Annotated in this window: 89 protein-coding genes and 1 riboswitch; of the genes, 25 read left to right on the top strand and 64 right to left on the bottom strand. The window is 63.0% G+C overall.

Annotated features, from left to right (window positions below):
* Positions 1-681 precede the first annotated feature (681 nt).
* From thiH to ACB039_RS15770, 8 genes are all read right to left on the bottom strand, one after another.
* Positions 682-1,908: a 2-iminoacetate synthase ThiH gene (thiH, locus tag ACB039_RS15805; RefSeq protein WP_371166013.1), complete on the bottom strand. Its 1,227-nt coding sequence runs from the start codon at positions 1,906-1,908 to the stop codon at positions 682-684.
* A gap of 35 nt (positions 1,909-1,943) precedes the next feature.
* Positions 1,944-2,711, bottom strand: coding sequence for a thiazole synthase (locus ACB039_RS15800; RefSeq protein ID WP_371166012.1), 768 nt, complete (start codon positions 2,709-2,711; stop codon positions 1,944-1,946).
* A 1-nt stretch (position 2,712) separates the two neighbouring features.
* Positions 2,713-2,913, bottom strand: a complete 201-nt coding sequence (gene thiS, locus ACB039_RS15795) for a sulfur carrier protein ThiS (protein ID WP_005331003.1) — start codon at positions 2,911-2,913, stop codon at positions 2,713-2,715.
* Positions 2,914-2,915: 2 nt separating this feature from the next.
* Positions 2,916-3,695, bottom strand: coding sequence for a ThiF family adenylyltransferase (locus ACB039_RS15790; RefSeq protein ID WP_371166011.1), 780 nt, complete (start codon positions 3,693-3,695; stop codon positions 2,916-2,918).
* On the bottom strand, positions 3,685-5,244 hold the full coding sequence (gene thiE / locus ACB039_RS15785) for a thiamine phosphate synthase (protein WP_371166010.1): 1,560 nt from the start codon (positions 5,242-5,244) through the stop codon (positions 3,685-3,687). The genes ACB039_RS15790 and thiE overlap by 11 nt, the downstream gene beginning before the upstream one ends.
* Entirely contained in the window at positions 5,241-7,235 is a 1,995-nt protein-coding gene (thiC, locus tag ACB039_RS15780) for a phosphomethylpyrimidine synthase ThiC (protein ID WP_371166009.1), read from the bottom strand. The genes thiE and thiC overlap by 4 nt, the downstream gene beginning before the upstream one ends.
* 268 nt (positions 7,236-7,503) lie before the next feature.
* Positions 7,504-7,617, bottom strand: a riboswitch (TPP riboswitch).
* A gap of 72 nt (positions 7,618-7,689) precedes the next feature.
* Positions 7,690-8,175 (bottom strand): hypothetical protein, encoded by a 486-nt coding sequence (locus ACB039_RS15775; protein ID WP_371166008.1) that lies wholly within the window; start codon positions 8,173-8,175, stop codon positions 7,690-7,692.
* 85 nt (positions 8,176-8,260) lie between these two features.
* Positions 8,261-8,677 carry a hypothetical protein gene (locus tag ACB039_RS15770; RefSeq protein ID WP_371166007.1) on the bottom strand — a complete coding sequence of 139 codons (417 nt, stop codon included), beginning with the start codon at positions 8,675-8,677 and terminating at the stop codon, positions 8,261-8,263.
* A gap of 90 nt (positions 8,678-8,767) precedes the next feature.
* Between ACB039_RS15770 and ACB039_RS15765 the strand changes: the two genes are divergently transcribed.
* Positions 8,768-9,436, top strand: coding sequence for a response regulator transcription factor (locus tag ACB039_RS15765; protein WP_371166006.1), 669 nt, complete (start codon positions 8,768-8,770; stop codon positions 9,434-9,436).
* Positions 9,437-9,465: 29 nt separating this feature from the next.
* Entirely contained in the window at positions 9,466-10,683 is a 1,218-nt protein-coding gene (locus ACB039_RS15760; protein ID WP_081934504.1) for a HAMP domain-containing sensor histidine kinase, read from the top strand.
* 112 nt (positions 10,684-10,795) lie between these two features.
* Here ACB039_RS15760 and rimK read toward each other — a convergent pair whose 3' ends face one another.
* Together rimK and metH are read right to left on the bottom strand one after the other, a co-directional pair.
* A complete protein-coding gene (gene rimK / locus ACB039_RS15755) occupies positions 10,796-11,692 on the bottom strand; it encodes a 30S ribosomal protein S6--L-glutamate ligase (protein WP_005326726.1) in 897 nt (298 codons plus the stop codon).
* 237 nt (positions 11,693-11,929) lie between these two features.
* Entirely contained in the window at positions 11,930-15,625 is a 3,696-nt protein-coding gene (gene metH / locus ACB039_RS15750) for a methionine synthase (RefSeq protein ID WP_371166005.1), read from the bottom strand.
* Between the two features lie 202 nt (positions 15,626-15,827).
* On the opposite strand from metH, the gene ACB039_RS15745 reads away from it, so the two are divergent.
* Positions 15,828-17,105: a cation:proton antiporter gene (locus tag ACB039_RS15745; protein WP_371166004.1), complete on the top strand. Its 1,278-nt coding sequence runs from the start codon at positions 15,828-15,830 to the stop codon at positions 17,103-17,105.
* 449 nt (positions 17,106-17,554) lie between these two features.
* Positions 17,555-17,731 (top strand): hypothetical protein, encoded by a 177-nt coding sequence (locus ACB039_RS15740; RefSeq protein WP_005326732.1) that lies wholly within the window; start codon positions 17,555-17,557, stop codon positions 17,729-17,731.
* A gap of 113 nt (positions 17,732-17,844) precedes the next feature.
* Here the strand turns inward: ACB039_RS15740 and ACB039_RS15735 are convergent, their stop codons facing one another.
* Positions 17,845-18,366 (bottom strand): GNAT family N-acetyltransferase, encoded by a 522-nt coding sequence (locus ACB039_RS15735; RefSeq protein WP_041206779.1) that lies wholly within the window; start codon positions 18,364-18,366, stop codon positions 17,845-17,847.
* A gap of 220 nt (positions 18,367-18,586) precedes the next feature.
* Here ACB039_RS15735 and ACB039_RS15730 point away from each other — a divergent pair, with 220 nt between their 5' ends.
* Positions 18,587-18,850, top strand: a complete 264-nt coding sequence (locus tag ACB039_RS15730) for a hypothetical protein (RefSeq protein ID WP_005331711.1) — start codon at positions 18,587-18,589, stop codon at positions 18,848-18,850.
* 74 nt (positions 18,851-18,924) lie between these two features.
* Complete coding sequence (locus tag ACB039_RS15725; RefSeq protein WP_371166003.1) at positions 18,925-19,779, top strand: neutral zinc metallopeptidase; 855 nt, start codon at positions 18,925-18,927, stop codon at positions 19,777-19,779.
* Positions 19,780-19,858: 79 nt separating this feature from the next.
* Here the strand turns inward: ACB039_RS15725 and ACB039_RS15720 are convergent, their stop codons facing one another.
* Entirely contained in the window at positions 19,859-20,536 is a 678-nt protein-coding gene (locus ACB039_RS15720) for an ATP-binding protein (protein ID WP_371166002.1), read from the bottom strand.
* 154 nt (positions 20,537-20,690) lie between these two features.
* Between ACB039_RS15720 and ACB039_RS15715 the strand changes: the two genes are divergently transcribed.
* The 3 genes from ACB039_RS15715 to ACB039_RS15705 all read left to right on the top strand — a co-directional run bounded on the left by ACB039_RS15715 (position 20,691) and on the right by ACB039_RS15705 (position 23,219).
* Positions 20,691-22,007 (top strand): MFS transporter, encoded by a 1,317-nt coding sequence (locus ACB039_RS15715; RefSeq protein WP_371166001.1) that lies wholly within the window; start codon positions 20,691-20,693, stop codon positions 22,005-22,007.
* 131 nt (positions 22,008-22,138) lie between these two features.
* Positions 22,139-22,855, top strand: coding sequence for a MarC family NAAT transporter (locus ACB039_RS15710; protein ID WP_161507621.1), 717 nt, complete (start codon positions 22,139-22,141; stop codon positions 22,853-22,855).
* Positions 22,856-23,015: 160 nt separating this feature from the next.
* Complete coding sequence (locus ACB039_RS15705; RefSeq protein ID WP_041206780.1) at positions 23,016-23,219, top strand: hypothetical protein; 204 nt, start codon at positions 23,016-23,018, stop codon at positions 23,217-23,219.
* Between the two features lie 134 nt (positions 23,220-23,353).
* On the opposite strand, the gene tldD is transcribed toward ACB039_RS15705, so the two are convergent.
* The 25 genes from tldD to ACB039_RS15580 all read right to left on the bottom strand — a co-directional run bounded on the left by tldD (position 23,354) and on the right by ACB039_RS15580 (position 52,144).
* Complete coding sequence (tldD, locus tag ACB039_RS15700; protein ID WP_162519299.1) at positions 23,354-24,802, bottom strand: metalloprotease TldD; 1,449 nt, start codon at positions 24,800-24,802, stop codon at positions 23,354-23,356.
* Between the two features lie 113 nt (positions 24,803-24,915).
* Positions 24,916-25,722, bottom strand: a complete 807-nt coding sequence (locus tag ACB039_RS15695; protein ID WP_371166000.1) for a carbon-nitrogen hydrolase family protein — start codon at positions 25,720-25,722, stop codon at positions 24,916-24,918.
* A 121-nt stretch (positions 25,723-25,843) separates the two neighbouring features.
* Complete coding sequence (locus tag ACB039_RS15690; RefSeq protein ID WP_371165999.1) at positions 25,844-29,746, bottom strand: YhdP family protein; 3,903 nt, start codon at positions 29,744-29,746, stop codon at positions 25,844-25,846.
* Positions 29,747-31,216 (bottom strand): ribonuclease G, encoded by a 1,470-nt coding sequence (gene rng, locus ACB039_RS15685; protein WP_371165998.1) that lies wholly within the window; start codon positions 31,214-31,216, stop codon positions 29,747-29,749.
* Positions 31,217-31,295: 79 nt separating this feature from the next.
* The gene (locus ACB039_RS15680) at positions 31,296-31,883 is read right to left on the bottom strand and encodes a nucleoside triphosphate pyrophosphatase (protein WP_371165997.1); all 588 of its coding nucleotides are present in this window, start codon (positions 31,881-31,883) and stop codon (positions 31,296-31,298) included.
* A gap of 51 nt (positions 31,884-31,934) precedes the next feature.
* Positions 31,935-32,420: a rod shape-determining protein MreD gene (gene mreD / locus ACB039_RS15675; RefSeq protein WP_005328018.1), complete on the bottom strand. Its 486-nt coding sequence runs from the start codon at positions 32,418-32,420 to the stop codon at positions 31,935-31,937.
* Positions 32,420-33,328: a rod shape-determining protein MreC gene (gene mreC / locus ACB039_RS15670; protein WP_042648847.1), complete on the bottom strand. Its 909-nt coding sequence runs from the start codon at positions 33,326-33,328 to the stop codon at positions 32,420-32,422. The genes mreD and mreC overlap by 1 nt, the downstream gene beginning before the upstream one ends.
* A 41-nt stretch (positions 33,329-33,369) precedes the next feature.
* Positions 33,370-34,410 (bottom strand): rod shape-determining protein, encoded by a 1,041-nt coding sequence (locus ACB039_RS15665; protein ID WP_005308111.1) that lies wholly within the window; start codon positions 34,408-34,410, stop codon positions 33,370-33,372.
* A gap of 216 nt (positions 34,411-34,626) precedes the next feature.
* Positions 34,627-38,661 (bottom strand): DUF6701 domain-containing protein, encoded by a 4,035-nt coding sequence (locus ACB039_RS15660; RefSeq protein ID WP_371165996.1) that lies wholly within the window; start codon positions 38,659-38,661, stop codon positions 34,627-34,629.
* Positions 38,658-39,134, bottom strand: coding sequence for an MSHA biogenesis protein MshP (locus tag ACB039_RS15655; protein WP_371165995.1), 477 nt, complete (start codon positions 39,132-39,134; stop codon positions 38,658-38,660). Before ACB039_RS15655 ends, ACB039_RS15660 begins: the two co-directional genes overlap by 4 nt.
* Positions 39,124-39,903, bottom strand: coding sequence for a PilW family protein (locus ACB039_RS15650; protein ID WP_042648844.1), 780 nt, complete (start codon positions 39,901-39,903; stop codon positions 39,124-39,126). The genes ACB039_RS15655 and ACB039_RS15650 overlap by 11 nt, the downstream gene beginning before the upstream one ends.
* On the bottom strand, positions 39,903-40,475 hold the full coding sequence (locus tag ACB039_RS15645) for a prepilin-type N-terminal cleavage/methylation domain-containing protein (RefSeq protein WP_371165994.1): 573 nt from the start codon (positions 40,473-40,475) through the stop codon (positions 39,903-39,905). Before ACB039_RS15645 ends, ACB039_RS15650 begins: the two co-directional genes overlap by 1 nt.
* Complete coding sequence (locus ACB039_RS15640) at positions 40,462-40,941, bottom strand: Tfp pilus assembly protein FimT/FimU (RefSeq protein WP_371165993.1); 480 nt, start codon at positions 40,939-40,941, stop codon at positions 40,462-40,464. Before ACB039_RS15640 ends, ACB039_RS15645 begins: the two co-directional genes overlap by 14 nt.
* A gap of 54 nt (positions 40,942-40,995) precedes the next feature.
* Positions 40,996-41,430, bottom strand: a complete 435-nt coding sequence (locus ACB039_RS15635) for a prepilin-type N-terminal cleavage/methylation domain-containing protein (protein ID WP_202047763.1) — start codon at positions 41,428-41,430, stop codon at positions 40,996-40,998.
* A gap of 18 nt (positions 41,431-41,448) precedes the next feature.
* Entirely contained in the window at positions 41,449-42,108 is a 660-nt protein-coding gene (locus ACB039_RS15630) for a prepilin-type N-terminal cleavage/methylation domain-containing protein (protein WP_171273072.1), read from the bottom strand.
* A gap of 77 nt (positions 42,109-42,185) precedes the next feature.
* Positions 42,186-42,647: a hypothetical protein gene (locus ACB039_RS15625; protein ID WP_371165992.1), complete on the bottom strand. Its 462-nt coding sequence runs from the start codon at positions 42,645-42,647 to the stop codon at positions 42,186-42,188.
* Positions 42,648-42,741: 94 nt separating this feature from the next.
* Positions 42,742-43,962: a type II secretion system F family protein gene (locus ACB039_RS15620; protein WP_371165991.1), complete on the bottom strand. Its 1,221-nt coding sequence runs from the start codon at positions 43,960-43,962 to the stop codon at positions 42,742-42,744.
* Positions 43,963-43,965: 3 nt separating this feature from the next.
* Positions 43,966-45,678: an MSHA fimbrial ATPase MshE gene (mshE, locus tag ACB039_RS15615; RefSeq protein ID WP_042648837.1), complete on the bottom strand. Its 1,713-nt coding sequence runs from the start codon at positions 45,676-45,678 to the stop codon at positions 43,966-43,968.
* A gap of 32 nt (positions 45,679-45,710) precedes the next feature.
* A complete protein-coding gene (locus ACB039_RS15610; RefSeq protein ID WP_371165990.1) occupies positions 45,711-46,826 on the bottom strand; it encodes a tetratricopeptide repeat protein in 1,116 nt (371 codons plus the stop codon).
* Entirely contained in the window at positions 46,823-47,713 is an 891-nt protein-coding gene (locus tag ACB039_RS15605) for an ExeA family protein (RefSeq protein WP_371165989.1), read from the bottom strand. The genes ACB039_RS15610 and ACB039_RS15605 overlap by 4 nt, the downstream gene beginning before the upstream one ends.
* A gap of 163 nt (positions 47,714-47,876) precedes the next feature.
* Entirely contained in the window at positions 47,877-49,553 is a 1,677-nt protein-coding gene (mshL, locus tag ACB039_RS15600) for a pilus (MSHA type) biogenesis protein MshL (RefSeq protein WP_371165988.1), read from the bottom strand.
* Between the two features lie 70 nt (positions 49,554-49,623).
* On the bottom strand, positions 49,624-49,938 hold the full coding sequence (locus ACB039_RS15595) for an MSHA biogenesis protein MshK (RefSeq protein ID WP_043129479.1): 315 nt from the start codon (positions 49,936-49,938) through the stop codon (positions 49,624-49,626).
* Entirely contained in the window at positions 49,931-50,578 is a 648-nt protein-coding gene (locus tag ACB039_RS15590) for an MSHA biogenesis protein MshJ (RefSeq protein ID WP_161507878.1), read from the bottom strand. Before ACB039_RS15590 ends, ACB039_RS15595 begins: the two co-directional genes overlap by 8 nt.
* Positions 50,578-51,171 (bottom strand): PilN domain-containing protein, encoded by a 594-nt coding sequence (locus ACB039_RS15585; RefSeq protein WP_139439242.1) that lies wholly within the window; start codon positions 51,169-51,171, stop codon positions 50,578-50,580. Before ACB039_RS15585 ends, ACB039_RS15590 begins: the two co-directional genes overlap by 1 nt.
* Positions 51,172-51,280: 109 nt before the next feature.
* A complete protein-coding gene (locus tag ACB039_RS15580; RefSeq protein WP_218410595.1) occupies positions 51,281-52,144 on the bottom strand; it encodes an MSHA biogenesis protein MshI in 864 nt (287 codons plus the stop codon).
* A gap of 96 nt (positions 52,145-52,240) precedes the next feature.
* Here ACB039_RS15580 and ACB039_RS15575 point away from each other — a divergent pair, with 96 nt between their 5' ends.
* Positions 52,241-53,161, top strand: coding sequence for a 1-aminocyclopropane-1-carboxylate deaminase/D-cysteine desulfhydrase (locus ACB039_RS15575; RefSeq protein ID WP_371165987.1), 921 nt, complete (start codon positions 52,241-52,243; stop codon positions 53,159-53,161).
* Positions 53,162-53,220: 59 nt separating this feature from the next.
* On the opposite strand, the gene ACB039_RS15570 is transcribed toward ACB039_RS15575, so the two are convergent.
* Positions 53,221-55,140 carry an EAL domain-containing protein gene (locus ACB039_RS15570; RefSeq protein WP_171273063.1) on the bottom strand — a complete coding sequence of 640 codons (1,920 nt, stop codon included), beginning with the start codon at positions 55,138-55,140 and terminating at the stop codon, positions 53,221-53,223.
* Positions 55,141-55,648: 508 nt separating this feature from the next.
* Between ACB039_RS15570 and ACB039_RS15565 the strand changes: the two genes are divergently transcribed.
* On the top strand, positions 55,649-57,178 hold the full coding sequence (locus tag ACB039_RS15565; RefSeq protein ID WP_371165986.1) for an EAL domain-containing protein: 1,530 nt from the start codon (positions 55,649-55,651) through the stop codon (positions 57,176-57,178).
* A gap of 169 nt (positions 57,179-57,347) precedes the next feature.
* Positions 57,348-58,445 carry a calcium:proton antiporter gene (locus tag ACB039_RS15560; protein WP_303806724.1) on the top strand — a complete coding sequence of 366 codons (1,098 nt, stop codon included), beginning with the start codon at positions 57,348-57,350 and terminating at the stop codon, positions 58,443-58,445.
* 144 nt (positions 58,446-58,589) lie between these two features.
* Here ACB039_RS15560 and hutH read toward each other — a convergent pair whose 3' ends face one another.
* From hutH to ftsY, 10 genes are all read right to left on the bottom strand, one after another.
* Complete coding sequence (gene hutH / locus ACB039_RS15555; protein ID WP_139744568.1) at positions 58,590-60,122, bottom strand: histidine ammonia-lyase; 1,533 nt, start codon at positions 60,120-60,122, stop codon at positions 58,590-58,592.
* Between the two features lies 1 nt (position 60,123).
* Positions 60,124-61,827, bottom strand: coding sequence for a urocanate hydratase (hutU, locus tag ACB039_RS15550; RefSeq protein ID WP_371165985.1), 1,704 nt, complete (start codon positions 61,825-61,827; stop codon positions 60,124-60,126).
* A gap of 65 nt (positions 61,828-61,892) precedes the next feature.
* Positions 61,893-62,831 carry a formimidoylglutamase gene (gene hutG, locus ACB039_RS15545; RefSeq protein WP_371165984.1) on the bottom strand — a complete coding sequence of 313 codons (939 nt, stop codon included), beginning with the start codon at positions 62,829-62,831 and terminating at the stop codon, positions 61,893-61,895.
* Positions 62,824-64,059 (bottom strand): imidazolonepropionase, encoded by a 1,236-nt coding sequence (hutI, locus tag ACB039_RS15540; protein WP_270824478.1) that lies wholly within the window; start codon positions 64,057-64,059, stop codon positions 62,824-62,826. The genes hutG and hutI overlap by 8 nt, the downstream gene beginning before the upstream one ends.
* 155 nt (positions 64,060-64,214) lie before the next feature.
* Complete coding sequence (gene hutC, locus ACB039_RS15535; RefSeq protein WP_042650572.1) at positions 64,215-64,919, bottom strand: histidine utilization repressor; 705 nt, start codon at positions 64,917-64,919, stop codon at positions 64,215-64,217.
* Positions 64,920-64,930: 11 nt separating this feature from the next.
* Positions 64,931-65,590: a carbonate dehydratase gene (can, locus tag ACB039_RS15530; protein ID WP_041206790.1), complete on the bottom strand. Its 660-nt coding sequence runs from the start codon at positions 65,588-65,590 to the stop codon at positions 64,931-64,933.
* Between the two features lie 128 nt (positions 65,591-65,718).
* Positions 65,719-66,573 carry an RNA polymerase sigma factor RpoH gene (rpoH, locus tag ACB039_RS15525; RefSeq protein ID WP_043131310.1) on the bottom strand — a complete coding sequence of 285 codons (855 nt, stop codon included), beginning with the start codon at positions 66,571-66,573 and terminating at the stop codon, positions 65,719-65,721.
* Between the two features lie 464 nt (positions 66,574-67,037).
* The gene (gene ftsX, locus ACB039_RS15520) at positions 67,038-67,991 is read right to left on the bottom strand and encodes a permease-like cell division protein FtsX (protein ID WP_005323432.1); all 954 of its coding nucleotides are present in this window, start codon (positions 67,989-67,991) and stop codon (positions 67,038-67,040) included.
* Positions 67,991-68,662: a cell division ATP-binding protein FtsE gene (ftsE, locus tag ACB039_RS15515; RefSeq protein ID WP_005323433.1), complete on the bottom strand. Its 672-nt coding sequence runs from the start codon at positions 68,660-68,662 to the stop codon at positions 67,991-67,993. The genes ftsX and ftsE overlap by 1 nt, the downstream gene beginning before the upstream one ends.
* A 70-nt stretch (positions 68,663-68,732) precedes the next feature.
* On the bottom strand, positions 68,733-70,547 hold the full coding sequence (ftsY, locus tag ACB039_RS15510; RefSeq protein WP_268423425.1) for a signal recognition particle-docking protein FtsY: 1,815 nt from the start codon (positions 70,545-70,547) through the stop codon (positions 68,733-68,735).
* Positions 70,548-70,658: 111 nt separating this feature from the next.
* Here ftsY and rsmD point away from each other — a divergent pair, with 111 nt between their 5' ends.
* Together rsmD and ACB039_RS15500 are read left to right on the top strand one after the other, a co-directional pair.
* Positions 70,659-71,288 carry a 16S rRNA (guanine(966)-N(2))-methyltransferase RsmD gene (gene rsmD / locus ACB039_RS15505; RefSeq protein WP_270824477.1) on the top strand — a complete coding sequence of 210 codons (630 nt, stop codon included), beginning with the start codon at positions 70,659-70,661 and terminating at the stop codon, positions 71,286-71,288.
* A 116-nt stretch (positions 71,289-71,404) separates the two neighbouring features.
* The gene (locus ACB039_RS15500; protein WP_043131306.1) at positions 71,405-71,719 is read left to right on the top strand and encodes a DUF1145 domain-containing protein; all 315 of its coding nucleotides are present in this window, start codon (positions 71,405-71,407) and stop codon (positions 71,717-71,719) included.
* A 33-nt stretch (positions 71,720-71,752) separates the two neighbouring features.
* Here the strand turns inward: ACB039_RS15500 and ACB039_RS15495 are convergent, their stop codons facing one another.
* Together ACB039_RS15495 and fabR are read right to left on the bottom strand one after the other, a co-directional pair.
* Complete coding sequence (locus tag ACB039_RS15495) at positions 71,753-72,118, bottom strand: YijD family membrane protein (protein ID WP_042650560.1); 366 nt, start codon at positions 72,116-72,118, stop codon at positions 71,753-71,755.
* 19 nt (positions 72,119-72,137) lie between these two features.
* A complete protein-coding gene (gene fabR / locus ACB039_RS15490; protein WP_005323438.1) occupies positions 72,138-72,758 on the bottom strand; it encodes an HTH-type transcriptional repressor FabR in 621 nt (206 codons plus the stop codon).
* Between the two features lie 149 nt (positions 72,759-72,907).
* Here fabR and ACB039_RS15485 point away from each other — a divergent pair, with 149 nt between their 5' ends.
* Entirely contained in the window at positions 72,908-74,026 is a 1,119-nt protein-coding gene (locus ACB039_RS15485) for a fatty acid desaturase (protein WP_371165983.1), read from the top strand.
* A 471-nt stretch (positions 74,027-74,497) separates the two neighbouring features.
* Here the strand turns inward: ACB039_RS15485 and ACB039_RS15480 are convergent, their stop codons facing one another.
* Entirely contained in the window at positions 74,498-75,751 is a 1,254-nt protein-coding gene (locus tag ACB039_RS15480) for a phospholipase D family protein (protein WP_371165982.1), read from the bottom strand.
* Between the two features lie 75 nt (positions 75,752-75,826).
* Here ACB039_RS15480 and ACB039_RS15475 point away from each other — a divergent pair, with 75 nt between their 5' ends.
* Positions 75,827-75,988, top strand: a complete 162-nt coding sequence (locus ACB039_RS15475; RefSeq protein ID WP_270824474.1) for a hypothetical protein — start codon at positions 75,827-75,829, stop codon at positions 75,986-75,988.
* 3 nt (positions 75,989-75,991) lie between these two features.
* Here the strand turns inward: ACB039_RS15475 and ACB039_RS15470 are convergent, their stop codons facing one another.
* From ACB039_RS15470 to tatA, 3 genes are all read right to left on the bottom strand, one after another.
* Positions 75,992-77,452, bottom strand: a complete 1,461-nt coding sequence (locus ACB039_RS15470; RefSeq protein ID WP_270824473.1) for a lytic transglycosylase F — start codon at positions 77,450-77,452, stop codon at positions 75,992-75,994.
* Positions 77,453-77,683: 231 nt separating this feature from the next.
* Entirely contained in the window at positions 77,684-77,986 is a 303-nt protein-coding gene (locus ACB039_RS15465; RefSeq protein ID WP_042650556.1) for a YfcZ/YiiS family protein, read from the bottom strand.
* 14 nt (positions 77,987-78,000) lie between these two features.
* Complete coding sequence (gene tatA / locus ACB039_RS15460; protein WP_005323446.1) at positions 78,001-78,162, bottom strand: twin-arginine translocase TatA/TatE family subunit; 162 nt, start codon at positions 78,160-78,162, stop codon at positions 78,001-78,003.
* A gap of 281 nt (positions 78,163-78,443) precedes the next feature.
* Here tatA and ACB039_RS15455 point away from each other — a divergent pair, with 281 nt between their 5' ends.
* Positions 78,444-79,448 (top strand): LysR substrate-binding domain-containing protein, encoded by a 1,005-nt coding sequence (locus ACB039_RS15455; protein WP_371165981.1) that lies wholly within the window; start codon positions 78,444-78,446, stop codon positions 79,446-79,448.
* A 30-nt stretch (positions 79,449-79,478) separates the two neighbouring features.
* On the opposite strand, the gene ACB039_RS15450 is transcribed toward ACB039_RS15455, so the two are convergent.
* Together ACB039_RS15450 and ACB039_RS15445 are read right to left on the bottom strand one after the other, a co-directional pair.
* Positions 79,479-80,078: a YhgN family NAAT transporter gene (locus ACB039_RS15450; RefSeq protein ID WP_042650554.1), complete on the bottom strand. Its 600-nt coding sequence runs from the start codon at positions 80,076-80,078 to the stop codon at positions 79,479-79,481.
* 109 nt (positions 80,079-80,187) lie between these two features.
* Positions 80,188-80,433, bottom strand: a complete 246-nt coding sequence (locus ACB039_RS15445) for a YecH family metal-binding protein (RefSeq protein WP_139750945.1) — start codon at positions 80,431-80,433, stop codon at positions 80,188-80,190.
* A gap of 206 nt (positions 80,434-80,639) precedes the next feature.
* Between ACB039_RS15445 and ACB039_RS15440 the strand changes: the two genes are divergently transcribed.
* Positions 80,640-81,923, top strand: coding sequence for a dicarboxylate/amino acid:cation symporter (locus ACB039_RS15440; protein WP_043131292.1), 1,284 nt, complete (start codon positions 80,640-80,642; stop codon positions 81,921-81,923).
* A 22-nt stretch (positions 81,924-81,945) separates the two neighbouring features.
* On the opposite strand, the gene ACB039_RS15435 is transcribed toward ACB039_RS15440, so the two are convergent.
* Together ACB039_RS15435 and ACB039_RS15430 are read right to left on the bottom strand one after the other, a co-directional pair.
* On the bottom strand, positions 81,946-82,260 hold the full coding sequence (locus ACB039_RS15435) for a DUF2007 domain-containing protein (RefSeq protein ID WP_025325406.1): 315 nt from the start codon (positions 82,258-82,260) through the stop codon (positions 81,946-81,948).
* 147 nt (positions 82,261-82,407) lie between these two features.
* Positions 82,408-83,310 (bottom strand): LysR family transcriptional regulator, encoded by a 903-nt coding sequence (locus tag ACB039_RS15430; protein WP_005332192.1) that lies wholly within the window; start codon positions 83,308-83,310, stop codon positions 82,408-82,410.
* Between the two features lie 98 nt (positions 83,311-83,408).
* On the opposite strand from ACB039_RS15430, the gene ACB039_RS15425 reads away from it, so the two are divergent.
* Together ACB039_RS15425 and ACB039_RS15420 are read left to right on the top strand one after the other, a co-directional pair.
* A complete protein-coding gene (locus ACB039_RS15425; RefSeq protein WP_139750944.1) occupies positions 83,409-84,461 on the top strand; it encodes an HlyD family secretion protein in 1,053 nt (350 codons plus the stop codon).
* Entirely contained in the window at positions 84,461-86,014 is a 1,554-nt protein-coding gene (locus ACB039_RS15420) for a DHA2 family efflux MFS transporter permease subunit (RefSeq protein ID WP_043131284.1), read from the top strand. The genes ACB039_RS15425 and ACB039_RS15420 overlap by 1 nt, the downstream gene beginning before the upstream one ends.
* Positions 86,015-86,070: 56 nt before the next feature.
* On the opposite strand, the gene ACB039_RS15415 is transcribed toward ACB039_RS15420, so the two are convergent.
* Positions 86,071-86,697, bottom strand: a complete 627-nt coding sequence (locus ACB039_RS15415) for a lysoplasmalogenase (protein ID WP_042650024.1) — start codon at positions 86,695-86,697, stop codon at positions 86,071-86,073.
* Positions 86,698-86,869: 172 nt separating this feature from the next.
* Between ACB039_RS15415 and ACB039_RS15410 the strand changes: the two genes are divergently transcribed.
* Positions 86,870-87,022 (top strand): hypothetical protein, encoded by a 153-nt coding sequence (locus tag ACB039_RS15410; protein WP_081934535.1) that lies wholly within the window; start codon positions 86,870-86,872, stop codon positions 87,020-87,022.
* Between the two features lie 332 nt (positions 87,023-87,354).
* Here ACB039_RS15410 and ACB039_RS15405 read toward each other — a convergent pair whose 3' ends face one another.
* The 5 genes from ACB039_RS15405 to ACB039_RS15385 all read right to left on the bottom strand — a co-directional run bounded on the left by ACB039_RS15405 (position 87,355) and on the right by ACB039_RS15385 (position 94,800).
* On the bottom strand, positions 87,355-89,904 hold the full coding sequence (locus ACB039_RS15405) for a TRAP transporter permease (RefSeq protein ID WP_371165980.1): 2,550 nt from the start codon (positions 89,902-89,904) through the stop codon (positions 87,355-87,357).
* A gap of 98 nt (positions 89,905-90,002) precedes the next feature.
* A complete protein-coding gene (locus tag ACB039_RS15400) occupies positions 90,003-90,974 on the bottom strand; it encodes a TAXI family TRAP transporter solute-binding subunit (RefSeq protein ID WP_042650028.1) in 972 nt (323 codons plus the stop codon).
* A gap of 557 nt (positions 90,975-91,531) precedes the next feature.
* The gene (locus tag ACB039_RS15395) at positions 91,532-93,676 is read right to left on the bottom strand and encodes a S9 family peptidase (protein ID WP_371165979.1); all 2,145 of its coding nucleotides are present in this window, start codon (positions 93,674-93,676) and stop codon (positions 91,532-91,534) included.
* A 318-nt stretch (positions 93,677-93,994) separates the two neighbouring features.
* On the bottom strand, positions 93,995-94,426 hold the full coding sequence (locus tag ACB039_RS15390) for a DUF411 domain-containing protein (protein ID WP_005332167.1): 432 nt from the start codon (positions 94,424-94,426) through the stop codon (positions 93,995-93,997).
* Positions 94,427-94,476: 50 nt separating this feature from the next.
* The gene (locus ACB039_RS15385; protein WP_171273046.1) at positions 94,477-94,800 is read right to left on the bottom strand and encodes a hypothetical protein; all 324 of its coding nucleotides are present in this window, start codon (positions 94,798-94,800) and stop codon (positions 94,477-94,479) included.
* Between the two features lie 259 nt (positions 94,801-95,059).
* Here ACB039_RS15385 and ACB039_RS15380 point away from each other — a divergent pair, with 259 nt between their 5' ends.
* The 4 genes from ACB039_RS15380 to ACB039_RS15365 all read left to right on the top strand — a co-directional run bounded on the left by ACB039_RS15380 (position 95,060) and on the right by ACB039_RS15365 (position 99,174).
* Positions 95,060-95,656, top strand: a complete 597-nt coding sequence (locus ACB039_RS15380) for an NAD(P)H-dependent oxidoreductase (protein ID WP_042650020.1) — start codon at positions 95,060-95,062, stop codon at positions 95,654-95,656.
* Positions 95,656-97,512 carry a glutathione-regulated potassium-efflux system protein KefC gene (kefC, locus tag ACB039_RS15375; protein ID WP_371165978.1) on the top strand — a complete coding sequence of 619 codons (1,857 nt, stop codon included), beginning with the start codon at positions 95,656-95,658 and terminating at the stop codon, positions 97,510-97,512. The genes ACB039_RS15380 and kefC overlap by 1 nt, the downstream gene beginning before the upstream one ends.
* Positions 97,509-97,895, top strand: coding sequence for a SirB2 family protein (locus tag ACB039_RS15370; RefSeq protein ID WP_005332163.1), 387 nt, complete (start codon positions 97,509-97,511; stop codon positions 97,893-97,895). The genes kefC and ACB039_RS15370 overlap by 4 nt, the downstream gene beginning before the upstream one ends.
* A gap of 292 nt (positions 97,896-98,187) precedes the next feature.
* The gene (locus ACB039_RS15365; protein ID WP_043131274.1) at positions 98,188-99,174 is read left to right on the top strand and encodes a YafY family protein; all 987 of its coding nucleotides are present in this window, start codon (positions 98,188-98,190) and stop codon (positions 99,172-99,174) included.
* Positions 99,175-100,262 lie beyond the last annotated feature (1,088 nt).

The following is a 100,262-nucleotide window of genomic DNA, read 5'->3' as shown; positions in this document are numbered from 1 at the left end:
GATGGATTACTACAACTGGCGGCGTCCACATCAACACAATGACGGGATCGCGCCAGCAAAAGCCGAGGATCGGCCTAACCAAGTGTCCGGATTTAGTTGACCACTACAAACACAATGACGGGATCGCGCCAGCAAAAGCCGAGGATCGGCCTAACCAAGTGTCCGGATTTAGTTGACCACTACAGTGTGACATGAACGGACATTACAGCTAGCCCACGCTAACTGACCAAAAGCGGGAGCGGTTTTGAATCCCCCTCTTATTCGCTGAGGCAAGCCCGCTTGTCCAGGCCGCGAGACAGGATGTCGAGCGAGCGGCGCCGGGCCATGGACGGCCCGTCGGCGCGTGCCGTCGGACAAGCGGGTGAGCCGAAGGAACCCGACGTAAGTCGGGCGAATAAGCGGGGGAGAAGACCTTTGGTGACTTTGGGTCTTTCCAAAGTCACTCGCCCAAGCCCGAAGGGCGGGCGAAACCCCTTCGAGGCCAGCGGCCTCGCGTCCTGCACGGCAAGGCCGTGCCACCACACAACGGCTCCTGCCGCCAACACCATTCCTCGGAACGGACGATTATGCCTGACGGCTAATCGACCCTACGATTGCACGGCGCAGCCGTGCCTGCTCGCCACAGGCACGGAGTCTGGCTGAACGCCCCGGATGCCACCGATAAAGGGGGCCTGGCCGCCCCTATCGGCCCAAAAACGCCTCCCAATCCTTGAACACCGGCTGCAACCCCGCCTGCCGCACGGCAGCGGCCACGTCGCCCAGGGTGCGATCGTCGTGGATGGCAAACTGCTCCAGCTCCTCCGCATCCCCTTCGGCATAGCCACCCGGCTGGGTGCGCGACTCGGCCGACATCTGGGTGATGCCAAGGCGCACCGCGCCGTTGCGAAACGTGGCCGATTCGCGGGTGGAGAGGGACAAGTCCAGGGTCGGCGAGAAGAGGCGCCAGGCACAGATAAGCTGGGCCAGCTGGCGATCCGACATGACCACTTCGGGCTCCAGCCCACCGGTGCAGGGGCGCAGGCGTGGAAACGACAATGAGTAGCGGCTCTGCCAGTGGTGGCGCTCAAGCCAGGCGAGGTGCTCGGCGACAAAGTAGCTGTCGGCACGCCAGTCCGCAGAGAGACCGATCAGCGCCCCCAGCCCTATCTTGTCGATGCCGGCGCGGCCCAGCCGATCCGGCGTGGCAAGGCGCCACGCGATGTCCTGCTTGTTGCCGCGCAGATGGTGGCGGGCGTAAGTGGGGGCGTGGTAGGTCTCCTGATAGACCATGACCGAATCGAGACCGAGGGTCTTGAGCTCGGCATATTCAGCTTGCGAGAGGGGCTGCACCTCCATCGCCAGGGTGCTGAAGTGGCGGCGGATGCGCGGCAGATGCTCGCGAAAGTAGTTCATGCCCACCTTGGTCTCGTGCTCGCCGGTCACCAGCAGCACGCTGTCGAAGCCCCGCGCCTTGAGGGCCAGGCACTCGCGCTCTATCTCTTCGCTGTTCAGGGTCTTGCGCTTCAGGCGGTTGCTCATGGAGAAGCCGCAGTAGGAGCAGTCGTTGGCGCACAGGTTCGACAGATAGAGAGGCACGTAGAAGCCCACTGTGTTGCCGAAACGCTGGCGGGTGAGGCGCTCGGCCTCGGCCGCCATCTGCGGCAGATACGCCTCGGCGGCCGGCGAGATCAGCGCCATAAAGTCCGCCAGGGTGCGGCGGGGGGCGCTCAGCGCCCGTGCCACGTCCGCGGCAGTCTTGGCGCGGATCTGCATGCCGATATCGTCCCACTCCAGCTCCTGCCAGCGGTCGAGAAAGGAAGGTTCGGCTTCATGCGCTCTCACCCCCGACGCCCTCACCCCCAGCCCCTCTCCCGGAGGGAGAGGGGGGCACAGTGCGGCAGAATCGGGGGACCCGTCGAAAGAGGGCATTGCCATTGGCTCTCGCCCTAAGCCAGCATCATGATTCATAGCGCCCCCAGAAAATCGGTCAGGGGGCTGGAGGCGCTGGCCTGGCTGCCGCGCGCCCCGAGGCCCGCCTTATAGGCGCTGCGACCGGCCTCGCAGGCCAGCGCGAAGGCGCGGCCCATGGCCATCGGATCCCCGCTCACGGCAATCGCCGTGTTCACCAGCACGGCGTCGGCCCCCAGTTCGAAGGCGGCGGCGGCGTGGCTCGGCGCACCTATCCCCGCATCCACCACCACGGGCACCTTGGCCTGCTCGACGATGATGGAGAGAAACTCCCGGGTCACCAGCCCCTGATTGGAGCCGATGGGCGCGCCCAGCGGCATCACGGCGGCACAACCCACCTCTTCGAGCCGTTTGCAGAGCACGGGATCGGCGCCGCAATAGGGCAGCACCACGAAGCCCTCTTTCACCAGCTGTTCGGCGGCCTTGAGGGTCTCTATGGGGTCTGGCAGCAGGTATTTGGGATCGGGGTGGATCTCGAGCTTGAGCCAGTTCGTCCCCAGCGCCTCCCGGGCCAGGTGGGCGGCAAACACCGCCTCGGCGGCTGTCTTGGCGCCCGAGGTGTTGGGCAACAGCTTGACCCCGAGGGCCAGCAGCGGCGTGAGGATATCATCGTGGCGCTTGCCGGGCTCGAGGCGCTTGATGGCCATGGTCACCAGTTGGGAGCCGCTCGCCGCTATGGCGGCCGCCATCAGGTCGGGGCGGGCAAACTTGCCGGTGCCGGTGAAGAGGCGCGATGAGAAGGTATGGTTCGCTATGGTCAGCATCTCAGCCTCCGGCGATGGCAGTGAAAAGGTGGATCTCGTCCCCGTCATTGAGGCGGGTGTCTGGCCAGCGGCTGCGGGGCAACACGGCGCCGTTGAGGGCCACCGCCACCCCCTGAGGAGCAATCTCCTGCACCGCCAGCAACTCAGTCAGGCGCTGGCCGGTGGGCAGCGTCAGCTCGATATCGTTCAATCGGATCTTCATGGTTAATCCTTCAGGGCCGGATTGGTGCTGCCGCAGACCGGGCAGTCGGGGTCGGCGGGCAGGCGCAAGGTCTGCCACTCATGGGTCAGGGCATCGAAGCGGCGCAGGGTGCCCGCCACCGTGCTGGGGCGCCCGAGCAGCAGCTTGAGTGCTTCCAGCGCCTGCAATGAGCCCATCACACCCACCAGGGGGCCGGTGACGCCGCTGCGCTGACAGCTCTCCCTTACTTCGGTATCCGCCGGGTAGAGGCAGGCGTAGCAGGCGTGTTCGCTGCTTGTGCGCGCCATCAGCTGACCCTGCCAGCCGACGGCGGCCGCCGAGATCCAGGGCTTGCCCTGCTCGACGCAGGCGGCGTTGATGGCGTGGCGGCTGGCGAGGTTGTCGCAGCAGTCGACAACCAGATCCACCTCGGCCACGAAGCCGGGTAGGCTAGTCCCATCGAGACGCTGGTTGATGGCGATCAGCTCCACGTGGGGGTTGTGGGCCGCCAATCGCTCCCTGGCCAGCTCCGCCTTGGAGCGGCGCAGCCCCTCCCCATCGAACAGGATCTGGCGCGGCAGATTGCTGGAATCCAGGGTGTCGCCATCGGCGAGCCAGAGCGTGCCCACCCCGGCCCCGGCGAGATAGAGGGACAGCGGCGAGCCAAGCCCCCCCAGACCGACGATCAGCACCGACTTGGCTTTCAGCCGCGCCTGCCCCTCTTCCCCTATCTCGGCCAGCATCAGCTGCCTGCCGTATCTCAGGTACTCTTCGTCGCTCAGCGACGCCTCGTCAGAGAGCATGTGCCACCTCCTTTGCCGGGATGGCGGAGCACGCCGGATCCCCCGCCCCCACGGCGGCCAGCAGGCGAGCCGTGGCCCCCCGCCAGTCGTCGCTCCCTGTGATGGCGGAGACCAGGGCTATGCTGCCGACCCCGCTCTCCTTGACTGCCGCCACGCGATCCTCGCCGATGCCGCCGATGGCGACCGTGGGCCACTGCGCCATCAGGGCGCGGTAGTGGTGCAGCCGCACCAGCCCCTGGGGGCGGGACGGCATCTGCTTGGTATTGGTGGGGAAGATATGGCCGAGCGCGATATAGGACGGAGCCAGCTCGCGGGCCCGCATCAGCTCGAAGTAGCCGTGGGTGGAGATGCCAAGGCGCAGGCCGGCGGCCTGAATGGCGGCGAGATCAGACGTTTCCATGTCCTCCTGACCCAGATGTACGCCGTAAGCACCAGCCTCGATGGCCTGCTGCCAGTAGTCGTTGATAAAGAGCCGGGCCCCGAAGCGGCGCCCCAGGGCCACCGCCGCTGCAATGGCGGGCATCACGGCATCGGCGGGCAGATCCTTGATGCGCAGTTGCAGCGTCCTGACCCCGGCTTCCAGCAGCCGCTCCAACCACTGCACCGAATCCACCACGGGATAGAGGCCGAGACAGTGTTCGGTCGAGGCAAAGGGCCCCTGTGGCAGGCGAGCGCTGCTTGTCTCATGCAGGCCGAAGCGGCGATCCAGCGTTGATCCTGTCAGGACGGCGCGGGGGAAGTGGGCAAGATCCCCGGGCCAGCCGAGATGGGCGATAGGGCCGGGACCGGTCCCCACCCCCTGCGCCCCTGCCAGCCCTTGCTGCAGGTAGGCGCGCGCCAGGGTGATGGCGTCCTCCACCGGGTAATCCAGAGCCACCACGGCCGCGATGGCGCTGGCGTAACAGCAGCCGGTGCCGTGGCCATGGCGGGTATTCAGGCGCGGCGCCGCGAGCCAGAACTCGCGGTGCTCATCCTGGTAGTAGTCCAGACAGAGATCCCCGCCCCACTCAAGGTGACCGCCCTTCACCAGGACGGCGCGGGCACCGAGCTCCCGCAGCCTGGCCGCGCCCGCGCTTACCAGCGCGGGGTTGGTCGCCGGAATGCCGGTCAGGGCTTCCAGCTCGGGGCCGTTGGGGGTGATGAGCGACAGCCTTGGCAACAGGTGCTCGCGCACCGCCGCCAGCATGTTGGGCTCCGCCATAGGGGTGCCAGTGCTGGCAATGGCCACCGGGTCATAGACCACGAAGGGGGCACCTATCGTATCGAGCCGCCGGGCCAGCACCTCCACATGGAGCCGGGTCGGCAGCAGACCGATCTTGATGGCGGCCGGGGGCAGATCGACGCCGAGGGCGTCGATCTGGGCGCAGAAGGTCTGCATCAGCACAGGATCCACCATCTTCACCGCCACCGAATTCTGGGCCGTGATGGCGGAGATGACGGAGCAGCCGTGCACCCCGAGGGCGTGCATCGTATGCAGATCGGCCTGAATGCCGGCCCCCCCCCCGGAATCTGAACCGGCTATGGTCCAGACGATGGGCTTGGTGCTCATGCTTCTTCCCGCTCCTCTTTGAGGGCCGCCGCCTGATGGTAGAGCTCGCCCCCCTTCTCCTTGAAGGTCTCCGCCATACGGTTCATCCCGCTTTCCACCTCGGCCACCACCCGCTCCTGCTGGCCATCCATGCCCACCAGCTTGATTTCGACTGCCTCCAATTTCGCGGCGTAGTCACGCACGTCCTGGGTGATCTTCATGGAGCAGAACTTGGGGCCGCACATGGAGCAGAAGTGCGCCACCTTGCCGGACTCCTGGGGCAGGGTCTCGTCGTGGTAGGCACGGGCGGTCTCGGGATCCAGCGCCAGGTTGAACTGATCCTCCCAGCGGAACTCGAAGCGCGCCTTGGACATGGCGTTGTCGCGGATCTGGGCGCCCGGGTGCCCCTTGGCAAGGTCGGCGGCATGGGCGGCGATCTTGTAGGTGATGAGGCCCTGCTTGACGTCCTCCTTGTTTGGCAGCCCCAGGTGCTCCTTGGGGGTGACGTAGCAGAGCATGGCGCAGCCGTACCAGCCGATCATGGCGGCGCCTATGCCGGAGGTGAAGTGATCGTAGCCGGGGGCGATGTCGGTGGTGAGCGGGCCCAGGGTGTAGAAAGGCGCCTCGTGGCAGTGCTCGAGCTGCTCCGTCATGTTGCGCTCTATCATGTGCATGGGCACGTGACCCGGCCCCTCTATCATCACCTGGACGTCGTACTCCCAGGCGATTTTGGTGAGCTCGCCCAGGGTGTGCAGCTCGGCGAACTGGGCCTCGTCGTTGGCGTCATAGACGGAGCCCGGACGCAGGCCGTCGCCGAGAGACAAGGCCACATCGTAGGCGGCGCAGATCTCGCAGATTTCGCGGAAATGCTGATAGAGGAAGTTCTCCTTGTGGTGGGAGAGGCACCACTTGGCCATGATGCTGCCGCCACGGGAGACGATGCCGGTGAGGCGCTTGGCGGTCATGGGCACATAGCGCAGCAGCACGCCGGCGTGGATGGTGAAGTAATCCACCCCCTGCTCGGCCTGTTCCAGCAGGGTGTCGCGGAACAACTCCCAGGTGAGATCCTCGGCAATGCCGTTGGTCTTCTCCAGCGCCTGGTAGATGGGCACGGTGCCGATGGGGACCGGGCTGTTGCGCAGGATCCATTCCCGGGTCTCGTGGATGTAGCGGCCGGTGGAGAGATCCATGACGGTGTCGGCGCCCCAGCGGGTGGACCAGACCAGCTTCTCCACTTCCTCCTCGATGCTGGAAGTGACTGCCGAGTTGCCTATGTTGGCGTTGATCTTCACCAGGAAGTTGCGGCCGATGATCATGGGCTCGGCTTCCGGGTGGTTGATGTTGCTGGGGATGATGGCGCGGCCGGCGGCCACCTCATCGCGCACGAATTCGGGGGTGATGTTCTCGGGCAGGCGGGCACCGAAGCCCTGGCCCGGATGCTGGCGCAGCAGCAGCTCGGATCGCACCCGCTCGCGACCCATGTTCTCGCGAATGGCGATGAACTCCATCTCCGGGGTGACCATCCCCTGACGGGCATAGTGCAGCTGGGTCACCCGGCGGCCCGGCTTGGCGCGCAGCGGCTTGGGCAAATTATCGAAACGCAGGTGATCCAGCCCCTCGTCGGCGAGGCGCTCCTGGGTGAAGGCGGAACTGAGATCATCCAGGGCTTCGGTGTCGCCACGCTCCAGCACCCAGGCTTCACGCAGGCGCGGCAGGCCGCGGCGCACGTCTATATCGGCGCTCTCGTCCCCATAGGCCCCCGAAGTGTCGTAGACGGGCACGGGATCATTGGGCTCGAACTGGGGCTCTTCCTTGCTGCCGCCGACGAAGGTGTCAGCCAGGACGATCTCCCGCAGACCCACCCGGATGTCGGGACGGGAACCCTGAATGAAGATGCGTCTGGAGTTGGGATGGGCCATGCCCTTGAGGTTGTCGATAAAGGCCTGGGCACTGGAGCGCTGCTCCCGGCGGCTGACGGGCACGGACTTGCTGTTTTCAGAAGAGGTAGACATAGCAAAACTCACATTAACTGGTTGAAGTTATGGGTGTTTGCTTGTCTGGAGTTCGAGGAGAAGTGATGAACTTGCGATCTGGGTGCGCTCTAAGGAGGGAGCGAGCACGGGATGGATCATCCCTGCTCTGCCGTCCCGTCCCCCTTGTCGGGGACATTCGCCGCCCTGACGGGCAAGCGGCGGGACGACCTCCCTCCTGTGCGCCAGCCCTTGCCCGGGGGCTCCCCTCAAGGCAAGGGGGAAGTGGCTACTCCCCCGGCGCGGCAACTCGCAAGTTACCCTTGTTTCCCTTCGCAGGTCTTAACCTGATCAGGTTCCACGGATCCCGAATTAACGGTCTCAGCTTTGCGTCGTTCGACGGTCAGCACTCCGACAAGATGGCGCCAGTATAAGTGGGGAATTTTAAAGTACAAGTCATTAACAAGGGGAAAGAACAACCAGCCAAGGACACGGCTCACTCATCGGAATCGAGTGTGTCCTCCGGGTTGGGGATCAGGATCTCGGTCAGACGGCCAGCATCATCCCGGCTCAGCACCAGCCGGCGGCCCGGTTGCAGATCGGCGAGGCTGCCGTTCACCCAGCGGGTGCCAGCATCAAACACCAGCACCCCCAGTTGCTGCAGCAACAATGTCTGACCCGTACCGGCGACCAGCCTGTCCTCCGCCCGCCGCCACTGGCCGCTCTGCACCGGATCCGGCTCAGCCGTGCGCAGCCGGATCTGCTCGGCAACGCCGTATCGGCTCTGGATGGCGAGGTGCATGCCGGGCCTGAGATCGTCATACTGCGCTATGCCGTGCAGCGCGGCGCTGCCGAGCTCGAGTTCGGCCCCCTGGAACTGCAGGCGGAGGCCGTCGTTGTGCTCCAGCTCCACCAGCCAGAGTTCGGGCTCGTCGGCAAGGGCGTGAAAGGAGAGCAGCAGGAACAAGGCGGTTCTGGTCATAGCAAACAGGCCCATGGTCAACCCGGCGAGGAGGTTTAACTATGGGCCTGGACGGGCAATTTTTCCGGTTCACTGGTGCGGCGGCTCAGTCGTCCTCCCGGCAGCGGCTCAGACGCATGCCATCGAAGCGGCACTCCAGCTCCAGCCAGCGCCCCTCGAAGGGGGCCAGGCTCTCATCCGAGGTGACATAGCCCCAGATCCGCCCCTGAGCCACCGGCCCCTCCAGCTCCATCTCATGCTCTTCTTCCAGCGGTTCCACCTCGCGGATCAGCCGCCTGTCTCCCTCCATCACCCCTTCCAGATCGACCCAGGTGCCGCCGAGATCGTCCTCGTCCAGACCGTCCTTGAAGCGGGTCTGATCATCGATCACGAAGGGAATACCGTTGACCATCAACTGGCCCAGTTGCCAGCTGGTGCGGCCGGTCAGCTTGAACTCGGCCGCCTGCACCAGACCAAAGGGCAATAAAATCAATAGCCAGAGGGCGCAGAGAGACTTCTTCATCGGGGATCCTCGGGGTTACACTGGCACACAGGATGTCTCATCCGGTGTGAAATGGCCGTGAAATGCTGGCCCAAACCAGGAGATCAGAGCATGAAAATACTGGTGGTGGAAGACAGTCCTCAGGTGGCTGAGACCGTCATGGATTATCTGGAGCTGGCCGGGCACAGGGTAGACTGCGCCTATCACGGCCAGGCAGCCCTGCAACTGCTGGCCGAGCAGCGTTTCGACGTCATCATCATGGACGTCATGATGCCGCGCCTGGACGGCCTGCACACCGTCGAGCGGTTGCGTTCGGACGGCATCGCCACCCCTGTGCTCTTTCTCACCGCCCGCGACAGCCTGGACGACAAGCTGGCAGGTTTCAAGGCGGGGGGCGACGACTACCTGGTCAAGCCGTTCGCCATGGAGGAGCTGGAGGTGAGGTTGCAGGCCCTGGCCCTGCGCGGCCCCCGCAGCGACATGGGGGCGTTGGCGTTCGGCGAGCTGGAGGTGGATCCCGCCGCGGGCCGCGCCACCCGCGCCGGGGTGGAGCTCAAGCTCGGCAAGATCCCGTTCCAGATCCTCAGCCTACTGGTGAAACGGGCCCCCCATCTGGTGACGCGCCAGGAGGTGCTCGACACCGTCTGGGGCGATGAGGAGCCCGACTCAGACGCCCTGCGCAGCCACATCTACGCCCTGCGCAACGCCCTGGACAAGCCCTTCCCCAGTCCCATGCTGGAGACATTGCACGGCCAGGGCTACCGGCTGGTCAAACCATGAGCCCCCCTGCCCCCCCAAGCCAGCAAGCCTTGAATCTGCCGAGCCTGCGCAAGCGCCTGATCCTGGCGCTGGGCGGGGCCGGCTTGTTGCTGCTGCTGATCCTGAGCCTGCTGATGGTGGTGGCCGAGGACAAGATGGAGGAGCTTAGCCTGCGCCACTGGCTGGAGGCCGAGGTCACCCGCTACAACGATGACTGGCTGCGGCTCGGCCATGCGGCTCCCGCCCCCAGCCCGCGCCAGTTCTCCAGCTACTGGACGGAGGCGGGACGCCTGCCAGCCTGGCTGAAACCCTACCAGACCCCCGGCTTCTTCGAGCACCAACTCGGCGAGGAGGACAAACACTTCCTGGTGCACGCCCACCCCTCGGGCAAGGGCCTGCTCTATCTGGTGTTCAACGACGACGCCGACGACTACCTGGATCCTTACGAAGACAGGCTGCACCTGGTCACCCGGCTGATCGGGCTGGCCCTGCTGCTCGGCTGCATAGCGTTCGGCATCTGGCTGGTACGCCACATCACCCGGCCCCTGGACAGGCTGCGTCAGCGCGTCGCCCACCTCACCCCGGATCAGGTCGACTTCGTGCCGGACGCCCCCTGGCAGGAGCTGCGGGAGATCGAGCTGGCGCTGCTGGCGGGCAAGCACGAGGTGGCCGCCGTGTTCGCCAGGGAGCAGGAGTTCAGCCGTTTCGCCAGCCATGAGCTGCGCACCCCCAACATGGTGATCCAGGGCTCGGCCGCCCTGCTCGGCAAGGTGACCGACCTGCCCGCCCCCGCAGCCCGGGCCGCCAGCCGCATTCGCGCCGCCAGCGACGAGATGGCCCTGCTCACCGAGACCTTCCTGCTGCTGGGGCGCAAGGAGGCGGTCGAGCGCCCCCCGCAATGGGTGGCACCGCTGATCGAGCGGGAGCTGGCGCGCCTCGCCCCCTTGCTGCAGCGGGAGAACCTAGACATCCGCCTCAATCTGGACGAGCAGAGCGAGGTGCAGGCCCCCCTCTCCCTGCTCGCCATCGCGCTCGGCAACCTGCTGAAGAATGCCCTGAGCTACGCCGAGGGTCACATCGAGATCGCGCTTCAGGGGCAGGTGCTCACCATCAGCAACCCCACGGCGGCGGCGCCGGATCAGATCCTGGGCTACGGCTGCGGCCTCACCATCATCCAGCGCATCTGCGAGAAGCTGGGCTGGCAGATAGAGACCCGGCTGGAGGATGGTGTCTTCAGTGCCAGGCTGGCGATGATCACCGTCGGATAGTTCCCTCTCCCTCCGGGAGAGGGTTAGGGTGAGGGCGCTATATCACCCGACTAGATAGCAACAAGGCGCCCGAGGGCGCCCTGTTTTTACCTGTCTGACACTCGTCCGGGACTCATTCCGCCGGCTTGTGCTTGCGACTCGCCTTGAGTTCCAGAAAATCGATGATCTTGCCCGCCACATCCTTGCCGGAGGCGGCTTCGACCCCTTGCAGGCCGGGGGAGGAGTTCACCTCCAGCACCAGGGGGCCACGGGCACTGCGCAGGATGTCCACCCCGGCCACGTCCAGGCCCATGATCTTGGCGGCCTGCACCGCGGTCGCCCGCTCTTCCGGGGTGATCTTGATGGCCGACGCCTCGCCGCCACGGTGCAGGTTGGAGCGAAACTCCCCCGGCTGGGCCTGACGACGCATGGCCGCCACCACCTTGCCACCCACCACCACGCAGCGAATGTCGGCGCCGTTGGCCTCGCGGATGTACTCCTGCACCAGGATGTTGTTGTTGGTCTGGATGAAGGCCTCGATCACGCTCTCGGCTGCCTTCTGGGTCTCGCACAGCACCACGCCTATCCCCTGGGTCCCCTCCAGCAGCTTCACCACCAGGGGCGCGCCGCCCACCATGGTGATGAGGTCGGGCACGTCGTGGGTGCTGTGGGCATAGCCGGTGATGGGCAGGCCGATGCCGTGGCGGGAGAGCAGTTGCATGGCACGCAGCTTGTCTCGGGAACGGGAGATGGCCACCGAGCTGTTGAGGGCCATGGTATTCATCATCTCGAACTGGCGCAGCACGGCGGTGCCATAGAAGGTGATGCTGGCACCGATGCGCGGGATCACGGCGTCATAGCTCGCCAGTTCCCGTCCTTCGTAGTGGATGGAGGGGCTGTGGGAGGCGATGTTCATGTAGCAACGCAGGGTGTCGAGCACCTCGACCTGATGCCCGCGCGCCTGCGCCACCTCGACCAGGCGGCGGGTGGAGTAGTTGTTGGGCTCGCGGGATAAAATGGCAATATTCATGACAATTCCGCTAGAAGGCAGTGCCTGGGCAGGATGGGGCGGGAGAGTATAAAGTGCCACAGCGCCAAGACAACGCCAATTGTTTCTCCTGACAACAAGACAAACCACGCAGAACTCTGCTATGCCATCCCGCTGTCATCCAGATGTAAAACGGCGGCACCAGACTGGTCTGTCCCCCAGTACAGGATGCCGCCGTTGTTCGTCAAAGATCAATCTGGACTGACAGGTCGCAACGCCTTAATTCAGGTTCGGCCCCAGCCAGCGCTCGGCCTCCACCAGCGTCATGCCTTTGCGCTGGGCATAGTCTTCCACCTGATCGGGCTGGATCTGCGCCACTGCGAAGTACTTGCTCTCGGGGTGGGAGAAGTACCAGCCGGACACCGCCGCCCCCGGCCACATGGCGTAGGACTCGGTGAGCTGCATACCGATGGCCTGCTCTACATCAAGCAGCTCCCAGATGCTGCCCTTCTCGGTGTGCTCCGGGCAGGCCGGGTAGCCCGGCGCCGGGCGTATGCCCTGATAGTTCTCGCGAATGAGCTCCTCGTTGCTGAGGGCCTCGTCGGGGGCATAGCCCCAGTGCCGCTTGCGCACCTGCTCGTGCAGGTACTCGGCGAAGGCTTCGGCGAGACGGTCGCACACCGCCTGGATCAGGATGGCGTTGTAGTCATCGTGATCCGCCTTGTAGGCTTGCGCTATGGCTTCCTCGCCGATGCCGCCGGTCACCGCGAAGGCGCCGATCCAGTCGGGCTTGCCGCTCTCCTTGGGGGCCACATAGTCCGCCAGACAGTAGTTCGGGAAGCCCTGCTTCTCGCTCTGCTGGCGCAGGTGGTGCAGCACCTTGATGACCTCGGTACGGGACTCGTCGCTGTAGACCTCTATGCTGTCCCCCACCCCGTTGGCAGGGAACAGGCCTATGATGCCGGCGCAGCGCACGCTCTGATCTTTCTCCAGCTGATCCAGCATGGCGTTGGCATCGGCAAACAGCTTGGTCGCCTCTTCGCCGATGATCTCGTCTTCCAGAATGCGCGGATACTTGCCCGCCAGCTCCCAGCTCAGGAAAAACGGCGTCCAGTCGATGTAGGGGCGCAGCACCGAGACGGGCACGTTTTCGAAGGTCTGCACGCCGGGCTCGCGGGGCGCAGGGGGCTCATAGCCGACCCAGTCAAGCTTATGGCGGTTGGCGCGGGCGTGGGCCAGGGAAACCGGCTTGGAGCGAGGCTGCTTGCGGGCATGCTGATCCCGCGCTATCTCGTACTCCTTGTCGATGCGGGCGACGAAGGCGGGCTTGAGCTCGGGGTTCAGCAGGCTCTGGGCCACCCCGACGGCGCGGGAGGCGTTGGACACATAGACCACGGGTTCGGAGTAGTTCTGCTCTATCTTCACCGCTGTGTGGGCCTTGGAGGTGGTGGCGCCGCCGATCAGCAGGGGCAGCTTGAAGCCCTGGCGCTCCATCTCTTTCGCCACGTGTACCATCTCGTCCAGGGACGGGGTGATCAGGCCGGACAGGCCTATGATGTCCGCCCCCACTTCCCGCGCCGTCTTGAGGATGGTCTCGCAAGAGACCATGACCCCGAGATCGACGATCTCGTAGTTGTTGCACTGCAGCACCACGCCGACGATGTTCTTGCCGATGTCGTGAACGTCCCCCTTGACGGTGGCCATCACTATTTTGCCGTTGCTGGAGCCGCCGGACTTCTCCGCCTCTATGTAGGGTTGCAGGTAGGCGACCGCCCGCTTCATCACTCGCGCCGACTTCACCACCTGGGGCAGGAACATTTTTCCGGCGCCGAACAGGTCACCCACCACGTTCATACCGTCCATCAGTGGCCCTTCGATCACGTGCAGCGGCTTGTCGGCCCCGGCCCGTGCCTCTTCGGTGTCCTCCTCGATGAAGTCGGTGATGCCCTTGACCAGGGCATGCTCCAGCCGCTTGCCCACCGGCCAGCTGCGCCACTCCTGATCCCGGGGATCCTCGGCCTGGGCGCCGGCGCCGCGATACTTCTCGGCGATGGCGAGCAGATCCTCGGTGGCGCTGTCACTCAAGTTGAGCACCACGGCCTCGACCTTCGCCTTCAGCTCCGCCGGAATGTCTTCGTAGATGGCGAGCTGACCGGCGTTGACTATCCCCATGTCCATACCGTTCTGGATAGCATGGTAGAGGAAGACGGCGTGAATGGCTTCCCGTACCGGCTCGTTGCCGCGGAAGGAGAAGGAGACGTTGGAGACGCCGCCGGAAATCATGGCGTGGGGCAGATGGGTCTTGATGTCCTTCACCGCCTCGATGAAGTCCACCGCGTAGTTGTTGTGCTCGTCGATGCCGGTCGCCACCGCGAAGATGTTGGGATCGAAGATGATGTCTTCCGGCGGGAAACCGACCCTGTCCACCAGGATCCGGTAGGCGCGCTGGCAGATCTCGAACTTGCGGGCACGGGTATCGGCCTGGCCCACCTCGTCGAACGCCATCACGATGACGGCGGCGCCGTAGCGGCGCAGCAACTTGGCCTGCTCGATGAATTTATCCTCCCCCTCCTTCATGGAGATGGAGTTGACCACAGGCTTACCCTGCACGCACTTGAGGCCCGCCTCCAGCACCTCCCACTTGGAAGAGTCGATCATCACGGGCACCCGGGCGATGTCGGGCTCGCCAGCGATGAGGTTCAGGAAGCGCACCATGGCCGCCTCGGCGTCCAGCATCCCCTCGTCCATGTTGATGTCGATGATCTGGGCGCCGCTCTCCACCTGCTGCTTGGCCACATCCAGGGCCTCGTCGTAGAGCCCCTCCTTGATGAGGCGCTTGAACTTGGCCGAGCCGGTGACGTTGGTGCGCTCCCCCACGTTCACGAACATGGATTCCGCCGTGATGATGAGGGGCTCGAGGCCGGACAGCCGGCAGGCCACCGGCAGCTCGGGCAGCGCGCGGGGCTTGATGCCCGCGACGGCGTCGCTCATGGCGCGAATATGGGTCGGGGTGGTGCCGCAGCAGCCCCCCACCAGGTTGAGGAAGCCGCTCTGGGCCCATTCGCGGATATGCTCCGCCATCTCGCCCGCGTCCAGGTCGTACTCGCCGAAGGCATTTGGCAGACCGGCGTTGGGGTGGGCGCTGACATGGGTCTCGCTGATGCGGGACAACTCCTCCACGTACTGGCGCAGCTCGTCCGGGCCGAGCGCACAGTTGAGGCCGAAGGAGACGGGTTTGACGTGGCGAAGCGAATGGTAGAAGGCTTCCGTGGTCTGACCCGAGAGGGTGCGGCCGGAGGCATCCGTGATGGTGCCGGAGATCATCACCGGCAGGCTGTAGCCCAGCTCTTCGAACACCAGATCCACCGCGAAGGCGGCGGCCTTGGCGTTGAGGGTGTCGAAGATGGTCTCGATCAGTATGAGGTCGGCGCCCCCCTCGATGAGGGCGTGGGTCGATTCTGTGTAGGCGGCCACCAGCTGGTCATAGGTGACATTGCGCTTGCCGGGGTCGTTCACGTCCGGCGAGATGGAGGCGGTGCGGTTGGTGGGGCCCAGCACTCCTGCCACGAAGCGCGGCTTGTGGGGCTCTTTGGCCGTCCACTCGTCCGCCACGGCACGGGCCAGACGGGCCGCCTCGCGGTTGATCTCGGCCGAGAACGCTTCCATCTCGTAATCGGCCATGGCGATGCGAGTGGCGTTGAAGGTGTTGGTCTCGAGGATGTCGGCCCCGGCGGCACAGTATTGATCGTGGATCTCGCGGATCACCGCCGGCCGGGTCAGCACCAGCAGATCGTTGTTGCCCTTGATGTCGGTATGCCAGTCGGCGAAGCGCTCGCCGCGATAATCCGCTTCGCCGAGCCTGTACCCCTGGATCATGGTGCCCATGGCACCGTCGATGATCAGGATCCGCTCCTTGAGACAGGCTTCCAGTTTCTTTGTTACGTCCGACTTCTTGCTCGACTCTATGCTCGACACCGCTTCTACCCCTTACATCCATGCAACTGCGTGAGGTCCATCCTAGCAGCAAAAAAATCAAATGGAAATCTAGCCGTCTATCTGTCCGAAATATCGAGCATATACTCACAAATGGGTAATGAGTAAGATGTGGCCCGAGAGTACCCTATGCCCGTCCTCAACGGGGATACGTGCTTGCTGTTTACTAAAGAGAAAAATAACTATGAGCGTCTACTACACACTCTGTTTCTTGGCAGCGTTGGCGATCTTCATCGCCTTTGCCAACCAGTATGTCGTGAAGATCCAGACCACCATCGCCATCACCGCAGGATCCATGCTGATCTCCGCCCTGATGGTGCTGTTTGGTAAGTTGGGTTGGTTCAATCTGGAACCTCTGGCCGTCGAGACCATGGAAAGCATCGACTTCCAGAACTTCCTGCTGAAGGGGATCCTGGGCTTCCTGCTGTTTGCCGGCGGTCTCGGCATCAATCTGAAGGCATTGCGCAGCCAGAAATGGGAGATCACCATTCTCTCCATAGTGGCGACCCTGCTCTCCACCTTCATCATCGGCTACGGCTTCTGGTTCATCGCCAAGCTGCTGGGCTGGGAACTGCCGCTGGTCTATTGCATGCTGTTCGGTGCCCTGATCTCCCCCACCGACCCCATTGCCGTGCTCGCCATCGTCAAGAAGATGAAGGCACCTCCCCAGATCGCCATCCAGATCGAAGGGGAGTCCCTGTTCAACGACGGGGTCGGCCTGGTGATCTTCGCCACCGTCTTCGCCGTGGCCTTTGGCGGCGTCGAGCCCACCTTCGGCAGCGTGGCTGGCCTGTTCCTGCATGAAGCCCTGGGCGGCATCCTGTTCGGCGCCGTGCTGGGCCTCATTGCCCACGTGATGATCAGCGCCACCGACGACGGCTCCCTGGAGCTGCTGCTGACGCTGTGTATTCCGACCGCAGGCTTCGCCTTTGCCAACATGATCGGCGTCTCCGGCGCCCTGGCCATGGTGGTCACCGGCATCATGATAGGCAACTGGACCCGCCAGTCCGGCTTCTCCGAGCAGAGCCGCCATCACCTGGATCACTTCTGGGAGTTGATGGATCAGTTCCTCAACGCCCTGCTGTTCCTGCTGATCGGCCTGGCCCTGGTGCTGCTGGATCTGGCCTGGCAAGACTGGATCCTGCTGGTCATCGCGGTGCCGCTCTGCCTCGCCGCCCGCTTCATCAGCGTCTCCCTGCCCTATGTGGCCTTCCGCAAGTTCCGCAGCTACAACCGCTTCTCGGTGCGCATCCTCACCTGGGGCGGCCTGCGCGGCGGTCTGGCCATGGCCATGGCGCTGGCACTGCCCTCCGGGGTCATGGTGCTGCCAGAGCAGGGCGTCGATCTGCGGGAGGTGATCCTGGTGATGACCTACTCGGTGGTGATGTTCTCCATCGTGGTGCAAGGCATGACCATCACCCCGATGATCACCGCCGCCAAGAAGGCCAGCGGCGACTACTGAGTCAGCCGCAGGCCGTGACTGGCAAAGGCAGAAGGGCTCCCTCGGGAGCCCTTCTCGTTGGCGGTCTGGCAATGGAAGATGCGGCATCGTCGCGACATCGCACAATTAGTGTTTGCTTTTTATTCATTTCGAAGAGAGAATGCGCGCCGGCTAGTTAATCAGCCCAGTTTATGTTCGCAATGCTTCAACGTTAGATGAATCCTGCCAGTACCCACATAACCTTCCTCTGATTTACTCGCCTTGAGAACCGTCAGGCTGTCTGCCTGCGTTGCCCGGCTCTCACGGTGCAGACCCGATCTGCCCACCCAATTTGAACTATGCATCCGCATATTCCTTGATAGTGCAGACGCCCTTATGGGGCTGGGTATTCCTGCGCGGATCTGACCGCGCCCATTGACCTACATTTGCAAATACAAGGAGCAATTATTTAATTTATATAGAGAAATACCATGATGAAAGCCGTACAAACACACAAACCCCTGCGTCGCAGCAAACCCATCAACCTACCCGTGCAAGAGCATGACTATGATGCGTTTCTGATCCAGTTCAGCACCCGCTCCAGCGGTGGCTTCGCCATCTCCTGTGATGGCATCCCTGGCGAGTTCTCCATCGAAGAACTCAACTGATCCTGCCCACCGGCAGCACCCGATGCAGACAGGCCGCAACTCACGGCGGCCCCCTTGTCTCCCTCGCCTTCAACCTTATGATCCCCTCTTCTGATTGACGGCCCTGCCATCCCTCAGACAGTACAGGCCTGGGTATCGGCCGCTTCCAGCAACAGACACTCGTCGGCATCCTCGCTCAGCCTGACCAGACGGCTGCGCACCAGACCCAGCTTGCCCAGCAGCGCCACAGATCGCTCGTTGCCCGGGGTGACGATGGCGATGACCCGCTCGATGCCAAGCCGCTCCCGCCCATCCTTGATCGCCGCCTGCGCCGCCTCTATGCCATAGCCCTGACCACGCCAGGCGGGCAGGAAGGCGTAGCCGATGTCTTCGCACGGCAGGGTGTCGCGCTTGATGAGCCCGCAGATGCCCAACTTGGCCTCGTCTTCCCGTCGCATCACCAGATAGAGACCGTGCCCGTGCTGGGCATAGCTGACCGCCGGCCCCTGCTGAATGTAGTTTTCGGCGTCGTCCAGGGTGCGGATCCCGCGATCGCCGATGTAGCGATGGAAATCGGGGTCGTTGAGCAGTTCGAGAATGAAGGGGGCATCGTCGGTATTGAGCTCGCGCAGGATGAGGCGCTCGGAGAAGATCATGGCTAAGGGCTCGTGTGATGAGAACAACAGCCATCAAGACTGCCCCCACGGCCGGCGCTTGGCAAGATCCCCGGCCAAAAGGAGGCCGTCATGGACCGCAAACCGGCGACCACAGCCCCCGGCAGCCGACATTTAGTCCCTGCCACATGAGTCGCACGGCGGTTCCGGCTATACTGCCCGCCCTATCCCAATCCACAGTACAACAAACAGGAGATCCCCCATGACGGACACCACCGAATTCTTTGACGAACAGACGCTGCTGGAGATGGTGGACAACCAGCTCGCCGACGGCCATCCCCTGCAGGTGAAAGCCACCCTGATGCGACTGGTGATGAAGGGCACCCCGCGGGACGAGGCGCTGCAATACATCGCCTGCGCCCTCGGTGCCGAGCTGATGGCCATGGAGGCCGAACAGGGCCCCTTCAACCTGACCCGCTACGCCGAGTTCCTCGACTGCCTGCCCGAGATGCCCTGGGCCGAATAACGCCCCCTCATCAGGCGGGCCGCGCCAGCAGACATTATCATTACTGCCACCACCAATGACGGGAGTATGGGGCTATGCGCTGGCAAGATCGCCGTGAGAGCAGCAACGTGGAAGACAGGCGCCAACAGGGCAGTGGCAGCGGGGGCGGCGGCCTGCCCCTCGGCGGCAAGGGCCGCCTCATCCTGATTGTCGTGGTCATGGTGGCGGGTTACTACGGCGTGGACTTGAGCCCATTGCTCGACGAGCCGGCCCAGCAGAGCCAGACGCCGCGCCAGAATGTGTCTCAGCTGGCCAGCGATCCCCTGGCCAGATTCACCTCTGTGATGCTCGCCTCCACCGAAGACACCTGGGGCGAGATCTTCTCCCGAAGCGGCAACCAGTATCAGCCCCCCAGGCTGGTGCTCTATCGCGGAGCCACCCAGACCGGCTGCGGTCAGGGCCAGTCGGTCATGGGTCCCTTCTATTGCCCCGCAGACAGCACAGTCTACATCGATCTCTCCTTCTATCAGGACATGCGCGACAAGCTCGGGGCCGATGGCGACTTCGCCCAGGGCTATGTGGTCGCCCACGAGGTGGGCCACCACGTGCAGTACCTGCTCGGCATCTCGACCAAGGTGCGCCAGCAACAACAGGGGCTGAGCCAGGCCGCGCAGAACAAGCTGTCGGTCAAACTCGAATTGCAGGCCGACTGTTTCGCCGGGGTCTGGGGTCACCATATGGAGAAGGAGCAGGTGCTGGAGCACGGCGATCTGGAAGAGGCCCTCAACGCCGCCCAGGCCATAGGTGACGACCGCCTGCAGCAGAGGGGTCAGGGCCGGGTGGTGCCCGACAGCTTCACCCACGGCAGCTCGGCCCAGCGCCTCGCCTGGTTCAAGCGGGGCTTTGACAGCGGCAAGCCCGCCAGCTGCGACACCTTCGCCGCCCGCTGAGCCGGACCAGACGACAAGGCCGGATCCCCAGGGATCCGGCCTTGTCGCATCCAGCAAACGGGAGATGAGCCTGCCGCCGTCAGGGGGCCTCATCCGGCAGCAGATCGGTAAAGACGAAGCCATCCCGCACCACTGTCTCCCCCACCCGGATCGCCAGGGGCCGTAGGAACATGGGGCCATCAAAGGCCAGGGTGTGGAACTCGCCGTTCTCACCGCACGGATCCACCCCGTCCGGCAGCGCCGCCAGCAACACCTCGTCGAACTCGTGCCCCCCCAGGCTCATATCCAGCTTCTTGGGGTCGAGCGTGCTGATCCTGGCCCTCAAGCCGGCGGCCATCATCTCCTGCGCCAGCTCGCTCGTGTCGCTACCCCAGAGCGGGAACAGGGGTGCTATGCCGGTGCCCGCCAGCTGTTTCTCTCTATAGGCGCGCACATCTTCGAGGAAGAGATCCCCGAATGCCATGTGGCGGATCCCTATGGCCAGCACCTCGGCGATGAAGCTGGTCATGATCCGGCCATACTCTTCGTTGCTGCAGGGCCAGGGCAGATCGATGCAGTGCAGTGGCAGCCCCACGCACGCAGCCTGCTCCGTCAGCAACTGCTTGCGCACCCCGTGCATGGCCACCCGCTCGAACGCCTGATTCAGGGTGGTGAAGAGCCCCACCACCTCGATCGCCGGATCCTGGCGCAAGCGATGCAGGGCCCAGGCGCTGTCTTTTCCGCTGCTCCAGGAGAGCAGTACCTTTTTCTTCGTCATGATCTCTCCAATCCCTTGTCGCAAGGTGCTGCAAGACAGTGTTGCGAATTGTGCGATTTACATCGAGGGACACAAAAGCATACCCTCGTGGGTGAGCGTATCCCCGCAGAACGTGGGGGAGAATAACTAAAAAAACGATGGGAAACATAAGGATATGACCACAGTCAGCACACATTATGACCACAATCGCCCCCTCAACCGACAGGATTACAAGACCCTGAGCCTGGCGGCTCTGGGCGGCGCCCTCGAATTCTACGACTTCATCATCTTCGTCTTCTTCGCCGTGGTGATAGGCGAGCTGTTCTTCCCGGCGGACATTCCCGAGTGGCTGCGCCAGTTCCAGACCTTCGGCATCTTCGCCGCCGGTTACCTGGCCCGCCCGCTGGGCGGCATCATCATGGCCCACTTCGGCGATCTCATCGGCCGTAAGCGGATGTTCACCCTCAGCATCATCCTGATGGCGCTGCCGACCCTGCTGATCGGCCTGCTGCCCACCTATGCCACCCTCGGCATCGCCGCCCCGCTGTTGCTGTTGCTGCTGCGGATCCTGCAAGGGGCAGCCATCGGGGGCGAAGTCCCGGGGGCCTGGGTCTTCGTGGCCGAACACGTACCCGCCCGCCGGGTCGGCGTCGCCTGCGGCACCCTCACGGCAGGGCTGACGGCCGGCATACTGCTCGGCTCCCTGGTGGCCACCGCCATCAACCGCGGCATGAGCCCGATCGAGGTGAGCGAGTGGGGCTGGCGTCTGGCCTTCGTGCTCGGCGGTGTGTTCGGCATCGTCGCCATGTACCTGCGCCGCTGGCTGCACGAGACCCCGGTCTTCGCCGAGATGCAGGCGAACAAGGCCCTGGCCGAGGAGCTGCCCCTCAAGACGGTGCTCCGTGAACACAAGGGCAGCGTCATCGTCTCCATGCTGCTGACCTGGCTGCTCTCCGCCGGCATCGTCGTGGTGATCCTGATGACCCCGACCTATCTGCAGAAGGTGCATGGCATCAGCCCCGCCGATGCCCTGACCGCCAACTCCCTGGCCATCGTCGCGCTCACCCTGGGCTGCATCTTCTACGGTCGACTGATAGACAGCCTCGGCAGCGGCCCCACCTTCGTCCTGGGTTCCCTGCTGCTGGCCGGTGCCACCTATGCCTTCTACCACAGCCTGGCGGCGGGCATGGATCAGCTGATACCGCTCTACATGCTGGCGGGCTTTGCGGTGGGGATCGTCGGCGCCGTGCCCTATGTCATGGTCAACGCCTTCCCGCCCGTGGTGCGCTTCTCCGGGCTGTCGTTCTCCTACAACGTGGCCTACGCCATCTTCGGCGGGCTCACTCCCATGCTGGTCACCCTCTGGATGAAGAACGACGTGCTGGCACCCTCCCACTATGTGGTCAGTCTGGCCGGTCTCGGCTTCGTACTGGGCCTCTGGCTCTGGCTGCGCCAGCGCACTCGGCGTCAGGTCACGCCACAAACCGCCTGATCAATACGGACCCCGGACTGTCGGGGCCCGCTTGTTCCGGCTATATTCAGCCGGGCTCCCGTAGAGTTGCCCCCCCTTAAGGCCAGACCCGCGTCTGGCCCTGTTGTTTGCCAACCACCCCGAGGTGCAAGATGTTTTTCCAGGTCGTATTCATCGCCTTGCTCGCGCTGCTTCCCATGGTCAATCCCCCCACCACGGCCACCCTGCTGCTGGGATTGAGCAAGGGCATGTCCCGTGAGCACATACGCCGTCAGATCAATCTGGCCGCCATCTATCTGTTCGCCACCCTCTGCGTCAGCTTCTTCATCGGATCCTCCATCCTGGATCTGTTCGGGATCTCCATTCCCGGTCTGCGGCTGGCCGGTGGCCTCATCATCGCCTTCATCGGTTTTCGCATGCTGTTCCCGGCCCCCAGCCAGGCCGCCGGGGTCGACATCAACCAGAGCATCGCCTTCGTGCCGCTCACCATGCCCAGCATGTGCGGGCCGGGCACCATGGCCCTGGTGATCAGCGGCGCAGCCCAGATTGCCGAGCTGCCCGACGAGTACAACCGTTTCGTCATCTATGCCGCCATGGTGACCGCCTTCGCCCTGATGAGCCTGCTCAGCTGGGGCGTGCTCAAGCTGGCGGATCCGGTCTGCAAGATCCTCGGTGCCACCGGCATCGACGCCATGACCCGCATCATGGGCTTCCTGCTGGTGTGCATGGGCATGCAGTTCTGCATCAACGGCATCAAGGAGGTGGCGCAGGATCCCGTGTTCCACGGCGCAACTACGGTGCAGACGGCCCCTGCGCAGTCACACCCCTCCGCCGCCCTCGATCACCTGCCGGCCCCGCACCAGCCCTGACTGAAAACGGTGTCATCTCGGCTCGGGAATCGTCACCGAAGTTGCGCCTGATCATGTTGTCCATGCACGGATGGGTTAGTCTGTTTTTTGTACAGGCAGGGTTCAGAGGGCCACGGCTAACGTGACCGATGCAGACCCAATCACTTGAGGAGACATGCAAATGGAAGAGATGCTGACCGAGATTGGAAGCTACAGCCTGTTTCATGAATATCTGAACGTAGTCGGGGCCGCCAGCCCAGCCCTGACCCGGATCAAGAGCAGATGGGAATACAAGCGAAGCGATCGGCTGGTCGCCCAGATCAGGATAGATCCGCAAGGCCACGCGCGATTCTATATCGATGCCCGTGCCATATCGGTCAACTGATCCCCATCAACCCCCTCACCCGCCCCGGTCCACTGACCGGGGTTTTTTATTGGTGCGCCCCAAAGAAAACAAAACCCCGGCGGTGGGCCGGGGTTTGATTGCGTAGGGTCATGCCGCTGCGCGGCCAAGCCAACCTAGGAAGTACCGCCCACGGTGAGCTGATCCAGCTTGAGAGTGGGCTGACCGACGCCGACCGGCACGCTCTGCCCCTCCTTGCCGCAGACACCCACCCCGCGATCCAGCGCGAGATCGCTACCCACCATGGAGACCTGACTCATGGCCTCGGGGCCGTTGCCGATGAGCGTGGCACCCTTGATGGGGGCAGTGATCCTGCCATCCTCGATGAGGTAGGCCTCGGAGGCGGAGAAGACGAACTTGCCGGAGGTGATGTCCACCTGACCGCCGCCGAAGTTGGGGGCGTAGATGCCCTTCTTCACCGAGGCGATGATCTCCGCCGGATCGTGCTGACCCGCCAGCATGTAGGTGTTGGTCATGCGCGGCATCGGCAGGGCGGCGTAGGATTCGCGGCGGCCGTTGCCGGTGAGCGGCACGCCCATCAGGCGGGCGTTCTGCTTGTCCTGCAGGTAGCCCTTGAGGATGCCGTTCTCGATCAGCACGTTGTAGCCCCCAGGCGTCCCCTCGTCGTCGATGGAGACGGAGCCGCGCCGACCCACCAGGGTGCCGTCATCGACTATGGTGCAATGTTTGGAGGCGACCTGCTCGCCGATGCGACCGGCGAAGGCGGACGATCCCTTGCGGTTGAAGTCCCCCTCCAGGCCGTGACCCACCGCCTCGTGCAGCAGCACGCCGGGCCAGCCTGCACCCAGCACCACCGGCATGGTGCCGGCCGGCGCGTCTATGGCCTCCAGGTTCACCAGGGCCTGGCGCACCGCTTCGCGCACATAGCCAAACGCCCGGCTCTCGAGCCCGTCCAGCTCGAGGAAATAGTCGTAGCCGAAGCGGCCACCGCCGCCGGCGCTGCCGCGCTCCCGGCGATCCCCCTTCTCGGCGATGACGGTCACCGAGAGGCGCACCAGAGGGCGCACATCGGCGGCCAGGGTGCCATCGGTGGCGGCCACCAGGATCTCTTCATAAACGCCACTGATGGAGGCCATCACCTGATTGATGGCGGGATCCAGGCTGCGAGCGAACTTGTCCATCTGCTCGAGCAGGGCGATCTTCTGCTGCTTGTCGAGGGTCTGCAGCGGATCCATGGCCGGATAGAGCAGGTTCGCTTCGGTTCTGGCCCAGGCCTTCACCTTGCCCTGGGCGCCGGCGGCGGCGATACCGCGGGCGGCGGTCACCGACTGTTGCAGGGCCAGCAGGCTCAGCTCGTCCGAGTAGGCGAAGCCGGTCTTCTCGCCGCTGACGGCGCGCACACCCACACCCTGATCGATGTTGTAGCTACCGTCCTTGACGATGCCGTCCTCCAGCATCCAGGACTCGTGCCAGCTGCGCTGGAAATAGAGGTCGCCGAACTCCACCTGATGGCTCATCAGGCTGCCGAGCAGCTGCTGCAGCCGCCCTTCGTCGAGATCGTTCGGGGCCAACAATGAGGCACTAACCTGGCTCAATAGACTCAATCTTTCTCTCCACTCTCGCTGTGAGAAGTCGTAACGGTTAATTCATCCGGTGTGGGTTCGTCGGGTGCAATCAGCGGAGCTCATGGCCCCCGGCGCCAATCAATACCACGGCATCACAACAGCCGGGCATGTTGCAGCACCGGCATGGTGCGTTTCAATTCGTCGACCAGCCCGGGCTCCATCTTCGCCAGCACGGTGGCGCGCCCCGTGCGTTGACAGGCCAGCACCCGACCCCAGGGATCGATCACCATGCTGTGGCCCCAGGTCTGGCGCCCCGTCTCGTGGGTCCCGCCCTGATTGGCGGCCACCACATAGCACTGGTTCTCGATGGCGCGGGCCCGCAGCAGCGGCTCCCAGTGCGCCTCGCCGGTCACTGCGGTGAAGGCGGCAGGCACCAGCAGCACGCGGGCACCGGCCCGGGCCAGCCGGCGATAGAGCTCGGGGAAGCGCAGATCATAACAGATAGAGAGGCCGAGGGGACCAAAGGGGGAATCCAGCACCACGCACTCCTGGCCGGGGCTGAAGGTCTCGGACTCCCGGTAGCGGCCGTGGTTGTCCGCCACGTCCACGTCGAACAGGTGGATCTTGTGGTAATGGCCCCTGAGCGCCCCCTCGGGATCGAACACCAGCGAGCTGGTGTGGATATGGTCGGAACCGGCGATGGTGGTGGGCATGGCACCGGCCACCAGCCAGATCCCGTGCTCCCGCGCCCAGGCGGTCAGCTGGGTCTGGATAGGGCCCTCACCCAGGGCCTCTGCGCCATCCAGATAGCCCTGGCGCTCGCCGAACAGGGCGAAGTTTTCAGGCAGCAGCACCAGCAAGGGGCGCTCCTTGGGCAGGGCCGCCAGCTCGGCGGCGATCTGTGCCCGGTTATCCTGCCAGTGACGGCCTGATATCAGCTGTATTGCGGCTAACCACATGACACGCTCCTTGTGATTGAGCAAGCCGCCTGACTCTGCATCCTCGGCTTGCGGGGGAATCCCAGCACTATGAGGGGTTCGGGCCCGGGACGAAAGGGTTTTGGCACCGCGATGCCGCTCCTCAGCGCTGGGCAGGCCCGCCGTGTTTGGGGGTCAGCAGGAAGGGGGTGACCTCCTCGGTGGGCAGATTCGGCGCCACCGCATCCACCGCCTGTTTCTGCTGCTGGTTGAGCTTGATACGGGCGCGATCCCGGCCCGCCTCGATCAGCTTGGGGTCGTCCAGCGGGCCCGAGACCCGGAAATCGATGCGAGTCACCACATCCACCACAGGCTCCAGCAGCTTGGAGAGCGCCAGCACATAGAGCCCGGTGATCGGGGTCAGGGAGAAAGCCGCCACCACCGGCAGGGTGCCCCCCAGGTTCGGCGAGAAGCTCAGATCGTAATCGAGGCGCCAGCGCACCAGATCGGCGACACCCTCGCCACGCAGGTTGCCGGCGGCCCCCTTCATGTAGAAGTCGTTGTTCTCCACCACCCCCTGCTTGATCTTGGCGGAGGCCGACATGGATTCGAAATAGAATCCCTTGTCGAACACATCGCGAAAATCGAGGCGCAGCTTGCGCATCAGGGAGTCGAGGCTCAGCAGGGAGAGCAGGCGTGCCCCCTTGTCGTTGACCTCCCGCAGGGTGCCCCCCTCAAGCTGGTGATCGGCACTGCCTGCCAGGGTCGGCAAGTCCAGCCGGTAGGGCACGTCACGCCAGCTCAGATCCAGCGCCAGCTTGCCCGGCGCGTCGCCGATGGGCGAGGTGAAGCCGAGTCGCTTGAGCAGCAGTTCGCTGTTCTGGGTGCTGAGGTGGGCACGGACCCGGGTCTGCATCTGGCCGGGCTGCGCCAGCCACTCGGCGCTCCCGCTCAGGGTGCTGCCGGCCAGCCGCATCTCCAGCCCCTTGAGATCGAGCCGGTTGGCGCCGGGTACCAGTTCGCCTTTCAGCTCCCCGAGGGGCAACTCCCCGAAGCGACAATCCACGCAGCTGAAGGTGAGCCAGGGGATGGCATCCATGATGGCCTTGTCCTGACGGGCATCGGGCTCGGGGCTGAGATCGGATCCCTTGCCTGACCAGTGAATACGAGCGAACTTGGCGTCGATGGGCTGACTGTCCGTCACGGGAATGCGCACTACCCCCATCACCTCGGGGCTGTCGATCATCACCTCGGTGGCCAGGTTCACCGGCCCCACGGTGAAGTGCACCGCCTTGAGGTTGGCGCTGCCGATATCGGCCCGGGCGAGCAGACCATCGACCCCCCACTCCTGGGGCAGGAAGGCAGGGCCGACCACCGCGTTGCCGCTGCTCTGCGTCCCCTTGCCCGGCAACCAGCGCGTGAGCCGCGCCAGCCAGCCGGCCACGTCGGCCTGGGGCTGATTGATGGCGAGCAGCATGGGCTTGTCTTGCAGCACCCGGGCCCCGGGCTGGCCGACGTTGACCCGCACCCGGCTGAGGTAGGGAGCCCCCTCGCCGTACACCAGACGGCTCTGCATATCCACATCGGCCCCCAGCACGGCGCGAATGTCGGCACTGCCGTCGCGGCCCCGTGCCGTGACCTTGAGGGGGAGCCGGCTCTCGGGCGCCTTGGTCAGCGGCACCGGCAGATCCAGCCCCATCCCCTGCAGGTTGGAGTCCAGCGCCAGCTGGAAGCTGAAGGCATTGTTCTCGGGCAGGGTCAGCCCCAGGGTCCCCGTCCAGTTGCTGCGACCCTTGAGCATTTCGAGGGCGGGAATGTCCTGGCGCTGGCGGCGGCTGTCCCAGAGTCCCTTGAACTTGAGATCCGCCTGATAGCCGTGGGGCAACTGTTTGCCCCGGTAATCCAGGGTCAGCGGCTGGTTCCACAGGCTGGCCTTGAGGTTGCTGAAGTGCGTGTGCTCGTTGTCGTATTCGAGCCGTCCCTGCACCTTCTCCAGGGGCAGATCCAGGGTGGCGATCCTGACACTGTTGTCATGGAAGCTCGCCTCCCCGCTGGCCTTGACCTCGCCCTTGCCATCCAGCGGTATGTCGAGCTTGACCGTGCCCTCCATGGGACCACGGATCTCGATCTCCCGCAGCGCCTGACCCACCGAGCCCGCGAGGGGAGAATCCTGCAGGTAACCGCTGATGGCCTGCCCCTCCCCCTGGACCCTGGCATCCACATAGAGGTGCGCCCCGGGGGAGAGATCCGGGATCCAGGCATGCACAGCGTCGGATCTGGCCTTACCGAGGCGAGTGGCGCTGCTGCGCATCTCCAGACCCGCGTTCTGGAACAAGAGATCGATCTGCAGGTCGGTGAGTGGCTGCCAACCGGGGAAGAACTCGTAGGTGGCCTGCTCCAGCGGTACGGCGACCTGGAAGACCCCCTTGCCGTTGTCGTAAGGGAAGTCCCGGAACTCGCCATACCAGAGCAGGTCAGCCCCCTTGGCCTTGCCCCCCTTGATGGCACCGCTCAGGTAGTCCACCAGACCGTCGCTCATCACAGCCAGCGGATAATAGCGATCCGCATGGGCCGCATTCTTCACATCGATGCGGCCGGTCAGGGCGAGGAAGGGATGTTCGAACAGCTCGAGGCGGAAACGACTGGCGAGGCGCAAATCCTCGTTATCCAGCGCAATGTCCTGGCCGTAGAGCACCCAGCCTTGCGTCTCGCGCCACCAGTCGAGGCGCGCCAAGAGGCTGTCCACCGGGATCGGCACCTTGAAGTGACGGGCAGGATCCACCTTGCCCTTGCCCAGAGTCAGGCGGGCGCTGCCCCCGGCCGGGGTTAGCCAGAAGTCGCCGTCCAGTTTCTGCAGGCCGGGCACATCGTGCCAGGCCTTGGTCTCGAAGCCCCTGAGCTGCCCGCTCAGGGAGAGCCCCTGCCAGTCGCCATCGGCCTGCAGCACCAGCTCCTGCAACTTGCCCTTGGGCTGGGTATGTTTGAGGGTCTTGGTCAGTTCGGGATAGAGGCCGGACACCAGCTGGCTCAGGTTGGCCATCTGGTCGAGATCGATGGTGGGCACATAGCCCTGGATGCGGGAGCCGACCCGCTCTAGCTGCAACCGGCTCTGCAGCCAGGTCGCCCCGTCGAGCTTGAAGGTCACGTCGTGGCTGGCGAGCTGCCACTCCTCACCGTCGCGCCGCAGCTGGATCTTGCCGCCTCGCAGGTCGAGCCGGTGCGGCTCACCCTTGACCTCGTCCTTCCAGATCAGGTGGTTGTTGCCAAAGGCCAGCAGGGAGTTGCCGAGCCTTCCCCCCTCGAACTCGCTCCACAGCTGGAAGTCGAGCTGGCCGGTCACCCTGGGTTCGCCGGCGTGGATCCGCGCCAGCATGGGACTGATGTCCAGCTCGCTGGCACCCAGGTAGAGCTGGCCCTTGAGCTTGTCGAGGCGCACTTGGGGGGCATCCACGTCGATGATGAGATCCAGGGTGCTCTCGCCCACCCCGTTGATCAGGTAGGCCTTGCCCACCCCCTGATGGCGCTTGCCGCGATTCTGCCAACGCAACTGGGCGATGTTGAGGGCACGCACCTCCCCCAGCGCCGTGGTGATGCTCAGGCGGCTGTCGTGAATGTCGAAGGTGGAAAGCTGGGTCAGCAGGAAGCGCAGCAGGGCCGCCTGCTGGCTGGGATTCTTGTCATTTTCCGGTGCCGCCGGCTGTGCCAGATCCAGCGCGATGTCGCCGTCGCTCAGCAACAACTGGCCGAACACCGGCTTCCAGTCGTTGAGGGAGCGCCAGAAGTCGAGGTGGGCCCACACCTTGCCGAGGCGCAGGGAAAAACGCCCCGAATCGGGGGCGATGGCGAGCTCTTGCAGCTCGAGAGCCGGGCCGCGCCGGGTCCAGCTCAACCCGACGTGCTCGACGCTCACCTCCAGCTGGTTGTCCCCCAGCAGGGTCGCTATCACGGCCTGCCGGTGCTGGTTGAGCAGGGGACCGCCAAGCCGTACCACGCTGACCAGGATGGCCAGCAGCACGAAGAGGACTCCGAGGGCCAACCAGCCCCGACTCAGCCAGCGATAGATCAATTACATCATCACCACATCGAATTGTTCCTGCCCACAGAGCGGCTCCGTCACCACCCTGACCTGCTTGCCGATGAAGACTTCCAGCTCCGCCAGACTGTGAGACTCCTCCCCTCGCAGGTAATCGGCCACCGAAGGCGCCGCATAGACGGTGAACTGATCCGCGTCGTAGGCACGGTTGACCCGGATGATCTCCCGCAGGATCTCGAAACAGACCGACTCCACCGTCTTGACCCGGCCGCGCCCCTTGCATTCGGGGCACTCGGAGCAGAGCACGTGTTCCAGGCTCTCCCGGGTGCGCTTGCGGGTCATCTCCACCAGGCCGAGCTGGGAGAAGCCGTTGACGTTGGTCTTGGCCCTGTCTTTCGCCAGCGCCAGCTCCAGGCTGTGCAGCACCCGACGGCGGTGATCCTCGGACTGCATGTCGATGAAGTCGATGATGATGATGCCGCCCAGGTTGCGCAGCCGCAGGTGGCGAGCGATGGCGGCGGTGGCCTCGACGTTGGTGTTGAAGATGGTCTCTTCCAGGTTGCGATGGCCCACGAAGGCACCTGTGTTGATGTCCACCGTGGTCATGGCTTCGGTCTGGTCGATGATGAGGTAGCCGCCGGACTTCAGCTCCACCTTGCGCTCAAGGGCACGCTGGATCTCGTTCTCCACATCGTAGAGATCGAAGATGGGCGACTCGCCGGAGTAGTACTCCAGCTTGCTGGCCAGCTCGGGCACATACTCGCCGGTGAAGTGCGAAAGCAGCTCGAAGCTCTGGCGGGAATCGACGCGGATCTTGTCGAGCTCGGCACCGACGAAGTCGCGCACTACCCGGAAGGCCAGGCTGGGATCCTCGTAGAGGATCTTGCAGGGCGGGTACTTCTGCTTGCGCTCCAGGATCTTGCGCCACAGGCGCTTCAAGAAGGCGGCGTCCTGCTCCAGCTCCTGCTCTCCCACCCCTTCGGCAGCGGTACGGATGATGTAGCCACCCAGCTCGTCCACATAGCCCGCCACGGTGCGCTTGAGGCGCTCGCGCTCCGCTTCGGACTCGATGCGCTGGGAGACGCCGACGTGGGCACTGCCCGGCATGAAGACCAGATAGCGGGACGGCAAGGTGATGTCGGTGGTGAGGCGGGCGCCCTTGGTGCCGATCGGGTCTTTCACCACCTGCACCATGATGTCCTGACCCTGGCGCACCAGCTCGGCGATGTTGCCCGCCTGGAACTGCTCCTTCTCCTTGATCGCCACGCACTCGGTGTGGGGCACTATGTCGGAGGCGTGCAGGAAAGCGGCCTTGTCCATGCCGATGTCGACGAAGGCGGCCTGCATGCCGGGCAACACCCGGCTGATCTTGCCCTTGTAGATGTTGCCCACGATGCCGCGCTTGGCCTGACGTTCTACATGCACTTCCTGCAGCAGCCCGTTCTCGACCAGGGCGACCCGGGTCTCTGAGGGGGTGACGTTCACCAGCAGTTCTACTGACATAAGTTACCTTGCCTTTCTAGTTTTGAATTCTGGCACGACGAACAACGGGTAACTCAGCAGCGAACTGCTGACGAGGGGATTACCGAGTCTGCTCGAGGTGCTGCTTGATCAACAGATCCGTCTCCAGCAGGGGCAGGCCGACCACGGCGCTGTAGCTCCCCTCGATGCGGCTGACGAACTTGCCGGCTATTCCCTGGATGGCATAGGCACCGGCCTTGTCACAGGGTTCACCTGTGCGCCAGTAGGCCTCGATCTCGGCCTCGTCCAGCTTGCGGAATGCCACGTTGGTGGTCACCAACCGCACGTCGCAGCGATCCGGGGTAGCCAGTGCCACCGCGGTCATTACCTGATGGACCTTGCCGGAGAGCGCTTCCAGCATGTCCTTGGCATCGAGCAGGTCGGAGGGTTTCTCCAGCACCCTGTCGCCCAGCACCACTATGGTGTCGGCGCCCAGCACCGGCAATGCGGTCGGGGCCGCGGCCACACCGGCCATCGCCTTGTCACGGGCCAGCCGGCAGACGTAATCCTGGGGCTTTTCGCCCTCGCCGCGCTGCTCGGGCACATCCAGCCTGAGCACCTCGAAGCGGTAGCCCAGCTGGGTCAGCAGTTCATGCCGGCGGGGTGAGCCCGAGGCGAGATAGAGTTGCAGTTCGTTGTGCTTGTTCATATTCACTCAATGAGGCGAGACGCAGTTACAATCCGTTGTTTTTGCTCATGTTCACTTGATATTGAAGCGACGGCGTACCTTGCGCAAGACCATAAAAATCCAGGGCCATATTAACATCGTCGTCAACGTCGACCAAAAATAGGCCAGATTGAGACTGGCACGGCTGAACAGGTGCTCGGCCCAGAACACGGTGATCTTGCCCACCAGGGAGAGCAGACCGATGATCAACGCCTGCTGCCAGAGGGAGAAGTTGCGGATCTTCTGGAACTGGAAGGCCGCCAGATAGGTGGTGATGGCCATGGCCATGGCCCTCACGCCGAGCGTGCTGCCGAGCAGCACGTCCAGCAGCAGGCCAGCCACCCAGGCGGTACCGACGTTGGCCCGATGCGGCAGCGCCAGCGCCCAATAGATGAGGACCATGGCGAGCCAGTCCGGCCGGAAGGGTTCGAATTGAAAGGGAAGCGGCAGGATCGAGAGACACAGGGCCAGCAGGATCGAGATCCAGATCCAGATCCTGCCGCTGGCGGGTTGCAGCATCAGCGCGTCGCCTCCGCCGCCGAGGTAGCCGTCGCCGCAGAGGGCGTCGCGGCAGGCGCCAGGGCATCATCGTCATGCACTTCCGGCTTCTTGTCGGTCCACAGCAGCAGCAGGTAACGCAACCTGTCCAGCGCCACCAGCGGCTTGGCCTCGATCTGGGCGAAGGGCTTGCCCTCCACATAGTCGGATCGAGTCACGGTCGCCACCGGATAGCCTTCCGGGAAGCGGCCGCCGAGGCCTGAGGTGACCAGCAGATCGCCAACCTGGACGTCGGTGTTGCGCGGCAGGTTGCGCAGCTCCAGCTTGTCCAGCTCGCCGCTGCCGGAGGCGATGGCGCGCAGATCGTTGCGCAGCACCCGCACCGGGATGCCGTGGCTGGAGTCGGTGATGAGCAGGACGCGGCTGGTGGTGGAGCCCACGTGCAGCACCTGGCCGACCACCCCCTGATCGTTGATCACCGGCTGGCCGTTATAGACGCCATCCAGCGCCCCCTTGTTGATCAGCACCTGATGGCTGAAGGGGTCGGAATCCACCGACAGCAGCTCGGCCACCATCTTGCGGGACTCCTTGTGCACAGGCGAACCGAGCAGCTCGCGCAGACGCTGATTCTCATGCTCCAGCTGATCCAGCTTGAGCAGGCGGGAGCGCAGGGTGAGCAGTTGCTGCTCCTGCTGCTTGGTCTGCTCGATCAGGCTGGATCGGGTCTGCACCTGAGTCGACATGGTGTCGAGCAGGGTGCCGGGCGCATTGGCGATGTATTGCAGCGGGCTGACCAGCGAACTCAGATAGACGCGGACGTGCGTGAACACACCGAAGCGGGAATCCGCGACGATGGCAGCGACAGAGATGATGACGGCGAGAAACAACCGTAACTGAAGCGAAGGGCCTCTACCAAAGATGGGTTTCATGAGTCGTCAAAAAAGAGCCGGCGCTCGGCCGGCTTTGGGTCTTATTCGTAGTGGAACAGATCGCCACCGTGCATATCGATCAGTTCCAGCGCCTTGCCACCGCCACGGGCGACACAGGTGAGGGGATCTTCAGCCACGACGACCGGGATGCCGGTCTCTTCCATCAGCAGACGGTCGATGTCTTTGAGCAGGGCACCACCACCGGTCAGCACCATGCCGCGCTCGGAGATGTCGGACGCCAGCTCGGGCGGGGACTGCTCCAGGGCGACCATGACGGCAGAGACGATGCCGGACAGCGGCTCTTGCAGCGCTTCCAGGATCTCGTTGGAGTTCAGGGTGAAGCTGCGCGGAACCCCTTCGGCCAGGTTACGACCACGGACTTCGATCTCGCGCACCTCTTCGCCCGGGTAGGCGGAGCCGATCTCGTGCTTGATGCGCTCGGCGGTGGCTTCCCCGATCAGGCTGCCGTAGTTGCGGCGCACGTAGCTGATGATGGCTTCATCAAACTTGTCGCCACCGATACGCACGGACTGGGAGTAGACCACCCCGTTCAGGGAGATGATGGCCACTTCTGTGGTACCACCACCGATGTCCACCACCATGGAACCGGTCGCTTCGGAGACCGGCAGGCCGGCACCGATGGCGGCGGCCATGGGTTCATCGATCAGGTAGACCTCGCGGGCACCGGCGCCCAGCGCGGATTCCTTGATGGCACGGCGCTCGACCTGGGTGGAGCCGCACGGCACGCACACCAGCACACGGGGGCTGGGGCGGAAATAGTTGTTGTCGTGAACCTGCTTGATGAAGTGCTGCAGCATCTTCTCGGTCACGTAGAAATCGGCGATCACGCCGTCTTTCATCGGACGAATGGCGGAGATGTTGCCTGGGGTACGACCCAGCATCTGCTTGGCGGCATGACCGACGGCAGCGACCGATTTGGCGTTCCCGCGCTCTTGGCGAATGGCGACAACTGAGGGTTCGTTAAGGACGATCCCTTGATCTTTTACGTAGATCAGGGTGTTGGCAGTTCCCAAATCGATCGACAGATCGTTGGAAAAGACGCCTCTGAGCTTTTTGAACATGGCTACGGGAAATCCTAAGAATTTGGAGGTGCAGAAAACCGGCTAACTTTACCAATGCCCACCCCAATGGGCAAGCGCTCAAACTGTCGCCAGTCAATCAAGCGCGACAAAAATGCGAGTCATCACTCACCCGCTCAGGCCGACAAACACTACGAAACAAGGAGATAAGACGCAGGCTCACCCCAAAGCGCCCCTCTCCCCGTCCCCATATCATTTTCAGGGCATCACTTCGCGGCGATAAATAATGCGATCGTTGCCCCTGTCACGGCCAAAGATGGCCTCTCCCGACAGATGATCCGCCGTGGCGGGGTCCGCCAGCCAGAGCGGTTGATCAGGTTGTTTCTCCAGCACGATACGGTAGGGGATGCGTACGGCCTGATTCGGTGGTGCAAAATGGAACCAGGTTTCACCGCTATTGAACCGAGTCTGGCTACCTCCTGGGGCCTGATTGCCGAACCCGAGGCGAATGCGGGCACCATCCTGCAGGACGAGATCCCCGCTCGCAGCATCATAGTGTTGATTGGCGTCGGTGAAATCCATGCCGTCCCCCGTCAGGGCGATCTGAGTGCAGACATCCTGCGAATTGGCGCGCCACAGCCCACCTTCGAAATATTGAACCTGAAGTGGCAGCGCCAGCGGTGCGCTGACCGCTCCCTGGCGGGTACTGGCCAGCAGACGGCCGTAATAGGCAATCATGGTATCGTTCGCACCCTGCGGGATGAGGAGCTGCTTCGCGGTGCAATTAACCCCGTTATCGCAGGTACCGGTCACGGCGGGGTTCATGTTTCGATCGGCAAGGAAGCTGGTCTCGAGAGTCTCGCCGTCCGCTACCCTGAGCCCTAGTCGCAGGAGCGGCAAGGGCTCTTCCGGTGCAGTCAGGCTAGGGGTCAGCTCACGCAGCCGCATAAACCGGCTCTGGCCGGTAGCCTTGCCGGTACCTTCGGACCAGCTGGCGGCCAGCGGCACCAACCGATTGGAGCGATCCACCCCGTCCTGGTTATTGGCAGCCGCCAGAATGAGCGCGCCCTTGGCAAAGGCATCCCGGTAATTTTTCGTAACCCCCCCCTCCTTGTTGCGCGCAACCACAATCGCATCCACGTCAAACGGCTGACTCATATAGTTGAAGCCACCGCAAGCCGGGGTGACAGTGCCGCTCGTCATGCTGAAGTCCCAGGGCACGAAACGCCCTACCGGCACGCTGCTGGCGGGAGGGATGGTGTAGCCAAAGTAGCCCGTTGCCGGGGGTATCGCGGCAGGCGGTGTCGCCTTGATCCTGAAGACCCCGACCTCGTTGAGACTGAGGGTGGACGTGTTGAGACTGTTGCTGGCCGCAACGTGGCTGTACTTGTTCGGGATGACCTGAGCGACGCCCCCCCCTTGGGGAGCCACCAGCTCAGTGGTCAGGGCGATATCTGGCAACACGAAGTTCGGCGTGGTGCCGTTGCCGACGCAGATATTGCCATCGTTGTCGCTCTGCCAGGCCATGGCCTGGATATTCAGTGGGAAGGTGTCTCCCGTCCTCTTGAACACCGGACAACTGGCATCCCCTGCCGCACAGGCCCCCTGGGCAGGCGTGATGCAGAGCCCCACCGGGCGGCTGACGAACAGATCCGAGCCCGTCATCACCAGACCCGCGGTATCCCCGCTGCCATCGTGACGGGCGTTGAGCCGCATCTGGCCCGCATCCGGATAGTTGACATTTTTCAGCGTCGCCTTGCCCTGACTATCGAAGTTCACGTTGATGACAGTGCCCGTCGGCGAAGCCACATTGGCGGCATAAGTCGAGACCGAATTGCCCTCTATCGTGACCTGACTGCCAAATGCATTGGCATTCGGGGTGACATAAGAACCCCAGAAGCTGACCGGCTTGCTCACGCTGGCGAAGCCGGGAACGCACTGCTGGGTCGCATCGTCTTTCTTGACGGCGCTGATCACCACATCCTGTGGCTTGTTGGCCAGGGTATCCAGCACATTGAACAGGAAGCCGCTGTCGGCAAAGCTCAGGGTACAGGCGGCGGCGCTCAACGCCCCGCTACCCGCCCGGCACAGGGTCGGGTACTGGAATGCCGGCGTCGAGCCGGCCACGCCCATGATCACGGTGCCCGCCGTGTTGTTGTGCAGCCGGGCCGTGGTCGAGCCCCCGCTGAAGGTCAGCTGATTGCCCCCCACCCAGCCATTGCTGGCGGTGTCGGGGGTGAGGCTAAGGGCCGCGCTGACCTGCTCGGTGACGAGCCGGGAACAGCTCGCATCGGCACAGGCCTTGATGACCACCGTCTCGGGGTTGCAGGTGAGCGCCTGGCCGGAGTGGCTGAGCTCGAAGTGATCGATCTGGGACCCGTCCGTGCTCCCTCCGCAAGTGTTACCACCGAGGTCCACCTTGTCGACGGCACCCTGATCGAAGTAGTAGTCACCGTTTCCGCTGATATCGACATTGCCTCCCGTCGCCAGCGCCCCCTCGAGCGTGGCGTTGCCGGCCATGCGGACATTGCCCGCCACATAGACGACGGCATTGATCTGGTTCTGGCCAGCGATGGAGAGATCCCCCTTCACGTAGATGAAGAGATGCTCGGGCAGATTGCGGAGGTTGAGCCTGGCGTTGTTCAGATCGAGGTTGTTGAAATAGAGCCTCGCCGTCACGCCGGTGGCGATGATCTCGGCCTGGTTGCTGATGCTGCCGTCGTCGAAGTCGTGATCCCCGGGCTCAAAGCTGTTGCCACTGTGGCCGGTACAGCTGGTGCCACTCCCCTGCTTGCTGCACACCAGGTCCCCAAGGGGTGGCACCAGCACACCGGGGGGCGGTGTCATGCTGACCCCCTCCGTCGGGGGATCGGTAAAGATGTCCTTGCAAGTGGAGAAGGGGCATAGGCCGGGCCAGTCCCCCCCGAAAGGCTCATGGGTGACCTTGCTGTTGCCCGTCATGGTGACGTTGATCGCCGACACGGCACCGGTCAGCTGGGCCTGCTCGCCCATGGTCAGGTTACCCGCCTTCACATAGAGGATGGCGTTGAGCCTGGTATTGCCGCTCATGGTGACCTTGCCGAAGTGGTAGATCATCAGGTCATTGGCCTTGCCGAGGGCATTGACCTCCATCTGATCGCTCAGGGCCAGATCGCTCTTGATGTAGAGCTGGGCGGCGGTGCCTGCATCGAAGATCAGATCATCGTTGTGGCCAAGCTCCAGCCTGTCGATCCAGTGGCTGCCACCACGGAAATAGAAGCTGATCTCGGAGGTGCTCTGGTGTCTGAACGTCTTGAGGTAGCGGGCCTGCAGATAGCCGTTGATGGTGGCATTGCCGATCAGCTCCAGCGTCTGATGGAGCTGAACGGTCAGATCGCTGCGACTGCTCGCCGCGGTGATCCTGCCCTGATCCTCCATCCTGAGCCCATAGACGCTGAGCGTGCTCTGGCCCTGGAAGGCCATGATGCTGTTGCCCTTTATCTCGAGATTCCTGATGGACCAGTCCCCCGCGGCCATGGTGACCGGCACGCTGCCACCCGACACGTTCATGGCGACGTTGTCGATATAGCGGGGCTGGAAGTGAGCCGTCCCGGTGCTGCCATTGCCCGAGACCTCCAGACGGTTGTAGACGGTGACCCTGGCGTCGGAGAGCCTGCCGTTGCCCGTGACCGTCAGCTCATTGGCATGCAGGGATCCCGCCCCATGGAGGCCGTTGTTGTAGTCATTCCTGATCGTCAGCTTCCTGGCATACAGGGTCGCGCCGTTGAGGTCGAGCACGGCCCCCTCGGAGAGGGATAGGATGTCAAAGCGATAGGTTTGCCCCGATGTGAGGGTCACCACGCAACTGTTGCCGCCCCACGACGCATTTCTGTAATCCCCGGCTGCGGGGGAGATGGCGCCATTGCAGGCCAGATCGTTCTGGCCGCTATAGGCGGGAAAGCCTCCCGGATTGGCCGGAAATGCATTGGGATCTTCGATGAAGGCCACGCCGCCGAGGGGGCTGGCCAGGGCACCGCTGACGTTGCAGTTGGAGACCCAGGTGCCCCCGTCCCAGTAACCGCCGCTGTTGCAGTTGGCGTTTGGCTGGATGCTCTTGCCGAGGAAGGGATAACGGGTTCCCACGGTCGAGCTGATGATCTTGCTCTCGTTGGTCATGCTCAGTACACCGGGGGTGGCGTGGCTCTGCACCGGGAAGAGGAAGGCGGCGGTGCACTGATCGGCCCCCTGTGCCGGGACCGAGCCCAACAGCATGGCGAACAGCATGGGGGCCCAGAGAGGCGGGCGGGACGTCATGGGTGCTGGCTCCTTGCAAGGGCGCCATCAAAGGCTTCCGCCACCAGGGTGCGGCTGACGGCAAAGTCCGGACTGGGATTGTTCAGATCGCGACGACCGCAGGCGCCCGTGCTCTGAAAGCGGTAACCGGTCTGGGTGACCCCAGCCACACTGACCACCACCGGCTTGCAGGTCAGTACCACGTTGCAATCCACCAGCCCCGGGACTGCAAAGGGGATGGATGTCAGGGCGACGCACTGTTGCGCGTCCCAGTGATCATTGGGGTAGAGGCGGTAGAGACCCACCTCCAGCCCGCTCTGGGCCGCCATCAGGGCACGCACCCCGCGCACCTCAACCGTATTCTTCTCGCCGCTGTCCACCAGGAAGCGGCCCATGGCCGCCGCCAGCAGGCCCATGATGACGATGACGAAGAACGCGATCATGATGGCGCTGCCGCGCTGGGGCGCCGACCTGCGGGGGGGCCTAGGGAACATTGAGCGTCTCCAGCTTGTGGTTGAAGAGGACGCGCTCGCCGCGCTGCTCGAACTCCATCCGCAGTCCCACCTCGCTCTGATTGAAAGCGGCGGGCTCACGATAGAAGTAATAGGGCGAAAAACGGATATGCTCGGCCATCAGGACCGGTGTGCTCCCGCGAATGTCAGTGCCTATAGCGGCGCTGGCTCGGGTCAGGGCGGCATTCATCACGCAGTAACGCACCTGTTGGCGGGCAAAATAGATGCGCTGCCCCGGCGACTCCTTGGCGAAGGAGCCATCCACCGTCAGCGGTAGCGCCCCCGACACGGATGCCCCAACAGAGGTGACGCTGGCCACGCAGTTGCCATGGAGGCACCCCTGCTCCAGGGTGATATTCGGATCGGCAAGGGGGTAGACGATGGCCAGGTCCTTATTCCGCTCGGGCAGCACGTCCGGCACCACTATGGTGAGCCCGGCGCTGGCCGCGGAGCCCAGATAGCGGCTGGCGGTGGCGATGGGCCAGAAGCGCAGACAGGCCCCCTGATCCAGAGGGTTGCCCGCCTCATCCTCGATGCGCACCGAGCCCGGCACCGCATCGCGCAGCTCGCGGTTGAGCCGCTCCAGGGCGAAACGGGCATCGCTCATCAGCTGCTCCCGGCGGCTGGCATCCCCGTAAATCTGGGTGCCGATACCGATAAACTGGCTGGTAAAGGTGGCCATCACTCCGAGCAGCAGGATCACCATCACCAGTTCCACCAGGGTGAAGCCCCGTGCAATGCGCTGGCTCATCAGTAGTTACCCCGATAGAGCGCAAACTCGACTTCACTGCGATCAGGCAGCCGCACCGTCAACTCGATACGCTTGCCGATGGACGAGGCACCCTTGCCTGCACTGGCAAACAGGTCATCAGCCGTGACACGGATCTTCAGCTGATAGTGGCGATACTCCTCGTCGCTGGCGCTGGCAGAGCTCTGGGTGAACTGGTTGGCGTCCACCCAGTTACCCGCAGTATCGAAATCATCCACGTCGTTGAAGGCGTAGGGGCGCGTCTCGCCCCCATCCGGACCGTAATCGGCGACTGGGGTGCAGGCGGGATAGATCTCGGGAGGCGTGCCGACGGTCTCGCCGCAGCGAAAACGGCCGCCATTGTGATCCGAGTGTTCATCGAAAGATTTTTGCAGCACCTCGTTCAGGATCCGCTGGGCCAGCTGGGCAGCCCGCACCTGCTGCACCGGATCCACTGACTTGGGCGCCTGGTTGACCAGCAGACCCAGAATGCCGGTGAGCGCGATGGCCAGCAGCACTATGCCGACCACGAATTCGATCAGGGTGAAGCCGCTACGGGCCTTAAGGGAGGGCATGGATATAACCTTCCGGCTCGATGCGCAGGCGTGCGCTCTCCCGACCGTCGCTCACCACCAGATCGCAATAAGGAACGCAGGTTGACGGAGAGAGGGGGCGGCCGGTGTGTTTATCGAAACGAATACCGAAGTCAGATTGCCCGTTTAGGGTTACCGACACGCCAGTGTTCACGATGTGTATCGGCGCAGAGACAGCTCCATCAGCCAGTGCAACAGAGTAGTGCCAAAACTGTCCCGGTTTAACCTGAAAAAAGGTTTGTCTGGCACCATTAATGCTTGGATTAGAGGGCTCATTCATATTGATGGTCTGCACCAGTCTCAGCCGGGCCACCAGCTCATCGCAGACGGTATGGGTTTCAAAGCCGCCTTTGCCCAGCCACTTGGGCACGGCAAAGGCGGCCAGAATCCCGAGCAACAGGATCACGATCACCAGTTCAATCAGGGTGAAACCCTTGGTTGCAGGCATTGGGGTTCTCACAAGGGTAAAGAGAAAGCGAGGCTGAAGCCTCGCTCAGATCTATCAGTTCCCACATCCGGAAACATTAACACTGAATGATGAAGTTGCCGTGCTTGCTTCGTTATACACAACTTGACAGTTAGCGCTGCTACCAGCATCCGCAGGCTTAAATGTCCCCTTAGATGCAGATGCCTCATCCCAGCCATCTAGGGTAACTGCATTTGCAATAGTTGCTGCTGTCGGGTAACCAAACTTCGCATCAACTGTAGTACCAGCAACAGATACGGCAGCGGAAGAGGCTTCAATCCCTTGTATTGCAGCCTTGCTGTATATCATCTGGGCAGCACTTTGCAGTGATGCTTTGACACCATCCGCAGCAGCCTTGCGCGCATCATCCTGCAGATTCAGGAACTTGGGCGCGGCGGTGACCGCCAGAATGCCCAGGATGATGATCACGATCACCAGTTCGATCAGGGTAAAACCCGCCTGCTTTTTCATTACGTTTTCCTCGGTTTATCAATTGATATGGGTGGTCACCTGGCCGGAGGCCGGGCGGTAACTGAAACTCATGTAGGCATCGGTGCTCCCTTGCGGGTCCTGATAGCGCCCATCACTTCCCTTGCTCAGGCTGTTGACCAGATAGTAACGGCAGACCGAATCCAGTCCATTGTTGCTCACCGTGGCATAGAACTTCAGGTCATTGCCGCTACCGCGCACCTCGTCAAAGTTGGCAGTAGCCTTGGGAGGATTCTGCAACAAGCCCTCCCAAATATTGAGACAGCGGACCGCCGTCAGATTGGCCGGATCCACATCGGGAGCGCCGCTCGCCGCCGTGTCCATGGGATAACCGGGGGAGAGCTCGCCGTTGCTGACCTGGCTGTCGGTCGGCGTGGTCAGATAGAAACGGGAACCGTCGTAGAGCACTGTATTGAGACTGTCCTGTTTGGCACGACCCTCGGCTTCCCACTGGGCCCGCACCAGGGAGACCCCGGTGGCGAAACCGCCGGATACCCCTTCCACGCTGGCCTTCTTCGCCTCGTCGGTCACGTCGAGAAAACGGGGCAAGGCGGTGACGGCCAGGATCCCCAGGATCACGATGACGATCACCAGCTCTATCAGGGAAAAACCGGCCATCTGACCTGGTCCCTGGCCGGTGCTCACTCTCTTTGCTGCCATGCTACCTCCGTAATGGTCCGCATTATTTCATGCAGATAGAAAAAAAATCATGTGGCTGAAGCACTTGAGAGATCGCTTCACGGCTTTGCCAGCACCCGGCCGTCGCCGAAACGGTAGCGCAGCCAATGCCCCTCCCAACCAAACTCGCAGCCGCCCCCATCCTGGCTGGCGAGGGCCTGCCAGGATGGCAACCCCGGATCGTCCGGACCAATCAGCATCAACCAGAGCTGGCGGCAGTTACCGGACGGGGACTGCAGCGGCAACACCGCCAGCGGCCAGCCTCGCTCATCGAACTGCCAGGCCACCCCCTCCGCATGCAGCACCGCGGGGCGCCGCTCATCGAGCCAGCGCCCGTGCAGCCGCTGGGCCCGCTCGGCAAATTGCTCTCCGAGCAGGCTCAGGCTGACCGCCAGCGCCTCTGCCCTGTGGCTGCGATAGCTCAGGGCCAGGGTGGCAAGGATGACCAGCAACAGGGCACAGACGACCATCCGCCTGTAGCCCCCCAGCCAGCGCTCATCCTGCTCGGACTGTCTGCTCATGCCTCTCTCGCCCCTTGTCTACCGCAAACAGCATGCATTACTGACCACGCACCGCTCCCATCATGTCCCACCATCAGGGGAGTGAAGATACCGCCTACTGACCCCGCACCGCTCGCATCATGTCCCACATTGGCGTGAAGATACCGAGCGCCAGCACCAGCACCATGACGGCCACTATGCCGATAAGGATCGGCTCGATGCGGGCGGTGAGGCTCTTGAGGTCGTAATCCACCTCCCGCTCGTAGTATTCGGCCGCCTCGTGCAGCAGCTCGTCCACCTGGCCCGTCTCTTCCCCCACCGCGATCATCTGCATCACCAGAGGGGTGAACAGGCCGCTGGCGCCGGCGGTGCGCAGCAGGCTCTCGCCTCGCTCGATACCGCCCCGCATGTCGCGGATCTGCCCCGCCATCCAGGCGTTGTCCACCGCATCGGCCACCAGGGTCAGCGCCGTGTTCAGCGGCACCCCGGCCTTGAGCATCATGGAGAAGCTGCGGGCGAAGCGGGCCAGCAGGGAGCGCTCTATGATGGAGCCGACGATGGGCAGCCTGAGCTGCCATCGGTGCCAGGTCAGCTTGCCCCGGGCCGTGGCGACCCAGCGCCGCCAGCCGACGATCGTTCCCAGCAAGATGGCGAGCAGCAGCCACCAGTAGTGGACGAAGAAGTGGGAGGTGGCGAGCAGGATCCGGGTCGCGAGCGGCAGCTCCACCCCGAACTTGGCGAACATGCCGGCAAACACCGGGATCACCATGATGTTGAGGATCACCATGGCGACGGCGATGGCTATCATCACGAAGCTGGGGTAGCGCATGGCAGTCTTGATCCGCTTGCGGGTCTCCAGCTCCAGATCGAAATAGTTGGCGAGCTGCAGGAAGGCCTCCTCCAGCTGGCCGGTGTTCTCGCCGACGTGGATGATGGCCACGAACAGGCTGCTGAACACCTTGGGGTGAGCCTGCATCGAGCTCGACAGCGGCCGCCCGTTGCCGAGATCCTCCCCCAGAGCGTGGAGCGCCCGCTTGAGGGGCTTGCTGTGGGCGCTCTCCTCCAGCCCGGCGATGGCACGCAGTATGGGGATGCCCGCCCGGGTCAGGGCATACATCTGGCGGCTGAACACCACCAACTCCTCCAGCTTGACGCCCCCCTCCAGCAGCAGGGACCAGTCGATGGCGGCGGATCTGGCCTTGCCCGCCTTCAGCTCGGTAGGCATCACGCCACGGCGCATCAGTTGCTCGGCGGCGGCCAGCTCGCTGGCGGCCTCCACCACGCCGTTGACGGCATTGCCCTGGCTGTCGCGGCCCTTGTACGCAAATGATCCCATGACTTAGCCCAGATCCTCGGCCAGCCGCAGCACCTCGTCCACCGAGGTGATCCCCTCCCGGGCATAGTCAAGGGCGGTCAGTGCCAGGGGCCGGTAGTGCTCGTGCTCGCGCGCAGCCCGGGCAAAGCCCTCGGCGTCGTTGCGACGCAGGGCATCCATCATGGATTGGTCCAGCTCCAGCAGCTCGTAGACCCCGATCCGGCCCGCATAGCCGGTGAAGTTGCAGCTCTGGCAGCCGCGCCCCTTGCGATAGACGTGCTGACCCGGCATCTCGCCGGAGAGCGCGCCAAGCCAGGTGGCCTGCCCCTCATCCGGCGCCGTCTCACAGGCGCAGTGTTCGCACACTCGCCGCACCAGCCGCTGGGCCACCACGGCCCGCAGGGCGCTCGCCACCAGATAGCCGGGGGCCCCCATGTCGATGAGGCGCAGGGCACTGGTGACGGCGTCGTTGGTGTGCAAGGTGGTCAGCACCAGATGGCCGGTGATGGCGCCGCGCAGGCCAATCTCCACCGTCTCGTTGTCTCGCATCTCCCCCACCAGCAGGATGTCAGGATCCTGGCGCAGGGTGGAACGCAGCACCTGGGAGAAGGTGAGGCCGATCTTGTGATTGACCTGCACCTGGTTGACCCGAGGCAGTCGGTACTCCACCGGATCTTCCACCGTGATGATCTTGTGGCTGGCCTGGTTGAGTTCGGAAAGGGCGCCATAGAGCGTGGTGGTCTTGCCGCTGCCGGTGGGCCCCGTCACCAGTATCATGCCGTGGGGGCGCTTGAGCTGGCGGCGGAAGCGGGTCAGGATGGCGGGCGGCATGCCGGTCTCGGCCAGCGACAGTATGCCGGTGGATTGATCCAGCAGCCGCATCACCACAGATTCCCCGTACTGCACCGGCATGGTGGACATCCGCACATCCACGTCACGACCGCGTACCTTCATGGCGAAGCGGCCATCCTGGGGCAGCCGCTTCTCCGAGATGTCGAGCCCGGCTACCAGCTTGAGGCGCAGCACCAGCGCCTGGGCGATGCGCACCTCGCTCAGGATGTTCTCGTGCAGCACGCCGTCGATGCGCTGGCGGATGCGCAGCACCTTCTCGTCCGGCTCGATATGAATGTCCGAGGCTCCCACCTGCACCGCGTCTTCGAACAGGGAGCGCAGCAGCTTGGCCACCGTCGCCTCCCCCTCGTCTGCCCCGGCGTTGAGGCTGCTGGCACCCAGCTCGAAGCCGGTCTCCTGATGCTCCTCGTGCAGCTGCACCGCGAAGTTCTCTATCTCCCGGGTGCGGCGATAGAGGCGGTCGAAATACTCCAGCAACTGGCCTTCCCGGGCCACCGCCAGCACCAGCTCCCGCGGACTCAGCAGGGCGGCGATGGCATCAAGGGCGCTCAAGTCGGCGGGATCCGACATCACCACGGTGACCTTGTCGTCGCTGAGGTTGACCGCCAGAGCCCGGTAGCGGCGCGCCTGCACCTCGGGCAACAGGGTCACGGCCGAGGCGTCTATGGTGAGGTTGTTGAGATCGAAGAAGGGCACATCCAGCTGACGGGCGAGGAAGGTCAGCAGTTGCACCTCGCTGATGAAGCCGAGATCGATCAGGGTGGTGCCCAGCTTGCGGCCGGTGTGGCGCTGCTGCTGCAGGGCGAGCTGCAACTGATCATCCGAGATGATCCGCTCCTGTACCAGCAGGTCGCCGAGGCGCATTTTCAGTCTGGGTTGTGCCATGCAAACTCCAAAAAAGTGATCCCGGCTGCCCGTCAGGGGGCAAGCTGTGCAATTCGCTGTTCCAGCCAGCTGCTGGAGGCCTCGCCCAGGTTCCCGTGCAACTGGGCGTTGCGATAGGCATCCAGCGCACGTTGGCGATGGCCTTGGCCATCCTCGGCCACGCCGAGCCCCAGCCACCAGCGCCCCTGATCCGGCTGCTGGCGCAGCAGCTTGACGTAGAGCTCCGACGCCCGGGCAGGCTGACCCAGCTCCTGGGCAAGCCCGGCCCAGGTGGCGTAGTAATCCAGATTGGCGGCCAGATCCGGTTGATAGCCGGTCAGCCAGTCCAGCGCCTTCTGGCGATCACCGCCACCGATGGCCACCCGGGCCAGCAGCAGACGCAGGTCGGCCTGCTCGGGATCCAGTCTCAACCCCTCTTCCAGCACCTGGCCGGCCTCCGCCAGCCGTCCCGCCCCATAGAGCAGGCCAGCCAGCTGTTCCCGCGCCCCCTGATTGTGCGGGTCATGGACCAGTACCTCGTAGTAGTTGTCCTGCGCTTCCTGCATCTGACCCTTGGCCATGGCGGTGGTCGCCTTGCGCTCGGCCAGGGCCGCCAGCTCGGGCTCGGAGAGCTCCACCGTCTCTATCTTCAAGATTCCGGGCTTGCGCGGGGCTGTCGACACTGGCGCCTCTTCGGCATCCTGCTCGGCCGCCAGCTCGGCATAGAGATCCGGCTGCAACTCTTCGTCGCTCGGGATGACGTCATCCTCTGGCGGCGTCTCGGCCAGGGTCTGCGGCGCCAGGTCGGCGGTGTCGCTTGCCCTCGCCGCTATGGAGCCATCCACCCCAACCGCCCCGGAGGCGGCAGCCACCTGGGGCGCGGGGGCAACGGCAACCACCTCGGCGGCAGAGGAGGCTGGCAGCGTCTGCTCACCGCTCGCCGGGACGAGCCGGGTAGTCAACTGAACGGTCGGCTGCGCCGTCCGCTGGCTCTGCTGCCAGTAGATCCAGGTACGCCAGCCGAGGATGGCCAGCGCCAGGGTGCACAACAGGGTCAGCGCCAGCATCCACCACCCCTGCTGACGCACCGGCGCCACATAGACGGCGGCGCCCTCGGATCCTGGCTGACGCTGCTCCAGATCTTTGAGCATCTGATTGATCACGCTCATGACCAGACTCCATAGGTCAGGGCAGCACCCAGCAGCAGCAACAGGGGCCACCAGCGTACCAAGGCGCCACGGCGGGCGTCGTCGGTATCACGAACGGCGAGTCGCACCAGGGCGCTATCGATCCGGCGCACCCCGCGGCCATAGGCCAGCATCAGGCACTTCTGGGCCAGCACGTTGATGAGCCGGGGAATGCCGCGGGACGCCCGCCACAACAGGCGCAAGGCCGGGCCGCCAAACAGCGCCGCCCCGCGATAGCCCGAGACATGCAGCCTGTGCTCCAGATAGGCCCGGGTCTCGTCGCACCGCAGCGGCCGCAGGCAGTAGGAGAAGCCGATGCGCTGGCGCAACTGGCGCAGGTGGGGCCTCGCCAGCCGGACATCCAGCTCGGGCTGGCCGAACAGCACGATTTGCAACAGCTTGCTGGATTCCGTCTCCAGGTTGCCGAACAGCCGGATCGCCTCCAGGGTCTCGTCCGGCAGGGCCTGCGCCTCATCGATCAGCACTACCACTCGCTGCCCCTGCTGGTGCAGGGCGATGAGGTGGCGATGGATGCGATCCGTGAGATCCAGCTCGCTGACTCCCTGCACCGCCAGCCCCAGCTCCAGGGCCAGGGCGGTACGCAACTCCCCCGGGGTGAGGTGGGGATTGGGCAGCCAGGCCAGGCGCACCGGACACGCCTCGGAGCCGAGCTCGCTCAGCAGCTTGCGGCAGAGCAGTGTCTTGCCGGTGCCCACCTCGCCGGTCACCTTGATGAAGCCCTCCCCCTGCTCCAGCGCCCAGTTCAGCACCTGCATGGCCTCCTCGTGGGGAGGCAGACCGTAGTAGAAGCCGGTGTTCGGGGTCAGGCCGAAGGGCGCCTCCTGCAAACCGAAGTGACTCAGGTACATGCGCCCTTCCTGTGCCCATCACGGCCAGTGCCGACCAGGCCGAAGGAGAACACCTGCAAACCGGCATGGTTCAGGTACATGAGTCGTCACCGGCCTGGGGGCCTGTCGTGGCACAGAGCCACAGGCCGTATGGCACAAGGCCAATCGCATGCTGCTTCATGGCCTAGCCCTTGGGCGGATACCATTTGTCGAGCAGCTCGGAGGAGCGTTGCAGCTCCTGCTGCCAGGTATCCTTCTCCACCACGGTCGGCTTGAGCAGGATCACCAGCTCCACTTTCTGGGTGCTCTCGCTGCGGTTGGTGAAGGCCTCGCCGACCCAGGGAATGTCCCCGAGCAGCGGCACCTTGCTGACGACCTCTTTCTTGTCGGTCTTCATCAGGCCGCCGATGACGATGATGTCACCGTTGTTGGCCTGCACCACGGTATCCGATTCACGAATGGCGCTCTTGGCGAGCGGCAGCACCAGGGGATCGGCGGTGCCGACGTTGATGGTCTTGTTCTGCTCCTCGGTGTCGATGACGGAGGGGTGGATGTGCAGCAGCACCCGGCCCTGCTCGTCGATCTGCGGGGTCACATCCAGGGCGATACCGGAGAAGAAGGGGGTCAGCTCCACGTTCGGCGTGACGATGGGGGCCGAGTTGCCCGAGGTGGTGGTGGTGGTGGAGGCATTGGTGACGAAGTATTCGTCCGTCCCCACCTTGATCACCGCCTTCTGGTTGTTGGTCGCGGTGACCCGCGGGCTCGAGAGGGTATTCACGTCACCCTGGGTCTTGAGCAAGTCAACCGCCACCACGAAGTTGCCATCCGAGATGGTGAAACCGGCGCCACCGCCGATGGCGTTGAAGATGGGATTGCTGGCTCCGACCTGGCTGTTGCCAAGACTACCCCCCCCCCGGATACCTTTGTTGCCGTCCCAGCTGGCGGAGAGACCGTTCCAGTCCACCCCCTGCTCGTAGCCCTCGTTGAGGGAGACCTCCAGGATCCGCGCCTCCAGCACCACCTGGCGTTTGAGGTGTTCGCCGGACTGATCCAGAAAATCGCGTACCGCCTTGAGCTCCTTCGGATAGGCGCGCACGGTGACCAGCCCCGCCTGGGGACTGGTGATGACGGCTCGTCCGTCTCCCGTACCGATCAGGGTCTGCAGGGCGTCCCGCAGATCGGTCCAGTAGTCGTTGTTGCTGTCGGTCTCGATCCGGGTGCCGTTGCTGTTGTTGCCGTTGCCGTTGTCCCCGTTGGAGGAGCCGAGGTTGTTGTTGCCGTTGTTATTGTTGCCGCTGCTGTCGACGTTGTTGTTGCCGTTATTGTTGTTGTCGTTGGCGGTCACCCCGCCGGTACTGACCGAGGTGCGGGAGAGGCCGCGGCGGGCCATCATCAGGTAGTTGACCGGGATGGTCTCGGTGCGCAGACCCGCCGGGTAGACGTGAAACACGTTGCCCTTGCGCTGCACGTCGAAGCCGTACATGTCGCCGACCGTGGCCAGCGCCTCCTGCAGGGTCACATCCTTGAGCTCGACCGAGATCGAACCCGCCACCCCGGGGTGTACCGCCACGCTGTAACGGGATCCCTTGAACAGGGAGCCGAAGAACTCCACCGCATCGACGTCATGGGCCGCGATGCGCAGCCGTTTCTCCGGAACCGCCAAGGGCTGCTGGGGACGGTTGAGCTGCAGCAGTTCGCTCTGCACCGAGGGAGGCAAAGTGGTCAGCGGCGCGGTCGGGGTCTGCTCGTTCATGGCCTGCTTGAGCGCGTCTTTGGCCTGCACCGGTTCGGGGTGCTGGTAGCTGGTACAAGCCGCCACCGCCAATGCGAGGGGAAGCAGACAAAAATGGTGTTTTTTCATGTTATTGGTGCACCTGACTCGCAATGAAACTCGACAAACCTGGCCCGCAGCATCCCGCGCGGAACCGACTTCACATCCGGATCTTGCTGCCAAACAGGGTCAGTGTCTGACGCTTGCCCGCTTTCTCCAGTACCACGGCATCGGCGCTGATGCCCACCAGCAGAAAACCGTCGATCCGCTGGCCCACCCGATAGCTCTGACCGTTGAGCACCGCCAGCGCCGGTCCGTTGCCCAGGATGACGCTCTGCAACCTGGGCAGACCGGCGCCCTTGCTCGGGCTCGCCGCCGCGCCGCTGCCGGCCAGGGGGGCGGTCGGGTCCTGCAACACCTCTGCCTGGGCCAGCGGGCCCAGCAGGCAGCACAACAATGTCAGCCACTTAGCCACGAATGAACTCCTTGCTGGTACTCAAGGTGTAGATCTCCATCTCCACCGCCGCCTTGGGGTGCTCAACCACCCTGTAGTCGAAACCTTTCCAGTAGAAGTGGCGAGGCAGGGCCTCCAGCGCCTTCAGGTACTGGTAGACATCGAAATAGCCCCCCTCCAGCTGGAGCCGGATCCCGTGTTTGAACAGGTTGGCCTTCTGCTCGCCAGCCATCAGCGGCTCGGGTTTGAGGGAGGTGAGCGCCAGCATATGCAGGTTGGCGGAGCGAGACAACAGGGCCTCCAGCACGGCCGGCATCTCGTGGGCCGGGATCAGATCCACCGTCTGGGCCTTGAGCTCTGCGTCCAGCCGGCCGAGGGATGCTTCTACGCCGGCCAGCTGCTGGCGCACCTGGGCGTTGGGATCCCGCCCCAGCCGGGCCTGCTTGCCCTGATTCTCCAGGGTCAGGATCTCCAGATCCCGCTGCGCCGCCGTCAGCGCCTGCCGCTCCTGGCTCAGGCGGGTGTCGGCGGCATCCAGCCAGCCGTAGATCCCGGCCGCCCCCAGCAGGATGATGCCCGTCAGCAGGATCAACACCCTCTCTCGCAGGCTGAGGGCGGCCACGCGCTGTGCCCAGGCCAGCCACTGTGCTTTCATCTCCATCATGGGGTCTCCCGTGCTATGCCGCTAAGCTGGAAGGCCAGCTGGCCAGCCTTGTCCCGGCTCAGGGTCAGCTCGCCAAACTGCTTGCCCGCCAGGGACGGGGTCTGCTTGAAGCGGTTCACCCAGGCGGGGACATCCTGACTGCGTTCGGCCACCCCGGAGAGGTTGATGCGCCCGTCACTTATCTCAATCCGTTGCAGGGAGAGGCGGGCATCCCGCAGACGGGCCAGATCCGCCATCACGCCGGCGTAGCCCTGGGATTTTTGCAGGGAGAGGCTGCCGAGCTGGCGTATCAGCGCCTGCTTGGCAGCCAGCTCCTCGCGCTTGTCGACCAGCTGCTGTTGCAGCTGACCGTCTGCCTGATGGCGCGCCAGCGCGGCATCGAGCCGTGTGGCCTCGCCGCGCTGCACATCGAGCAGCGCACGCACCTGGGCCAGCTCGCGGTCGACACCCCGCTGTTGCCAGCCATAGAAAAAGGTGGCCGCGACCAGCAGCAGCAGGCAGCCGCCCCAGACCAGGGCCATCTGATTGAGGCTGGCCCACAGGCGCCTTGGCCTGAATTCAGCGCCATAGAGATTGATATGGTGTTTCATCCTTCGCTCCTGCCCAGGGCGGCGCCGTAAGCGGAGAGATATTCGACACCGGCCTGCCACTGGGTCTTGTTGGCCATGGAGGAGTGAAGGATGACGTCAGCAACCCGGTTCATCGTTCGCCTCCCAGGGCCGCACCATAGGCACAGAGGTATTCGACACCGGCCAGCACCGCCTTGTTGGCCATGGCGGAGACCGGGAAACCGAAGACCTGTTCCAGGTGGCGGACCAGCAACCCGATGGCGGAGGAGGCGATGGCGAGTTGCAACTGGCCCGGCTCCGGCAGCTTGAGATGACCCGCCAGGTAGTCGAGGGAGCGCTGGATCTCCAGCGCCAGCCCGTCGAGCATCTCCTGATCGGGCTCATGGGTACCGGTGAGGCTGGCGAACCCGCGGAACTGACGGGAGAAGCAGAGCCCTCCCCGATGAAAGACCAGCAGTTGCAACTCCTGTCCCCTCGGCTGCCAGAGCAGCATGCGCACCGTCTGATCCGCCTCGTAGAGGGCCGTCATGGCCAACTCGTCGCTGACGATGGCTTCCAGGGTCGCCACGCCGTTGACCGCGTCCGCCAGTTGCTGCACCCGCGCTTTGGGCACGCAGATCACGTTGATGCGCGGCCGACCCGCAGGGGGCGTCGGCAGGTCCACATAGTCCATGGCGAGCTGCAACACGGGTTCGTTGACGAAATCCTTGATGGCCCAGGGCAGGGCCCCCGCCATTTCGGCATCGGGCACGGCGGGCTTGTCGATCTGGATCTGCTGATAAAGGCTGGCGGCCAGGGCCACCCGCACCTTAGACTTGGCCAGGCCATGCTGGGCAAACAGCTCCCCCATGGCCCTGGGCCAGTCGTGAGGACCATGGATGGCGCGACTGGTAAAGATCGGGACGGGTTCCACACAAGCCAGCAGGATGCGATCGCTGGCCAGCAGGAGTCCCACCTGAGGGCTGGGGTGCGAACGTCGGAAAAGTGACTTCATCGAGACCTGGACCTGGCTGCATGAAACGGACTAAACCTTAACATAAACAGGCCATTAGCCTCCAACTTTATGACAAACGATGCATTGACGGCCAAGATGACCTCCCCCTGGGATGCGCCACTGGAACCCGCTCAGATCCCCTCCCCCCTGCACCCTGTCTACCACCCTCTGCTGGATGCCCACGGCGTGCGGCTCTGGTGCAAGCGGGATGATCTGATCCACCCGACCCTCTCCGGCAACAAGTGGCGCAAGCTCAAGTACCACCTGCAACAGGCTCGGGCGCAGGGTAAGACCCACCTGCTGTCGTTTGGGGGCGCCTACTCCAATCACATTCACGCCCTGGCGGCGGCCGGCCTCAGGTCCGGGCTGCGCACCACCGGCATCATACGCGGTGAGGCTGACAGCGTCAGCAACGCAACCCTGAGCGCGGCCAAAGGCTGGGGCATGGATCTCGTTTTTGTGGACCGCCAGAGCTACCGGCGCCGCCAGGATCCCGACTGGCTGGCCCAGTTCGCGGCACCTGACACCCTGATAGTGCCGGAGGGGGGGAGCAGCCCGCTCGCCATCCCGGGAGTCGCCGAGCTGGTGGCCGAGGTGCCCTTCTCGCCGGATCTCTGGGTGCTGCCCTGCGCCAGCGGTGGCACCCTGGCGGGGCTCATCGCGGGCAAGCGGGCACGGGAGCAGATCCTCGCCATCGCCGTGCTCAAGGGGGGTGGCTTCATCGCCGACGAGGTGTGCCGGCTCTATCCTGCGGCGGCCATCACCGATGGCTGGCGCATCGCGCTGGATCATCACGACGGCGGCTATGCCAGGTTCAGTCCGGCCCTGTGGCAGTGGGTACTGGCCTTCAGCGCCCACACCGGGCTGCCGCTCGAGCCCATCTACAGCGGCAAGGCGATGTGGGGGCTGTTCCGGGAACTGGCCGCCGGGCGCATCCCCCGTGGCAGCGAGGTGGTCTTCATCCACACCGGGGGCCTGCAGGGGCTGGCGGGCCTGAAGGAGCAGGACAGACTGTAGGCCAGGGCGATTCAGGGGCCCGGAGAGGGGGCGGGCCGCCACTGAACCAGGCGGGCCCGTCAGGCGGGCATGATCAGCCGCTGTGGCTCTGCGAACCAGGGCCCCTGGCCCGCGTGCACGCCGAGATGACGCAACATCTTCCACTCGTCGCCGCTCTCCACCCCGACCGCAATCACCCGGGTCTGGGTATTGGCGCAACCCCCCACCAGGCTGCGCACCGCCATCTGGTTGACCTGTCGCAGGTGGATCTCCCGCACCAGGCTGGGGTGCAGCTTGAGGAAGTTGATCTCGAACTCCTTGATGTACTGCGTGCTCACCACATCCTGGCCCGCGTGATCGATGGCCAGCCGGCATCCCAACATGCGCAGCGCCCGCAGTGGCCGCTTGAGCGCCTCGTAGTGGCGGGTCACCTGAGACTCCGACAACTGCAGGATCAACCCCTCATTGAGGCTGCGCGGCAGTTGGAACAGCTCGAAGAAAAGATCCCGCTGGAACTCGCGATTGAGCAGGTTCTGGGCACTGAGCGACAGGCAGACGGGGCAGCTCGACTCCGGCCGCTGGCGCAGCAGGCGAAGGGTCTGGGCGACTACCAGCCGGTCCAACGGCAGCAGCAGGCCGGCCTTCTCCGCCATGGGCATGAAGACTCCTGCCTGCAACTCCCGCCCCTGCTCGTCATGAATGCGGATCAGCAGCTCCTGTTGCAGCACCACCTGGTCCCGCTCCTGCTGCACCGGCTGCAGATAGAAGGAGATCCCCCGCTCCTCGATGCGGCGGTTGATCAGGGTGCGCCAGCGCACCGTCCCCTTGTTGCTCGCCTCCTCGTCCAGCGACTTCTCGTAGAGGAACCAGCCGCTGTGACCCTGCAGGCGTGCACTCTTGAGCGCCAGCTCGGCCTCTTCCTGCACCTTGAGCAGGGAGTCCTCGGCCTGATAACAAACGGCACCGAGATAGACGGCCGTGTCCAGATTGACCGACTCGGGCCAGTGCAGGCGCTGCAGGCTCTTGAGCAACTGACTGGCGCCGTCCACCATCTCGCTCTCGGACATGTTGGGCAGCAGCACGGCAAAGACCTGACCGGCGTAGCGGGCCTGCAGGGCACCGCTGTGCTTGCGCACGAAGGCACCGATGGAGGCGCTCGCCTCCATCAGCAGATCCTGACTCGGGCGTCCGCTCAGTTCGGGATCCAGCTCCTCCAGCCCGGCCAGCTCGATCAGCAGGACACCACCACTGATCACGCTCGCCTCCATGATGGCGTTTTCCAGCCGGTTGTCGAAGAAGAGGCGGTTGCCGATGCCGGTGGTCTTGTCGACGAAGGCGTTGCTGCGGATGAAGTTGTCGAACCGGCTACGCTCCTTGCGGGCATCGGCCAACTCGGCCAGCAGATGGGTGAGCGCCTGGCTGGCGGGGAGGGGCCATTCGTCGGCGGGATCATGGGCCAGCTTGGTGAGTTTGCCATCCAGGATCAGTTGGGCCCGCTCCGCCAGCAGCTCGGCACCACGCAGCTGCTGTCGCAACCAGCGGATGGAATACCAGAGGCCAAACACCACGATGAAGACCCCGAGGGAGATGCCGAACATGGCCTGCATGGAGTACTCGAACTCCTTGAACGGCCTGTCCAGCTTGAACTCGGCCTGCATGCCGACCTGATTGGGAATGGCTTTGCTGTAGGGGATCAGCAGACTCTCGTCGGTCTGTTGCTGTACGTCGCGAAACCAGTAGACCCGCTGCCTGTCCTGGCGGATCTCCAGCTCGACCACGTGGGAAGCCCGCAGCAGGGAGGGCAGCCAGCGGGCCAAGGCCTGCTGATCGTCGGTCACTCCCAGTTGCTTGTCGATGATCTCCACCAGGGAGTCGACCCGGTTCTGCTGCAGCTCCATCCCCATCTGGCGGAAACTGAATACTCCGCCCAGCATCACCACGGCCATGGCCGCGATCACGCACAGGGTAATAAAGGAGACGAGTTGAGTGGTCAGTTTCATGTGCCTTTCCGTAGCCGACAGCATCCATAGAGCCTCATGGTATCAGCCTTGGCCAAACCCCGCCTATGGATGAAGATCCCGCTTCTGCAAATAAGCGCGGCGGCCGCTCATGCCCGGGTGTGGGTCACTCGTACGGGGGGACTCGGGAGAGGAGAAAATCGGGCAACCGGCCGAACGGCGGGCAGAAAAATGGTCCCACTGCGGGGACCAAAAGAAACACTCATATCAAAACTAACACTCTGTGCTACTGACAAAAATAGATACAGGAGTATTGAACACACGGTGAGTCAAACCGCACTGCTACTCTAGCGATTTCAGATAAGCTGGACAATTGTCATTTATGACAGGTCAGCGATTGAATCTCCATCAATCAATTTGTCATATTTGTTGTATATCAATGGATTATGATTATTGTTCCAAGTGTGACCGATGTGACTCAAATCGAACCAGCTAATGCTATGATGTTGCCATCCATTTGCATCCCATGCGCCCACCGGGCAGGTATCCCTTGCGACGATCGTCTCCCTTCTGGATCAGTCTGCTGCTGCTCTGCCTGCCCGTGCTGGCGAGCCTGCCCCTCAGCCAGCTGCTGGGCAACCCCCTGGCCCACCAGCTGCTGCAACAGAAGAAGGCGCAGATAGAGGCCGCGCTGGCGGAGCGCCACGAGGCGCTGGATCAGAGCATTCGCTCCCAGCTCTCCAGGTTCGCCTTCGATTGCGGCCCCGCAGACATGGCCCTGCTGCGGGATCCCCGTTTCTACAGCCGCCACATCCGGCTGCAGGGGCTCAAACTCGCCTCCGGCGGCGGTTGTTCCAGTCTGGGGGAGGATTTCCCCCTTGCCACTGTCGAGCTGCCCCCCTATCCCGAACAGGAGCAGTTTGGTCTCGCGGCCACCCAGCCCCGCTTCAACACCGAGCAGGAGGTCGTCGCCTATTACAGGAAGGGTGGCAATGTCGCCTACTGGGTGCTGAACAACAGCTGGAGCCACGATCAGCTGCAATCCCCCTGCCCGGGCTGCTTCTATCTCGAGTTTGGCCAGCAGAGTCCGGGCAAGGTCACCACCTTCTTCCCCCGTGGCGACAAGTCCATCAAGCAGGAGCCTGGCAACCAGAGCCTGAGCTTCTTCGATCCGGATCCCCAGATCAGGCAGACCCTGTGGGCGGGCAAGGCGCTGGAGGAGTATGCGAAGCGGCAGGCCCGCCACTATGGTCTCTTGTATGGCGGCGCGCTGGGACTCCTGCTGGTCACCGCCTACTGGGTGCTGCGCAACTACCGCCGCTCCCTCAAGGGGCTGCTGCAGGCAGCCCTGGTGCGGCGCGAGTTCGTCCCCTTCTATCAACCCATAGTGGACAGTCGCAGCAAAAAAGTGGTCGGTTTCGAGGCGCTGCTGCGCTGGCAGCGGGGTCGGGAGCTGGTGCCCCCAGGCACCTTCATCGACTATGCGGAGGAGCAGGGGCTGATCCTGCCCATGACGGAGCAACTGCTGGAGAGGGTCATCGCGGACCTGCCCTGGCTGGAGCCGACCCAGTGGGTCAGCGTCAACATAGTGGCCGCCCACCTGGAGCAACCCAATCTGCGGCCCCTGTTGCAGCGCCACGACTGGCCCTCCCCGGCCAGGCTCACCTTCGAGCTGACCGAGCGCAAGCCGATCACCGATATCAAGGCGGCCATGGGGGAGATAGCCCAGCTCCAGGAGAAGGGATATCACTTCAAGCTGGATGACTTCGGCACAGGTTATGGCGGTTTCGCCTACCTGCAGCGCCTCGGTATCCGCCAGATCAAGATCGACAAGATGTTCGTCGACACCATAGGCACAGACGATCTCAAGCGCACCCTGCTGGATTCCATCATCGCCTTCGGCCATGAATCCGACATGGAGATGATAGCCGAGGGGGTCGAGACTCTGGAGCAGGTCGACTACCTGCACCGCCATGGAGTCCACCTGATCCAGGGCTATGTCTATGCCAAACCCATGGCCCTGACCAAGTTGAAGATCTGGCTGCTGGCATGGCGGCAGAGCCAGCCCGGCGGGCAGTGAGAGAGAAGCATCAGGGTCCCCGCCCGGGGATCCTCATCTCTTGCAACAAAATGATTCTCCTCTGACGGGACAACTCCCTTTATCATGGACTGGCGCGCCACCCCTGTGGCGCGACCTGTTGTCTCCCTACCCGTCGGCCACGGCCGCCCCGAGATGAGAACCACTGCCTATGAAGTCCTTTATCCGGCAAGAGATTGCCCTGCCCGTTGGCCTGCTGACCCTGCTCTTCTTCAAGACCCTGGGCAGCGACCTGCTGACAGAAGCAACCCCCCTTGCGGTTTACCTGCCGGTGTCACTGGCCCTGCTCGCCATCGTCACCTGGGCCATCTTCTCCGTCGTGCGTCACTCCGACGCCCTGGCCATCAAGCTGGGTGAACCTTTCGGCACCCTGATCCTGACCCTGTCGGTCATCTCCCTAGAAGTGGTGATGATCTCCTCCGTGATGCTGACCGGCGACCCCAACCCCACCATGGCCCGCGACACCATGTTCGCCGTGGTGATGCTGGTGACCAACGGCCTGGTGGGCTTCACCCTGCTGTTTGGCGGCTGGCGCTATCACACCCAGAACTTCAATCTGGACGGGGTCAAATCCTACCTGGTCGCCATCATTCCCCTGGCCCTGCTCTGCCTGGTGCTGCCGAACTTCACCCGGGGCGGCACCCTGGGCAGCATGTCCAGCGCCATGTCCTGGATGCTGATCATCATCTCGGTGCTGCTCTACGGCGTCTTCCTGCTGATCCAGACCCGCAGCCACAGCCACTTCTTCGTCGACAGCGACCACGAGGACCACGAGGAACACCACGGCATACTACGCAGCAACGTCTATCACACCCTGCTGCTGCTCGCCTACCTGGTGGTGGTGATACTGCTGGCCAAGACGCTGGCCATCCCCATCAACTACGGGGTCCATGTGCTGGAGGCCCCGGCGGCGCTGGGTGGCTTCATCGTGGCCTGTATAGTGCTCGCGCCTGAGGCGGTCGGCGCCATCAAGGCCGCCTTCAACAACCAGTTGCAGCGCGCCATGAACCTCTACTTCGGTTCCGTGCTGGCCACCATCGCCCTGACGGTCCCCTCGGTGCTCTTCATCGGCGCCCTGCTCGGGCAGGAGGTGCGCCTCGGCCTCTCCGCCGCCGACATGGTGCTGCTCATCACCACTCTCATGGTCTGTAAAGTGACCTTCAGCAGTGGCCGCACCAATGTGCTCCATGGCGCCACCCATCTGGTGTTGTTTGTCGTTTATCTGTTCCTGATGTTCGAACACGAATAGCCGCACCCAACCAGCGCCAGAAACGCAAAGACCGCCCATCGGGCGGTCTTTTATCATCTACTCCCGGATCTCACCGGCGCCAGTGAGGCGGCTTCCCCCTCATCCCCAACCCTTCTCCCGCCAGGGGAGAAGGGGGACCAAGGCTTACAGGCTCGGCAGCACCCCGGCCGGGATCAGATCGTTGTAGCTGGCACGCCCCAGCAGGGCGGCGGCGGCCTCGATGTCCGGCGAGAAGTACCTGTCCTTGTCGTAGAAGCTGACCTCTTCACGCAGTCGTCCCTTGGCCAGCTCGATGAGCTCTGTGCTGCGCAGGGGGGCGCGGAAGTCCAGCCCCTGGGCGGCGGCGAGCAGCTCCACCGCCAGTATGCCGCGGGTGTTCTCCGCCATGTCCGCCAGACGGCGACCGGCGAAGGTGGCCATGGAGACGTGATCCTCCTGGTTCGCCGAGGTGGGCAGGCTGTCCACCGAGGCCGGGTGGGCTAGCGTCTTGTTCTCGGAGGCGAGCGCCGCCGAGGTGACCTGGGCGATCATGAAGCCGGAATTCACACCGCCGTTGTTGACCAGGAAGGCCGGCAGGCCCGACATGCGGGAATCGATCAGCAGCGCCATGCGTCGCTCGGAGAGGGAGCCGATTTCCGCGATGGCCAGGGCCAGGTTGTCGGCGGCGAAGGCCACCGGCTCTGCGTGGAAGTTACCACCGGAGAGGATCTCCTCATCCTCGGCAAACACCAGGGGGTTGTCGGAGACCGCATTGGCCTCGCACACCAGCACCTCGGCGGCGTGGCGGATCTGGGCCAGACAGGCCCCCATCACCTGGGGCTGGCAGCGCAGTGAGTAGGGATCCTGCACCTTCTCGCAGTTGTGATGGGACATGCCGATCTCGCTGCCATCCACCAGCAGGTGGCGATAGCAGGCGGCGGCATCGATCTGGCCGCGCTGACCGCGCACCTCATGGATGCGGGCATCGAACGGACGGCGACTGCCCAGAGCCGCCTCCACGCTCATGGCACCTATGGTGATGGCGCCGGCGAACAGATCCTCGGCGTGGAACAACCCCTCCAGCGCGAACGCCGTGCTGGCCTGGGTGCCGTTGAGCAGCGCCAGCCCCTCTTTGGGTGCCAGGGCGATGGGCTCCAGGCCCGCAATCTTGAGCGCAGTGGCGGCGTCGATCAGCTCGCCCTTGTGGCGGGCCTTGCCTTCACCTATCAGCAGGCAGCTCATGTGGGCCAGGGGGGCCAGGTCGCCGGAGGCACCGACGGAGCCCTTCTTCGGCACCACAGGATAGACTTCGGCGTTGATGAGGGTCATCAGGGCCTCGAGCACCGTCAGGCGGATGCCGGAGAAGCCCCGCGCCAGCGAGTTGACCTTGAGCACCATCATCAGCCGCACAGTGGCGTCATCCATATACTCGCCAATCCCAGCTGCATGAGAGAGCACTATGGAGCGCTGCAGTTCATCCAGCTGCTCCACCGGGATGCGGGTGTTGGCCAGCAGGCCAAAGCCGGTGTTGATGCCATACACCACGCGGTTTTGCTCGATCACCTTGGTGACCACGGCTGCGGAGGCGTGGATCCCCGGCAGGGCGGACGAGTCCAGGCTGACATGGACAGGCTCGCGGCTGACGCGGCGCAGGGTGGCGAGGCAGAGCTTGCCCGGTTGCAGATTGAGTTCAAACATCTTATTTCACCCCTTTGCCAGCTGTGTTCAGCATCGGCAGATCCAGTTTCGCCTCTTGGGCACAGTTGATGGCAATCTCGTAGCCCGCGTCCGCATGACGCATCACCCCGGTGGCCGGGTCGTTGCGCAGCACGCGACCGACCCGCTTGGCGGCGTCGTCGCTGCCGTCACAGACGATCACCACCCCGGAGTGCTGGGAGAAGCCCATGCCGACGCCACCACCGTGGTGCAGGGAGACCCAGGTCGCGCCACCTGCGGTGTTCAGCAGGGCGTTGAGCAGCGGCCAGTCGGAGACGGCATCGGAGCCATCCATCATGGATTCGGTCTCCCGGTTCGGGCTCGCCACAGAGCCGGAGTCCAGGTGATCGCGACCTATGACCACGGGGGCTTTCAGCTCGCCATTCTTCACCATCTCGTTGAAGGCAAGGCCCAGGCGCACCCGATCCTTGACCCCGACCCAGCAGATCCGCGCCGGCAGGCCCTGGAAGGCGATACGCTCGCGGGCCATGTCGAGCCAGTTGTGCAGATGGGGATCGTCCGGGATCAGCTCCTTCACCTTCTGGTCGGTCTTGTAGATGTCTTCCGGATCCCCGGACAGCGCCACCCAGCGGAAGGGACCTATGCCCTCGCAGAACAGCGGGCGAATATAGGCCGGTACGAAGCCCGGGAAGTCGAAAGCATTCTTGACCCCTTCTTCCAACGCCATCTGGCGGATGTTGTTGCCGTAATCCAGCGTGGCCGCACCACGGGCTTGCAGGGTCAACATGGCTTCCACCTGGCGCGCCATGGAGTGACGAGCCGCCTGGTTCACCTCCTGGGGGGCGGATTTTTGCAGCTCACGCCACTGGGCGACGCTCCAGCCCTGGGGCAGGTAGCCGTGGATGGGATCGTGGGCCGAGGTCTGGTCGGTCACCACGTCCGGGGTGATGCCACGGGCCACCAGTTCGGCGAAGACGTCGGCGGCGTTGCCGAGCAGGCCGACGGAGACGGCGCTGCCGCTACGTTTGGCTTCCTCGACCATGGCCAGCGCCTCATCCAGGCTGTGGGCCTTCTTGTCGACGTAGCGGGTCTTCAAGCGGAAATCGATGCGGGTCTCGTCGCACTCCACGGCAATCATGGAGAAACCGGCCATGGTGGCGGCCAGGGGCTGGGCGCCGCCCATGCCACCCAGACCGCCGGTGAGGATCCAGCGTCCTTTCGGTTCGCCGTTGAAGTGCTGGTTCGCCACCGCGAAGAAGGTCTCGTAGGTGCCCTGCACTATCCCCTGGGTGCCTATGTAGATCCAGGAGCCGGCGGTCATCTGGCCGTACATCATCAGGCCCTTCTTATCGAGCTCGTTGAAGTGCTCCCAGTTGGCCCAGTGGGGCACCAGGTTGGAGTTGGCGATCAGCACCCGGGGCGCGTCCTTGTGGGTCTGGAACACCCCGACCGGCTTGCCGGATTGCACCAGCAGGGTCTGGTCTTCCTCGAGGCGGGTCAGCACCTCGACTATCTTGTCGTAGCAGGCCCAGTTGCGGGCGGCGCGGCCTATACCGCCATAGACCACCAGGGACTGGGGATGCTCGGCCACTTCCGGATCCAGGTTATTCATCAGCATCCGCAGGGGCGCCTCGGTCAGCCAGCTCTTGGCGGTCAGCTCGGTGCCGCGGGGGGCACGGATGACCCGGCTCGGGTCGTGACGGGGATCCTGGTGTTGCACAGACATAGACACTCCTTGTTTATCAATGCAGCCGCCATGCGGGGGCACAGTGCCCCTGGCGAGTCGGCCGGCTACTTGGTTAGTTGATGGACCAGCCGGGCGGCCACGCGGGCGCTGCGGTTGTCGAGATCCAGACTCGGGTTGTACTCGGCCAGATCGGCGAGCCTGAGCTTGCCGTTGGCCCGGATATGGGCGATCAGGGGTTCGATGACGGCCAGCTCGACGCCGCGGGCGGCGGGGGCGCTCACCCCCGGCATCAGGTTGCCGGGTAACACATCCAAATCTATGGTGAGATAGAGGTGATCGCAGCGGGCGATAAAGGCGTCCAGCCCCGCCAGCAACACCGGCAGCTCGGCCTGGGTCATCTCCTCGTCCAGCACATGCCAGACTCCCAGCGTCTCGGCGCGGGCAAAGAGCGCCGCCGTGTTGGCGGTCTCGGCCACCCCGAGGCAGGCGTAAGTAAAGGGCGTGCCCTGTGCGGCGCACTGCTCGGCTATCTGGAAGAAGGGGGTGCCCGAGCTTGCCTGCTCCTGCTTCATGCGCAGGTCAAAGTGGGCATCGAAGTTGATGATGCCGACCCGGCCCTTGCCACCCAGATGGCGATTGAGGCCGCTCCAGCTACCGAAGGCCACCTCGTGGCCACCTCCCAGCACCAGCGGGAAGTGGCCCAGATCCAGCGCGCTCGCAACCCGTTCCGCCAGCCGGTCGTGGGCGGCATCGAGATCGCCGTCCTCGCAGGCCAGATCGCCGCCGTCATGGACAAGTCGGCCCAGATGCCAGGCGGTGTTGGCTAGCAGCTTGCGTATCGCCAGCGGCGCGGCGGCGGCGCCGACCCGCCCCTTGTTGCGGCGCACCCCTTCGTCACAGGCAAAACCGAGCAGCACCACGCCGGGCTCGCTGTCGGCTTGCCAGGGTTGCACCTTGTTGTGCCAGCGCAGGGCCAGTTCACCATCTTCCGGATCCTGGCGCCCCTGCCAGACCGACATGTCGGTCATGTTGAACTTATCCATGGAGTGTCTCCTCCCCGTTGAGGACCCGGCTGACCAGTTGATCGACCCCGATCAGGTAGCTGATCTCGGAGGGGTGGGCGCAATTCCAGATCAGAAAATCGGCCTGCATGCCCACTCTCAACTGCCCCAGACGCTCCTGCTCGCCGAGCGCCCGGGCGGCGTGGCGGGTCACCCCGGCCATGGCCTCCACCGGGGTCAGGCCGAACAGGGTGCAGGCCATGTTCATGGCCATGCGCAGGGAGACGATGGGGGCCGTGCCCGGATTGATGTCGGAGGAGACCGCCATGGGCACGCCCGCCTTGCGCAGGGCGGTGACCGGCGGCAGCTTGGTCTCCTTCAGGAAATAGAAGGCGGTAGGCAGCAGAGTGGCGACCACGCCACGGTGGGCCAGCGCCTGGATCCCGTCCTGATCCAGATACTCCAGGTGATCCACCGAGAGGGCGCCGAAGTTGGCGGCGAGCGTGCTCCCCCCCAGGTTGGAGAGCTGCTCCATGTGCCCCTTCACCGCGAGATTGTATTGATCCGCCGCCAGATAGACCTGCTCGGTCTGGGCCAGGGAGAAGCCGATGTGCTCGCAGAAGACATCTACCGCATCCGCCAGACCCGCCTCGGCCGCTGCCGGGATGATCTCCTGGCAGATGGTCTCGACCCAGGAGTCGGGATCGTCGCGGTACTCCGGCGGCACCGCATGGGCGGCCAGCAGGGTGCTCTTGACCCGGATGGGCAGCGCCTCCCCCAGTCGGCGGGCGACCCGCAGCATCTTGAGCTCGTCCGCCAGGGTGAGGCCATAGCCGGACTTGATCTCCACGGTAGTGACCCCTTCCCGGATCAGGGACTTGATCCTCGGCACCGCCAGCTCATAGAGCAGATCCTCGCTGGCCGCGCGGGTGGCGCGCACAGTGGAGATAATACCACCCCCCTTGCGGGCGATCTCCGCATAGGGGACCCCCTTCTGGCGCAGCTCGAACTCCTCGGCCCGGCTGCCGGCAAAGATGAGGTGGGTGTGGCAATCGATGAGGCCAGGGGTCACCAGCCTGCCCTTCATGTCACGCCAGTGGGCGGGATAGGGCCCCTTGAGATCCTGCATGGGGACCAGGGCGTGGATCCTGCCCTCATGCACACCGAGGACATGGGGTTCCAGCAGACCATAGTCCGCCAGATCGGAGCGCAGGGTGGCGGGTGTCACGTTGAGCCAGACCCGCTCGCAGTTCAACAGTTCCTTGTTCATATCGACCCCTAAATGTATATACAATAATTTATAGCCGATCTCTGATGAGAAAGAAAGGATCAAGTTCACATCTTGATAACAGCGGTTTTATTAGAGTTTAAGCACAAAAAAGCCCACCAAGGGGTGGGCTTTCAAAACAAGATATGTATATACAATTAAGTCAGTCGGGTCTTGGAGCTCAACTTGTAGCGGGAGCCTGGCGAGAGCAGGCGAGCATAGGAGACCAGAAAGCCATCCGACCAGGTGCGGCGATGCAGCAGCAGGCAGGGGGTATCGACCCGCACCTGCAGCAAGCCCGCCTCGCCGGCGCTCGGCAGCACCGCCTCCACCACGTGCTCCATCTCGGAGAGGGGGCAGATTTCCATCAGATAGCTGTTCGGCGTCTGCTGGGTGAAGTCCTGCTCGCCATAGCCGGGCAGACGCTCGGCATCGACGAAACGCTCCTCCAGTTGCAGCGGCTCCCCATCGGCCTGATGGACGATCAGGCTGTGAAAGGTGGGCGCCCCGACCCGCAAACCCAGTCGCACCGCCACCTTCTCGTCGGCAGCCTGACGCTGCAGGCGGATCACCCGGGCGCTGTACTGGCTGCCCCGTTCGGCGATCTCGTCGGCGATGTTGCGAATGGCCAGCAGCGGCGACTCGGCGCGCCTGTCCGCCACGAAGCTGCCGGATCCGGCGGTGCGATTGAGCCAGCCCTCGGCCACCAGCTCACGCAGCGCCTTGTTGACCGTCATCCGGCTCACGGCAAACTGCTCGCACAGGGCGGCCTCGGTCGGGATCCTGTCGCCCGCCTGATAGTGGCGTTCGCGGATCCCGTCCAGGATGTGCTGTTTGATCTGCAGATAGAGGGCGGGTGCCACCAATGGATTCCTCAGCGACGACGGTGAGGCGGACGCATGTCCGGCCAGGCGCGGTAGACGTCCGGGATCTGATCAGGGCCGCTGATGCAGAGATCGAGATCGTGCAGCAGACCGTCCTTGATGCCGTAGATCCAGCCGTGCACCGCCAGCTCCTGCCCCTTGCGCCAGGCATTCTGGATGATGGTGGTATGGCAGACGTTGGCGACCTGCTCGGCCACGTTCAGCTCGCACAGGTAGTCGAAGCGCTCGTGCTCATCCTCGATGGCTTCGAGCTCTTCGCCGTACTTGAAATAGACATCCTTGATGTTGCGCAGCCAGTTGTCGATGAGGCCCAGCTCCTGGTTCTGCATCGCCGCCTTGACGCCGCCGCAACCGTAGTGGCCGCAGACGATGATGTGTTTCACCTTGAGCACCTCCACCGCGTATTGCAGCACGGAGAGGCAGTTGAAATCGGTGTGCACCACCAGATTGGCGACGTTGCGGTGGACGAAGACATCCCCCGGCAGCAGCCCCATCAGCTGGTTGGCGGGAACCCGGCTGTCGGAACAGCCGATCCAGAGGTACTCGGGCGCCTGCTGGGCGGATAGGGTAGCGAAGAACTCGGGATCTTCGGCCTTGATCCGTTCCGCCCACTCGCGGTTGTTGGTAAACAGGTCGTTCAACAGTTTCACTTCTGCTCTCCCTAACTGTGGCAGTGGCGGCAACATACCATACACAAGGGTAACCAAGGCAAGGCCGACCAGATCCCCGCGAAACAAAAACAGGGCCATCAGGCCCTGTTTTCTACAAGAGAATGCCCTCAGGCATCCATGGCGTCTTTCAGCTTCTTGAGTGCGTTCTTCTCAAGCTGGCGCACACGCTCGGCCGAGACGCCGTAAGTATCAGCCAGCTCCTGCAGGGTGGTCTTGCTCTCGTCATCAAGCCAGCGGGCACGGATGATGTGCTGGCTGCGCTCGTCCAGGGTCGCCATGGCCGCGCTCAGGCGACGGGTGGCATGGCTGTCCCAGTTGTCGTTCTCGATGGTGGCGGCCAGATCGGAAGACTTGTCTTCCAGATAATGGACGGGAGCGAAGCCACCTTCATCCTCATCGTCACCGACCAGGTCGAAGGCCTGATCGTAGTTGCTCATGCGCGCTTCCATCTCGGTGACGTCCGCGGCAGAGACCCCGAGATCCGCGGCAACGGCCTGAACCTCTTCGTGGTTCAGCCAGCCCAGACGCTTCTTGGACTTGCGCAGGTTGAAGAACAGCTTGCGCTGGGCCTTGGTGGTGGCCACCTTGACCATGCGCCAGTTGCGCAGCACATATTCGTGGATCTCGGCCTTGATCCAGTGCACGGCGAAGGAAACCAGGCGCACCCCGACACTCGGGTCGAAGCGCTTGACGGCCTTCATCAGGCCGATGTTGCCTTCCTGCACCAGATCGGCCTGAGGCAGGCCATAGCCGGAGTAGCTCTTGGCCACGTGAACGACAAAACGCAGATGCGACATGACCAGCTGACGGGCAGCCTCGAGGTCGCCACCCTGCTGCAAACGCATCGCCAGTTCACGCTCTTCCTCTGCGCTCAGCACGGGGATCGAGTTGACGGCCTGGATATAGCCTTCCAGACTACCTTGCGGAATCATAGCCATAGTGCGTTGCAATGAAGTTCCCATGTTCTACCTCTTACTTTTCAATCGAATCAGTCTAACACCCTGAGAGGGTCTGTCTACTGACCGGGAGTCATTCTGCGGCCCACATCAAACACAAGTCAAACATCGGCCTCAGCGTGAGCCCGGCCTATCTTAGGCCGACGGGATGAATCATAAATGAACGGTCAAAAAAAAGGGGTCACAATGAAGGACCCCTGAAAAGTAGCATGCTAAGTCCATTGTTGCGGAGCTCGCAACCTTCACATGCTTGCCAAGTCAGACGAGCAAGGCAGAGGGGCCACACCCGTATACATTCTGTTGCACTAGATAGACTGTTTATAAATCAAAAGGTTCACAGGATCCAAATATGATCCTTGGCGCAGGCATCATTCAGATTACTCTGAGAAAGTGGCCCGTGCCAGAAACGGGCCACTCTTTTACTTGATCCAGTTCGCAAAATCCAGCGCTTTAAAATGCTGATAAATTAATCAGGACGGTTCTATGTCACGAATGTGCCTGTGCACCGAGAACCAGGACGCGATCAACCCCAGCAAGGCCCCCAACAGTATGAGGTTGAAGCCGTCGAACGCCCCCATCCCCACCAGCCGGAAGTTGCTGTTGTAAAGCCCCGCCAGCTCCTTCACCACCCCCTCGCTCCAGATCACCATTACCTCGGTCAGCCACCAGGCCAGCATGCCGCCGATGACCCCGAACCAGATGCCGGTGTAGAGGAAGGGACGGTGAATGAAGGCATCGGTCGCCCCCACCAGCTTGAGCACTTCGATCTCGGATCTCTGGTTGAGAATATTGAGCCTGAGGGTGTTGCCGACGATCAGCAGCACGGCAGAAAGCAGCAGCACCGCTATGCCGGTGATGGTGTGACGCAACAGGTTCATGATCCCCTGCAACCGGGTCAGCCACTGCAGATCCAGCTTGCCCTGCTCGATGCCGGGTTCGTTCTCCAGCTTGGCGAGCAGCTCGGCGGCCCCTTCCGGATTCTGCCAGCGCGGATCCGGGATGACGCTCAGCACAGGCGGTAGCGGGTTGCTGTCGAGGTAATCGAGGGCATCGCCGAAACCGGAGATCTCGCGGAACTCCTTGAGCGCCTCGTCCCGGTTCATATAAGTGACGGATTCCACCTCGGGATAGAGCAGGATCCGCTGCTTCATGTCGAGGATGCTCTGCTCCGGCAGATCCTTGCGCAGATAGAGGGATATCTGGGAGCTGGTCTGCCAGCTCCCTTCCACCACTTCGGCGTTCTTCAGCAGCACGTGAAAGCAGGAAGGCAGCGCCAGACTGACACCAAGCACCGCCAGCGTCATCAGGGAAGCAAGCGGATTGCGCCACAGCTCTCCCAGGCTGGCAAAGGCCTGACGCACGTGGTCCACACCGTACATCATCAGACGGCGCAGCGGCGGCTGTTTATGACGAACGATAGCCATCAGCTCTCCTCCTGCTCTTGGGAATACATGCGCCCTGCCTTCAGGGTCAGGGTGCGATAGCGCATGCGGGCGATCAGCCCCAGATCGTGGGTGGCAATCAGCACCGAGACCCCGAAACGGTTGAACTCCTCGAACAGTCGCATGATGTCCATGGAGAGCTGAGGATCCAGGTTGCCGGTCGGTTCATCCGCCAGCAGCAGGGGCGGCTTGTTGACGATGGCCCGGGCGATGCCGACCCGCTGCTGCTCACCACCGGAGAGCATGCGCGGCTGGTAACGCTCCTTGCCGAGCAGGCCGACCTTGTCCAGCGCCGCCGCCACTCGCTTGTTGATGTCAGCATGGCTATAGCCATCGATCACCAGTGGCAGGGCCACGTTGTCGAACACGGTTCTGTCCATCAGCAGCCGGTGATCCTGGAAGATCATGCCGATCTGGCGACGCACATAGGGGATCTGGCTGCGCTGGATATGACTGACGTCATCGCCATGGAAGAAGACGCGCCCATCGGTCGGCCGCTCCATCACGCTGATGAGCTTGAGGAGGGTACTCTTGCCCGCCCCCGAGTGGCCGGTCAGGAAGGCCATTTCCCCCTTGCGCAGGTGGAAGCTGACCTTCTGCAGCGCCTGATGGCCACCGCTGTATACCTTGCTGACCTTGTCAAAACGGATCATAACGGTTTCCTGATATTGACAAACCCCGACCTGGGTCGGGGTATGGAACACTTACTCATCGCGGCCGGACTCATTCATCGCGGCTGAAGAGTGCCTCGATAAAGTCGTTGGCAACGAAGGGACGCAGATCGTCGATCCCCTCGCCCACCCCGATGTAGCGGATCGGGATCTGGAACTTGTCGGCCACCGCGAAGATGACGCCGCCCTTGGCGGTCCCGTCCAGTTTGGTGAGGGTGATGCCGTTCAAGCCCACCGCCTCGCTGAACAGCTTGGCCTGGCTCAGGGCATTCTGGCCTGTGCCCGCATCCAGGGTCAGCATGATCTCGTGAGGCGCTTCCTCATCCAGCTTCTTCATCACCCGCACCACCTTCTTGAGCTCTTCCATCAGGTTGCTCTTGTTCTGCAGGCGGCCAGCGGTATCGGCGATCAGCACGTCGGCACCTCGGGAGCGGGCAGCCTCGATGGCGTCATAGATGACGGAGGCGGAGTCGGCGCCAGTGTGCTGGGCGATCACCGGAATGTTGTTGCGCTGACCCCACACCTGCAACTGCTCGACCGCAGCGGCACGGAAGGTATCACCCGCCGCCAGCATCACGCTTTTGCCTTCGGCCTGGAACTGCTTGGCCAGCTTGCCGATGGTGGTGGTCTTGCCGACGCCGTTCACGCCGACCATCAGGATCACATAGGGTTTCTTGCTGGTGTCGATCACCAGCGGCTGCTCGACTTTCGCCAGCATCTCGCCCATGTCCTGCTTGAGCAGGCCATAGAGCGCCTCGGCATCCTTGAGCTGCTTGCGGTCCGCGTGCTGCACCAGGCTTTCAATGATGCGGCTGGTGGTATCCACGCCGAGATCGGCGGTCAGCAGCTGGGTCTCCAGCTCCTCGAACAGCTCGTCATCGATCTTCTTGCCACGGAACAGGCCGAAGAAGCCGGAGCCGATATTTTCCTTGGTACGCACCAGGCTGCGCTTGAGGCGGGCAAAGAAGCCCTCCCGCTGCGGCTTGTCCTGAGTGTCGTCGTCCACCTTGGCGGCCAGGGGCAGGGCTGCCAGCGCGGCGGCATCAGCCTCCATCTCGGCCACCAGACGCAGATCTTCCGCTCGCTGTGCCTCTTTGGCGATACGGGCTTCCTCGGCAGCCTGAGCCTCGGCGGCAATGCGAGCTTCTTCTGCGGCTCGGGCTTCGGCAGCAATACGGGCCTCTTCCGCAGCCTGGGCTTCGGCGGCAACACGAGCGGCTTCCGCAACCTGAGCCTCGGCGGCAACACGAGCGGCTTCCGCAGCCTGTGCCTCGGCGGCAATACGAGCAGCTTCGGCAGCTTGTGCCTCGGCGGCAACACGAGCGGCTTCCGCAGCCTGGGCCTCGGCGGCAACGCGGGCAGCTTCCGCAGCTTGCGCTTCGGCAGCAACACGAGCGGTTTCCGCAGCCAGGGCTTCAGCGGCGACACGGGCGGCTTCGGTAGCCTGGGCGTCAGCGGCAACACGGGCGGCTTCCGCAGCCTGGGCCTCAGCAGCAACGCGAGCAGCTTCCACAGCTTGTGCCTCGGCGGCAACACGAGCAGCTTCCGCAGCCTGGGCCTCAGCGGCAACGCATGCAGCTTCGACAGCCTCGGCCTCGGCGGCGATCAGCGCCTCATTGACGATGACAGGCTCGAGTTCGGAGGCAGGTTCCTCCACCACCAGGGGACCTTCGTCAGGGGTCGCCAGGGGCGCCTCGTGCAATACAGCAGGGGCCTCGGTCAGGGAAACATCAGCGACGGGAGTGGGGGCAACGGGGGCCTCGGACTCGGCGACAGCCGGGGTGGCGTCAGGGGCCTGTGATTGGACGGCCTCAGCCTCTTCTTTCTTGCGGCCGAAACCCAGCCAGGAAAACAAACCTTTTGCCATCTAAAAAATACTCACTTCGTTGGCTGACTGCTAAGATAGCCGTCCCTCGGCGGGTCGGCATAAAAATGAACCGCCTTATACTACCACTTTATTTTCTGACGACGAAACGCGATGCCCAGAGTGAAATCCAGCCGTAACAGCCCGAGCAAGAGCCCAGCCCCCCAGGGGCGAGCGGGCGTGGTAAGAATCATCAGCGGCCAGTGGAAGGGCCGTAAACTGCCGGTCAGGGATGTGGACGGACTCAGACCCACCACGGATCGCGTCAAGGAGACCATCTTCAACTGGCTGGCCCCTCATGTCCGTGGCACCCGCTGTCTCGATCTGTTTGCCGGCAGCGGCGGCCTGGGGCTGGAGGCGTTGTCGCGCTACGCCGAGCAGGTCACCCTGGTCGAAATGGACAAGGGGGCCGCCGATCAGCTCAAGAAAAGCCTGCTCACTCTGGGTTCAAGCCAGGGACAGGTGATCCAGGCCGATGCGGTAAGCTGGCTGCAAGGCCCCGCCACCCCCTTCGATCTGGTGTTCCTGGATCCGCCGTTTCGCCGTGAACTGCTGCCCCAGGTGTGCGATCTGCTGGAACAGCGCGGCTGGCTGGCGCCGAATGCCCTCATCTATCTTGAACGAGAAAAAGAGATGAGCGATCTGCCCCTTCCTGCCAGCTGGAAACAACTCAAGGACAAACAAGCGGGTCAGGTCTGCTATCAGCTCTATCTGCGAGACATCCAGGATGACGCTGCGGTTTAAATACCGGGTAGGTACGGGAGGTGGGCGCTATGCCCCTCCTCGTCAACCAGGGCAACGACTCAAGGACAAGCAGGCCGGTCAGGTCTGTTATCAACTCTATGTACGGGAGGTAGACGATGAAGCGGGTGTTTAATCTATTGGCGATGGGTGTGTTGCTGTTCTTCTGGTTCGGCGTGGTGCTCGCCCTGCTGGGCACCCTGCCGGGCAAACTGAACGGCTTTCTGCCGGTTTGTGGCGTCATCGTGATCCTGATGCACTGGGTACAGGCGAGCATGATCAAGGCCGCCTGCAAGCCCTACTTCGCGGTCACTCGCCTCGAATTCACTCAGGTGCTGATCTTCGGCGTGTTCGGCATGATGGAGATCCGGGCCAAGCTGCAAGCCATCATAGATGCCAGACAGAGAGGCGAAACGCCGCCCAGGGTCGACTAACCACCGGCAAATCGAACCAGAAGGAGTGATGCGTCACTCCTTCGCTTTTTTCCCCAGGCTGATCCCGAGCTTGATGGAGAGCACCGCGAGCAGCAGCAGCATGGCGATGAGGGAGAAGAAGTTGCTACCAAGCTCCGGGTACTGCACCTTGAGCAGCGCCGAATGGCCGAACACCCCGATAAAGAAGCAGAGCAGGATACAACTGGGGGTATTGCCGACCATGGGCTCGTGGCGATAGTGCTGATAGAGCTGGTAGGCCGCCAACAACAGGGCGATCAGGGGGAAGAAGGAGAAGGGCACAACCGACTCGGTCAGCACCGACAGGAAGGCATCACCGCAGATGCCGATGAGCAGGGCCAGCAGCAGGGGTTTCTTCGGGATCGCGTTCGATTCATGCATGGGACTGTCCATCCTTGACTTATGAGAGAGATTCGCGGCGCTTGCGGTTCAGAACCTCGGCGCCCATGGCGATCATTCGCAACTGGCTGATGGTGCGTTCCGACAGGGCCCGGCACTCTTCGGGTGTCATGTCGAGGGCGTCGGCACCGGCGCTGAAGACGATGGTGACCATGGCTTCGGCCTGGATGTAGGCCTCTTCCCGTGGTGCCTGTGTGGTCGCCTCCAGATAATCGGTCAGCTCGGCGATGAAGTGCTGGATCTCGCGGGCCACCGCCTGGCGAAACGCCGCAGAGGTACCGGAGCGCTCGCGCAGCAGTAGCCGGAAGATGTTCGGGTTGTTTTCGACGAATTCCATGAAGGTTTGCACCGAGGTGCTGATGACGCTGCCACCACCGGCGATGCGCTGGCGCGCCTGGCGCATCAGCTGGCGCAGGGTCAGGCCGCCCTCGTCCACCAGGGTCAGCCCCAGCTCTTCCATGTCGCGAAAATGACGATAGAAGGAGGTCGGCGCAATGCCCGCCTCCCTGGCCACTTCCCGCAGGCTGAGGTTGGAGAAGCTGCGGTTGGCACAGAGTTGACTGAACGCCGCGTCGATCAGCGTACGCCGGGTCTTTTCTTTTTGTTGCGCGCGAATACCCACGAAAACAGTCACCTTGCGATTAGCGAGGCCAGATGATAACCCGAAGGCGGGGCCTGGATCAGGTTTGTCTCCGACTTTTTTACCATTGACCCGCATTCCGGCTCAATGGAGAATAGTGGACAGCTGTTCGCTGAATGGAGCCGAGTGAAATGGACCGCCCCCCGATCATCATGACCAACACCCTGCTGTTTGCCCTCTCCGGGCTGACGGCACTGATTGCGGTACCCTGGTACGGCCTGACCCATGGCTATGACCTCTGGCAGTGGAGCAGTTTCCTGCTGCTGTTCTGCTATTGCGGCATCTCCATCACCGCCGGCTACCACCGACTCTGGTCACACAAGGCCTACAAGGCCCACCCGGCCCTGCAATGGTTCTTCGCCATAGGCGGTGCCCTCGCCCTTCAAAACTCGGCACTCCACTGGTCGTCCGATCACCGCCGTCACCACCGCCACGTGGATGACAATCAGAAGGATCCCTATAGCGCGGGCCGCGGCTTCTGGTACTCCCACATCGGCTGGATGCTGCGTGAATACCAGCGCGAGATCTACCACGACTACAGCAACGTGCGGGATCTGCAGAACAATCCCGTGGTCGCCTTCCAGCACAGGCACTATCTGGCGCTGACCCTGGCCACCAACATCGGCATCCCGCTGCTGTTCGGTCTGATCCATGGTGATCTGCTCGGCATGCTGCTGCTCGCCGGGGTGCTGCGCATGGTGATGACCCATCACACCACCTTCTTCATCAACTCCCTGGCCCACATCTGGGGCAGCCAGCCCTTCACCGATCGCAACAGCGCCCGGGACAACGGCATCCTGGCCTTCTTCACCTTTGGCGAGGGGTATCACAACTTCCATCACCTGTTCGAGAACGACTACCGCAACGGCATCCGCTGGTGGCAGTTCGATCCCACCAAGTGGTTGATCCGCATCGCCGCCTGGTGCGGGCTGGCTAGGGATCTCAGATCCTGCCCTGAGGAGCGGATCGAGCAGGCCAGGCTGGAGATGCAGCTCAAACGCGCCCAGGCCAGACTGCACAAACAGGATGACAGGGAGCTGTGGCAGGCGCTGCTGCAGGAGGAGTACGACAAGCTGAGCCTGCAGATCCAGCACTACTACGCCAACCGCAAGCAGTTGCTGGAGCAGCGCAAGCGCAAGGCGCTGGCGCGCTACGACAGGCTCAAGCTGCAGCTGGAATATCGCAACCTGCGGGATGGCTTCCTCGTTGCCAAACGCAACTGGAGTCGCCTGCTGGCCGGCATCGCCTGAGACGCTCAGGAGCCCGGATCAAGAAGACCGCCTGCTGGCGGTCTTCTTGTATGCGCCCCAAAGGCGAGAAACAAAAAAATGGGGCGACACTCGCATGTCACCCCCTCGCAAATAGCATGTTCCGTATTGGGATCCGGCAATAACGGGGATCTTTTCCGCATCACGGGTTTCCGCTCCCGATCCGCAGTATCTGCCAGAACACTCCGGCCGACCCATTCCCTTACCCCCTTCACCCACACGGCAGGCGAGCCGCCGTGTTTGTCCTTGCAACCGAAATACTACGCAGTTAATTAAAATAAAAAACCGTTTTATACGGACCTCTATGCAGACCGGGTAACAGCATCAGGGTTCACCACCAGATATAAAGTGATTAAAAACAATACGATAAAATCTCAATCCGGTTTTGGATGGCAAACGTTATCCTCGAAGGCGCACAAGGCTTTGCGAGATCTCGCACAAGCCAGGCCCCTCTCACAGCCAGGGGTGCAACGGCAACCAGTCGCTCAGTCGCGCCAGCAGACGCCGCAGCGTCGAGGGGGGCGCCACCACAGGATGCGCCGCTGCCTGTTGCCACCCGCAAAGCCAGTGCCTCAGCTCGGCACAGAGCGCCGTGCAGCGCAGATGCAACATCAGCTCGGTGTTGAGCATCAGGGAGCGGGGATCCAGATTGAAGCTGCCGAGCAGGGCCTCCTCCTCCCCCATCAGGATCAGCTTGGCATGCAGACTGTGGGCCTCACCCGCCAGCTCGGCCAGCACTATGCCCTGCCGCTCCAGCCAGGGGCGGTGGCGCCGATAGGCGCCATACACCAGAGGCACATCAGTGCTGGCCAGGGAGTTGGTCAGGATCTCGATGCCAACCCCCGCCAGGCGTTGTCGTTTGAGATGGCGGCGCAGGCTCCGGGTCAGGATCAGGTAGGGGCTTACCAACCGCAGCGTCTCCCGATTGCCCGCCAGCTTGCGTCCCAGGCGGGGCGCCGTGGTCGGCCGGGAGATCAATCCCTTGCCGGGCCGGTCAAACCAGCACTCTCCGAACCCCGGATGCCAGCCAAGGGGAACCGGCACCCCATCGAACAGGCTGGCGGGCAGATCGTAGACCATGGCCACCACAGGGTCGGTCAGGGTGAGCAGGAAATCGTTCACCACGTGGATCTCGGCGGTCAGCAGGGGGCGCCGCAACAGGCGCCGGATGGGGTGGCTCCAGCGGCTGCGCCAGAACAACTCGAAGCCCTGTTCGACCTGGCGGCAGAGGGGGCCACGGCAGACCAGATCCAGATCGACGAAGTGAGGGGACGCACCCAGCCCGAAGTAACGATCGCCGATGTTGCGACCCCCGATCACCGCCTCGCGACCATCCACCAGCAGCAGCTTGTTGTGCATGCGGTGGTTGATGCGACGGAAGCTGAGCAGGCCTTCCAGCAGCAGGGTCAGGGGACGCCAGCCCCTCAGCCAGAACGGATTGAACAGGCGAACCTCGATGCCGGGCTCTGCCGCCACCACCTCCAGGAAACGATTGTCGCCGGCATAGAGGTCGTCGATGAGCAGCTGGACTCGGACCCCGCGCCGCGCCGCATGGAGCAACTCCGACAGCAGCAGCTTGCCGCTGCTGTCCTCCTCCCAGCTGTAATACTGGGCCTGGATCCGGCTGCGGGCGCCACGGATCAGCTGGCAGCGGGCCTTGAGGGCGGTGCCGGGATCGTCGAGCAAAGCAAAGTCGGCGGTGAGCAAGGGTCATCTCCTTGTCATGAGGCGGTGGCATAACCCAGACAACCGCCCCGATTGCAGCATGTCAAGGAGTCGATGATGGAACTGCGCGACCACCCCTCCCTCAGCCAGCGACCACAGGCCAGCCAGCCGGATCCCACTCCCGCCAGGCTGCTGACCCCCTGGTACCAGCAGCACCGGGATCAGGACTGGGAGACCCTCCCCCTTGCGCGTGAGGATGGCCTTTCCGACCGGCACTGACGCTCAGGGCTGCGCCGCCTCTATGGCCTCGGATTTGCCCTCCAGCTGGGGCAGGCTGAAGCGGTAGGCTACGTAATACTTGTAGATGGTGCCGACGTAGTTGATGGGCCCCTGGCCGACCTCGTTGGCCACCAGCTGCTCCACGTTGCCAAACCAGACGTTCGGATCCAGCCCCCTCTCCCTCGCCTTGGCCTGCAGCGCCTGCACTCGGTTCGGGCCCGCATTGTAGGCCGCCAGGGCGAACAGGTGGCGGTTGAGCCTGTCCATCCCGGGATCGTTGAAGTAAGTATCGAGAATGAGCCGCATGTAACGGCAGGCCGCCTCCACATTGCCTTCCAGGCTGGTGAGCCTGGCACCGCGGATCCCCACCTCGCCCCCCGTGCTCGGCAGCAATTGCATGATGCCGACCGCCCCGCGGTGGGAGCGGACATTGGGGTTGAGCCCCGACTCCTTGTAGGCCAGCGCCGCCAGCATCAGCCAGTCGAGCTGATATTTGTCGGCCTGGGTTTCCAGCACCTTGCGGATGGTCGACAGCCGCCCCAGGGGATCCGGTGCCAGTATGTTGCTCATCTGGTCACTCTGGGCCATCAGGCGGCGCAGGGTCATGTCGCTGTAGAGGGTGCGTTTGCTCGACTCCGAGATATAGGCGTTCACCGCCTTGAGCAGTTCGGGGCTGTTGTTGCGCAGCGCCCAGGCACTGCGTCCCTTGTCCCGCAGCGGGATCAGCTTGTGGGCCTTGAGGCCCCCTATCATGTCGAGCCAGATCCGTCCCTTGAAGCTGTCGGTGACGGTCAGCGGTATGATGCCGGCCGCCACCATCTCCAGCAGATCCCCGTCCTGCAGGTACTCGGGCACCGTCTCTATGTAGACGGGGGGCAGCCCCAGCTCGCGGAACAGCCAGTTGAGCTGATGCAGGCTCTCGTAATAACTGGAGCTGGCCCGTACCCAGATCCGCCGACCGGAGAGCTGGGTGATGCGGTTGAAACCCGTCAGCTCCCGCTGGCTCACCACCCACTCCTCGATGGGCGAGATGAGCGGCTGGGAGAAGGTGACCTGCTCGCGCCGGGTCGGCGTCACCGTCAGGTTGGCCGCCACCAGATCCCCCCGCCCCTCGGTGAGATAGTCCAGCAACTTGTCCTGACGCACCGGGATGTAGATGATCTTGAGCTTGAGCTTCTCCCTGGCGAGATAGGTCTGGTTCAACCAGCGCTCGAAGCCTTGCAGTTGATTGACCAGGATGCCGTACTGGGCACCCTTGTCGAAGAAGAAGAAGCCCCGTTCATAGACCACCAGGGCCCTGAGTTCCTTCTTTTGCAGTATGTGTTCGAGATCCCCGGGTTGGGGCAGGAGTTTGGGTTTGACGTCCGCAGCGCGCGAAGGGGCATCACCAGGCTGGGAACCGAGATCCGCCGCCAGCAGAGGGAGAGAACAGAAGACCAACAGGGCCCAAAGCCATCGCATCATGATGTAGTCACCTTCTGTGGGTCGACTCGAACCGGATGATTCCCCGCCAAGACAAGGCCTGGAACAGATGACAGAGTGCCATCAGGGTATCAGGTCACCCCTCTGCACCAGAGCGACGCGTGCCGGACTGGAACCGGAACGTCGTGGGATAACTCACTATACAACGCAAAGAGAGGGAAAAGGCGAGGGGCAACGCAATACGGCAGGCAAGCCTGCCGTCTCATCAGGGGCTCAGATAGAGCGGGCACGCATCTCGAAAATCAGCTTCTCGGCGGTGCAGGTGAATTGCAGGCGGGCCTTCAGGATCACGCCGTCTGCGCCCTGGGTCAGTTCGCTGTCGATCACGGCTTCGGCGGTCACCTGCTTGGCCAGCGCCTCATAGGCTGCCAGCTTGGCACGGGCGTCGGCTTCTGCCGCGGCCTCGATCACCAGCTCCATCACATCGTCGCCTTCACCTATGATGGTGCCGATCTCGGCGAAACAGCCGCAGCTGTCGCAGGTTTCATTCAATTCCACTTTTTCGTCTACAGACATACTTCCACTCCTACTCATTTCGGATGTACTTCATCGTCACGCAAGGCTTTACGAAAATCCCTGATGGCGGTGCCCAGATCCTCACCGGCGCCGGCCAGGCGTTTGCTGCCAAACACCACGACGACGACCACCAGCAGGATCAACAGATGCCAGATATGAATTCCACCAAGTCCCATAGGGCGACTCCTGACAGATAGATACCCGTTGTTTGTATCAAAAGAAGGCGCAACGATTGTTGGGCAAAATCAAGGCAGGCGCAAGTTGGCAGGAAAATCGTCAAAAGACATAAAAAGATACGGCGACCTTTGGCCGCCGTATGAGTCGGTGCTACTTGTCCCCTCAACCGCTACATCCTGTACCAGCCGCCATGAAGGCGAGAGACAGTTCGAGCATAGGGTCGCCAAGATATGAAAACAAATGGTATAAATTCATCTAAGAATTGAAGAGGATTCATATCATGTTGCTGGAACAGCTCGGGCGCATAGACCTTAATCTATTGATTATCCTGCAAGTCTTGCTGGAGGAGCGCAATGGCAGCCGGGCTGCCCGTCGCCTGCATCTGAGTCAGTCGGCCGTCAGCAAGGCGCTGGGCCGCCTGCGGGAAACCTTCGACGACCCCCTGTTCGTCCGTTCAGCCTACGGGCTGGACCCCACCCCGCGCGCCCTCGATCTGCAGCAGCAGTTGCAACCCATACTGCTGTCGCTGGACAACCTGATCCAGCCCCCCGCCTTCGATCCCGTCAGCACCGAGCGGGAGTTCGTCATCGCCAGCATGGACAGCGCCTTCACCCTGTTCGCGCCGCTCTACCTCAGCGAGCTCAAGCGTCAGGCACCGGGGATCCGGCTGCGTTACGAGGAGTGGACAGAGCACAGCCTGACCGAGATGAGCCAGGGTCAGGTGGACATCGCCTTCACGGTGCGTGAGAACTGCATCAATTCGGATTTCAGGCTGGATACCCTGCCCAACGCCATCTGCCAGCGACTGCTCGCCATCGATGATCTCACCTGCCTGGTACAGCGGGATCATCCGGCGCTGCGCGAACACGAGTGGGATCTCCCCCGCTACCTGGCCTATCCCCACGTGCAGACCTATTGCGAGGGGCGCGACCGCTGGATGCTGGATCACAAGCTGGCGGAGCAGGATCTCTATCGCCGTATCGAGGCGACCGTGCCCTCCTTCGAGGCGGCGCTGCGCATGGGCATGCACTCGGACATGATAGTGACCCTGTCACGGCTCTATGCCCGTCACGCGACCCAGGTCTATCCGCTGGTGCCGCTGCCGCTGCCCATCGCCCTCGACAGCATCTCCCACCTGCTTATCTGGCATCAGCGCCACGAGGAGGATCCGGGACATCGCTGGCTGCGGGAGACCCTGCTCGCCCTCATCATGGGCAAGCTGGAGAGCCCGCCCGGCGACCCGTCCCGCGCGGACGAGGCGCTGGCCGTCATGGACGCACAATAAGAAAGGGGCTGCCAGGCAGCCCCTTTCTTCTTACCCCTTGCCCGTCACCGCCAGATAGTGGTGCACGCCATCCAGCAGCATCTGCACCGAGATCATCACCAGCAGCATACCCATCAGCCGCTCCACGGCGGTGAGTCCTCGCTCACCCAGCAGCTTGTTGAACAGCTCGTAGAACATCAGTATCACGGCGCTGGCGCCCCAGGCCATCAGCAGGGCCAGGGACCAGTCCGCCATCCGGGTCGGCTCCTGGTTCGCCAGCAGCAGCAGGGAGGCCAGGATGGAGGGGCCCGCTATCATGGGAATGGCCATGGGCACCAGGAAGGGCTCCTCCCCCGCCGCCAGCCCGGTCACGCCACCGGGGCTCGGGAAGATCATCTTGATGGCGATGAGGAACAAGATGATGCCCCCGGCGATGCTGACCGCCTCCTGACGCAGGTTCAGGAAGCTCAGGATCTGCTGACCGGCAAACAGGAAGCCCAGCATGATGCCCAAGGAGAACAGCAGCTCGCGGATCATCACCTTGCGCCGCCGCTTGGGATCGACATGGCGCAGGATGGAGAGGAAGACCGGCAGGTTGCCCAGCGGATCCATGATCAGAAACAACATGACGGCAGCGGAGAACGTATCCATACAGGTTCCCGGGCGTTGCCCAGGCCAAGCCTTTAACAGAGGGGGGAGAGGGCGAAATATAACAAAGGAGACGGGATTCGGCGAGCGCCCCGGTGCGCTCGCCGCGGGATCAGCCGTGGTTGCAGACCTTGTCGGCCCGGGTCTGGAAGCCCTGTTCGGACTCGATGAACTTGCCGCGTTTGGCCAGAAAGTCGATCAGCGCCTCCACATCCATCTCGCTCGCGCTGCAGGTATGGAAACGGGCATCGGCGCCAAAGCGCGCCTCAATCACCTCCTTGAGGCTGGCCCGGGTAAAATGGCCCCCCTCTTCCAGCATCATCTCCATCACTTCGTGACCGTGTATCGACTGGGACATCTCAAACCTCTTTAATCATCATGTCAGATGTCAATTAGAGCCTGAACCCCGTCTCCCGATCTTGATGTAAGCCAACAAAACGCCTTTTTTAGCGCTCCCAGGCTGGCCGGGAGCCTCCCTTTGTCGATAATGTGGCAACCTGATCGGGGGATGGCTACACTAGCGCCCCTTTGCCATCGCAGACAGAAAATAAGGACATTGGCGTCATGCTGTTCCATGGATTGGTCTTCAAGCCCTGGCGGATCTGGACCCGCCGCCCACTCTGGTTGAAGACCCTGCTCGGCATGCTGACCGGGATCGGGCTCGGGCTCGGCTTCAGCGAGCAGGCACTGCTGCTCAAACCCATCGGCGTCCTGTTCGTGAACACCATACAGATGCTGATGGTGCCTCTCATCTTCTGCTCCGTCATCGCCGGTCTCACCGCCCTGCTCAAGGGCAAGACCCTCGACCGGATCGCCGGCAAGGCCATAGGTCTCTACCTCTGCTCCACCGCCGTCGCCATCTGCATCGGCCTGGTGATGGGCTGGCTGCTGGAACCCGGCATGGGTGCCAATATGGGACCCTACGAGCGGACCGGCGTGATGGTGCAACCGACCCTGGCCAGCGTGCTGAGTCATCTGGTGCCCCACAACCCGGTGCAAGCCATGGTGGATGGCAAGATCCTGCAGGTGATCGTGTTTGCAGTGGCCCTCGCCCTGGCCCTTAATGCCACCGGGCGGCGCGGCCGCCCCGCCATTCTGTTCTTCACCTCCCTGGCGGAGGGGATGTTCAAGCTGACCCAGATGGTGATGGCGCTGGCCCCCTATGGCGTCTGCGCCCTGATGGCCTGGATGACGGGCAAATACGGGGTGAGCCTGCTACTGCCCCTGCTCAAGGTGATCGGCGCCGTCTACCTCGGCTGCCTGCTGCATGTGCTCGGAGTCTACAGCAGCCTGCTGATCCTGCTGGCCCGCCTCAATCCGCTGCACTACTTCAAGAGCATCGTCGACGCCCAGGCGGTGGCCTTCACCAGCAGCTCAAGCAGCAGCACCCTGCCCATCAGCCTGGCCTGCGCCGAGCGCCGGCTGGGGGTCTCCCCCGCCATCACCGCCAAGGTGCTGCCCATCGGCGCCACCATCAACATGGATGGCACCGCGCTCTATCAGGGGGTGACGGCGCTGTTCGTGGCCCAGGCATTCGGGGTGGATCTGCACGTGGTGGATTACCTGACCATCATCAGCATCGCCACCCTGGCCAGCATAGGCACGGCGGGCACGCCGGGCACCGGGCTGATGCTGCTGACTCTGACGCTGACCGCGGTGGGATTACCGCTGGAAGGGGTGGCGCTGATCGCAGGAATAGACAGGATCCTCGACATGGCCCGCACCACGGTCAACGTCTCCGGTGACATCCTGGTGTCAGTGCTGATCGCCCGCAGCGAGAAGGAGCTGGATCTGGCGATCTATCACGATGCCAGCGCGGGTGAGGACATCGACTTCACCCTGCGCTGAGGGACGGGAGAAGGGGAAGCTCTCAGTGATCCTGGGGATCGTGATGGCAGCGCCAGCAGATATCGAAGTTGGCGCCGTTCTCCTCCCCGCACTGGCCGCACAACCAGCCGTTGCCCTGGCGCTGCTGGTAGCGCTCGATGATCCGGCCTGCCCGTCGGCGATCCTGCTCGCACACCATCAGGGTCACCTGCAGCAGATCCACGGGCAACTCCCCCAGCGCCCCCGAGAGCCCCTCCCCACTGAGGCGAACTCTGACCCCTTCTACCTCTAACGCTCCCTTCAAGGCGTGCGCCTCCAGGGAGTGAGAGGCCCGATACAAGTTAATCCACTGCTCCATATATCCTTTCCTCACAACAGCCTGCCTGATCATCGACCCGTCCCCAGAGGGTGGACCCCTCGATACCGGCTTCGAAGCCACTGCGCCGTGGCTGTCCTCCACCGGTACTCAGGTTAATGGCCATTTTCATATGTCCGGCCATGCCGCTCACAGCAGATTGTCGATGCCGTAAGCCGGGCCATTGGCCACCAGAAAATCGATAAACACCCTCAACTTGCGCGGCATCAGCCGCCGCTCGGGAAACAACAGATAGATGGGCACCTTGGGCTGCTGCCAGTCCGGCAGCAGGGCCACCAGGGAGCCGTTGGCCAGCTCATCATGGCACAACATGGCGGGCAGAGAGGCGAGCCCCAGCCCGGCCTTCGCCGCCTCTCTGGCACAGGTGATGTTGTTGACCTGGAAACGGGACGGCGGATCCACCAGCACTTCCCGGCCATCCCGCTCAAAACACCAGTGTGAGGCGAGAAAACCGCTGCTCACCGCGACCCGCTCATGGCGTACCAGATCCTCGGGCCGGGCGATCGCCGGGCTGCGCGCCAGATACTCGGGGCTGGCGCAGAGCAGGCGTCCCGTGCTCCACAGGCGCCGCGCCGCCAGACTGGAGTCGCTCATGTCGCCTATTCGCACTATGGCATCCAGCCCCTCGCTGATGGGATCCACTATGCGGTTGGTCAGCTCCAGATCCACTCTCAGCCCAGGATAGGCCTGCAGAAAGTGGGCCACCAGCCGCCCCACCACCAGCTGTCCCGTCTCGATGGGGACCGCCAGTTTGAGGGTCCCCGTCACCTCCTGCTGACTGGCGCTCAGCATCAGTTCGGCCTGGGCCAGCTCCTCCACCGCCTTGCTGCAGCGCAGGTAATACTGCTCCCCCGCTTCGGTCAGGGTGAGCTGGCGGGTGGAGCGATAGAGCAGCCGCACGCCGAGGTGCTGCTCCAGATCGGCGATGCGGCGGCTCACCGTCGCCTTGGTCATGCCCAGCTCCTGGGCCGCCGCGGTGAAGGAGCCCTTGTCGACGATGCGCACCAGAATCAAGGCTGCGTTCAGGTCCATTGTCTCACCAGTGAAACTGTATATCTCATGAATGGATACTAATCGAAACAGTGACACGATGTTAGCCTGCCCGCCACAGTTCAGGAAAAACCCATATCATGAGTCAACGCAAGAAGATCCCCCTGCTGGCAGCCCTGCTGCTGGCCCTGCTCGGCATGTTGTTTGCCGCTTACTGGTATCTGCACGGCCGCCATTTCGAGAGCACCGACAACGCCTATCTGCAGAGCGAGGTGACCGGTATCGGCTCCAAGCTGCCCGGCTACATCGGCGAGGTGCTGGTGACCGACAACCAGGAGGTCAAGGCCGGCCAGCTCATCGCCAGGCTGGATGACAGGGAGTACAGAACCCGGGTGCTCGAGGCCGAGGCCGATCTGCACCTCAATCAGGCGACGGCGGAGAACCTGGCCGCCACCCGCACCCAGCAACTGAGCCTGATCCGTCAGGCCGAAGCCAGGGTCGCCTCGGCCAATGCCGAGCAGGTGCGGGCCCAGCAGCAGGTGCGCCGGGTCAGTCAGCTCAATCAGCGCAACTACAGCTCCCAGGACAGCCTGGACGAGGTGCGCGCCGGTTTGCAGGTCACTCAGGCCCAGGAGCAGGAGGCCAGAGCCGCCCTGCAGGCCGCCCGTGAGCGGCTGCTGGTGCTGGACGCCGAAGCCAAGCAGAACCAGGCCAGGCTGGCACTGAGTGAAGCCCAGCTCGAACAGGCCAGACTGGAACTCGGCTACACAGAGCTGCGGGCACCGGCCGACGGCATCATCGGCAAGCGCAGCCTGCGGGAAGGACTCTATGTGCAGTCCGGCATGCAGGTGGCCAGCCTGGTGCCGCTGCAACAGGTGTGGGTCGAGGCGAATTTCAAGGAGACCCAGTTGCAGCACATGCAACCGGGCCAGCGCGTGGAGGTGATCCTGGATGCCTATCCGGATCAGCCGGTCGAGGGGATCATCGACAGCCTGGCCCCCGCCACCGGCGCCAAGTTCGCCCTGCTGCCGCCGGAGAACGCCACCGGCAACTTCACCAAGATAGTGCAACGGGTGCCGGTCAAGATCCGCATCCCCGAGCCGGGTGCACTGGCAGGCAAGCTGCTGCCGGGTCTCTCCACCGAGGTGATCGTCGACACCCGTACCCCTGAGCCCGTGGTCGCCGCCCACTGATGGAACCCATTCCACGTCGCAACTGGATCGCGGTCATGGGGGGCCTCATCGGCGCCTTCATGGCCATCCTCGACATCCAGATCACCAACGCCTCCCTGAAGGACATTCAGGGCGCCCTGTCGGCCACCCTGAGCGAGAGCTCCTGGATCTCCACCTCCTACCTGGTGGCGGAGATGATCGCCATCCCCCTCAGTGGCTGGCTGAGCCGGGGACTGAGCGTGCGCCGCTACCTGCTGTGGACCACGGGGGCCTTCATCGTCGCCTCCGTGCTCTGCTCGTTCAGCTGGAACCTCACCAGCATGATCGTCTTCCGGGCGCTGCAGGGCTTCACCGGCGGGGCGCTGATCCCCATGGCCTTCTCCCTCATCGTCAGCCTGTTGCCACTGCACAAGCGGGCCACCGGCATGGCGCTGTTCGGCCTGTGCGCCACCTTCGCCCCCGCCATAGGCCCGACCCTGGGTGGCTGGCTGACGGAGCAGCTCTCCTGGCACTATATCTTCTACCTGAACGTGCCCCCCGGCCTGCTGGTGATGGCCATGCTGGCCCACGGTCTGGACAGGAAGCCGGTGGACTGGGAGGTGATAAAACGGGTGGATCTGGTCGGCATCCTCACCATGGCGGTGGGGCTGGGTCTGCTGGAGGTGGTGCTGGAGGAGGGCAATCGGGAGGACTGGTTCGGCTCGAGCTTCATAGTGCGGCTCACCGTCATCTCTGTGGTGGCTCTGGTGTTCTTCGTCATCAGCCAGTTGCTGCGCCGCCACCCCCTGGTCAATCTGCGGCTGCTGCACAGCCCGCGCTTCGCCCTGGCCTGCTTCGCCTACCTGGTGCTCGGCATGGCGCTGATGGGGTCCATCTATGTGCTGCCGCTCTACATGGCGCAGATCCACAACTACAACGCCCTTGAGATAGGTGAGGTGCTGATGTGGATGGGCCTGCCCCAGTTGCTGGTGCTGCCCCTGGTGCCCAGGCTGGTCACCCGGATAGATCCACGCTACCTGGTGAGCTTCGGCTTCCTGGTGTTTGCCATCAGCTGCTTCATGAATGTCAACATGAGCGCCGACTACGCCGGTCCCCAGCTGATCCAGTCGCTGATCGTGCGGGCCTTGGGCCAGCCCTTCATCATGGTGCCCCTCTCCCTGGTGGCGACCGCCAGCCTGACCCCGGAGGAGATCCCCTCCTCCTCCACCCTGCTCAACGTGCTGCGCAACCTCGGGGGTGCCTTCGGCATCGCCATCATCGCCACCCTGATCGACAACGACACCCGCATCCATGCCAGTCAGATCGGCAGCACCCTGGCCGCCACCAGCATCGAGGGGCAGAGCTACCTGTTGCAGCTGGCCCAGACCATGATGGCGCAAGGCTCGGATCCGGCGCTGGCGCAGCAGCAGGCCCAGGCCATGCTGTCGAACACCATCAACCGGGAGGCCGCCATCATGGCCTACAACCAGGTGTTCTACGTGATGGGCATCTTCCTGCTCATCGCCAGCGCCCTGATGCTGCTGCTCAGGCAACCGGCCCCCAGGGCGGCGGATGCAGAACCGCTGGAGGCGTAATCCAGAAACCAGAAACGGGCCGAGCGGCCCGTTTCTTTATGGTCGACGAAGCCTGCTTATCCCGCGAGAGAGGCGGCGATCAGGAACTGGGCGGCGAAGTAGCTGCTCATGATCCAGGCCGTGGCATGGGGGAAGGGGCGGCGGAAGCGATCGAGGGCCAGCATGCTGTCGGAGAAGAGGAACATCAGTGCCCCCACCAGGGCGGCGGCACTGCCCGCGGTGAGGGAGGCGTGCCAGGCCCCGGCGGCCACCCAGGCCATGGCGATGATCACCAGCATGTAGCAGAAGACGGGGATCTTCATCTCGCCGAGCCTGCCCCACAACAAGCCGAACACCATGCCGGCCACCAGCAACAGCAGCAGGCCGTCGATCAGCTTCAGCACCAGAGGGCCCTGGGCAAAGCCGACGATGTAGCAGAGGTGGGCGACAAAAAATGCCGCCAACCCCTGAATGAAGCGATCCCTTGGCAGCATCAGCAGCACGTCACCGGCCAGCGACAGGCAGAGGCCGAGCAGGATCCAGGCATGGGAGCCGTTGTGATCGTCACTCTGGTAACCGAATGCCAATGCGATGATGAACAGCATGGTCAGCGGCTTGCTGATGTAAAACTGACGGGAGTCTGAGCCATAAGCCGCGCGGATGTGCCACCAGCCAGATGCGATGATCAAGAAACTCAATAACATGCCCTGCTCCTCACCGATTGCTCGCACTCACACGGCAACCTCTTTAGTGCACGCAAGAGTAGCAAATTCCCCCGCCCAGTGGCAGGGGGCGAAGCAGATGACACCCTACACCTAAAGTCTAATTGCCCCCTGCTCGCGGCTCGGGCATAAGAGACAGCTCTGGAGGATCACCATGGAAGACGCAATGACCAACTACCTGCCCGCCATCGATATCATGATGTGCCATCTGGGGATCAGCTTCGAACAAGCCTGTGAGCAGCTTGGTCTGAGTCAGCAAGAACAGCAGAGCCTGATCCTGCTGCAGAAACAGACTCAATCAAACTAATCCGCCCGGTATGGACATCATGATGTGCCATCCGGGGGGGCAGCGTCGAACAAGCCTGTGAGCAGCTTGGTCTGAGTCAGCAAGAACAGCAGAGCCTGATCCTGCTGCAGAAACAGACTCAATCAAACTAATCCGCCCGGTATGGACATCATGATGTGCCATCCGGGGGTCAGCTTCGAACAAGCCTGTGAGCAGCCTGGTCTGAGTCAGCAAGAACAGCAGAGCCTGATCCTGCTGCAGAAACAGACCCAGTCACACTAACCCTCCTGGCATCATGCCCACGGTATTGAAAACGGCGCCCGAAGGCGCCGTTTTTATTGGATGAGGAGTTATCAGCGAGTGGCCCGCCGGCGTTGCAGCCAGACCACGACCCCGAACAGCAGGAAGCCAGGCAACCACATCAGCTCCTTGTGCCAGCGTTCGGTTGGGGCCTTGACGACAAGGATCTCCTGGTCAAACTCCATGCCGGCCGCCGCCGCCGGACTGCCGAAGGTAACGTTGTCGATCAGGGTCTTGCCATCCTGCTCGTACAGGGTCAGCCCCAGACTGGCCAATTTCTCTTCCCCATTGGCTCCGGCAGGTACCGCCAGCAGCACGGTGGACTGACGCAGCTTGCCCACCGCATCCTCCCCCTGGATCCGCAGTCGCAGCGTACTCTCCGCTTCCACCTCGCCCAGGGTCTGGGCCAGTTGGGCCGGCGGCGTCTCACGATAGGGATCGTGCACCATATCCATCCAGAAACCGGGACGGAACAGGGTGAAGGCCACCAGCAGCAGCAGCACGTTTTCGTACCAGCGACTCTTCACCAGGAACCAGCCCTGGGTGGCGGCGGCGAAGATCAGCATGGCGACGGTGGCCACCACGAAGATCAGCACGCCGTGGGCGAAGTCCACGTCGATCAGCAGCAGATCGGTGTTGAAGATGAACAGGAACGGCAGCGCCGCGGTGCGCAGGCTGTAGTAGAAGGCGGTGATCCCGGTCTTGATGGGATCCCCCTTGGAGACGGCGGCCGCCGCGAACGAAGCCAGTCCCACCGGCGGGGTCACATCCGCCATGATGCCGAAATAGAACACGAACAGATGGACCGCGATGAGCGGCACGATGAGGCCGTTCTGCTGCCCGAGCGTCACCACCACGGGGGCCAGCAGGCTGGACACCACGATGTAATTGGCGGTGGTGGGCAGCCCCATGCCGAGGATCAGGCTCAGCAGGGCGGTAAGGAGCAGCATCAGCAGCAGGTTGCCCATGGAGAGCATCTCTACCAGATCCGCCAGCACCAGGCCGACCCCGGTCTGGGAGACGGCACCGACTATGATGCCGGCGGTGGCGGTGGCGATACCGATGCCGATCATGTTGCGGGCACCGGCCACCAGACCTTCCTTCAAGTCCACCAGACCATCACGGGTCGAGCCGTAGTCATGCTTGCCGTCGGTGCGCAGCCAGTTCAGCAGCGGCCGCTGGGTCAGCAGGATGATCACCAGCATGACGGTGCCCCAGAAGGCCGACAGCCCGGGCGAGAGGCGCTCCACCATCAGGCACCATACCAGTACCACCACCGGCAGCAGGAAGTGCAGGCCGGAGAGCAGCACGGCACGGGTATTGGGCAGCTCGGTCAGCGGCTGGCCCGGATCCTCGGCGGGCAGCGGCGCATTGCTGGCCGCTATCTTCAGCAGGCCCAGATAGACGGCCGCCAGCAGCAGGGCGATCCCGGGCAGGGCATAGTCTCCCAGCGCCGGCTTGAGCCAGCCCAAGCCGTAGTAGACAGCCATCGACAGGCCGCTGATGAGGGTGGCACCGAAGGCGAAGCCAGTCAGGCGACGCAGCCAAGGCTTGGGTTGATGGCCGCCGATGGGCTCCATGCCGAGCTTGAGCGCTTCCAGATGGACGATGTAGAGCAGCGCGATATAGGAGATGGCCGCCGGCAGGAAGGCGTGCTTGATGATCTCCACGTAGGGAATGCCCACGTACTCCACCATCAGGAAGGCCGCTGCCCCCATCACGGGGGGCATGATCTGGCCGTTGACCGAAGAGGCCACCTCGACCGCCCCCGCCTTCTCCTTGGAGAAACCGACCCGCTTCATCATGGGAATGGTGAAGGTGCCCGTGGTGACCACGTTGGCGATGGAGGAGCCGGAGATGACGCCGGTCAGGGCCGAGGCCACCACGGCCGCCTTGGCAGGGCCACCACGCAGGTGACCGAGCAGGCTGAAGGCCAGCTGGATAAAGTAGTGCCCGGCACCGGCCCGTTCCAGCAGGGCGCCGAACAGCACGAACAGGAACACGAAACTGGTGGAGACCCCTAGGGCGATGCCGAACACCCCCTCGGTGGTGATCCACTGGTGGTTCGCCAACGCGGTGAAGCTCACCCCGCGGTGAGCCAGCAGCCCCGGCATCCAGGGGCCAGCCAGGCTGTAGGCGAGAAACACCAGGGCGATCACCGCCAGGGCCGGGCCCAGGGCGCGGCGAGCCGCCTCCAGCAGCAGCGGGATGCCGATGCAGGCGGTGACCAGATCGGCGGTGGTGAGGTTGCCGGGACGCTGGGCCAGGGCCTCATACATGACGAACAGATAAGCGGCCGCACTGGCGGCAATCAGACCGAAAGCGATGTCGCCGAGCGGTACCCTGTCTCTGGGGGAACGCCGGAAGGCCGGAAACACCAGATAGGCCAGCAGCAGGGCGAAGGTCAGGTGAATGGCACGGGTTTCGGTGTCATTGAGTACGCCGACCCCGAAAATGAAGGGGAGCGGCGAGGCGATCCAGAGCTGGAACAGAGACCAGGCTAGCGCCAGCCCGGTGATCAGCCAGCCCATGAGACCCAGCGGTAGCCGAGCGCCCACATCCTGGGCGATCAGTTCCTCGGTAGAGAGTTGTTTTTCTTGCATAGGGTTAACTTTTGCCTGCGAGTACAACGACACGACACCCGCTGCCGGTGTGGCAGGCGGGTGTCGAAGAGAACGATGGAAGGCCGGCAGGCCTTCAATCAGAGCCAGCCACGCTCTTTGTAGTAGCGTACGGCACCTTCATGCAGGGGCGCGGAGAGACCCACCTTGATCATGTCGGCCTCTTTCAGGTCGGCAAAGGCCGGATGCAGACGCTTGAAGCGGTCCAGATTGTCGAACACCGACTTCACCAGCTGGTAGACCACTTCCGGATCGGCCTTGGCACTGGTGGAGAGCACCGCCTTGCCACCGATGGACGGGGTCGGCTTGTCGCTGCCCTTGTAGATGCCACCCGGGATCTCGGCCTTGGTGTAGTAGCTCTTCTCGGCCAGCAGCTTGTCGATGTCGGCACCGGTCACGGGCACCAGTACGGCATCCGTGGTGGTGGACGCTTCCTGGATGGCACCGTTCGGGTGACCGACGAAGTAGCTCATGGCGTCGATGTTGTTGTCACCCAGAGCGGAGGCCTGCTCGGCCGGCTTCAGCTCGGAGACCAGGCCGAAGTCGCTCTTCTTCCAGCCCTTGACCGCCATGATCTCTTCCATGGTGTCACGCTGGCCGGAGCCCGGGTTGCCGATGTTGACGCGTTTGCCCTTCAGGTCATCGAAGCCGGCGATCTTGGCGTCGCGGCGGGCGAGAATGGTGAACACTTCGCTCTGCAGGGAGAAGACGGCGCGGATGTCATCCATGGCCCCCTCGGCCTGGAAGGGCGGCAGCCCCTTCATCGCCTTGTACTGGTGGTCGGACTGCATGATGCCGAAGTTGAACTCACCGCTGCGGATGCCGTTGACGTTGGCCACGCCACCGCCACTGGCCGGCGCGTTGCACTTGATCTGGTGATCGGCGGCGCCGCGATTGAGGAAACGACAAATGGACTGGCCCGCCACGTAGTAGACGCCGGTCTGACCACCGGTGCCTATGGTCACGAAGCGCTCCTGCGCTTGCAGCGGACCACCGAAAGTAGCACCGACCAGGGCAGCCGACAGGGCGCACGCCAAGGATAATCCTTTCATGTTCTTCATCCTTTTCATTGATTTATCTCACCCGATTCCCGGGTGAATATGAGACGGACCCGCATCAAGACTGGGTCTGCCTATACAGCCTCGTACGAGGAAATGGTCGAGCGGCGAACGCCCTTCCATAAGCCACCATCATCCTGCGGTGAGATAATCAGCGTCATGCCGATCGGAGGTGATCTGACCACAACCTGGTCAGCTCAAAAGATTTAACGCCCCTGATTAAGCACATAGCGCCAACATAAATCAAACAAAACAGCAAAATGGCGGATTTAAATAGCGAGAATTTTGAAGCGGATCATTTATTTCTCTGCCGAAGATTAATTACATGAGCCGGTGAATGGAAGCAATAAAAAAGCAGTCAGAGTCTTTTGTAACCCTTTGCTGGCAAGGGCTAGCATCTTGGTTCGTTATATCGAAATAACGGCCATATCCAGCATGAATACCATCTTGATGACGGCGATATCGCCAAGATGCAGGAACCCCGATCGACCGTCGTCACCGACGGCTTGACCGGGGTTCTGTTACAACTCGTTTTCATCTACCCCTGACGATCACGCCTTGCTACCGGCCAGCTCCAGGATAAAGGCGAATTCCAGGGCGATGTCCTCATAAGCCTTGAAGCGTCCCGACTTGCCGCCGTGGCCGGCGTCCATGTCGGTGCTCAGCAACAGCTGGTTGTTATCCGTCTTCAGCTCACGCAACTTGGCAACCCATTTGGCGGGCTCCCAATACTGCACCTGGGAGTCGTGCAGCCCGGTGGTGACCAGCAGGTTGGGGTAGGCTTGCGCCTTGACCTGATCGTAGGGGCTGTAGCTCTTCATGTAGTCGTAGTAGCGCTTCTGGTTCGGGTTGCCCCATTCGTCGTACTCCCCGGTAGTAAGGGGAATGGACTCGTCCAGCATGGTGGTGACCACGTCGACGAAGGGTACCTGGGCGACCACACCGCGATAGAGCTGGGGTGCCTGATTGATGACGGCCCCCATCAGCAGGCCGCCGGCGCTGCCGCCCATGGCGTAGACCTGATCCCTGGCGCCATAACCCTGGGCCACCAGTGCCTCGGTCACGTCGATGAAGTCGTGGAAGGTATTCTGTTTCTTCAGCAGTTTGCCATCTTCATACCAGGGACGCCCCAGCTCCTCGCCACCCCGGATGTGGGCGATGGCATAGACGAAGCCTCTGTCCAGCAGGCTCAGGCGTGAGCTGCTGAAGTCGGGATCCATGCTGGCGCCGTAGGAACCGTAGCCATAGACCAGCAGCGGGTTCTTGCCCTCCTTCTTGAACAGATCCTTGCGATAGACCAGCGACACCGGCACGTCCACACCGTCGCGGGCGGTCACCCAGACTCGCTCGCTGGCATACTGATCCGCCTTGAAGCCCGCCACCGGCTGCTGCTTGAGCAGGGTGCGCTTGCCGCTGTCCATGTTCAGTTCATAGGTGGATGAGGGCGTGGTCATGGAGGAGTAGCCATAGCGCAGGGCGCTGGTGTCCGGCTCCGGGTTGTAGGCGAGCCAGGTGACATAGGCGGGATCGTCGAAGGCGATCTCTTTCTGCTCGCCGCTCTGCCAGTTGAGCTGGCGCAGCCGGGTCAGCCCCTTGCTGCGCTCCTCCAGCACCAGCCAGTCCCTGAACAGGGCATAGCTCTCCAGCAGCACGTCCGGATTGGGGGCGATCACCGCCTTCCAGCGATCCACCGGGCTCTCCCTGGTCTCGTAGAGGCCGAAGTTCTTGCCGTCCTTGTTGGAGCGCACATAGAAGCGGCCGCGGTAGTGATCCAGGCTGTATTCGTGATCCACCTGACGGGGCAGGAACAGCCGCGGCGCCTGGACCGGCGTGTTGGCATCGATGAGACGCGCCTCGCTGGTGGTGGTGCTGGAGAGGGCGATGACGATGAAGTCTTCCGAGGTGGTGGCGTAGAGGCTCACATAGAAGGAGTCATCCTTCTCCTCGTAGACCAGCTTGTCCTTCGCGGGATCGCTGCCCAGCTCGTGGCGATAGACCTGATAGGGCAGCAGGGTCTTGGGGTGCTTGCGCACATAGAACACCGTCTTGCTGTCGTTGGCCCACACCAGGTTGCCCGAGGTGTTCTCGAGCTTGTCGGCAGCCCAGGCGCCGCTCTCCAGATCGAGGAACTGGATCTGGTACTGACGGCGGGAGAGGAAGTCTTCCGCCACCGCCAGCCAGCGGTTGTTGCGGCTCACCTCCAGGGCCCCCAGCGAATAGAACTCGTGACCTTCGGCGCGCTGGTTGCTGTCCAGCATCAGGTTCGACGCCTGCTGGCCCTCCACCTTGCTGCGGGAGTAGATGGCGTACTCCTTACCCGGCTCATAACGGGTCTGATAGCGGTAGCCATTCTTCACATAGGGCACCGACTCGTCCTGCTGGGGGATGCGGGCCACCATCTCCTTGTAGAGCTGGTCACGCAACGGCTGGACCGGCTTGAGCATGGCCTCGGTGTAAGCGTTCTCGGCCTTGAGATAGTCCAGCACCTCGGGCTTCTGCCGCTCGTCGTCACGCAGCCAGTAGTAGTTGTCGATCCGGACGTCCCCGTGCTTTTTCAGGGTATGGGGATGCTTGGCGGCCACAGGGGGCAGGATGGGGGTTTCGCTTGTCGGCATGACGGACTCTTCATTGGCATGGGTACAGGGCACGGCAACCAGACAAGCCAGCAGCAGCAACCCTCGGGGAAAGATGAACATGTCGCATCCTTTGCGCTGTAACAGGGCAGGCTGGCTCGCGGGGAGCGCCATGAATTGACGATCAAGCCGCCGCCGCTCGCTCCGCCGGTGCGGAATCAAGGCTGGCAAACCGGAACATCGCCCCTGAGAAAATAAAGTGGCGATCAATCTGCCCCTTGTCGCCCTGGGTTGCAAGTGATCCCCTGACATTCGGCACGAAACCATGAAAAAGGGCCACCCTCTCACAAGGGTGGCCCTCCAGCTCTGGTCATGAACGACACGGGTTCGCTCAGGTGTGCCTCACATGATGGAGTTGTGCCGACTCATGACCAGTGTTCGTCAGCCGGAATAGCTCGACCAGACGGTGGTCGCGCCCTCCTCACTGATGCTCAGCACCTGATAGGGCTGACCGGGGATGTCCATGCCCGGCGCACTCTGGGGCATGCCCGGAATGGTCAGGCCACGGATCGCCGGTTTTTCCTTGAGCATCTTCTGCACGTCGGCAGCGGGCACATGTCCCTCCACCACATAACCATTCACCACCCCGGTGTGGCAGGAGGCCAGTTGCGGGGTGATGCCATGCTGCTGCTTGATGGGATCGAGCTGCTCGGTTTCCACGACCTTGACCTCGAAGCCGTTATCTTCCATGTGCTTGACCCAGGTCTCGCAGCAGCCGCAGTACTTGGATTTGTAGACGGTCATCTGCTCCGTTGCCAGGGCAGAGAAACTGATGGTACCGGCCAGCAGGGCCAGTAACAGGGACTTGTACATAACTCACCTCAGATAAGAAGAAATACCCAATGAACAGGGGACAAATCGACTCAACCGAGTGTGCGAGGGGGACGCTCCAGCCGTGCCCTCGGGGCATCCGGCACATAGAGAGAAGGGGAGAGGTAATCCGGGGAGTCAGGTTCCAGCATGGCCACCGTCAGGCTGTCGCCGGTCAGCACCGTCATGGCGAGGGCCGACGTGAAGCTGCCACAGGGCATGGCCTTCTCCAGAGTGCGCTCGCTCTGACTGCAGTGGGGCGTCAGGGTACAAAGATCGGTCGCGGCCCGGCTGCCAAACGACATCAACACCAGCACCAGACTCCACAGGGGGAGCCAGCGACGGGCGTGAGCGAGTTGGCGACGGGTAAAAACCATGACATGACTCAGTAATCAAAGGAGGCCTATGGTAACCCCTGGCCCCGGGGGAGGGTCAAGCCTGCCACCTGAGGGAGATCAAAAGAGGGTGAGATGGGCCGAAGGCCATGGCACACTCCCCCTGACAGCGTGGCGCCAAGAGAGGTGCGTACTACCAAGGCCTTCTCGTCCACCACTGGCGGCTCAGGGCGCTTCTTGATAACGTCGCCATTCGATGCATCTTATTCGCCGACACGAGTCCCGCTCAGGTTATGACCCCATGAAACGCATTCTGGTTATTTTCTCGCACCCGGCGCTGCAGAGCTCCCGGGCCAACCGGCAACTGCTGCAGGCCATCGACGGCCTGGAGGGGGTCACCCTGCACGACCTCTATCAGCAGTACCCGGACATGTATATAGACGTGAAGCGCGAGCAGGCACTGCTGGCGGAGCACGATCTCATCGTCTTCCAGCACCCCTTCTACTGGTACTCCTGCCCCGCCATCATGAAGGAGTGGATGGACCTGGTGTTGGAATATGGCTATGCCTACGGCCCGGAGGCTCATGCCCTGGCCGGCAAGCAGTGGCTCTCCGCCATCACCACCGGGGGCGCCCCCGAATCTTATTGCAGCGCGGGTTACAACCAGCGGCCCCTGCTCGACTTCCTGCTGCCGTTCCAGCAGACGGCGCAGCTCTGCGGCATGCACTGGCTGCCTCCCTTCGTACTGCACTCCTTCCACAAGCTCAAGGATCCTCAGGCCCTGCACCGCTGCGGCCAGGACTATCGTCAACTGCTCTGCGCCCTGCGCGATGAACAACTGACCCCGGCCCAGCTGGGTGCGAGCCCTTATCTGCGCGATCTGCTGGAGGTGCTCTGATGGGACATGGCTTGCTGTTTGACGCCTTGATCTACCTCTCGGCGGCGGTGATCGCCGTGCCGCTGGCCAAGCGCTGGGGGTTGGGGTCCGTGCTCGGTTATCTGCTGGCGGGCATCATCATAGGTCCCTTCCTGCTGGGGCTGGTGGGGGAGCAGAAGGATGTGATGCACTTCGCCGAGTTCGGGGTAGTGCTGATGCTGTTCCTGGTCGGGCTGGAGCTGCGTCCCGCCCTGCTGTGGCAGTTGAAGGGCCCCATCCTGGGGACAGGTGGCCTGCAGGTACTGCTCACCACCGCCGCCCTGACCGGGGTGGGCTATCTCATCGGCCTGCCCTGGCAACAGGGGCTCGCCATCGGCCTCATTCTGGCACTCTCCTCCACCGCTATCGTGCTGCAGAGCCTGCAGGAACGTAAACTGATGCAGAGCGAGAGCGGCCGTTCCGCCTTCGCTGTGCTGCTGTTCCAGGACATCGCCGTCATCCCCATCCTGGCTATCCTGCCGCTGCTCGCCATCGCGCCGGTAGCCAGCAACGGCAATCCGGATCTGGCGGGCTGGCAGCACGGTCTGCTGGTGGTTGCCGCCATCGCCGGCATAGTACTGGGCGGCCACTACCTGATGCGGCCGGTATTTCGTGCCATCGCTCAATCCCACATGCGGGAGATCTTCGTCGCCGCAGCCTTGCTGCTGGTGATCGCCATCGCGGTGCTGATGGAGTCGGTGGGGCTCTCCCCCGCCCTGGGCTCCTTCCTCGCCGGGGTGGTGCTGGCCGACAGCGAGTATCGCCACGAGCTGGAGGCGGACATAGAGCCGTTCAAGGGACTGCTGCTCGGCCTGTTCTTCATGTCGGTGGGGGCCGGCATCGACTTCGGCCTGTTTGCCGCCCATCCCCTGCTCATTCCGTCCCTGGTGGTAGGCCTGATGGTCTTGAAATGGGGGGTCCTGATGGTGCTCGGCCTGATCATTCGCATCTCACCGAGCCAGCGCTGGACCTTCGCCCTGGCGCTTGCCCAAGGGGGGGAGTTCGCCTTTGTGCTGTTTTCATTCGCCACCCAGAACAAGGTGCTGCCCAGTGACATCATCTCGCTGCTGACCCTGGTGGTGGCGCTCTCCATGGCGCTGACGCCGCTCTTGCTGATCCTCAACGATCGGGTGATCCAGCCATGGTTCGACTACCGCAACCAGGCCGACACACCCGAGCACGAACAACCCGAGCTGGTCGAGCACCCCGTCATCATCGCCGGTTTTGGCCGCTTCGGTCAGATAGTCGGACGTCTGCTGCACGGTCACGGCATCGGCACCACCATCCTCGAACAGGACGCCAGCCAGATAGAGATGCTGCGCAAGTACGGCTATCAGGTATTCTACGGGGATGCCAGCAGACTCGACCTGCTCCATGCCGCTGGCGCCCACAAGGCCAGGCTGCTGGTGCTCTCCATCAACGATCCGGCCACCTCTCTCGAGGTGATCGAGATGGTGAAGAAACACTTCCCGCACCTCAAGATACTGGCCCGCGCCCAGGACAGGCCCCATGCTCACGAGATCCTCCGTCACGGCGTCGACAGCGTGCACCGGGAAACCCTGGGTTCGGCCGTGGATCTGGGGGTAGAAGCACTGACCCAGCTGGGATTTCGGGCCAATCAGGCCTGGCGTGCGGGCCAGGTGTTCAAGCAGTATGACAACCGGCTGCTGCGGGAACAGGTCAACTACCTGGATGATGAACACACCTATATCAACAAGAGCCTGCAATACCGCGAGATCCTCTCCGATCTGCTGCAAGACGATCAGGAAGGACAGGAGCGTACCCACGCTCACAACTGGAACAGCGGTCTGCCCGACAACGACAAGGAAGCAATATGATTGCCTATTATCCCATGCTCAAACACCTGCACATGACCCTGGCCCTGGTCAGCCTGTTGCTGTTCATCTACCGCTGGAGCCTGGCACTGGCTGGCAGCGGGCGATTGCAACAGAAGTGGCTCAAGGTGCTGCCCCATATCAACGACACTTTCCTGCTGCTGTTTGGCGTGCTGCTGGCGGTGACCCTGCAGATGAGCCCGGGGCAACAGCCCTGGCTGATGGCCAAGCTGATCGCCCTGGTAGTCTACATAGGTCTCGGGGTCATGGCGCTCAAGCGTCCTGCTCGCGGCCAGAAGTTGGTGGCCGGTGTGGCGGCGCTGGCGGTGTTTGGTTACATGATTGGCGCCGCCATCACCAAGTCAGCCTGGTCCTGGGTGGCCTGATCCCCTCTTTGCCGGTGAGGGCTCAGTCCCTCACCCCCTTTCCACCTCCCCCTCTCATTCTCCCTACACATTTCCCCCCGACCGTGACAATAGGGGAAAAGAAGCGAACGCTTTATTTTGGCAAAAAAAGGCTCCATACAACCCCCTTCATTTTTGTTTTTATGATATTTATCAATTTCTTATCTTGATATGTATGAAAATGGCGACAGTTGTCGCAGCAAAACTTGCGACATAGACTGTCGCATGTCATGGCTAGGATACACTCAACGCTAAACCAGTGAAGGCATGCACCATGAGTAAGAAGCTGTTACGACAACTGACCTTGGCGCGTTGCATCCCGCACCGCCCTTACAAGCTGACCGCCAGCCAGCTCCAGGTAAAACTGGAAGAGGAAGGCATTCACGTCAGTCTGCGTACCGTGCAACGGGATCTGGAAGAGATGTCCGGCATGGGACTGTTCGACCTCACCTCCGATGAGCGCAGCAAACCTCACGGTTGGTGCTTCGAGCGCCACGGACTGAACGACTTTGCCAACATCATGCCGCTCTCGCTGGCGGTGGCCCTTAAAACCTGGAGTGATCAGGCGAGCCAACTGCTACCGGCGAGTGTATTGACCGAGTTGAATCCTCTGGTCGACAAGGCCAGCCAGGTGATCCGGGACAGTCAGAGCGAGCTGGCGGAACGTTGGCTCGAGAGCGTGCATCAGTCGCCGCGCCCATTTGCCGGCAACCCGGAGATCCGCCGCAGCACCCTGATCCGCGACGCCCTCTGGCGTGGTCGCAAGTTCAGCGCCGAGATCCAGCGCGTCATCAAGGAGCGCACCGTGTGGCTCTGTTATGACCGTATCAATCCGCTCGGGATCCTGAACCAGCCCGATGGCCCCATCCTGCTCTGCACCCTGTCCGAGCTGGATCCCAAGGTCTACGGCATTCCGTTCGATCACATAAAGAATGTGGAACTGACCAACTTCAGCGCCACCCAGCCGAAGGATTTCAATGTCCAGAGGCTGATCCGCGACCAGGGCTATCAGGACGTCAGCGGTCCGATCCGCTTCGTCGGGCGCATAGACGCCAACTGCCCCACCCTGATCGATGGGCAGATCCCGGGACACAACCCACGCATGACCCGCTACGACAAGCGCAGCGTGGTGGTGGAGACCGAGGTCCAGGATACGCCCGAGTTCCGCTCCTGGTTGAACAACATGAGCGGCAACCTGGAAGTATTGGCACCGGAGTCCCTGCGCAAGGCATATCCGACACCGGGTACCCGGGTCAGCTGAGCACAATCGGATGAATGATGAAAAGCCGAGCATGAGCTCGGCTTTTGTCTGTTTTTCACACATATTTATTCAATTAATTTTTAACTCTTACATCCCAGATTGAACCTTCTGTACCATCGTTTTCCTCCCTGTTTTTGGTTGTAAGAGATCCGCCATTCCTCCTGTAAGACCCCTCAGTGTTGAGCCGTACGTGAAGCCATCCCGAGAGCCCCATGCTTTCCTGAGAAACTAAATAAGACACTGATAAAAAAGACAAATTAAGATTAATGGTTGATATCTATTCAGCATCCGACGCTATCTGATGGCCTTTCATGCCTTGTTCCTGCCCACGATTGCCTTAGTATGGGTCTCACAAGGATGGCTGGTTCGGCAGGATGCAGGAACAGCGCATAAATAGGAAAAGCCACAGGACGTGGCAGGACACCTCAGGATGAGGTTGATAACCCGGATGGTTATCACAAGGAATGACAGGACAACCGCAGGATGCGGTCGAAGGACACCTCGGGATGAGGCAGGGTGGCACGGATAGTCACTCTTCAGGATGACAGGAACCCCGCAGGAGCGGCAGGAACAGCTTCAGGATGAAGCGAGATGACCAGGGTGGTTATCTGTCAGGATGACGCAAGGAACACCACTGGATGTGGTAATGGACACCTCCAGGATGGAGAGGGTGAAGCAATCAGGAGTGATTGCCAGGCTAGGATGGCCACAGGACACCCCAATGGAATGGGAAGGGGAAATTCCAAAGGAAAGGATAGAGTCAAGGATTGCAGGGAGCATGGCAGTTCAGGGACTGGACGAGATGACTTGAGGGGACGGCACACGCCGTCCCCTTTTCTTTATACCCACTTCAGCGAATCAGCCCATCCTGGGGTCGCGCTTACCCCATGTCCCGAAGTGTTGCCTGAATCACCTCACCCGCAGGCATAAGGAGCATCGCGTGGACGACTCCTGGCCACAGTTATCGAAACCAATATCTGTAGTGGTCAACTAAATCCGGACACTTGGTTAGGCCGATCCTCGGCTTTTGCTGGCGCGATCCCGTCATTGTGTTGATGTGGACGCCGCCAGTTGTAGTAATCCATCAG

This window comes from Aeromonas sp. S2(2024) (genome assembly GCF_041402505.1).
Classification (GTDB): domain Bacteria; phylum Pseudomonadota; class Gammaproteobacteria; order Enterobacterales; family Aeromonadaceae; genus Aeromonas; species Aeromonas media.
This window is presented reverse-complemented; position numbering and strand designations above follow the sequence as displayed.

Excerpts from the sequence above, each read along its gene's own strand:
- thiH (WP_371166013.1), bottom strand. The coding sequence starts at position 1,908 with ATGCCCTCTTTCGACGGGTCCCCCGATTCTGCCGCACTGTGCCCCCCT.
- ACB039_RS15800 (WP_371166012.1), bottom strand. The coding sequence starts at position 2,711 with ATGCTGACCATAGCGAACCATACCTTCTCATCGCGCCTCTTCACCGGC.
- thiS (WP_005331003.1), bottom strand. The coding sequence starts at position 2,913 with ATGAAGATCCGATTGAACGATATCGAGCTGACGCTGCCCACCGGCCAG.
- ACB039_RS15790 (WP_371166011.1), bottom strand. The coding sequence starts at position 3,695 with ATGCTCTCTGACGAGGCGTCGCTGAGCGACGAAGAGTACCTGAGATAC.
- thiE (WP_371166010.1), bottom strand. The coding sequence starts at position 5,244 with ATGAGCACCAAGCCCATCGTCTGGACCATAGCCGGTTCAGATTCCGGG.
- thiC (WP_371166009.1), bottom strand. The coding sequence starts at position 7,235 with ATGTCTACCTCTTCTGAAAACAGCAAGTCCGTGCCCGTCAGCCGCCGG.
- ACB039_RS15775 (WP_371166008.1), bottom strand. The coding sequence starts at position 8,175 with ATGACCAGAACCGCCTTGTTCCTGCTGCTCTCCTTTCACGCCCTTGCC.
- ACB039_RS15770 (WP_371166007.1), bottom strand. The coding sequence starts at position 8,677 with ATGAAGAAGTCTCTCTGCGCCCTCTGGCTATTGATTTTATTGCCCTTT.
- ACB039_RS15765 (WP_371166006.1), top strand. The coding sequence starts at position 8,768 with ATGAAAATACTGGTGGTGGAAGACAGTCCTCAGGTGGCTGAGACCGTC.
- rimK (WP_005326726.1), bottom strand. The coding sequence starts at position 11,692 with ATGAATATTGCCATTTTATCCCGCGAGCCCAACAACTACTCCACCCGC.
- ACB039_RS15745 (WP_371166004.1), top strand. The coding sequence starts at position 15,828 with ATGAGCGTCTACTACACACTCTGTTTCTTGGCAGCGTTGGCGATCTTC.
- ACB039_RS15740 (WP_005326732.1), top strand. The coding sequence starts at position 17,555 with ATGATGAAAGCCGTACAAACACACAAACCCCTGCGTCGCAGCAAACCC.
- ACB039_RS15735 (WP_041206779.1), bottom strand. The coding sequence starts at position 18,366 with ATGATCTTCTCCGAGCGCCTCATCCTGCGCGAGCTCAATACCGACGAT.
- ACB039_RS15730 (WP_005331711.1), top strand. The coding sequence starts at position 18,587 with ATGACGGACACCACCGAATTCTTTGACGAACAGACGCTGCTGGAGATG.
- ACB039_RS15725 (WP_371166003.1), top strand. The coding sequence starts at position 18,925 with ATGCGCTGGCAAGATCGCCGTGAGAGCAGCAACGTGGAAGACAGGCGC.
- ACB039_RS15720 (WP_371166002.1), bottom strand. The coding sequence starts at position 20,536 with ATGACGAAGAAAAAGGTACTGCTCTCCTGGAGCAGCGGAAAAGACAGC.
- ACB039_RS15715 (WP_371166001.1), top strand. The coding sequence starts at position 20,691 with ATGACCACAGTCAGCACACATTATGACCACAATCGCCCCCTCAACCGA.
- ACB039_RS15710 (WP_161507621.1), top strand. The coding sequence starts at position 22,139 with ATGTTTTTCCAGGTCGTATTCATCGCCTTGCTCGCGCTGCTTCCCATG.
- ACB039_RS15705 (WP_041206780.1), top strand. The coding sequence starts at position 23,016 with ATGGAAGAGATGCTGACCGAGATTGGAAGCTACAGCCTGTTTCATGAA.
- ACB039_RS15695 (WP_371166000.1), bottom strand. The coding sequence starts at position 25,722 with ATGTGGTTAGCCGCAATACAGCTGATATCAGGCCGTCACTGGCAGGAT.
- rng (WP_371165998.1), bottom strand. The coding sequence starts at position 31,216 with ATGTCAGTAGAACTGCTGGTGAACGTCACCCCCTCAGAGACCCGGGTC.
- ACB039_RS15680 (WP_371165997.1), bottom strand. The coding sequence starts at position 31,883 with ATGAACAAGCACAACGAACTGCAACTCTATCTCGCCTCGGGCTCACCC.
- mreD (WP_005328018.1), bottom strand. The coding sequence starts at position 32,420 with ATGCTGCAACCCGCCAGCGGCAGGATCTGGATCTGGATCTCGATCCTG.
- mreC (WP_042648847.1), bottom strand. The coding sequence starts at position 33,328 with ATGAAACCCATCTTTGGTAGAGGCCCTTCGCTTCAGTTACGGTTGTTT.
- ACB039_RS15665 (WP_005308111.1), bottom strand. The coding sequence starts at position 34,410 with ATGTTCAAAAAGCTCAGAGGCGTCTTTTCCAACGATCTGTCGATCGAT.
- ACB039_RS15660 (WP_371165996.1), bottom strand. The coding sequence starts at position 38,661 with ATGACGTCCCGCCCGCCTCTCTGGGCCCCCATGCTGTTCGCCATGCTG.
- ACB039_RS15655 (WP_371165995.1), bottom strand. The coding sequence starts at position 39,134 with ATGTTCCCTAGGCCCCCCCGCAGGTCGGCGCCCCAGCGCGGCAGCGCC.
- ACB039_RS15650 (WP_042648844.1), bottom strand. The coding sequence starts at position 39,903 with ATGAGCCAGCGCATTGCACGGGGCTTCACCCTGGTGGAACTGGTGATG.
- ACB039_RS15645 (WP_371165994.1), bottom strand. The coding sequence starts at position 40,475 with ATGCCCTCCCTTAAGGCCCGTAGCGGCTTCACCCTGATCGAATTCGTG.
- ACB039_RS15640 (WP_371165993.1), bottom strand. The coding sequence starts at position 40,941 with ATGCCTGCAACCAAGGGTTTCACCCTGATTGAACTGGTGATCGTGATC.
- ACB039_RS15635 (WP_202047763.1), bottom strand. The coding sequence starts at position 41,430 with ATGAAAAAGCAGGCGGGTTTTACCCTGATCGAACTGGTGATCGTGATC.
- ACB039_RS15630 (WP_171273072.1), bottom strand. The coding sequence starts at position 42,108 with ATGGCAGCAAAGAGAGTGAGCACCGGCCAGGGACCAGGTCAGATGGCC.
- ACB039_RS15625 (WP_371165992.1), bottom strand. The coding sequence starts at position 42,647 with ATGAGCAGACAGTCCGAGCAGGATGAGCGCTGGCTGGGGGGCTACAGG.
- ACB039_RS15620 (WP_371165991.1), bottom strand. The coding sequence starts at position 43,962 with ATGGGATCATTTGCGTACAAGGGCCGCGACAGCCAGGGCAATGCCGTC.
- mshE (WP_042648837.1), bottom strand. The coding sequence starts at position 45,678 with ATGGCACAACCCAGACTGAAAATGCGCCTCGGCGACCTGCTGGTACAG.
- ACB039_RS15610 (WP_371165990.1), bottom strand. The coding sequence starts at position 46,826 with ATGAGCGTGATCAATCAGATGCTCAAAGATCTGGAGCAGCGTCAGCCA.
- ACB039_RS15605 (WP_371165989.1), bottom strand. The coding sequence starts at position 47,713 with ATGTACCTGAGTCACTTCGGTTTGCAGGAGGCGCCCTTCGGCCTGACC.
- mshL (WP_371165988.1), bottom strand. The coding sequence starts at position 49,553 with ATGAAAAAACACCATTTTTGTCTGCTTCCCCTCGCATTGGCGGTGGCG.
- ACB039_RS15590 (WP_161507878.1), bottom strand. The coding sequence starts at position 50,578 with ATGGAGATGAAAGCACAGTGGCTGGCCTGGGCACAGCGCGTGGCCGCC.
- ACB039_RS15585 (WP_139439242.1), bottom strand. The coding sequence starts at position 51,171 with ATGAAACACCATATCAATCTCTATGGCGCTGAATTCAGGCCAAGGCGC.
- ACB039_RS15580 (WP_218410595.1), bottom strand. The coding sequence starts at position 52,144 with ATGAAGTCACTTTTCCGACGTTCGCACCCCAGCCCTCAGGTGGGACTC.
- ACB039_RS15575 (WP_371165987.1), top strand. The coding sequence starts at position 52,241 with ATGACCTCCCCCTGGGATGCGCCACTGGAACCCGCTCAGATCCCCTCC.
- ACB039_RS15570 (WP_171273063.1), bottom strand. The coding sequence starts at position 55,140 with ATGAAACTGACCACTCAACTCGTCTCCTTTATTACCCTGTGCGTGATC.
- ACB039_RS15560 (WP_303806724.1), top strand. The coding sequence starts at position 57,348 with ATGAAGTCCTTTATCCGGCAAGAGATTGCCCTGCCCGTTGGCCTGCTG.
- hutH (WP_139744568.1), bottom strand. The coding sequence starts at position 60,122 with ATGTTTGAACTCAATCTGCAACCGGGCAAGCTCTGCCTCGCCACCCTG.
- hutU (WP_371165985.1), bottom strand. The coding sequence starts at position 61,827 with ATGTCTGTGCAACACCAGGATCCCCGTCACGACCCGAGCCGGGTCATC.
- hutG (WP_371165984.1), bottom strand. The coding sequence starts at position 62,831 with ATGGATAAGTTCAACATGACCGACATGTCGGTCTGGCAGGGGCGCCAG.
- hutI (WP_270824478.1), bottom strand. The coding sequence starts at position 64,059 with ATGAACAAGGAACTGTTGAACTGCGAGCGGGTCTGGCTCAACGTGACA.
- rpoH (WP_043131310.1), bottom strand. The coding sequence starts at position 66,573 with ATGGGAACTTCATTGCAACGCACTATGGCTATGATTCCGCAAGGTAGT.
- ftsX (WP_005323432.1), bottom strand. The coding sequence starts at position 67,991 with ATGGCTATCGTTCGTCATAAACAGCCGCCGCTGCGCCGTCTGATGATG.
- ftsE (WP_005323433.1), bottom strand. The coding sequence starts at position 68,662 with ATGATCCGTTTTGACAAGGTCAGCAAGGTATACAGCGGTGGCCATCAG.
- ftsY (WP_268423425.1), bottom strand. The coding sequence starts at position 70,547 with ATGGCAAAAGGTTTGTTTTCCTGGCTGGGTTTCGGCCGCAAGAAAGAA.
- rsmD (WP_270824477.1), top strand. The coding sequence starts at position 70,659 with ATGCCCAGAGTGAAATCCAGCCGTAACAGCCCGAGCAAGAGCCCAGCC.
- ACB039_RS15500 (WP_043131306.1), top strand. The coding sequence starts at position 71,405 with ATGAAGCGGGTGTTTAATCTATTGGCGATGGGTGTGTTGCTGTTCTTC.
- ACB039_RS15495 (WP_042650560.1), bottom strand. The coding sequence starts at position 72,118 with ATGCATGAATCGAACGCGATCCCGAAGAAACCCCTGCTGCTGGCCCTG.
- ACB039_RS15485 (WP_371165983.1), top strand. The coding sequence starts at position 72,908 with ATGGACCGCCCCCCGATCATCATGACCAACACCCTGCTGTTTGCCCTC.
- ACB039_RS15475 (WP_270824474.1), top strand. The coding sequence starts at position 75,827 with ATGGAACTGCGCGACCACCCCTCCCTCAGCCAGCGACCACAGGCCAGC.
- ACB039_RS15470 (WP_270824473.1), bottom strand. The coding sequence starts at position 77,452 with ATGATGCGATGGCTTTGGGCCCTGTTGGTCTTCTGTTCTCTCCCTCTG.
- ACB039_RS15465 (WP_042650556.1), bottom strand. The coding sequence starts at position 77,986 with ATGTCTGTAGACGAAAAAGTGGAATTGAATGAAACCTGCGACAGCTGC.
- tatA (WP_005323446.1), bottom strand. The coding sequence starts at position 78,162 with ATGGGACTTGGTGGAATTCATATCTGGCATCTGTTGATCCTGCTGGTG.
- ACB039_RS15455 (WP_371165981.1), top strand. The coding sequence starts at position 78,444 with ATGTTGCTGGAACAGCTCGGGCGCATAGACCTTAATCTATTGATTATC.
- ACB039_RS15450 (WP_042650554.1), bottom strand. The coding sequence starts at position 80,078 with ATGGATACGTTCTCCGCTGCCGTCATGTTGTTTCTGATCATGGATCCG.
- ACB039_RS15445 (WP_139750945.1), bottom strand. The coding sequence starts at position 80,433 with ATGTCCCAGTCGATACACGGTCACGAAGTGATGGAGATGATGCTGGAA.
- ACB039_RS15440 (WP_043131292.1), top strand. The coding sequence starts at position 80,640 with ATGCTGTTCCATGGATTGGTCTTCAAGCCCTGGCGGATCTGGACCCGC.
- ACB039_RS15435 (WP_025325406.1), bottom strand. The coding sequence starts at position 82,260 with ATGGAGCAGTGGATTAACTTGTATCGGGCCTCTCACTCCCTGGAGGCG.
- ACB039_RS15430 (WP_005332192.1), bottom strand. The coding sequence starts at position 83,310 with ATGGACCTGAACGCAGCCTTGATTCTGGTGCGCATCGTCGACAAGGGC.
- ACB039_RS15425 (WP_139750944.1), top strand. The coding sequence starts at position 83,409 with ATGAGTCAACGCAAGAAGATCCCCCTGCTGGCAGCCCTGCTGCTGGCC.
- ACB039_RS15420 (WP_043131284.1), top strand. The coding sequence starts at position 84,461 with ATGGAACCCATTCCACGTCGCAACTGGATCGCGGTCATGGGGGGCCTC.
- ACB039_RS15415 (WP_042650024.1), bottom strand. The coding sequence starts at position 86,697 with ATGTTATTGAGTTTCTTGATCATCGCATCTGGCTGGTGGCACATCCGC.
- ACB039_RS15410 (WP_081934535.1), top strand. The coding sequence starts at position 86,870 with ATGGAAGACGCAATGACCAACTACCTGCCCGCCATCGATATCATGATG.
- ACB039_RS15405 (WP_371165980.1), bottom strand. The coding sequence starts at position 89,904 with ATGCAAGAAAAACAACTCTCTACCGAGGAACTGATCGCCCAGGATGTG.
- ACB039_RS15400 (WP_042650028.1), bottom strand. The coding sequence starts at position 90,974 with ATGAAAGGATTATCCTTGGCGTGCGCCCTGTCGGCTGCCCTGGTCGGT.
- ACB039_RS15395 (WP_371165979.1), bottom strand. The coding sequence starts at position 93,676 with ATGTTCATCTTTCCCCGAGGGTTGCTGCTGCTGGCTTGTCTGGTTGCC.
- ACB039_RS15390 (WP_005332167.1), bottom strand. The coding sequence starts at position 94,426 with ATGTACAAGTCCCTGTTACTGGCCCTGCTGGCCGGTACCATCAGTTTC.
- ACB039_RS15385 (WP_171273046.1), bottom strand. The coding sequence starts at position 94,800 with ATGGTTTTTACCCGTCGCCAACTCGCTCACGCCCGTCGCTGGCTCCCC.
- ACB039_RS15380 (WP_042650020.1), top strand. The coding sequence starts at position 95,060 with ATGAAACGCATTCTGGTTATTTTCTCGCACCCGGCGCTGCAGAGCTCC.
- kefC (WP_371165978.1), top strand. The coding sequence starts at position 95,656 with ATGGGACATGGCTTGCTGTTTGACGCCTTGATCTACCTCTCGGCGGCG.
- ACB039_RS15370 (WP_005332163.1), top strand. The coding sequence starts at position 97,509 with ATGATTGCCTATTATCCCATGCTCAAACACCTGCACATGACCCTGGCC.
- ACB039_RS15365 (WP_043131274.1), top strand. The coding sequence starts at position 98,188 with ATGAGTAAGAAGCTGTTACGACAACTGACCTTGGCGCGTTGCATCCCG.